Origin of the sequence: Brevibacterium sp. BRM-1, assembly GCF_026802075.1 — a bacterium.
In the GTDB taxonomy this organism is placed as follows: domain Bacteria; phylum Actinomycetota; class Actinomycetes; order Actinomycetales; family Brevibacteriaceae; genus Brevibacterium; species Brevibacterium rongguiense.
This window is the reverse complement of record NZ_CP113788.1, coordinates 973225-1088567: the sequence shown is the minus strand read 5'-3', so window position 1 is coordinate 1088567 and position 115343 is coordinate 973225. Positions and strand designations below refer to the sequence as shown.

Below are 115343 nucleotides of genomic sequence, written 5' to 3'. Positions count from 1 at the left end.
CGGGACGGACGAACCTCTGGTGTGCCAGTTGTACCGCCAGGTGCATGGCTGGTTGGCTACGTTCGGGATGGATAACCGCTGAAAGCATCTAAGTGGGAAGCCGGCTTCGAGATGAGATTTCGTTATTAGGTGCCCTAGAGATGATGGGGTTGATAGGCCAGATGTGGGAGCCCTGTGAGGGGTGGAGCTGACTGGTACTAATACGCCGATCACTCACCCATTACGTGCCTTCGCGCACTGTGACTGTTGCCCCGTTTTTGTGGGTGGTGGTTGTGGTGTGGGGGTTGCGGGTCGGGTAACACGAGTAAACACGTTTCGACTGTCATGGTTGGTGTTCGCGTCCACTGTTTTGGCATTGCCGTATCCCGGTGTGCTCCCTTGTTTGCTGCCTGTTGTGGTGGTGTGGGGGTGTCCCGTGTTTTTGCGGTGGTGAGAGTGTTGGGGAAACGCCCGGTTCCATTCCGAACCCGGAAGCTAAGCCTGATCACGCCGATGGTACTGCACCCGAGGGGGTGTGGGAGAGTAGGTCGCCGCCGCAATCCTCTTCGATTGGGGGGTCTGGTCGCTGCGTTGGTGCAGTGGTCGGGCCCCCCTTTCTTTGTTTGCCCCCCGGGGTGTTTTCTTTGCCCCGGGGGGTGTGTTTGTTTTGTCCCGGGGGTTGCTGGTCGGGTGTTCCCGGCCCGGGCGTATCGCCCGTGCGGCCGATGACGCCCTTCGAGGGCAGAGTCCGTCGCTGCCCGGTACGGCACTGCGCCGGTGCAGCGCCTATCGTGGGCCGCATGTTCTCCCTTGCGCAGCTCGCCGTTCCCGTCGTCCAGGCTCCGATGGCCGGTGGCCCCGTCACCCCCGAGCTCGCGGCGGCCGTGTGCACCGTGGGCGGACTGGGCTCGCTGCCCGCGGGCTACCTCTCCACCGCCGAGCTGGCGGCCAACATCGGGGCGCTGCGGGCGCTGACGGAGCGACCCTTCCACGTGAATCTCTTCGTCCCGGAGGCCGTGCGGAGCGACCCCTCCGCCGTCGCTGACTACGCGCGCGCACTGCGCCCGCTGGCCGAGGAGCTGGGCGTGGAGCCTCCGGCTCCCCCTCAGCCCACCGACGATTCCTATGGCGAGAAGCTCGCGCTGCTCGTCGCCGATCCGGTGGATCTGGTGAGCTTCACGTTCGGCCTGCCCGCGCGCGCCGACCTCGACCGGCTCCACGGGGTGGGCACCGCCTGTGCCGCGACGGTGACGAGTGCGGCCGAAGCCCGCGCGGCGCGTGCGCTGCCGATCGATGCGCTCATCGTCCAGGGTCCGGAGGCCGGCGGCCACCGCGCGGTCCACGATCAGTCCGCGCAGCCGGACAGCACTGCGCTCACCGACCTCGTGGCGCAGGTGCGCGCCAGCACCGCCCTGCCCCTCGTCGCCGGAGGGGGCATCGCCGATGCGGGCGCAGCTGCGGCCGTGCTCTCTGCCGGCGCCGATGCCGTGCAGCTGGGCACCCGGTTCCTCACCGTCGCCGAGGCCGGTACCAAACCGGCCCACCGCGCCGCCCTCTTGGCTGGGGAGCGTGCGACCGTGCTCACCCGCACGTACTCGGGACGGCCCGCCCGCGGGCTGCGCAACCGCTTCATCGACCGGCTGAGCTCAGCGGAGGTGGTGGGCTACCCGGAGGTCAACACGATGACCGGCCCGCTGCGCCGCGCGGCCGGCGCCGATCCGGAGATCATGAACATGTGGGCCGGAGAGGGCTATCGCGCCTGCCGCGAGCAGACCGCGGCGGAGCTCATGGCCGAGCTCGCCCACCTGGCGCCCTCTCATTCATGACGCTCGCACCCAGCGCGTGAGTGCCGTGCGCGGGGACATCGGACGCCAGGCGCAGTGCCCGCGGCACGGCGCACTCGCGGCACAGTGCACTCGAGTCGGCATCGCGCGCCCTGCGAGCAGAAGCGCACACGGCCGTCCCTAGCCCGACCGGGGCCGCGATGAAGCGGTGGGCGCCGAGCGGCGCCTGCGGGCTGGGCGCCTCGGCGGGCGGGGCACACCGCTAGGGTGGCGATATGCGCATCGCACTGCTCACCGGCGCGGGGCTCAGCACCGGCGCCGGCATTCCGGACTTCCGCGGCCCCCAGGGCCTGTGGACGCAGGACCCGCGCGCCGAACGGATGTCGACGCTCTCCTGGTACCTGGGCGATGAGGACGTGCGGCGCCTGGCCTGGCGCAGTCGAGCGGAGTCACCCGTCTGGGACTCCGCGCCCACCCGCGCGCACCTGGCGATCGCGCAGGCCGCGCAGCGCGGGACCGTCAGCGGCGTCGTCACCCAGAACACGGACGGCCTCCACCAGCTCGCCGGCACGCCCGCCCACCTCGTGCGCGAGCTGCACGGCAGCATGCGCACCTGGCGCTGCGAGGACTGCCGGGCCACCGGGCCCATGGCCGAGATGATCGAGCGGGTGCGCGCCGGCGAGGCGGACCCGCACTGCGCGCGCTGCGGCGGGATCGTGCGCGGCACCACGATTCTCTTCGAAGAGGCGCTCGATCCGCAGGTCGTCACCGATGCGATCGACATCGTGCAGGCGTGTGACGTGCTCATCGCCGCGGGCACCTCGCTGACGGTCACGCCCGCGGCGGATCTGTTCCCCATCGCGCTGGAGGCCGGTGCCCGGGGCATCATCGCCAACGCCGAGCCCACGCCCTATGACCGTGCGTCCGAGCGCGTGGAGCGCGGCGACCTCGAAGAGGTGATCCCGCGGCTGCTCGCCGAGCTCTGAGCCGGCTCAGAACTCCTCGTAGACCGCCGGATCCTGGTCCTTGAGCCTGCCATCGGGGCGCCCGAGCGCGGAGATGGCCCGCACTTCGGCCGCGGTGAGCTGGACCTGGGCGGCGGCGAGGTTCTGCTGCTGGTGCTCGGCGCTGCCGGCCTTGGGCAGCGGCAGCGAGCCGATGGCCAGGTGCCAGGCGAGCACCGCCTGGATCGGCTCGATGCCGTGGGCCCGGGCCGCTTCGCGCACGGGCTGGGCCTCCGTCACATCGTTGCCGCGGCCCACCGGCGACCACGCCTCGGTGACGATGCCGTGCTGTGCGTCGAATTTGAGCTGCTCAAGCTGGGGGAAATAGGGGTGGAGCTCGATCTGGTTGACCTCCGGCGATACGCCGGTGACGGCCTCGAGGCGCTCGATGTGGTCCGGCAGGAAGTTCGACACGCCGATGTGGGCGACGAGGCCGCGCCTGCGCGCCTCGATGAGCGCCCGCCACGCGTCGACGTAGCGGTCGATGCGCGGATTCGGCCAGTGGATGAGGTAGAGGTCGATGTGATCGAGGCCCATGCGCATGACGGACTCCTCGACGGTGCGCAGCGCCTCGTCGTAGGCGTGGTGGCGACCCGGCAGCTTGGAGGTCACCGTGATGGCCTCGCGCGGCATGCCGGAGGCGCGCACCGCGGCGCCCACCGCGCCCTCGTTCTCGTAGCTGAATGCCGAGTCGAGCAGGGTGTACCCGCCGCGCAGCGCGGTGACGAGGGCATCCCTGCCCGCGGTGCCGTTGAGGCCATAGGTTCCCATGCCGATGGGCGGCAGGTCGATGGCGGTCATGAGCGCTCCCTTCGCGTGGCGTAGTGCCATCGTAGGCACACCCGCCCCGCCCGCTGCAGCACCGGGCGGGGCGCGGGCCGGCGATAGGATGATGTGCCGCGCCCGCGTGCGCCCGCCCTCGTCCAGAGACCCACCGCGTCCGCATCCAGAGGCCCACCGCGCCCAGCGGTCCACCGCGTCCGAAAGGCTCCCATGTCGTTCATCCTGCTCACCGGCTTCGGTGCCGTGGCCGCATGGGCACTCGTCGCGCGGCGCTTCGAGCGCACCGGCATCGCCGGCCCCGCCGCGCTGGCGGCCGTCGGCGCACTGGTGGCGTGCGCCGATGTGAGCGCGTTCCGCGAGGCCGCCGGGTCCGAGGCCGCCGAGCGCTGCGTCGAGCTCGTGCTCGCCGTGCTCCTGTTCATCGACGCCTCCGAGGTGCGCGGCGGCGTGTTCGGCGGCGAGGGCCGCACGGTGGGCCGCCTCGTGCTCATCGCCCTGCCGCTCTCGCTCGTCCTCGTCGTCGCCACCGGATGGTTCCTCCTGCCGCAGGTGGACGCGTTCGCGCTGCTGGCGATCGCGTGCGTCGTCATGCCCACGGACTTCGCGACGGCCGCCGCCCTCCTGCGCAGCGATCGCATCCCGGCGCGCATGCGGCGCATCCTCAACGTCGAGAGCGGCTACAACGACGGGCTCGTCTCGCCCGTGTTCAGCATGGCCATCGCGCTCTCGCTCGTCGCCCAGGCGCTCGACACCGCCGGTGGGGAGGCCGCCGAGGTGTCCCAGCAGAGTGCGCGGCTGATCGAGCAGCACCTCGAGGAGTTCGGCGAGGCGCTCATCGGCGCGCTGCCGGCCACCCTCGTCGCGCTCGCGGTGGGCGTGTCCCTGGGCGCCGCCTTCGGCTGGCTCGCCCGCCTGGCCCACTCGCGCGGGTGGGCGGACGCCTCGGGCATCCGGTTTGTCGCCCTGCTCGTGCCGCCGCTGGCGTTCGGCATCGCGCTGCTGCCGGTGCTTGAATCGAACGGCTTCATCGCGGCGTTCGTGGCGGGAATCGCGTTCCGACTGACCCGCTCCGGCTCCGCGGGCGACGCGGTGCCCCCCGCGGAGCTGCTCCTGGTCGACGAGGTGGGCACGCTCGCGGCAAACTTCGTGTGGTTCGCGCTGGGGGCCATGATCCCCATCGTCGTCGCCGACGGGTTCGACTGGCCGATCGTCCTCATCGCCGTCCTCGCCCTCACCGTGTTCCGCATGCTGCCCGTCTACGTCTCCCTGCTGCGCTCGGACATCGCGCGCTGGGACCGCGCCCTCCTGGGCGCGGTGGGCCCGCGCGGCGCCGCCACGATCGTCTTCGGGCTGCTCGCCTATACGAAGCTGCCGGGTCAGCTCAGCCGGGATGCGCTGACGGCCATGGTGTTCACCGTGGTGGGCAGCATGGTCCTCCACGGCATGCTCGCGCCCGTGCTGCTGCGCCGCTGGCGGGCGCCGGGCACCGCGGCGACCGGTGCGAGCGCCGACCGCGAGGCGCGGCCGGAGAACGAGCGCCGTCTGGGCGGCGAACGCCGCGCGGCAGGTGAGGGCGGTGCGGGCGGAGCGGCCAGTACGGGAGGTAAGGCCAGTGCGGAAGGCGAGGTCCGTGCTGGAGGTGGGGCCCGAGCGCGCGGATCCCGCAGCGGCGGGCCGCAGGCTGTGCCCCGTGCGGGCGGCAGTGCGCGCCCCGCCGAGCCGATAGACTGAGCCGATCACCCGTTTCACGTCCCCAGGGGAGAGCAGTGCCGAATTCCGAGAGCAGCAACGCCGGTCGCGACCGCGGCGAGCGCCGCGACGATGGCCGGGCCGACCGCCGGCAGGGAGGCTCGGGGCCCCGCAGCGGCGACTCGCGCAGCGACCGCGGGCGCTCGGACTCGCGCTCGGGCGGGGGCCGCAGTGGAGAGCGCTCCGGTGGCTTCCGGTCCGGTGGCCCCCGCGGTGAGGGCGGCTACCGCGGCCGCGACGGCGAACGCGACCGGGACGGCTACCGCGGCCGGGACGACCGGCGCGGGAACTCCCGGCGCGATGACCGGCGCGGGGGCTACAGCCGCGATGGCCGCCGCGACGGAGAGCGCTCCGGGGGCTACAGCCGCGGCTACGGCCAGGACGATGACCGGCGCTCGGGGGGCTACCGCCGCGACGATCGCGGCGACGAGCGCTCCGGCGGCTTCCGCTCCGGTGGCTTCCGCTCCGGCGGCCAGCGCAGCGATGGCGGCTACCGCGGGGGCCGTGATGGCGAGCGCCGCGACGAGCGGCGCGGGAGCTTCCAGCGCGACGAGCGGCGCTCCGGCGGTTTCCAGCGCGAGGATCGCCGTGGGGGCTACAGCCGTGACGAGCGACGCGACGGCGAACGGCGCACCGGCGGTTACAGCGGCGATAGCCGCCGCGACGGCGAACGGCGCTCCGCCGGGTACAACCGCGACGATCGCCGTGACGAGCGCACCGGCGGCTTCCGGTCCGGTGGCCAGCGCGGTGAGGGCGGCTACCGTGGGCGCGATGGCGAACGCGGCCGGGACGATCGGCGCGGGAACTCCCAGCGCGGTGAGCGCGGGGGCGGCTTCGGCGGCAAGCGGCGCGAGGGCGGTTTCCAGCGCGACGACCGCTTCCAGCGCGATGACCGCGGCTACGGCCGTGACAACCACCGGGGGGGAGGGCGCTCCGGCGGCTACGACCGGGACAGCCGCCGCGCCGGCGGTGACAGCCGCGACGACCGCTTCCAGAGAGACGACCGCTCCGGTGGCCAGCGCCGCGACGGTGGTTACCGCGGGAGCCGCGATGGTGAGCGCCGCGACGGCCGCCGCGATGGCGAGCGCCGGGATGACCGGCGCGGCGGCTTCCAGCGCGATGACCGGCGCGGGCGCCCCGAGCGCCCGGGGCGCCGCGATGACCGTCGCTCCGATGACCGCGAGGAGCGCCCCTACAAGCCCGGGCGCGGCGACAGCCGCACCCCCCTGCGCCGCGACACCGGCGACCGGGCGAAGCGGCCGCGCGAACCGGAGATCCCCGAGGGCATCACCGGCCGCGAACTCGACGGCGAGACGCGCGCCCGGCTGCGCTCGCTGACGAAGGAGAACGCGGAGAAGGTCTCCCAGCACCTCGTCGCCGCGGGCCAGCTCGTCGACACGGACCCGGAGGCCGCCTACGCCCATGCGACCGCGGCAGTCACGCGCGCCGGTCGGATCGGCGCGGTCCGCGAGGCTATGGGCATCGTCGCCTACGCCCTCGAGAAGTACGACGAGGCCATCCGCGAGCTGCGCACCCACCGCCGCATCACGGGATCCCAGGACAATGTGGCGCTGCTGGCCGACTCCGAGCGCGGCCGGGGCAAGCCGGACAAGGCGCTCGAGGCCTTCGCGGAGGCCGACCGCTCGGCCCTCTCCGATGAGGCCTGGACCGAGCTCGTCATCGTCGCAGCCGGTGCCCACACCGACCGGGGCGATGTCGCCGCGGCGCGCCGGCTCATCGAGGAGCAGAACTTCACCGGCCACGCTCCGGCGGAGACCGTGCGCCTGCTCGCGGCCTACGCCGATCTCCTGCGCATCGACGGCGACCGGGAGACGGGGGACAAGTACGAGGAGCTCGCGCGTCGCACCGCCGCGTCCAATGAGATCCCGTTCGGCGACGAGGAGCCCGATCCCAACGCCGACGTCGAGATCATGACCGTCGAAGAGGAGGACGAGGAGCTGCCGGCCGATGGCGGCGAGGAAACCGCCGTGGGCGAACTGCGCCACGCGGACTCCGCCGCCGGTGAGGCGACCGGTGAGGGCGTCGAGGCGGACACCGCCGCCGAGGCCCGCGCCGGCGCCGCTGCCGCCGCCGCGCTCGCCGCGGATCCGGGAGCCGAGGCACGGAGGGCCGCTGCGCCGGCCGGCGGGGAACCGGCGCAGGGCGCCCGGTCGTTCGAGCAGGAGGTCGAGGACGAACTCGACGAGCTCCTCGCCGAGGCGGGCATCGACGATGCCGAGCCGGGCGCCGAGACCGCCGACCGGACCGGTGCGCCCGCCGCGCCCGCCGACGGCCAGGACGACCCCGCCGCGGCGCAGGCCAGCGCCGCCGAGCCGCAGCCGCACGCCGAGCCCGTCCAGGCAGCGGTCGACCCCGCCGAGGCATCGGACAGCTCCGACGGGGCGCGGGCCGAGCCCTCTGCAGCGCCAGACGAACCCGAGGGCGCCCCGGCCGCCGCGCCGACCGCTGGCACGGACGCTGGCACGGACGCGCGCCCCGCCGCCGCTGCCGGTGCAGCGCAGGACGCAGCCGAGGACGCCGCAGACGGGCAGTCCGCTGGCACCGGCACCGGCGGCGGTACCGAGGCAGGCGCTGGCAACGATGCAGCGCAGGAAGCCGTCGGCGAGACAGCACGGGGAGACGCCGAGCGCACGGACCGCCCCGCGCGCCGCCCCGCGCAGGCCGCTGCTCACGGGACTGCCGACGACACTGCCGACGACGAGGGCGATGACGAGATGACCGCGCCCCTGTTCGACCTGTGAGCGCCGGCCTGTGAGCGCCCTCGAAGTGGCAGGCGGCCACGACGCCGTCCTCCTCGACCTGGACGGCGTCGTCTACACCGGGCGGGCCGCGGTGCCCGGCGCCGCCGAGGCCCTGGGCCGCTGGCACGCGGCCGGGCTGCCGTACTGCTTCGTGACGAACAATGCGGCGTACCCCGCGGCGCGCGTCGCCGAGCGCCTGCGCGGATTCGGCGTCGAGCTCGCGGATGCGGACGTCATGACCTCCGGCCAGGCCGCCGCCGCCGAGCTCGCCGCCCAGCTGGACCCGGGGACCCCCGTCCTCGTCGTGGGCAGCCCCGCCCTGCGCGAGCTCGTCGCGGCCGCGGGCCTGGCCGTGCGCACCCCGCCGGCCGGGGACGAGGCGCCGCCGCACGTCGCGGCCGTCGTCCACGGGTTCGACCGCGACATCGGCTGGCACGGGCTGACCGCCGCGATCCGCGCGATCCGCGGCGGCGCGCGCTCCTGGGCCACGAACCCGGACCCCAGCGTGCCCACGGAGGACGGCGAACTGCCCGGCAACGGCACGTTCGTCGACATCGTCGCCCGGTTCTCCGGCGTGGAGCCCACCGTCATCGGCAAGCCCGCCGCCACGATGCTCACCCGCGCCGCGCAGCGCCTGGGCGCCCGCTCGCCGCTTATGGTGGGCGACCGGCTGAGCACGGACATGGCGGCCGCGCGCGCCGCGGGCTTCGCCTGCGCCCTCGTCCTCACCGGCATCGACGACGTGCACGCGGCGCTCACCGCGCCACCGGAGGCCCGCCCCGACACGGTCGTCGCCGACCTCGCGCAGCTGGCACAGGCGCTCCCGGAAGCGCGCGTGGACGGCGACGGCGCTGTCTGCGACGACGGCCGCGCACAGCTGAGCGGCGGTCGGCTGCGCCTGGCCGGGCCGCCGCGGCCGGCCGTCCAGGCCGCCCTCGCCCTCACCGCGGGCATGGACCCGGCCAGCCTCGACCTCGCCGAGGTGCCCCGGAGGTTCGATGCCTGAGCCAGCTCCGCACTCCCAGCCGGCCCCGCAGCCGCACCCGGTCCCGGGGCCCCGGCCCGCCTCTGCGGCGGGCGCTCCGGCCGTGCCCGGCGCGCCTCCGGCACCGGCCGCCGTGCCCGGCCCCGCCGGCGCGAGCGGCCCAGCCCCGGACGCGCAGGACCCGCAGCTCGTGCAGTGGCGCGCCGAGCAGGAGCGCATCGCCGGGCTCGAGCCCGCCGCGGCCGCGGCCGCGGCGCGCACCCTCCTCGATGCCATGGAGCGCGGGCTGGAGCAGCGGTGACCCGCCTCGACGCGGAGCTCGCCGCCCGCGGGCTCGCCGCCTCGCGCACGCGCGCGGCCAGGGAGATCGCGGCCGGGCGCGTGCGCGTCGACGGCAGCATCGCTGCCAAGGCCTCCCAGCCGGTCACCGCGGACAGCGCCATCGAGCTGCTCGACCCGGACCCGTGGGTGGCCCGCAGCGCGCACAAGCTGCTCGGCGCCCTCGATGCGCTGGACCTCGCCCCGGCCGTCCGCGGCGCGCGCGCCCTGGACGCCGGGGCGTCCACGGGCGGGTTCACCCAGGTCCTCCTCGCCGCCGGCGCCGCGCGCGTGAGCGCCGTGGACGTCGGCCACGGACAGCTCGACCCCGCACTCGCCGCCGACCCGCGGGTCGCCGACCTGCCCGGGACGAACCTGCGCGACCTCGACCTCGCCATGCTCGGCGGAGCGCCGGTCGACCTCGTCGTCGCCGATGTCTCGTTCATCTCGCTCACCTACCTCGTGGGCCCGCTGCTGGGCGTCTGCGCCCCCGGGGCCCGCCTGCTGCTCATGGTCAAGCCCCAGTTCGAGGCGGGCCGGACCGGACTCGACAAGCACGGCGTCGTGACCAGCCCCGCCGTGCGCGCACAGGCCGTGCGCACGGTCGCAGCCGCCCTGACCGCCGCCGGCGCGACGGTGCTCGCCGGCGCCCCCTCGCCGCTGCCGGGCCCCGCGGGCAACCGCGAGTACTTCCTCCTGGCCCGGGCCCCGGGCGCGGAGGACGCCCCGCAGTCGGGTTGGGACCCGGAGGAATTCACCGCGCAGATCGCGGCCGGCCGCGCGTAGCCGCACCGCCCGTCCCCGCCTCGGCCCCCCGCGGCGGTCGGATCAGTAGAATCGGGTGCGGATCGCGCCGAGGGGAGAGGAGAGCACGTGGAGGACCCGCACGCCCAGCGCAGCATGGTCGTGGTGCTGCACCCCCACCGCGCCGCCGCGCGCGCCGCGGCGCTCACCGTGTGCGCGCGGCTGGCCGCGGAGGGCATCGAGGCGCGCATGCTCGAATCGGACTACCGCGCCCTCGTCGAATACGAGGACCAGCCGGAGGTCCCGATCTCCGTCATCCCCGACTCGGCCCCCAACCCGGACAGCGCCGATGTCGAACTCGTCATGGTGCTGGGCGGCGACGGCACGATCCTGCGCGCCGCCGAGCACTTCCACGGCTCGCAGGTGCCGATCATGGGCATCAACCTCGGCCACGTGGGCTTCCTGGCCGAGAGCGAGCGCAAGGACCTCGAGCTCGCCGTGCGGCGGGCCGCGGACCGCGACTACGAGGTCGAGCAGCGCATGGCGCTCGACATCGCCGTGTCGCTGGGCGACGAGGTCATCCACCGCGGCTGGGCGCTCAACGAGGCGACGATCGAGAAGAGCCGCGACTGCTCGATGATCGAACTCGCGCTCGGCGTCGACGCCCGGCCCGTCACCTCGTTCGGCGCCGACGGCGTCATCCTCGCCACCCCCACCGGCTCCACCGCCTACGCGTTCTCCGCGGGCGGGCCCATCGTCTGGCCGGAGGTCGAGGCGCTGCTCATGGTCCCCATCAGCGCCCACGCGCTGTTCGCCAAGCCCATGGTCGTCGCCCCGGATGCGCGCCTGGGCGTCGAGTTCGCCTCCGTCCAGCCCGATGCCTCCGCCGAGCTGTGGTGCGATGGCCGCCGCATCCTCGACCTGCCGCGCGGTGCGCGCATCGAGGCGGTGAAGTCCGCCACGCCCGTCCCCCTGGCCCGGCTGAACATGGGCGAGTTCTCCGATCGCCTCGTCGCGAAGTTCCATCTGCCGGTGGCCGGCTGGCGGGGACCGGCGGTCGAGCCGTGATCGAATCGCTCGCCATCGAGAACCTCGGTGTCATCGCCTCCTCCCACATGGACCTGGGCCCCGGCCTCACCGTCGTCACCGGCGAGACCGGCGCCGGCAAGACGATGTTCGTCACCGCGCTCGACCTGCTCACCGGCTCCCGGGCGGAGGCGCACATGGTCCGCGCCGGGGCCGAGCGCGCCGTCGTCGAGGGCGTCTTCTCCCTGGGCGGGGCGCCCGGGGTCGCCGAGCGCGTCGGCGAGGCCGGGGGCGAGGCCGACGACGAGGTCATCGTCGCCCGGGTGCTGCCCGCGGCCGGGCGAGCGCGGGCCACGGCGGGCGGGCGCACCGTGCCGGTGGGGGTGCTCTCCGACATCGGCGCCGAGCTCGTGAGCATGCACGGCCAGAGCGAGCAGCTGACCCTGCGCCGGGCCGCGCGCCAGCGCGAGCTGCTCGACCGCTTCGGCGGCCCGCAGCTGGCCGCCGCGCTGGCCGACTACCGCGCCGATTTCGCCGCCTGGACGCGTCTGGAGAAGGAGAACGAGGAGCTGCGGGCCGGCGCCCAGGAGCGCGCGGCCCGCATCGCCTTCCTCGAGACGGCGCTTGAGGCCATCGAGGCCGTGCGCCCCGTCGCGGGCGAAGACGAACGGCTGCAGGCCCTCAGCGCCCGGCTGTCCGCGGCCGAGGAGCTCACCGCCGCCGTGGGCCGCGCCCACGACGGGCTGGTGGGCAGCGACTGGGACGAGGCGCCCAACGCCGTCGACCTCATCAACGCGGCGGCGGCCGAGGTGGGCCGCGCCGCCGAGCGCGATGCCTCCCTGGCCGAGGAAGCCGAGGCGATCACCGGGCTGGGCCTCCAGCTCGCCGACGCCGCCGAGCGGCTGGGCGGCTACCTCCAGGGCTTCGAGGAGCTCTCCGAGGTCTCCGTCGAGGACACGGAGTCCCGCCGCGCCGCCCTGGGCTCCCTGTCGGCCTACGGCGCAGACGTCGGTGCCGTCCTCGCGTTCGAGGAGCGCGCGGGCGCGGAGCTGCTGGCCCTGCGCGCCTCGGACGAGTCCCTCACCGACATGGACGAGCGCCTCACCGCCGCCCGCAACGCCGTCGAGGCGTCCGGTGAGGCCCTGCGGGCCGCCCGCTGTGGGGCCGCCGAGGACTTCTCCGCCCAGGTCGCAGCGGAGCTCGCCGCGCTGTCCATGCCGAAGGCCGGCGTCGTGTTCGAGATCGAGCCGGCCGCCCCGCACGCGCTGGGCGCGGACACGGTGCGCATGCTCTTCTCCGCCCACTCCGCCACGCAGCCCGGCGACATCGGCAAGCTCGCCTCCGGCGGCGAGCTCTCCCGCGTCATGCTCGCGATCGAGGTCGTCATGGCCCGCACCGAGGCGTTCCCCACGTTCGTCTTCGACGAGGTCGACGCAGGCGTGGGCGGGCGGGCCGCCGGCGAGATCGGCCGCCGCCTCGCCCTGCTGGCCGAGCGCTCCCAGGTCATCGTCGTCACCCACCTCGCCCAGGTCGCAGCATGGGCCGATCACCACATCACCGTCGTCAAGGACGACGGGGGAGCGGGCGTGGTCTCCGGGGTCAGCGTGCTGGGCGAGGAGGAGCGCGAGGCCGAACTCGCCCGTATGCTCGGCGGCATGTCGGAGTCCGGGTCCGCGCGCGCCCACGCCCAGGAGCTCATGGCCACCGCCGCGCAGGCCAAGCGCGGGGGCGCGCAGCGGGCCGGCGGGGCACCGCAGCCGGGCAGCTGAGGCGGCCCGCTCCCTCAGAGAGCGCTCAGGCGCCGCGTGGCACAATGATCCCGATGGACACACCTCCCCCCGAATCCGACCCGGTCGCGCAGATGCGCGCCGTGCGCGCGGCAGATGTCGCGCGCCGGCGCCGCCGCAGGATCGCCGAGCGCGCCGCCGCCGGGCGGGATTCCGGTGCGGGGCCGGGTGACGGAGCCCCGGCCGGCTCCACCGCCGCGGGCACCGGCGAGCGCGGACCGGCCGGGGCCTCGGCGGCGGGCGACGGCTCCACCCGCACGAGCATGAACCGGGCCCTGGCCGGCCTCGTCGAGACGATGGCCGCGCACGAGCGCGAGGGCCGCGAGCTTGTCGCCGACGACCTCGAGCTGCCGCAGCTGCGGACCTCGTTCGAGGGCCGCCAGGCGCTCGTCGTCGTGCGCGGCCACCACTACAAGGAGGACCTCGCGATGCTGCGGTCCTACATCCGCGAGTACAAGCCCGTGCTCGTGGGCGTCGACGGCGGCGGCGACGCCCTCCTCGAGGCCGGCTACACCCCGGACCTCATCGTGGGCAACCTCGACGCGGTCTCCGATGCCGCGCTCAACACGAAGGCCGAGCTCGTGGTCCATCCGCGCGGCGGCGGGGGCGATGCCGGCGCCGCCCGGCTCGAGCACGCGAACCTCGACTTCGAGCGCGTCGAGGCGCCCGGCACAAACGAGGACCTCGCCCTGCTCATGGCCGACACGCTGGGCGCGCAGATGATCGTGGCCGTCGGCACCAACGACACGTTCGTCGAGTTCGCCGACGGCGGGCGCTCGGGCATGGCCACGACGTTCCTCACCCGGCTGCGGGTGGGCTCCCGGCTCATCGACGCCAAGGGCGTCTCCCTGCTCTACCGCCGCAGCGTGGGTTCCTGGCAGCTCATCATCCTCGCCATCGCGGGCCTGCTCGCGGTCGCGGCGGCGCTCTTCGCCACCGCGGCCGGCCAGACACTCATCGGCCTCATCGGCGCCCAGCTCGACGGCTTCTTCGGCTGGATCCACTCGCTCTTCGCCTCCGCACCCGCCAGCGAATAGCGGCCCACCCGCTCCGGCCCGCGCACCCACCGCCCAGACAAGGACGCAACCGCCCGTGATCGACTTCCGCTACCACCTCGTCTCCCTCATCTCCGTGTTCCTCGCCCTCGCGGTGGGCATCGTGCTGGGCGCGGGGCCGCTCAAGCAGCCCATCGGCGAATCGCTGCAGAGCCAGGTGGAGAGCCTGCGCACGGACCGCGACAAGCTGCGCGGCGAGCTCGACACCGCCCACGGCGATGTGCAGAAGCTCAACGACTTCGTCGTCGCCGAGGCGCCCAGCCAGCTGCGCGGGGCCCTCAAGGGCCGCACGGTGGCCGTCGTGCACGCCGCGGATGCGGATGCGGACCAGCTCGCGGCGGTGCAGCAGCGGCTGCGGGAGGCGAACGCGAAGACGGTTGACGCCGGGGGGCTGACCGCCAAGACCTTCGCCTCCCAGGAGCGCGACGACCTCGTCGCGAAGCTGCGCGAGCTCGACACCGCGCTGCCCAAGGACCCCGGGACCGCGCTGACGACCGCCCTGGCCAAGGCGCTGAGCGCCGAGCGCGGCTCGCAGCCCTACAGCGCCCAGACCGCCAAGGACGTGCTGGCTGCGTTCCAGGACGCCGGCCGCTTCAAGGGCGGGCAGGCGCAGAAGGCCGATGCCGTCGTCTTCGTCGCCGGGGCGCGGACCGCCGCGCAGGACGAGGGCGCCACGCCCTCGGCCGGGGCCGCGCAGTCGAGCCCGGAGGACCTCGTGGCGTTCGCCGCGGGCCTCGGCACCCGCATCGCCACGGTGGTCGAGGGCACCTCGGGCAACGCCTCCAGCGGCCTCGTCGCGACCCTGCGGGCGGACAACGCGGACGTGACGACCACCGACGGCCTCGAACTGGGCGCGGGCCCCGTGATCGGCGCGCTCGCCGTCAAGGAGCGCCTCGCGACGAACAAGAACCAGGCGTACGGTTTCGCCGACGGCACCGCCTCCCTCGTCCCGGGCATCGCGAAGAGCTGAGGCCACACAGCTGAGGCCGAACGGCTGAGGCCGGGGGGTGCGCCGCGCCCCGGGGCCGGTTCGCCCGCCCCGCGGCCGGTGCGCCGGGGCCTGCGGCCGGTGCACCGGCGCCTGCCGTAAGGTAGGGCCAGACCGGCCGTGCACGGCCCGACACGCTGCAGGAAGAGGACCATGAGCTCACCCGACGCCGCGCTTGCCCTCGACGGGCGCACGCGCATCCTCCACGTCCTCACGAGCGCGCACACCGCCATCGGCGAGGTCGCCCGCGCCGCGATCGCAGCCCAGCTCGAGGCGGGCCTGGCCGTGGCCGTCGCCGCCCGGCCCGAGGTGCTCGCCGCGCTCGAGCTGCCGGCCTCCGAGCTGCTGCGCACCGTGCCGATCGCGGCCGCCCCCGGCTTGCGGCCCAGCGACGCCGAATCCGCGCTCGCCCTGCACAAGCGCTACCGCTTCGTCGACGTCGTCCACGCCCACGGCCTCCACGCCGCCGCACTCGCGGGCCTCGCGTGCACGGGACTGCCGCAGCGCCTGCGGCCCGCGCTCGTCGCGACGCTCGGCCACGACGAGCAGACGGGGCCGATCGGGTCGCTCGAGGGCGCCGTCGTCGCCCGCACCGCCACCGCGGTGCTCGGCACCACCGAGCCCATCTGCGAGCACTACGAGGACCGCGTGCCCCTGGTGCGCCGGGCCCGCCTGCTGCGCTCCGAACTCGCCCGCGAGGTCGCCCCGCGGCTGAGCCGTGCCCGCGTGCGCGAGGACCTCGACGTCCCCGCCGGGGCCGTGCTCATCGCCGTGCCCGTGCGCATGGCCGACACCCCGGAGTTCACCGCGATCCTCGAAGCCGCCGCGCGGCTGCCCGAGGCGCGCGGCGACCGGCGCTGGGTCGTGGCGTTCACCGGCGGCGGCCGCGCCGCGGACACCGTGGCCCGGGAGTTCCTGCCCCGCTTCGACCACCTGCGCGTCGAGCCCCAGGTCAGCACCGTGGACACCGCGGCGGCGGCGGACATCGTCGTGGCCGGGACGAAGCTGGGCGGCATCGACGCGGCCGGCCTCATGCAGCTGCGCCGGCCCGTGGTCTTCGTGGGCTCGGAGCAGGAGGCCCGGGTGTGGGGTCCCTCCATCCCGCGCGCGGCACCGGGGGACACCCGCGGGCTGCTGCACGAACTCGAGGAGCTCTCCGATCATCCGGCCCAGCGCGTCCAGGACGGCTTCGCCGCCCGCCGCCGGGTCGTCGCCGATGAGCGCTTCGACCCCGCCGCGCTCGCCGACGTCTACGCGCGGGCGCGCATTGCCGCCGCCCTGTAGCCGGCCCCTCCCGCCCAGCCCAGTGCGCCCGGCGCCCTCCGCCCACCCGTGCCCACCCGCGCGGTGCGCGCCGGGCGCTAAGCTCGAATCCCCAGCGACTGCCGCCGGCCCGCGGCTCTGTTAGAATCGAGGTCCGTGGTGCAACGACTGAGTTCAAGCGGAAAACACAAGACCCGACACATCTTCGTCACCGGCGGAGTCGTGTCCTCACTGGGGAAGGGCCTGACCGCTTCGTCGCTCGGCCACCTCCTCGCAGAGCGCGGCCTCAAGGTCGCCATGCAGAAGCTCGATCCCTACCTCAACGTGGATCCGGGCACGATGAACCCGTTCCAGCACGGCGAGGTCTTCGTCACCGACGACGGCGCGGAGACGGACCTCGACATCGGCCACTACGAGCGCTTCCTCGACACGAACCTCGACGCCAGCGCCAACGTCACGACGGGCCAGGTGTACTCCGAGGTCATCGCCAAGGAGCGGCGCGGCGCGTATCTGGGCGACACCGTCCAGGTCATCCCGCACATCACCGATGAGATCAAGGCGCGCATGCGCGCCCAGGCCGACCGCACCGACGGCGGCGCCCCCGATGTCATCATCACCGAGGTGGGCGGCACGGTGGGCGACATCGAATCCCAGCCGTTCCTCGAGGCGGCCCGGCAGATCCGCCACGACGTGGGCCGCGACAGCGTCTTCTTCATCCACGTCTCGCTCGTGCCCTTCATCGGCCCCTCGGGCGAGCTCAAGACGAAGCCCACCCAGCACTCGGTGGCCGCGCTGCGCTCGATCGGCATCCAGCCCGATGCGATCGTGCTGCGCTCCGACCGGGAGCTGCCCGGCTCCATCCGGGCGAAGATCGCCTCGTCCTGCGACGTCGACTACGAGGCCGTCGTGTCCTGCGTCGACGCGCCGAGCATCTACGACATCCCCAAGGTCCTCCACGACGGCGGGCTCGACGTCTACGTCATCCGCCGGCTCAACCTGCCCTTCCGCGACGTCGACTGGTCCGAGTGGGACCGGGTCCTCGACCGGGTGCACCGGCCCTCGGCGGAGATCGAGGTGGGCCTCGTGGGCAAGTACATCGACCTGCCCGACGCCTACCTCTCCGTCACGGAGGCGCTGCGCCACGGCGGGTTCGCCAACGACGCGAAGGTGAGCATCCGCTGGATCCTCTCCGATGACTGCGAGACGCCGGAGGGCGCGGCCGAGCAGCTCGCGGGCCTCGATGCGATCTGCGTGCCCGGCGGCTTCGGGGTGCGCGGCATCGAGGGCAAGATCGGCGCGCTGGGCTATGCCCGCGCCCACGGCATCCCCACCCTGGGCCTGTGCCTGGGCCTCCAGTGCATGGTCATCGAGTACGCCCGTGCCGAGGCGGGGGTCGAGGGCGCCTCGTCCACCGAGTTCGACCCGGAGACCGCCGAGCCCGTCGTCGCGACGATGGAGGAGCAGCTCGAGATCGTCGACGGCGAGGGCGACCTGGGCGGCACCATGCGCCTGGGCCTCTACACCGCCGAGCTCCTGCCGGGCTCCGTGACCGCCGCGGTCTACGGCTCGGACAGTGTCGAGGAGCGCCATCGCCACCGCTACGAGGTCAACAACGCCTACCGGCAGCGCCTCGAGGACGCCGGCCTCGTCATCTCCGGGACCTCGCCGAACGGCCAGCTCGTGGAGAACGTCGAGCTGCCCGCCGAGGTCCACCCGTACTACGTCGCCACGCAGGCCCACCCGGAGCTGCGCTCGCGGCCCACCGACCCGCACCCGCTCTTCGCCGGCCTCATCCGGGCCGGGCTCGACCACCAGCGCGCGGCCGGCGGGGCGTAGGCGTGCTGCGCGACCAGCCCGTCGACGTCGAGGTCTCCGACTCCCAGACCGTCTTCCGGGGCAAGGTCTGGGACGTCCAGCGCGAGACGTTCACGCTGCCGGAGGCGCAGCGGCCCATGGTGCGCGACTTCGTGAGGCACACCGGGGCCGTGGCGATCGCCGCGCTCGACGCGCACGACCGGATCTTCCTCATGCGCCAGTACCGCCACCCCATCCGCACCCGCGACTGGGAGATCCCGGCCGGGCTGCTCGATGTCGACGGGGAGGACCCGGCGGCCGCCGCGCGCCGCGAACTCGCCGAGGAGGCGGACCTGCGGGCCGCCGACTGGCACGTGCTCGCGGACTACGTCTCCTCGCCCGGCGGGATGGACGAGACCCTGCGCATCTACCTGGCCAGGGAGCTGAGCGAGGTCCCGGATGCCGAGCGCTTCGCCCGCGCGGACGAGGAGAGCGGCATCGAGCCGCGCTGGACACCGCTGGCCGAGGCCCGCGAGGCCGTCATCGCCGGGGGCATCGGCAACGCCACGACCCAGCTGGCCGTGTTCCACGCGTGCGCGGCCCGGGAGCGCGGCTGGGAGGACCTGCGCCCGGCCGATGCGCCGTGGCCGGCCCGCGAGCACCTGCGGGGACGCTGAGCCCGTGGCCCGCCACGGCGCGCAGCTGCTGCCCGACGGGCCGCCCGCCCTGCGCGCCGCGGCCGCCGACTACCTCACCCACCTCCGGCTCGAGCGCGGCCTGTCCGCGAACTCCATCGACGCCTACGCCCGCGACATCGCCAAATACGTGGCGGTGCTCGCGACCCGGGGCGTGAGCGACTTCGCCGCGGCCACCGCCGAGGACATCCGCGCGTTCGCCGCGGCTCTCGAGGCCGACGGCCTTGCCGTGCGCTCGCGGGCGCGGGCCACCGTGGCCGTGCGCCGGCTCCACCGCTTCCTACTGGCCGAAGGCCAGGCCGCCGACGACCCCGGGGCGGACGTGGCCCCCGCCTCCGGCGCCGAGCGGCTGCCCAAGGCGCTCACGGTGGCCGAGGTCGAGGCGCTCATCGACTCCGTCAGCGGCGAGAGCCCCGGCGAGCTGCGCGACCGCGCCGTCCTCGAGTTCCTCTACGCCACGGGGGCGCGCATCAGCGAGGCCGTCGGCCTCGACGTCGACGACCTCGACCTGGGCCAGGGCGTGGCGCGCCTCTACGGCAAGGGCAGCAAGGAGCGGCTCGTGCCGGTGGGCTCGCTCGCCGCGGCCGCCCTCGAGGCCTGGCTGGTGCGCGGACGCCCCGGATTCGCCGCCAAGGGGGCCGGCGCCTCGGGCGAGCGGGCCGGCGCCGTCTTCCTCAACGCGCGCGGGGGCCGGCTGAGCCGGCAGAGCGCCTGGGCGATCGTCACCCGCGCCGCCGAGCGCGCCGGTCTGGCCTCCCACGTCACCGCCCACTCCCTGCGGCACTCGTTCGCCACCCACCTGCTGGAGGGGGGCGCGGACATCCGCGTCGTCCAGGAGCTGCTGGGCCACGCCTCGGTCACCACGACGCAGATCTACACGCGCGTCACCGCCGAGAGCCTCCGCGAGGTCTACGCGACTGCCCACCCGAGGGCGCGGTAGCGCGGGTCATACACGCGCGTCACCGCCGAGAGCCTCCGCGAGGTCTACGCGACTGCCCACCCGAGGGCGCGGTAGCGCGGGGCTCCTGCGGGCGCGGTAGTCTGGTCCCGATCCGCCCCGACGAAAGGTGAGAGCTCCCCGTGGCCGACTCCCAGCAGCAACTCGACATCCCCGCCTCCGAGCAGATCGGCCCCACCGGCCGGCCCCTCGTCGAGTTCCCGGAGCCCGCGCCGCTCGACGAGCACGGTCCCGCGCGCATCATCGCGATGGTCAACCAGAAGGGCGGGGTGGGCAAGACCACCTCGACGATCAACCTGGGCGCTGCGCTGGCCGCCTACGGCCGCCGCGTCCTCCTCGTCGACTTCGACCCGCAGGGTGCGCTGTCCGTCGGCCTGGGGCTCAACCCCCACGACCTGGAGCTCAGCGTCTACAACGTCCTCATGCAGTCCCGCTTGGATCCGCACGAGGTGATCGCGACGACGGCCGTGGACAACATCGACGTGCTGCCTGCCAACATCGACCTCTCGGCCGCGGAGGTCCAGCTCGTCGGCGAGGTCGCCCGCGAGCAGGTGCTCGCCCGCGCGCTCGCCAAGGTCGCCGACGAGTACGACGTCATCCTCATCGACTGCCAGCCCTCCCTGGGCCTGCTCACGGTCAACGCCCTCACCGCCTCCCACGGCGTCATCATCCCGCTCGAGACCGAGTTCTTCGCCCTGCGCGGCGTGGCGCTGCTCGTCGAGACGATCGAGAAGGTCCAGGACCGCCTCAACCCGGGCCTGCAGATCGACGGGATCCTCGCGACGATGTTCGACGGGCGCACGCTCCACGCCCGCGAGGTCATCGCCCGCGTCGTCGAGGCGTTCGGCGATCGGGTCTTCGACACCGTCATCAATCGCACCGTGAAGTTCCCCGATGCCTCCGTCGCCGCCGAGCCCATCACCTCCTACGCGCCCACCCACCCGGGCGCGGAGGCCTATCGGCGGCTGGCCCGGGAGCTCATCAGCCGCGGCGGCGCCCCCTGAGCGCGGACACCCTCGCGGTGGCAGCCGCGCACCCGGGCGCCGGGGAGCGCGAGGCCGCCGAGGCGGTGGCCGGGTTCGTCGTCGAACTCGACAACTTCTCCGGGCCCTTCGACGTGCTGCTGGCCCTCATCGGCAAGCGCCGCCTCGACATCACCGAGGTCGCGCTGGCCGAGGTGACCGACGAGTTCATCGCCTACGTGGGCACCCTGCGCGACCGCGGGGCGGCCAGCCTGGCCGAGCTGTCCCACTTCCTCCTCGTCGCGGCCACCCTGCTCGACCTCAAGACCGCCCGGCTGCTGCCGCGCGGCGAGGTCGACGACGAGCTCGACCTCGAGCTCCTCGAGGCCCGCGACCTGCTCTTCGCCCGCCTCCTCCAGTACCGCGCCTACAAGGGCGTGTCCGCGGTGCTGGGCGCGGCGATGCGCCAGGCCGCGCGCCGCACTCCGCGCGCCGTGCCGCTGCCGCCGGAGTTCCACGACATCCTGCCCCCGCTGGACTTCACGACGAGCCCCCAGGCGCTCGCCGCGCTGTTCGCGGCCATCATCAGCCGGGACCGCACCCCGCCCAGCGTCGCGCTCGACCACCTCCACCTGCCGCAGGTCAGCGTGGCCGAGCAGCGCGCCCGCATCGTCGCGCTCCTCGAGTCGCACGGCGGGGCCGCCGAGTTCGCGCAGCTGACCGCGGATGCCGAATCCGGCCTCGTGGTCGTCGCCCGCTTCCTCGCGCTGCTCGAGCTGTTCAAGGCCGGGGTGTGCGCGCTCGACCAGAACGAGCCGCTCGGGGCGCTCCACGCCCGGCTGCGCCCGGGCGCGCCCGGCGCCGCGGCGCTCGGCCCGCCCAGCGCGGACACGGCGGGGGAGGATCCCGATGCCTGAGCCGCCGCGCCCGGACGGCTCCGCGGACCCGGCCGCGGAGCCCCGTGACGGCGTACCGGCGGCCGCGCGGGAGCCGGTGGCCGAACCGGCACCCGAGCTGCGCGCGGCACTCGAGGCGATCCTCGCCGTCGCCGCCGAGCCCGTCGCCCCCGCCCAGCTCGCGGATGCCCTCGGAGCGGATGCGGGCGAGGTCGCCGCAGCGCTCGCCCACCTCGGCGCGGACTACGACGGGCAGCTGGCCGGCCCGCGCCGCGGCTTCGAGCTGCGCGAGGGCCCCGGCGGCTTCCGGCTCTACTCCCGCGCGGCGCACCACGAGGCGGTGCGCGAGTTCCTCACCGCGGGCCAGACGGCCCGGCTGTCGCAGGCAGCGCTCGAGACCCTGGCCGTCATCGCCTATCGCCAGCCCGTCACCCGCGCCCGGATCGCCGCGATCCGCGGCGTCAACGTCGACGGGGTCGTGCGCACCCTGCTCATGCGCGGGCTCATCGTGGAGGCGGGCGAGGACGGCGCCTCGGGCGCCCAGCAGTTCGTCACGACCGACGAGTTCCTCGCCGCCGCGGGCCTCGACGCCCTCGACCAGCTGCCGGACATCGCCCCGTTCCTGCCCGAGGGCGACGACGTGCCCACGGCCGACTGAGGCCCGGCGCCCCCGGCCCCCGGCATCTGGGACAATGGGGGAATGAATTCCCACGACAGCCGCGCCCCCGGCCACCGGTCCAAGCGCCCCACCCGCCGCCAGCGCGCGCAGACCGCCAAGTCCGGCCCCGCGGGCGCCGATGTCCACACCCCCGACGGCGTGCGCCTGCAGAAGGTGCTCGCGGAGGCCGGCCTGGGCTCGCGGCGCGCCTGCGAGCAGCTCATCGCCGACGGCCGGGTGGCCGTGGACGGCGAGATCGTCACGGAGCTCGGGACCCGGGTGGACCCGCGCACCCAGCGCGTCGAGGTCGACACCATGCCCATCACCGCCCAGACGGGCCGGGTCTACCTCGCCTTCAACAAGCCCGCGCGCATGGTCACCTCGATGGACGACCCGGAGGGCCGGCGCGATCTCAGCGAGGTCGTCCGCGACCGCCCCGAGCGGCTCTTCCACGTGGGCCGGCTCGACTTCGACACCGAGGGCCTGCTGCTGCTGACGAACGACGGTGACGTCGCCAACCGCCTCACCCACCCCCGCTACGAGATCCAGAAGACCTACCTGGCACAGGTCAAGGGCCCGGTGGCCCGCGACGTCGGCGCCCGCCTGCGCGAGGGCATCGAGCTCGAGGACGGCCTGGCCCGCGTCGACTCGTTCAAGCTGCTCGACTCCACACCGGGCACCGCGCTGGTCGAGGTGACCCTGCACTCGGGGCGCAACCGGATCGTCCGGCGCCTCTTCGACGCGGTGGGCAACCCGGTCGAGCGGCTCGTGCGCACGAAGTTCGGCCCGATCGAGCTGGCCGAGCAGCGCCAGGGCAAGCTGCGCGACCTGCGGCCCGACGAGGTCGCGAAGCTCTTCGAGGCCGTGGGGCTGTGAGGGTCCACATCATCGGCGCGGGGCTGCTCGGCACCTCGCTGGGCCTCGCGCTCACCCGCCGCGGCCACGCGGTCACGCTCGACGACGCCTCGCCCACCGTCAGGCGGCTGGCCGCGGACATGGGCGCGGGCCGCGCAGACGATCCCGAGGCCCCCGACGTCGTCGTCGTCGCCACGCCCCCGGACGTGGCGGGGGAGACGATCGTGGGCGCCCTGCGCCGCTGGCCGCGCGCCACGGTCACCGACGTCGCGAGCGTCAAGGGCGCGATCCTCGAGCGCGTCCGCGCCGCCGCCACGGGCCCCGAGCTCGACCGCTACATCGGCTGCCACCCCATGGCCGGGCGGGAGAAGTCCGGTGCGGCCGCGGCCCGGGCCGACCTCTTCGCCGCCCGGCCGTGGGTCGTCTGCTCGGACGCGGACACCCCGCCGGAGCGCCTCGACGAGGTCATCGCGCTCGCCCGCGATGCCGGCGGCAGCGTCGTCCACCTCGACCCGGACTTCCACGACTCCTCCGTCGCGCGGGTCTCCCACGCCCCGCAGGTGCTCGCGACGCTGCTGGCCGCCCAGCTGCGCGCCATGCCGGCCGAGGGCATCGCCCTGGCGGGCCAGGGACTGCGCGACACCACGCGCATCGCGGCCTCCGATCCCGGCCTGTGGACCCAGATCCTCGCCGGCAACGCCGCCGAGGTGCGCGCGGTGCTCGCCGAGGTGCGCGCCGACCTCGACGAGGTCATCGCGGCCCTCGGGCTGGGCCCGGGCGCGCTCGCCGTCATCGCCGGCGCGCTCACGGCCGGCAACGAGGGCCACGAGCGGATCCCCGGCAAGCACGGCGCGGCGCCCACGAAGTACGCCGATGTCACGGTCTTCCTCGACGACCGGCCGGGCACGCTCGCCCGTCTCTTCGCCGACATCGGGGAGCTCGGCATCAACATCGAGGACATCCGGATGGAGCACGCCACCGGCATTAAACTCGGCAGCGTGGAGGTCGCCGTCCTCCCCGCAGCGCAGGCCGCCCTCGAAGAGGGCCTCGCCGAGCGCGGCTGGTGGATCCCCGCCGCCGCGCTGTCCGAGGAGCCCGCCCGCGAGCCCCGCCGGGCCGGGGGCACCGGCGCGCAGCCGGCCGACGCCGACTCGGCGCCACAGCCACAGCCACAGCAAGCCCAGCACGCAGCACAGCACGCAGGAGAAGGAGCGCCATGACCGCCACCGTCATCGCCATCGACGGCCCCAGCGGGGTCGGCAAGTCGAGCGTGTCGAAGGAGACCGCGCGCCGGCTGGGCTTCGGCTACCTCGACACCGGCGCGATGTACCGCGCCATGGCCTGGCTGGCCCACCAGCGCGGCGTCGGCGACCCCGGCGACGTCGTCGAGCTGGTGCGCGGCGCCGAGCTGGAGATCTCGACGGACCCGGATGCGTTCGCCATCGAGGTCGACGGCATCGACGTGACCGACGACATCCGCGACCCGGAGGTGGCCCAGTTCGTCCAGACCGTCTCCGCGGTGCCCGAGGCGCGCAGCGAGCTCATCGAGCGCCAGCGCGAGATCATCGCCGCGGCCTCGCCCGGCATCGTCGTCGAGGGCCGGGACATCACCACCGTCGTCGCGCCGCAGGCCCCGGTGCGCATCCTCATGACCGCCGACGAGTCGGTGCGCATCGCCCGCCGCGCCGCGGAGCTGCACGGTGCGGCCGATGCCGCGCACGTGGACTCCACCCGGGCGCAGATCTCCGACCGCGACGCCCGCGACGCGCAGACGACGAACTTCACGACCGCCGCGGACGGCGTCGTCACCCTCGACACCACGCACATCGGCTTCGACGAGTCCGTCGCCGCCGTCCTCGAGCTGATCGGAGACCGCACATGAGCGCACCGGACCCCGAGGGCTTCGTCGAGGCCCCCGACGAGGAGCTGGGCCGGCGCGTCGCCGGCATCGACGACGCGGAGGCCGAGCAGCGCGCCCAGACCCTGCGCGCGGGCCTGACGGACTACGAGCTCGAGGACGAGGACCGCAGCCTGCTCGACACCGCGCTCGCCGACGAGTTCGACGACGAGGAGACCGGCCCCGCGCCGGTCCTCGCCGTCGTCGGCCGGCCGAACGTGGGCAAGTCGACGCTCATCAACCGCATCCTCGGCCGCCGCGAGGCGGTCGTCGAGGACGTGCCCGGGGTCACCCGCGACCGCGTGAGCTACCCCGCGGAGTGGAACGGGCGCCCGTTCACGCTCGTCGACACCGGGGGCTGGGACATCGACGTGCGGGGCATGGCCTCGCGCATCGCCGACCAGGCCGAGATCGCGGTGGACATGGCCGACGCCGTCATCTTCGTCGTCGACGCCCGCACCGGCGTGACGTCGACGGACGAGCACGTCGTGCGGATGCTGCGGCGCGCCGCGCGCCCCGTCGTCCTCGCCGTCAACAAGGTCGACGACGAGCGCGGCGAGCTGCAGGCCGCCGAGTTCTGGTCGCTCGGGCTGGGCGAGCCGCACACGGTGTCGGCCATGCACGGGCGCGGGGTCGCCGACCTCCTCGACACCGTCCTCGAGGTCCTCCCGGAGGTCTCCGCCGTCGACCAGAAGCTCGAGGTGGGCGGCCCGCGCCGGGTGGCGCTGCTGGGCCGGCCGAACGTGGGCAAGTCCTCGCTGCTCAACCGGCTCGTCGGCAGCGAGCGCGTCCTCGTCGACAACGTCGCGGGCACCACCCGCGACCCGGTCGACGAGCTCGTCGAGCTGGGCGGGCGCCAGTGGCGCTTCGTCGACACGGCAGGCATCCGCAAGCGCGCCCGGCAGGCCTCCGGTGCTGACTTCTACGCCGCGCTGCGCACGCAGACGGCCCTCGAGCGCGCCGAGGTGGCCGTCATCCTCCTCGAGGCCGATCAGGTGATCTCCGAGCAGGACGTGCGCATCGTCAAGACCGCCGTCGAGGCGGGCCGGGCGATCGTGTTCGCGTTCAACAAGTGGGACCTCATCGACGAGGAGCGCCGCCACCAGCTCGAGGGCGAGATCCAGCGCGACCTCGCCCATGTGGCGTGGGCCCCGCGGGTCAACCTGTCCGCCAAGACGGGCCGCCACGCGGACAAGCTCGTGCCGGCGATGGAGCGGGCCCTCGAGTCCTGGGACACCCGCATCCCCACCGGCCGGCTCAACGCGTTCCTCGGCGAGCTCGTCGCGGCCAACCCCCACCCCCTGCGCGGGGGCAAGCAGCCGCGGATCCTCTTCGGCACCCAGGCGTCGAACCGGCCGCCGCGGTTCGTGCTCTTCACCACCGGCTTCCTGGACCCCGGCTACCGCCGCTTCATCGCCCGCCGGCTGCGCGAGACCTTCGGCTTCGAGGGCACCCCCATCGACATCAGCATGCGCATCCGCGAGAAGAGGAAGCGCAAGTGAGCGCCGGCGCCGCGCAGGCGCCGGCGCCCGCTGCGCACGGGGACCGGCCCGAGTCCGGTGCGCGCTGGCCGCGCTTCCTCGTCGTCGTGCTGGGGATCGCCGGCCTGGCGTTCGCGCTCCAGTTCTTCCGCGGGCTGCAGGACATCGTGGCGCCGGTGTTCCTGGCCGTCAACCTCGTCATCGTCGTCTACCCCGTCCAGCGCTGGCTCGTCGCCCGCCGGGTCCCGGCCTTCGTCGCCGCGATGGTGACGGTGGTCCTCGTCCTCGTGCTCGTCGTCGGCTTCTTCGGGCTCACGGCGTGGTCGATCGCGCAGTTCGTCACCGTGCTTCCCGGCTACAGCCAGAAGATCAGCGTGCTCTACGGCCAGGCGGTGCAGGCGCTCGGCCAGCTCGGTATCACCCCGGACCTCGTGGGCCGGCAGCTGTCCGGGCTGTCGTTCACGTCGATCTTCAACGCCGCGATGTCGCTGGCGCAGAACCTCTCGCTGGGCCTCTCGCTCATGGTCACCGCGGTCATGGCCGTGTTCTTCGTGGCGCTGGACTCGATGTCCTTCCCCCAGCGCATGGCCCGCGCGGGCATCCTGCGGCCCCGCTTCGCCGCGGCGCTGACGTCGTTCGGCGCCGGCGTGCGCCGCTACTGGGTGGTCGCGACGATCTTCGGCCTCATCGTCGCGGTGCTCGACGTGGCGGCGCTCTACGTCATCGGGGTGCCGCTGGCCATCGTCTGGGGCATCCTGTCGTTCCTCACGAACTACATCCCCAACATCGGCTTCGTCCTGGGCGTCATCCCGCCCGCGCTCATGGCCCTCGTCGACGGCGGCTGGGCCGATGCCGTGTGGGTCATCGTCGCCTACTCCGTGCTCAACTTCGTCATCCAGTCGATCATCCAGCCCAAGTTCACCGGCGAGTCCGTGGGCGTGACCCCGTTCGTCTCGTTCGTCTCCCTGCTGTTCTGGTACTGGGTGCTCGGCTGGCTGGGGGCACTGCTCGCGCTGCCCGCGACGCTGCTGCTCAAGGCCCTCCTCGTGGACGCCGACCCGCGCGCCTCCTGGGTCAACCTCCTCATCGCCTCCGATCCGCCCGAGGCGCCGGTGGCACCCGGGCGGTCGGGCACGGGCACCGCGGCCGAGGCCGATGCCGAGCCGCCCGTCGGGGCGCGTGTTGAGGCGCCCGCCGCCCGCGTCACCGAGGCCACGAGCACTGCCGCCGAGGGCTCCGGCGCCGCCGGCGCGCCCACGGGCGGCACCACCGGGGACAGCACCCCCGCAAGCGGCCCCGCCGCCGAGGCGCGTGGGACCCAGGCGCCTCGGGCCGGGGAGCCTCGGGCCGGGGCTTCCGGGGAGCATGGGGACCCGGACGCGCCCGCGGGCTCTGCGCAGCCGGGCAGGGCCGACCAGGGCTCCTGACGCGCGCCCGGCCCGCGCCTTGGGCGCATCGGCCCTTTTCAGCGCCGCCGCACGGTGCTTAGCATGGGGTATGGCCGAACTCGTTGAGATCCACCCGGACAACCCCCAGCCCCGCCTCATCCGCAGGGTCGCGCAGACGATCGCGGACGGCGGCCTCGTCGCCTATCCCACGGACTCCTGCTACGCGCTGGGCTGCGCGCTGGAGAACAAGGACGGCATCGAGCGCATCATCCGCATCCGCCAGCTCGACTCCAAGCACCACTTCACCCTCATGTGCCACGACTTCGCCCAGCTGGGCCAATTCGTCATCGTCGACAACTCCGCGTTCCGCACGATCAAGTCGCTGACCCCGGGGCCCTACACGTTCATCATGAAGGCGACGAAGGAGGTGCCGCGGCGCATGATGCACGCCAAGAAGCACTCGGTCGGCGCCCGCATCCCGCAGAACACCACGGCGCTCGAGCTCGTCGCGGAGGTGGGGGCGCCGCTGCTGTCCTCGACGCTCCTGCTGCCCGGCGACGACGATCCGCTCACCCACGCGGAGGACGTCATGGACCGCCTCGGCAACGACGTGGACATCGTCATCGACTCCGGCGTGCCCGGCACCGTGCCCACCTCCGTCATCGACTTCACCGGCGGCGATCCGGTCGTCGCCCGCGCCGGGGCCGGGGACGTCTCCCGCTTCGAGTGAGGCGCGGGGCCCGGGTGAGGCCGTCCCGTCCGACACGCGAACATGTGATTGACACCACAGTGAGCGCCGGGCATAGTGAACGCTCGTGCGGTTGCTTTAAAGGCCCCTGGGCGGCGCCGCGAGTTCGTCAATGGAGATGGAGTCGTTCATGTCAGTGTCCTCTTCGCCCGCCCGCGGGTCGTCCGCGCAGGCCGGCGCCGCGCGGCCGCCGGCCGCTTCGCCGGAGAGCGCGCTCAAGCGCCACCGCGGCCTGCTCGTCTCGGGCATCATCGGCTCCTCGATCGAGTGGTACGACTTCTTCCTCTACGGCACCGCCGCGGCGCTCATCTTCCCCCACGTCTTCTTCCCGGAGAGCTCCGCGCTGACCGGCACGCTGCTGTCGTTCTCGACCTTCTGGGCCGGTTTCATCGCCCGCCCCATCGGCGGCATCATCGCCGGCCACTACGGGGACAAGATCGGCCGCAAGCCCATGGTCGTCATCTCGCTGCTCGGCATGGCGGTCTCCACGTTCGCGATCGGCTGCCTGCCGGGCGCCCACACCGTGGGCGCGATCGCGCCGGTCCTGCTCGTCCTGTGCCGCTTCATCCAGGGCATCGCCTGCGGCGGCCAGTGGGGCGGCCTCGCCCTCCTCATGACGGAGTCCGCGGGCCCCAAGCACCGCGCGTTCGCCGGCTCCTTCATGCAGACCGGCGTGCCCGCCGGCGCGCTGCTGGGCAACCTCATCTTCGTCGGCACATCCGTGCTGGCGGGCGAGGAGGCGTTCGCCGCCTGGGCGTGGCGCGTGCCGTTCTGGTTCACCGCGGTGCTGCTGCCGGTCGTGCTCTACATCCAGCTCAAGGTCGAGGACAGCCCGGAGTTCAAGCAGCTCGAGGCCGAGGTCTCCGATGAGCTGCCCAAGGTCGTCCAGGCCCCGCTCGTCGAGGCGGTGCGCAGCCACTGGAAGACGATCCTGCTGGCCGCCGGCGTCCTCGCGTCGACGAACTGCATCTTCTACATCTCGATCTCCGGCATCCTGTCCTACGGCTCGACGCACCTGGGCATGAAGCGCGACGAGATGATGATCGCCACGATGGCCTCGTGCGCGGTCGGCATCCTCACGACGTTCCTCTGGGCGAAGATCGCCGACGCCTACGGCCGGCGGCCCATCATCATCATCGGCGGGGTGGGCATCGCGCTCTGGGTGCCGTTCTACTTCATGCTCGTCAACACCGGCTCGGTCCTGCTGCTCGGCGTCGCCGTGTGCGTGTCCTCCGTCTTCCAGTGCATGGTCTACGCGCCGCTGGCCGCGTACTTCGGCGAGCTGTTCCCGCCCAACATCCGCTTCTCCGGCGCCTCACTGGCCTACCAGCTCGCGGCGATCACGATCTCCGGCGGCACCCCGTTCCTCATGACCTGGCTCATCGCCACGACCGGCGGCACGAACGGCGTGGTGGGCATGGTCATCGTCACCGCCGTCATCACGGTCGGCTGCACCCTGGCGCTCAAGGAGACGAACCCGCGCGCGATCCGCGAGGACCCGCACGCCGTGCCCGGCACCAACCTGTATCCGGACGTGCTGGCGCGCTGAGCGCGCAGCGCTGGGCTGCGCAGGGCCCGGTGGGCCCGTGGGACAGCGGGGCCTGCGCGGCCGCGTGCGCGATGGCCCGGGTGCCCGATGGGCGCCCGGGCCTTCGCGCGCCCCCGGGCGGTGCTCCGGCCGAGGAGGTGCACGGAGTGTGCTGCTGCGCGCGGCGCGGTCCTGCGAAAATCGTCGGATAGCGCGCAAAAGAGCGATACCCATACCTTAAATAGTGATTGACATCACATTTAGGTTCAGGCAGAGTGAGCGCTTGTACGGCGCACTGAAACGCGTGCCCGTGCCCCGGCCGGCACCGCGCGGCCGGGCCCGTCAACGACGATGGAGCATTCGACTATGGCAGTGACCGACCCCGCGATTTCCACCTCGCGGCCCACGACATCCGCCCACGGCACCGCGGCCCACCGCAAGCTGCTCACCGCGGGGCTCATCGGATCGTCGATCGAGTGGTACGACTTCTTCCTCTACGGCACGGCGGCGGCGCTCGTCTTCCCGCACGTGTTCTTCCCCCACAGCAGCCCGCTCATGGGCACGCTGCTGTCGTTCTCCACGTTCTGGGCCGGCTTCATCGCCCGCCCGATCGGCGGCCTCGTGGCCGGCCACTACGGGGACAAGGTGGGCCGCAAGCCGGTCGTCGTCGCCGCGCTCATCGGCATGGCGGTCTCCACCTTCGTCATTGGCTGCCTGCCCGGCGCCGGCACGATCGGCGAGATCGCGGCGGTCCTGCTCGTGAGCTGCCGCTTCGTCCAGGGCTTCGCCTGCGGCGGCCAGTGGGGCGGCCTCGCCCTGCTCATGACGGAGTCGGCCGGCCCCAAGCGCCGCGCCTTCTCCGGCTCGTTCATGCAGCTGGGCGTGCCCGCCGGCGCCCTGCTCGGCAGCCTCGTGTTCACCTCCACCTCGCTCATCTTCGGCAGCGAGGCGCTCATCGCGTGGGCGTGGCGCGTGCCGTTCTGGTTCACCGCGGCGCTCGTGCCCGTCGTGCTCTACATCCAGCTCAAGGTCGAGGACAGCCCGGAGTTCAAGCAGCTCGAGGCCGAGGTCGCCTCGGAGCGCCCCGCGGTCGCCCAGGCCCCGCTCGTCGAGGCGCTGCGCGGGCACTGGAAGACGATCGTGCTGGCCTGCGGCGTCATGGCGTCGACGAACTGCATCTTCTACATCTCGATCTCCGGCATCCTGTCCTACGGCACGGTGGCGCTGCACATGAACCGCAACGAGATGATGGTCGCCTCGATGCTCTCGTGCCTCGTCGGCATCGCGACGACCCCGCTGGCCGCGCTGGCCAGCGACCGCTTCGGGCGCCGCCCGATCATCCTCATCGGCGGCCTGGGCATCGGACTCTGGGCGCCGGCGTACTTCGCGCTCGTCAACACGGGCAACCTCGTGCTCTTCGGCGTGGCGCTGTGCGTGGCCTCGGTCTTCCAGTCGATGGTCTACGCGCCGCTGGCGGCGTACTTCGGCGAGCTGTTCGCCCCGCACATCCGGTTCTCCGGCGCCTCGATGTCCTACCAACTGGCCGCGATCACGATCTCCGGCGGCACGCCGTTCCTCATGACGTGGCTCATCGCCTCGTTCGGCAACACGAACGGGGTCGTCGCGATGGTCGTCGTGACCTCGGTCATCACGATCGCCTGCACGCTGGCGCTCAAGGAGACGAACCCGCGCGCGGTCCGGGACGACCCGCACGCCGTGCCCGGCACCAACCTCTACCCGCAGGAGCCCACGAAGGTGCTCGTGGCCGACGCCTGAGCCCGTTCGGCCACCGCGCAGGGCCCGCGGCCCGCACCCGTGACGGGTGCGGACCGCGGGCCCTTCCGCTGCGGGTGCTGGCCGCCGCGGGGCGGCGCACGGCCGGCCGCAGCCCAGCTCCCGGCCGTGCGCCGCCCCGCGCGTCAGTCCAGGGCGATCTCGCGCTTCTGGATCTTGCCCGTGGCGCCCTTGGGCAGCGCCTCGAGGAACCGGATGATGCGGGGGATCTTGTAGGCCGAGAGGCGCTCGCGGCAGAAAGCCTCGATCTCCGCGGCGGTGAGCTCGACACCCGGCATGGGCGTGATCGCGGCGGCGACGATCTGACCGTAGTGCTCATCCGGCGAGCCGATGACCGCGGCCTCGAGGACGCCCGGGTGCTCGTAGAGGACCTCCTCGATCTCCCGCGGGTAGACGTTGTAGCCGCCGTGGATGATCATCTCCTTGAGACGGTCGACGATCGACAGGTAGCCGTCGGCGTCCTTGCTGCCCAGATCGCCGGTGCGGAACCAGCCGTCGGCGTCGATAGCCTCCGCCGTGGCCTCGGGGCGATTCCAGTAGCCGGCCATGACGATCGAGCCGCGCACGCACACCTCGCCGACCTCGTCCACGTCGGCGTCCGTGCCGTCGAGGGCCACGATCTTCGTCTCGATGTTGGGCAGGTCCGTGCCCACGGTGCCCGGCTTGATGACTCCGTCCCAGCGGTTGAGGGTGGCCTGGGCGGTCGTCTCCGTGAGCCCATAGCCCTCCGCGATCCGCGCGCCGAAGCGCTCCTCGAAGCGGCGCATGAGGCCCACGGCGATCGAGGCGCCGCCGGACAGGGCGAACCGCAGGCTGGAGAAGTCGTACTCGCCCTCCGGGGCATGGGTGATGGCGTTCCACATCGTCGGCACGCCCGCCACCAGCGTCAGCCTGTCGGTGTCCATCACCCTCATGAGCTCCACCGCATCGAAGCGGGGCAGCAGGGTGAGCTGGCCGCCGGCCGCGACGGCGCAGATGAGCACGGACGCCAGGCCGAACACGTGGAACAGGGGCAGGGCGGTGCCGGAGCGGTCGTCCGTCGTCAGGCCCGAGGCCTCGACGCCGTTGCGCCCGGAGTCCAGGAGGTTGCGCACCGTGAGCATGGCGCCCTTGGGCCGCCCGGTCGTGCCCGAGGTGTAGAGCATCGTGGCTACGTGCTCGGCCGGCAGGCGGGCGGGAGAGAGGGCGCCCAGGTCCTCCCGTGCCGCGGCGGCGACGGACTCGGCGCCCACGGTCGTCAGCGCGGCGAACGGGATGCCCGCCTCGCGCGCGGCGGTCTCACCTGCCTCGGCCGTGGCGGGATGGGCGTGGATCGCGCTGGCCCCCGAGTCCGCGATGTAGTAGGCGAGCTCGCGCGGCGTGGACAGCGGGTTGACCGCGACCACCGTGAGGCCCGCGGCCTGGGCCGCGTAGTACTCGATGACGAACTCCGCCGTCGTGGGCGCGATGAGGATTACGCGCTCGCCCTGGGCGTAGAGCGCCGCGAGCTCCCGGGTGCGGGGCGCGATGAGCCCCGTCAGCTGCGCCCAGGTGAGCTCCAGGCGCGGCTCGCTGAGCGGCCCCCGCAGGAAGACCTCGTCCGGCCGGGTGCGCGCGTGCTCGAGCAGGGGGTCGATGAGGTTGTGAGAGCTCTGCTCCACGATGCTCCTTCGGATCATGGGAGTGTCGGCTGCCCGGCGGGCCGCCGCGTCTTCCAATCTGGGCGAACGATTGTTTGGTCTGACTTGAAAACTCCGGTGCGGTCCACTATAGATAGTGGTGAACCCGGTCACAAGAACGGCAAGCGGAAGGCATCGCACGCATGGACATCCGCGGCACGCGCGCCATCGTCACCGGCGGTGCGGGAGGCATCGGCTCGGCCCTCGGGGCGGCCCTGGCCCAGCGCGGGGCGCACGTCGTCCTCGCCGACATCGACCCCGGAGTCGCCGCGGTCGCCGAGGGAATCGGCGCGGGCTCGTTCACCGGCGACACCGCCACGAGCGAGGGCATCGCCGCCCTGCTCGATTCCGCGCGCGAGCAGCTGGGCGGCATCGACGCGTACTTCGCCAACGCCGGCATCATGGGCCCGCGCGGCATCGGCGAGGACGAGGCGGACTGGGACCGCATCTTCGAGACCAACGTCCGCGCCCACATCCGCGCGGCCAAGGCCCTCCTGCCCGAGTGGACGGAGCGCGGCTCGGGCTGCTTCGTCACCACCGCCTCGGCGGCGGGCCTGCTCACCCAGCTGGGCCAGGCCGGCTACTCCGTGACCAAGCACGCAGCCGTCGGCTTCGCCGAATGGCTGTCCATCACCTACGGCGATGCCGGCGTCCAGGTCACGTGCCTGTGCCCGATGGCCGTTGATACCGCCATGCTGCAGGCCGGTGCGCAGGCCGCGGACCCCGTGGACCGCGCGGCGGCCGCCGCCGTGACCTCCGCGGGCGCCGTACTCGCCCCGGCCGAGGTCGCCGAGTGCGTCCTCGCCGCGGTCGAGGCCGGCCAGTTCCTCGCCCTGCCCCACCCCGAGGTGCTCGAGATGTACCGGATGAAGGGCTCCGACTACGACCGCTGGCTGCGCGGCATGCGCCGCTACCAGCGCCAGCTGCTCACCGCTGCCCAGGCCGGCGAGCGCGGCTGAGACCCGACCCGGCGGGGCACGGCAGGGCAGCCGCGCCGCCGCCAGCCCAGCGCCAGCGAAACGAAGGAGTGACAGTGTTCGAAGAATCCGACCGCGCCCGGGACTACCGGGAGCGCCTCGAGGCATTCATGGACGAGTACGTCTACCCGGCCGAGCCCGTCTACGAGGAGCAGATGGCCGCGGCGCCCAGCCCGCACTTCCAGCCGCAGATCCTCGAGGACCTCAAGACCGAGGCGAAGCGCCAGGGCCTGTGGAACCTGTTCCACCCCCACAAGGAATGGGGCCCGGGGCTGACGAACCTCGAATACGCGCCCCTCGCGGAGATCATGGGCCGCTCCATCGAGATCGCCCCGGAGGCCACGAACTGCAACGCCCCGGACACCGGCAACATGGAGGTGCTCACCCTCTACGGCACGGATGAGCACAAGGAGAAGTACCTGCGCCCCCTGCTCGAGGGCGAGATGGCCTCCGCCTTCGCGATGACGGAGCCCGCCGTCGCGTCCTCCGATGCGACGAACATCGAGATGCTCATGAAGCCCGAGGGCGACGAGTACATCCTCGATGGCCGCAAGTGGTTCGCCTCGAACGCCATGCACCCCAACTGCAAGGTCCTCATCGTCATGGGCAAGACGGACCCCAACGCGGAGGTCCACCGCCAGCAGTCCATGATGGTCGTGCCCATCGACGCCCCCGGTGTGACCGTCAAGCGCAACCTGCCGGTCTTCGGCTACGACGACCGCGAGGGCCATGCGGAGATCGTCTTCGACCAGGTCCGCGTGCCCAAGAAGGACGTGCTCAAGGGCGAGGGCGAGGGCTTCGCCATCAGCCAGGCCCGCCTGGGCCCCGGCCGCATCCACCACTGCATGCGCGCCATCGGCGTCGCGGAGCGCGCCCTCGAGCTCATGGTCAAGCGCGCGGAGTCGCGCACGACCTTCGGCGAGCCGCTGTCCTCCCGCGCCAACATCCAGGACTGGATCGCCGAATCGCGCGTCGAGATCGACCAGGCGCGCCTGCTCACCCTCGAGGCCGCTGACATGATGGACAAGCACGGCAACAAGGTCGCCAAGAACGCGATCGCCGCGATCAAGGTCGTGGCCCCCTCGATGGCCCTCAAGGTCCTCGACCGGGCCATCCAGGTCCACGGCGGCGGCGGCGTGACCGACGACTTCCCGCTCGCGCGGTTCTGGGCGCACATGCGCACCCTGCGCCTGGCCGACGGCCCGGACGAGGTGCACAAGCGCTCGATCGCGCGCAACGAGATCAAGAAGCACCGCAAGCAGAAGTGACCCCGCCCCGCACGGGGCGCAGCACCGGCCCCATCCGGGGCAGCGAAGGAGAGAACATGGCACAGCGCACGGCAATCGTCACCGGCGGCGCCCGCGGCATCGGCGCGGCGATCGCGAAGAAGCTGGCCGCCGACGGCATGAGCGTCGCGGTCCTCGACATCCGCGAGGACCAGACGGCCGACGTCGTCGGCGAGATCGAGCAGGCCGGTGGCCGGGCGGTCGGCATCGGCGCGGACATCACCGACCCCGCGGCCGTCGAGGCGGCCGTGGACCGCGTGGCGAGCGAACTGGGCGCGCCCACCGTGCTCGTCAACAACGCCGGCATCATCAAGGACGACATGCTGTTCAAGATGACGCTCGAGGAGTTCAACGCGGTCCTCAACGTCCACCTGTCCGGCAACTTCCTCATGACGAAGGCCTGCCAGAAGCACATGGTGGAGCAGAAGTTCGGCCGCATCATCTCGATGTCGTCGACGTCGGCGCTGGGCAACCGCGGCCAGACGAACTACTCGGCGGCCAAGGCCGGCATCCAGGGCATGACGAAGACCTACGCGATCGAGCTCGGCAAGTTCGGCGTCACCGCGAACGCGATCGCCCCGGGCTTCATCGAGACGGACATGACGAAGGCCACCGCCGAGCGCGTGGGCGTGCCCTTCGAGCAGTTCGTCGAGGCGGCCATCAAGACGATCCCCGTCGCCCGCTCCGGCAAGCCCGAGGACATCGCGAACACCGCGTCCTTCCTGGCCAGCGAGGGTGCCGGGTTCGTCTCGGGGCAGGTCATCTACGTCGCGGGCGGGCCGAAGAATTGAGTCCCGCACCGCAGCGCACCGCCGCCGCCGAGCGCGAGCTCGTCGCGGCGGCGGTCGCCGCGGCCGCCCGGCGGCTCGCGGGCTCCCAGGACGACGCGCAGGTCCGCGCCGTCCTCTACGACGAGGGCCTGGCCTGGGTCGACTTCCCCGCAGGCTGGGGCGGCCTGGGCGTGTCCGCCGGCCTGCGCGCCTTCGCCGCCGAGGCGCTGGCCGCCGCCGGCGTGCCGGTGCCGGACCCGCACGCCAATGCAATCGGCATGGGCATGGCGGCCCCCACGATCGTGGAGTACGGCACGGACGAGCAGAAGGCGCTGCTGGCCCGGATCTACACGCTCGAGACGATCTTCTGCCAGCTGTTCTCCGAGCCCGGCGCCGGCTCCGATCTCGCCGCCGTCGCCACGCGCGCCGTGCGCTCCGGCGACGAGTGGACCGTCAACGGCCAGAAGGTCTGGACCTCCGGGGCGCAGAACGCGGACATGGCCATCCTCGTGGCGCGCACCGACCCCACCGTGCCCAAGCACCGCGGGCTGAGCTACTTCCTCATCGACATGCACCAGCCGGGTGTCGAGACCCGCGGGCTGCGCCAGATCACCGGCGAATCGGAGTTCAACGAGGTCTTCCTCACCGACGCCCGGGTGCCCGATGCCATGCGCCTGGGACCCGAGGGCGCCGGCTGGCAGGTGGCGAACACGACGCTGAACTCCGAGCGCGTCTCGATCGGCGGGGGAGCCGCGCGCGAGGCCGGCATGATCGGCGTCGTGGCCGCGGCCTGGCGCGCCCACCCCGAATACCGCAGCCCGGCGGCCCGTGCCGAGCTCATGGACCTGTGGATCGAGTCCGAGGTCGCGCGCCTCGCCGGTGAGCTCCAGCGCCAGCAGGCGGCCGCCGGCCGGCCCGGCCCGGAGGGGTCCGGGGCGAAGATCTCGTTCGCCCGCAACGCCCAGGCGCTCTCCGCGCTCGATGTGCGGATGCGCGGCGCCGCCTGCCTGCGCTACGACGACTGGGCCGACCGCCGCCCCGAGCACTACTCCATGACCGGCCGCAACCCCGTCTACCGCTACCTGCGGGCGAAGGGGAACTCGATCGAGGGCGGCACCACGGAGATCATCCGCAACATCATCGCCGAACGCGTGCTCGGCCTGCCCGGCGAGCACCGCGTCGACAAGGACATCCCCTTCGAGGACCTGCCGAGATGACGACGACCGACCTGCTGCCCGACGCGGACGAAGAGGCGCTGCGCCAGGCCGTCCGCGCCCTCCTCGCCGACCACTGCGATGCGCCGACCGCGCTGTCGGCCTTCGCCCAGCCCCGCCCGGACTTCGCCGCGCTGCGCGCGGCCCTGCTCGCGGACATGGGGCTGGGGGAGCTGCTCGCCGGCCCGGGCGGACGGGACCCCGCCGGCGCCGCGAGCGCTGCGCCTGCCGAGCCCGAACCCGGCCCGGCGCTGGCCGGCGCCGCGGCCCACGAGCTCGGCCGCGCCGTCGCGCCCGTGCCCTTCCTCACCTTCGCCGTCGCCATGGCAGCGGTCGGGGCGCTGGGCGCCGATGAGCTGGTCGAGCGCCTGGCCGGCGGTGCCGTGGGCATCGTCGCCGCCCCGTTCGACTCCGCCGATCTCGCCGTGACGACCGTCGAGGCCAGCGGCTCGGCCAGCACGGTCTCCGTGACCGGGACGATCACGGCGGTGCCCGACGCCCAGGCCGCCGACGTCCTGGTGGTCCCGGCCCGCTGCGGGGAGGACTTCGTGCTCGTCGCAGTCGAGGCCGCCGCCGCGCGCATCGAGGGCTTCCCCAGCCTCGACGAGACGCGCCCGCTGGCGGATGTGTCCTTCGACGGCGCGGCGGGCGCGGTCCTGGGCACCGGCGACGCCGCCGGCGAGGCGTGCGAGGCCGCCCGCCTCCTGGGCCTTGCGCTGCTGGCCTGCGAGTGCGCGGGCCTGGCCGAGCGCGTCCTCGAGATCGGGCTCGACTACATCCGGCAGCGCCGGCAGTTCGGCCGCACGCTGGGCTCGTTCCAGGCGCTCAAGCACCGCGCGGCCGATGCGTGGATCGCCGTCATGCAGCTGCGCGCCGCGGCGCTCGCCGCCGTGCGCTCGCTGTCCGCGGCCCCCGCCGTGCCCGCCGGGGGCGAGCCCGGTGCCGGTGAAACGGAGGCCGGCGATAGGGCTGCCGATGATCCGGCCGCCGAACACGCCGATGCCGCGATCGCGGTCCTCACCGCGGCGGCCTACGGTAAGAAGGTCGCCGTCCACGTCGCCGAGGAGATGCTCCAGTTCCACGGCGGCAACGGCATGACCTGGGAGTACCCCATCCACCTGTACCTCAAGCGCGCGAAGGCCGACGAGCTGCTGCTGGGCAGCCGCGAGGCCCTCGAGCGCGAACTGGCCACCATCATCGACATCGAGGAATGACATGACCGACGCAGTGATCGTCTCCACCGCCCGCACGCCCATCGGCAAGGCCTACCGCGGGGCCTTCAACAACACACAGTCCCAGGAGCTCGCCGGCCACGCGATCCGCCACGCGGTCAAGCGCGCCGGGATCGAGGGCTCCGAGGTCGAGGACGTCATCCTGGGCGCCGCGCTCCAGCAGGGCGCGCAGGGCGGCAACATCGGCCGCCAGGCGGCCGTCCGCGCCGAGCTGGGCGTCGAGGTGCCCGGCATGAGCGTCGACCGTCAGTGCGCCTCGGGCCTCATGGCGATCGCGACGGCCGCCAAGCAGATCATCGTCGACGGCCAGACGATCGCCGTGGGCGGCGGCGTCGAGTCGATCTCGCTCGTCCAGAACGACAAGATGAACAGCTACCGCGCCGCGGACCCGTGGTTCAAGGAGCACGAGCCGGACATGTACATGCCCATGCTCCAGACCGCGGAGATCGTCGCCGAGCGCTACGGCATCAGCCGCGAGGCGCAGGACGAGTACGCCTACCAGTCGCAGATGCGCACCGCCGCCGCCCAGGAGGCCGGCCGGTTCGATGCGGAGATCGTGCCGCTGCCCACCACCAAGCTCGTCCAGGACAAGGAGACCGGGAAGGTCTCCGAGGTCGAGGTGACCCTGGAGAAGGACGAGGGCAACCGGCCGCAGACCACCCTCGAGGGCCTGCAGAGCCTCCAGCCGGTCGTCGAGCCCGGCCTCGTGACGAAGGACGTGACGATCACGGCGGGCAACGCCTCCCAGCTGTCCGATGGCGCCTCGGCCTGCGTGCTCATGGCCGACGACGAGGCCAGCCGGCGCGGGCTCGAGCCGCTGGGCGTCTACCGTGGCATGGCCGTGGCCGGCGTCAAGCCCGACGAGATGGGCATCGGCCCGGTCTACGCCGTGCCCAAGCTGCTCAAGCGCCACGGCCTGACGGTCGACGACATCGGCCTGTGGGAGCTCAACGAGGCCTTCGCCTCCCAGACGCTCTACTGCCGCGACACCCTGGGCATCGACCCGGAGAAGTACAACGTCGACGGCGGCGGGATCTCGATCGGCCACCCCTACGGCATGTCCGGCGCCCGCCTGACCGGCCACGCGCTCATCGAGGGCAAGCGCCGCGGCGTCAAGTACGTCGTCGTGACGATGTGCATCGGCGGCGGCCAGGGCGCCGCCGGCCTCTTCGAGGTCCTCTGAGCCCCGCCCTGCGCCCCTGAGGGCGCTCACCGCCGCCGAGGCGCGGGTCAGCGCCCGCGCCTCGGCGGCGGTGCCGGGGCACGGGCGCCCGCCCGCCCCGGCGTCGGGCCGCCCGGCCCCCGCGGCACCCGAAGCCCAGCAGCACCCGCAGTACCCGCACGGCCCGCAGCACCCGCACAGCTGATCAACGACGACAGTGAGGAAGCGCCCATGAGCTGGTTCGACGACAGGCCCTGGCTGCAGACGCTCGAGCAGAGCCCGGACAGCCTGCGCGAGATCCCGGAATCCACGATGCCCGCGCTCTTCGACGAGACGGTGCGCAACCACCCCGAGGCCGCGGCGCTCGCGTACTTCGGCTACCGGCCCACCTTCGCGCAGGTCGACGAGATGGCCGAGGCGCTGGCGGCCTACCTGGCCGCGCAGGGCTTCGGGGAGGGCGACCGGCTGGGCATCTACCTGCAGAACGTCCCGCACTACATGATCGCCGTGTTCGCGGTGTGGAAGCTCGGCGGGATCGTCGTCCCGCTCAATCCCATGTACCGCGATGAGCTCGACCACGTCTTCGCGGACGCGAACGTCACCGCCCTCGTCGTCTCCGCCGCCGCGTGGAACGACCGGGTCCGCCCTCACGGCGAGCACCTGCCCATCGTCCTCACCTGCGGGGAGCGCGACTTCGCGGTGGAGCAGCCGGAGGCGGTGTTCGGCCCGGCAGGCGCCGAGGCGGGGGCGGACACGGGGCGCCAGGACTTCCTCGCAGCGCTCGAGGCCCACCGCGGGCAGCGCGTGCCCCACCGCGAGACGAGCCCGGACGACCCGGGCATCATCGGCTACACGTCCGGGACCTCGGGCCGTTCGAAGGGCGCCCTCGTGCTCCAGCGGGGCCTCGCCGCGAACGCGCAGATGCTCAAGGTGCTGCGCGGTTACGGGCCGGACTCCGCGATCTTCGCGCTCGCTCCCGTCTTCCACATCACGGGCTTCGTGTGCCTGTTCCTCGCGGCGGTCGCCGCCGGCGCCCGGCTCGTGCTCAACGGCCGCTTCGAGCCGGCCACCGCGCTCGCGCTCTTCCGCACGGAGCGGCCCACCTACATGGCCGGCCCGGCCACCGCCTACCTCGCGCTGCTCGCCCACCCGGACTTCCAGGGCGACGAGTTCGACTCGTTCGACGAGATCATGTCCGGCGGGGCGCCGCTGCCCGAGGGCGTCGTGCGCCGCTTCGAGGACCGCACGGGCTACTACATCGGCCAGGGCTACGGGCTCACGGAGACCACCGCCCAGTGCATCGTGGTCCCGCGCGGGCTGCGCGCACCCGTCGACCCGGACTCCGGCAACCTGTCCTGCGGGCTGCCGCTGGCCTCCACCGTCGTGCGCGTCCTCGACGACGAGGGCGCCCCGGTGGGCCCCGGCGAGGTGGGTGAGATCTGCGTGCGCGGCCCCATGGTGGTCCGCGAGTACATCAACAACCCCGAGGCCACGGCGCGGGAGATCCCGGACGGAGAGCTGCACACGGGCGACGTGGGGTTCATGGACGCGGACGGCTGGGTCTTCATCGTCGACCGCAAGAAGGACATGATCAACGCCTCGGGCTACAAGGTCTGGCCGCGCGAGGTCGAGGACGTCCTCTTCACCCACCCGGCGGTCCAGGAGGCCGCGGTCGTGGGGGTGCCCGACGACTACCGCGGCGAGTCCGTCGCGGCCTTCGTCACCCTCCACCGCGGCGCGCAGGCCACGGAGCGGGAGATCATCGACTACTGCCGCGAGCACTTGGCGAGCTACAAGGCCCCGCGGACCGTGACGTTCATCGACGAGCTGCCCAAGACCGCCTCGGGCAAGGTGCTGCGGCGCGAGATCCGCGCCGACGCCGCCGAGTCCGCGGACGCAGCGGAGCCGGTCGACGCCGCCGAATCCGCTCCGGGGGCGGGCGCATGAGCGGGCGCAGCGCGGCCTGGGACGCCGCCGCGGCCGAGCTCGAGGGCCTGCGCGACCTCTGGCCCGCCGATGTGCCACAGGCGCTCGACCCCGCCGCGTGGGCCGGCACGCTGGGCGATCGCCTGGACCGCTGGGCCCGCGAGCGCCCGGAGACCACCGCGATCCACTTCTACGGCGCGGACACGACGTATGCCGAGCTCGAGCGCCAGGTCGCGGCCTGTGCGGGCTGGCTGGCCGCGCGCGGCGTGCGTCCGGGCGACCGGGTGGGCGTCTACCTGGCCAACTGCCCGCAGTTCATCGTCGCGTTCCTCGCCATCCTGCGCCTGCGCGCGGTGCACGTGCCGGTCAACCCCATGTTCAAGGCCGCCGAGCTCGCCCACGAGCTCGACGATGCCCGGCCCCGCGCGCTGCTCGCGCAGGCGGAGTTCCGGCCCGTCGTGCAGGCCGCGGCCGCGGAGCTCGGACTGCGCCTCGAGGACGCACAGGGCGCCCCGGCCGGAGATGCGGGCGCGGCCGGGGATGCCGCGCAGGCCCAGGGGACCCAGGCCCGGGATGCCGCGCAGCCCTCCGAACCGCTGTGCGTGGGCTACACCCAGCTGGGCGATGCGCTGCCCGGGCCCGCGGTGCCCGCGGCGCCGTTCGGCCCCGCCGACCCCGCGCTGGGCTCGGACTGGGCGGCCATCCTCGCCAGCCCTCCCGCCCCGGCGGCGCAGGCGGATCCGGACGCGCTCGCGGCGCTCAACTACACGGGCGGCACCACGGGCCTGCCCAAGGGCTGCGAGCACACGCAGGCCCACATGCTCTACACCGCCGTGAGCTCGCTGGCCGGCATGGGCCTGCAGCCCGGGGCCGGGGGCCAGAGCGTCCTGGGGTTCCTGCCGATCTTCTGGATCGCCGGCGAGGACTTCTGCATCCTCAACCCGATCGTGGACGGCTCGACCCTCGTCCTCATGACGCGCTGGCACCCCGAGGCGGCGCTCGCGCTCATCGAATCCCAGGCAGTCACGACCACCGTGGCGATGGCCGACAACTACGTCGAGCTCATGGAGCTGCCGGGCTTCGCCGCGGCGCGCACCGACTCCCTGGCCGAGTGCATGGCCATCTCGTTCGTGCGCAAGCTCGACCCCCAGCTGCGCGCGCAGTGGCGGGCGGCCACGGGCACCGTGCTCCACGAGGCCTCGTTCGGCATGACGGAGACCCACACGGCGGACACGACGACGCACGGCCTGGACGCGGACGACCAGGACCTGCGCGCCGAGCCCATCTACTGCGGCTACCCCGTCCCCGGCACGCGGATCCTCGTCGTCGACGACGACCTGGTCCCCGTGCCGGCCGGGACGCCCGGGCAGATCATCGAGTCCTCGCCCTCCGTGCTCACCCGCTACTTCAACCGGCCGGAGGCCACCGCGCAGCAGCTCGTGGACGGCTGGCTGCTCACGGGCGACACCGGCCGCTTCGACGAGCACGGCGCCCTCACCTACCTCAGCCGCACGAAGGAGATGATCAAGGTCAGCGGCATGAGCGTCTTCCCGGCCGAGGTCGAGTCCCTCTTCAAGGACCATCCCGACATCGTGCGCATCGCCGTGGCCCCGCGCGAGGACGCGGCGGCGGGCCAGATCCCGGTCGCCTTCATCGAGGCCGCACCCGGGTCGACGACGAGCGCGGAGCAGTTCCGCGCGTGGGCGGCGCAGCGCATGGCGGTCTACAAGGTGCCCGAGGTCCACCTCGTCGACGCGATGCCCATGACCGCGACCGGCAAGATCCGCAAGGTCGAGCTCATCGCGGGCCTCGAGGAGGCGGAGGGCGCATGAGCACGGTCCTCGTCGCCAACCGCGGCGAGATCGCCGTGCGCGTCATCGCGACCGCCCAGGCCCTGGGCCACCGCGCCGTCGCGGTCCATTCCGCCGACGACGCCACGAGCCTGCACGTGAGCGCGGCGGACCTCGCCATCGAGCTGCCGGGCACCGGCCCCGCGGCCTACCTCGACATCGCCGCGCTGACCGCCGCGATCGAGGAAGCCGGCGCAGACATCGTCCACCCCGGCTACGGCTTCCTCGCCGAGTCCGCCGCGTTCGCCCGCGCGTGCGCCGCCGCCGGGGCCGCGTTCGCCGGGCCCTCCCCGGAGGCGCTCGAAGCAACCGGGGACAAGGCGCGCACCGCGGCGCTCGCCCGCGAGCTCGGGATCCCCCTGGGCGCCTCGACTCCGGTGCTCGACGGCGCGGACGGCGCCCGCGAGCTGCTGGCGGCATCCCCGCAGGGCATCGCGCTCAAGGCCGTGGCCGGCGGCGGGGGCCGCGGCATCGCCGTCGTGACGGAGCCCGGGGAGCTCGAGGCCGCGTTCGCCCGCTGCGCCGCCGAGGCGCGCGCCGGGTTCGGCGACGACCGCGTCTTCGCGGAGGAGTGGTTCGCCGGCGCCCGGCACATCGAGGTGCAGTGCGCGGGCCTGGGCGATGGCCGCGTCGTCGCCGTGGGCGACCGCGACTGCTCCCTGCAGCGCCGGCGCCAGAAGGTCATCGAGATCGCGCCCGCACCGGGGCTCGACCCGGGCCTGCGCGCGCGGCTGTGGGAGGCCGCCGAACGGCTGCTCGCCGCCCTCGACTACGCCTCGCTGGCCACCGTCGAATTCCTCGTCGCGGGCGACCGGTGGGTGCTGCTCGAGGTCAACCCGCGCATCCAGGTCGAGCACACCGTCACGGAGGAGGTCACGGGCCTCGACCTCGTGGCCGTGCAGCTCGCGCTCGCCTCCGGGGAGCCCGTGGACCTGCCGCGCGGTGATCCCGGGGGCGTGCCGGGCCGCTTCGCCGTCGAGGCGCGCGTGGGCGCCGAGGCGCTGCGCGCCGATGGGGCCGTGGAGCCGGCCGTGGGCCGCGTCGAGGGCCTCGAGCTGCCGTTCGGGCCGGGGGTGCGCGTGGACTCGTGGCTGCGCCCGGGCACGCAGGTGGGCGCCCTCTACGACTCGCTGCTGGCCAAGGTCACGGTGAGCGGGGCGGATCTCGCCGGGGCCGTGCGCGCTCTGACCGGGGCACTCGCCCGCACGCGGATCCGCGGGGTCGACACGACGCTGCCGCTCCTGCGGGCCATCCTCGCGGCGGGCCTGGCGGGGGAGGCCACGACCACCGCGCTGGACGAGCGGCTGGGCGAACTGCTCGAGGCCGCGGCGGGGATCGCCGCGGACGCGGAACCGGGAGACCGGGGGCGTCCGGATGGAGAGCCGGGTGGCGCCTCGGGCCCGGGTCCGGACGGTCAACCGGCCAGTGCCTCGGGCGCGGGTGGGAGCGGGGAACCGGAGTCGGGTGCGGCACTGCCGGAGCCTGGGCCGGGCGAGGAGTATGTCCGCGCGCCGCTGACCGGCACCGTCATCGCCCTCGGCGAGGGCAGCGAGCTCGCGGTCATCGAGGCGATGAAGATGCACCACCCGGTCACCGCGCCGCCCCACGCACGGGCGCGCGCGCTCGTCGCGGTGGGCCAGACGGTCCGCGCGGGCGAGCCCCTGTTCCTCATCGAGACGGCCGAACCGGGCGCCGGCGCGGTAGACGCGGAGGCGGCCGCGGAGCATCCCGGCATCGCCGAGGCGCGCGAGCGCCACGCGGGCACGGGCGACGAGGCGCGCCCCGAGGCGGTGGCGAAGGTCCACGCCCGCGGCCGGCGCACGGCGCGGGAAAACCTCGCCGACCTCGTCGTCGCGGGCACGTTCGTCGAATACGGCCCGCTGGCCATCGCCGCGCAGCGGGCCCGGCGCAGCCGCGCCGACCTCATCGCCCGCACCCCGGGCGATGGCCTGGTGGGCGGGATCGGGCGGATCGCAACGCCGGCCGGCGAGGTCGAGGCGGTCGTCATGAGCTACGACTACATGGTGCTCGCCGGCACGCAGGGCGCCCGGAACCACGCGAAGACGGACCGGCTCATCCACGTGGCCCGGGAGCGCGGGCTGCCCATCGTCCTCTTCGCCGAGGGCGGGGGCGGGCGGCCCGGGGACACGGACATCCCGCCCGGTGCGCAGCTCGACGTCACGACGTTCGCCGCGCTCGCCGGGCTGCGCGGGCGCGTGCCGCTCGTCGCGATCGTCTCCGGCCGGTGCTTCGCCGGCAACGCGGCCCTGGCGGGGGTGTGCGATGTCATCATCGCCACGGAAGACGCGAACATCGGCATGGGCGGGCCGGCGATGATCGAGGGCGGCGGGCTGGGGCGCTTCGCCCCCGAGGACGTGGGCCCGGCCGCTCTGCACGCCCGCACGGGCGCCATCGACGTGCTCGCCGCCGACGATGCCGCGGCCGTCGCCCGGGCCAGGGAGTACCTGGGCTTCGCCGCCGGGGGGAGGGCCGCCGAGGGGAGTGCACCGAACCGCGGTGCTGTCGATGGCGGTGCTGCTGGGGCCGGCGCCCCTGCGGCTGGGACGCGGGAGGCTGAGGCGCTGGAAAGCGAGGGGCCAGCAGCCGGGGCGCCCGAAGCCGGGGACGCCGGGGCCGCGGATTGCCAGGGGGCGCGCCCCGATCCGCGCACCCTTGTGCCCGCCGACCGGCTGCGGGCCTTCGACATGCGCGAGCTCATCGCGGCGGTGGCCGACCCGGCCACCGTGTTCGAGCTGCGCGCGGACCATGCGGACGGCGCGATCGTGGGCTTCGCCCGCGTTCAGGGGCGGCCGTTCGGGTTCATCGCGAACGCCAACCGCCACCAGGGCGGAGCGATCGACGTGGATGCCGCGCGGTCCTTCACCGCGCATCTGCGGCTCGTACAGGCGCTGGGCCTGCCGCTCGTGAGCTTCGTCGACACCCCGGGGTTCATGGTGGGGCCGCAGGCGGAGGAGGAGCCGGGCGTGCGGGTGTTCGGCGAGCTGTTCGCCGCCGGGGCCGCGCTCACGGTGCCCGTGGGCGCGATCATCGTGCGCAAGGCCTACGGCCTGGGTGCCATGGCGATGACGGCCGGGCACCTGCGCGCCACGCAATTCACGGTGGCCTGGCCCAGCGGCGAGATGGGGCCCATGGGCCTCGAGGGCGCCGTGCGCCTGGGCTTCGCCAAGGAGCTTGCGGCCATCGCCGATGCCGACGAGCGCGAGGCCGCGTTCCGGGAGCGCCTCGACGCGCTCTACGAGCAGGGCCGGGCCATGAGCGCGGCCGAGGTCTTCGACGTCGACGACGTCATCGACCCCGCCGACACCGCGCGCTGGATCGCGACGCTGGGCTAGGCCCAACCGCCGACGCCCTCCGTGCCGCGACCCGGCGTTGGCGCAGCGGACCGGGGCGCGCCTCGGGAGCGGGCTGGTTGCGCGCACGGGGAGCGGCGCGGCTGCGCACCTTGAGAGAACGGGCAGCTGTGCACCGGACGCGGGGTGGCTGCGCACTTCGGCAGAGCGGGCAGTTGTGCACCGGGAGCGTTGCGCCTGCGCGAGCCGGAACGGGGCGGCCGTGCACCTCGGCGGCCGGACACTGAGCCGCGCGCGCTGCCGCGTAGACTGCGTGACCATGCGCGCACTCGACCGACGGATCGGGGGCCTTGCGCTGCCGGCCCTGGGCGCGCTCGCCGCCGAGCCGATCTTCCTCCTCGCCGACACCGCGATGGTCGGCCATCTGGGCGCCGGGGCGCTGGGCGCACTCGCCATCGCCGGGACCATCGTGCAGACGGTCCTGGGCCTCATGGTCTTCCTCGCCTATGCGACGACCCCGCGCGTGGCCCGCCACCTGGGCTCGGGCGATCAGCGCGCCGCCGTCGGCGCGGGCTTCGACGGCATCTGGCTGGCCCTCGTGTGCTCGGCCGTGCTCGTGGCCGGCGGGCTGCCGCTGCTGGGCTGGCTGCTGGGCCTCTTCCATCCCGCGCCCGAGGTGGCCGCCGGCGCCCTGTCGTACCTCACCATCTCCTGGTGGGGGCTGCCGTTCATGCTCGTCGTCGTCGCGGCGACGGGTCTGCTGCGGGGCCTGCAGGACACGAAGACGCCGCTCTTGGTCGCGGCCGGCGGGTTCGGGCTCAACATCGCGCTCAACGCGCTGTTCATTTACGGGCTAGGCATGGGGGTGGCCGGTTCCGCGCTCGGCACCGTGTGCGCCCACGCCGCGATGTGCGCGGTCTACATCGTCATCGCAATCCGCGCGGCGCGGCGCTTCGGGGCAGACCTCCGCCCGGACTGGGCGGGGGTGCTCGCCGCGGCCCGCACTTCGGGCTGGCTGCTCGTGCGCAATGCCTCGCTGCGCGGCGGCCTCATCGTCCTCATCGCCGCGGCCACCGCGCTGGGGACGGCGCAGCTGGCCGCCCTGCAGGTGGCCCAGACGCTGTTCAATTCGCTCGCACTCGTGCTCGACTCCATTGCGATTGCGGGCCAGGCGCTCATCGGCTTGGAGCTGGGCCGCCGGGATCGCGCAGGCGTGGCCGCCGTGCAGCGCCGGCTGCTGCTGTGGGGGACCGGTTTCGGAGTCGTCGTGGGCGTGCCGCTCGCGTGCGCCTCACCGTGGGTGGGCACCGCGTTCACCTCGGACGGTGCCGTGCGCGCGCTGCTCGCCCCGCTCGTGCTCGTCCTGGCGCTGTGCATGCCCATCGCGGGCTGGGTCTTCACCCTCGACGGCATCCTCATGGGCGCCGAGGATGCCCGCTACCTCGCGCTTGCCCAGGTGGTCTCGTTCCTCGTGCTCGCCGCGTGCGCGTGGGCGGCGATGGCCGCGTTCGGATCGCTCACCGCGCTCTGGGCGAGCTTCTGCTTCGGCTTCATGGGCGCCCGGGCGGTCACGCTGGGCCTGCGCATGCGCGGCCAGGGGTGGATCGAGCGCGCCGAGGCGCGAGCCTGACCACACGGGTCTCCTGCAGTGCTGTGTTTCCTGGGGACTGATGCTTTGGGCGGGCTTGTGGTGCTTGTTGGGTTGATTGTTCCGATGGTGCTCGGCGGCGCTGGCTGCACAGGTTTCGCCGGTTGAGCCCGGTGCGCTCTTCTCGCCGGCGCGCTCCCTCTAACGGATGTACGGGGCCGACTTTCGCCATTGCGCCACAGAAAATCGAAGAGTATTAGGTCGTCTGGGCTTTGCGGAGTCCTTTCCATGCTCTCGTGTCCGTGCCTCGTTCTATCCTGGATCCACGACGGAAACATCCAGCAGGCGGGGCCGGCGGACACGCGGAGAGGGGGCGAGTGGCATGGCGGATCATCGGAATGCGAGCAGCGGAGACCCCGCGGGCCCCGCGCGTCCCGGTGGTCCCAGACGCTCCGGCAGCCCTGGAGACGACCACCTCCGGCCGCAGGGCTACGATGCCGCGGTCTTCGCGGCGCTGGCCGAGGAGACTACCGTCATCAGCAGGCACAGCCTGCGCCGCATGCTCGGCCCCGGCCTCACGGCACTGCAGAGCATGATCGACCACGGGGTGCTCCGCACCCTGGGTGTCGACGACGGTGCACTGCTCGATTCCTCCGGCGATTGCGTGGGAATCGGTGAGGTGTGCACGGGGTGCGGTCTGCTCGACCTCGCTCCGGATGCGCACCGCTCATCCGACCAGGCGACTGGCCGCGGACTCGACTGCGTCGGAGGCGACGCTCCAGCTGCGGGGGCATCGACAGTCGATCGCACATCGGGGGCTTGGCCGGGACCCGGAGGAGGCGAGGGCCACGGTGGGCGCAGGGGTGAGGGCGCCGGTGCGCGTGACGAAGCGGTGGGCCTCTGCCGCTGCCCGGCGGCGGGGCCGGCCGAGGAGCCTGTGACCGTCGAACCGCGTCGTCTCTTCGATCTTCCCGGTCTCGGTGCCCCGGTCAGCCCGGCTCCCGACGACATTCCCTGGGCCGATGCGATCCCCGTGGATGCCGAGCTCATTCCGGTTGCGCGCATCGCCCGCCTGCTCACCCTCCACGCGCCTGGTCGAGTCCCCGGCCAGCTCTACGACGGCGGGAAGCTGCGCTTGGGGATGACCGTGGGCGCGGTGCTCGACATCAGCGAATACTCCGCCCACCGGCTCATTGCCCAGGCGCTGACCGCGCTGCTCGGTCTGCCCCGACTCGTGGCGCAGGTGCGGTGCGGGCTCATCGACTTCCGCAAGCTCGCACTCGCCGCGGACCTCGCCGGCGACTTCCCGCTGCTGCGGCTGCGGCGCATCGACCAGCAGCTGGCCGCCCTGCGACCGAGCATGCGCCTTGCCGACTTTCGTCGGCACCTCGTGCGAACCGTCGCAGCGGCCCAGGATCCGACGGAGCTGGCCGAGCTCGCGCACAGCCGGCGGCGCGTCGAATACAGGCCGCAGGCGGACGGGACCGCCGTACTCTCGCTCATCGGCCCCAGTGCCGAACTCGACGCGCTGCATCGGCGCCTCTACGCGGTTGCACGGGCCGTGCGGCGCAGCGAACTCGGAGCCTTCGGGCAACAGGTGCCGCCCGGGGCGCGCGTCATCGATGAGCGCAGCCTCGACCAGCTCTGCTTCGACATGCTCTCCTCGTACCTGCCGCACGTGAGTGTGCAGGCCGTGCTCCCCATCGAACCGGGAACTAGTGCCGATGCTGCGGCATCCCGCGGGTCCCGTCCCACCGCGGCCGCTGAAGACGCGCGTGCGCAGCACACCGGTTCGCACCCGCAGCGCGACTCCGGGTCCTTCGGGAATCTGCAGTGCGTCCCCGGTTCGGGCAACGGGGACACCAATCGCGGTCACCCCGCCCCCAGCGCCGGTGCGGCGCAGGCGGTTCGGCCCCCGAGTCAGGTCGATGGTCACGGGGGTGGCCCCGCCGGGTCGGAAGTGACCGGCTCTCACACCCAGGATGACCACGAGCAGGGTGTGCGAACGCATTCCGGTTCGCCACGAGCTCCGGGGTCCATTGTCTGCCGGCACGACGGGAGCTGTCTGCATCGCGCCTGCGGACCCGGCATCGCAGAAGGAGCGGGGAGAGGTGCCGACGAAGGCGAAACCAGCGACCGTCACAGCGCGATGATCGGGGAAAACAGGCCAGGAGTTCCCTGGCAGGGGCGCAGTGTGCCCACTGTGCGGGCACGCGACGAACTGGACCGACCAGACCGGTCGGACAGGCCAGGCCGACCAGACCGGTCGCACAGGCCAAACGGGACAGGTGTGCCGGATGGGGCAGGCGGGACGTTCGGCGCAGACGAACCGGATGGGCCAGGTTGGCCGGGTGGATCCAACGGACCGGTTGGGCTGGACGGCAGCACGGTCGGCGGTCAGGCCGGACAGCTCGTCACCCTCACGCTCACGTGCCCGACGAACACGCAATGGCTGCGCGCCCAGGCTCGGGTCGCTCTCACCGTCCCGGCACTCACCGCCCTCGGACTCAGCGAGCTGCCCGGCGAGCTCGCAGACGGGGCGCTCGTGCCGGCGGATGCCGTGCGCCGGATCGCCGGTGGCCTCGATTCGGTGGTCCGCATCCTCACGGATCCCGTCGACGGTCACGTGCTCGATGCCGCAGCGCGCACCTACGCGATCCCGGCGCCCATGCGCACGGCCGTCGAGGCGAAGTGGCAGCACTGCACGGCACCCGGCTGCTCGCGACGGTCCGGGTCCTGCGAGCTCGACCATCGGGTGCCGTTCGACCACGAGAATCCCGGTTCCGGTGGGCGCACCGACTTCGAGAACCTCCATCCGCTGTGCAAGCGGCACCACCAGATGAAGACCGACGGCAGGCTTGTGCCGACGAGGACCGCTGAGGGCATGCTCGCCTGGAGCCTCAACGGTGGGATCTCCGCGGTCACCGAGGTTTCCGGCAACCCTGTGTCGGCCCAGCACGCGAGCGAATTCACGGCCCTCCTCACTGCGCTCGCTGAATCCAGCGGAACGGTCGGAGAGGGCGCGGACGGCAGGGTCGGGGCGGAGTGCGAACGAGATGCGGCAGCGGGCCACGATGTTCGCCTCGGGAGCACTGGTCCGCTCAGGAGCACCGGTCAGCCCAGAAGCGGTGGTCAGCCCAGAAGCGTTGGCCACCTCGGAGGCGGCAGCGACCGCGGGGGCAGTGGTCGATCCGGGGGCAGTGGTCATCCCGGAAGCGCTGACACGCCCCACGTCGAGCCTCCGCCCTTTTGACGAGCCTCAGCCCACTTTCACGAGTCTCTGCCCACTTTCACGAGTCTCTGCCGTTCTGACGGGCCTCCTCCCAATTGAGGGGGCACTGCCCAGGACCGTGCCCTTCTTCGGACTTCCCCGGGGGTGAATCCTCACCCGTCGTGTGTCCACACGCCGGTGGTCAATCGGCCTCGCTACGCTGGGAGCATGGCAACAATCCGCCCCCTGAGCGACGACGCCGCGACCCAACAACTGCTCGAGCCGTTCCTCCTGCTGGCCGTCAACTGGTCGATGGACAAGCCGGAACTCTCGCGTGCCGAGGCCATGAGCCGGCCCGAGCTCGCCCGCTACGTCACGGGGTGGGGTCAGGCCGGCGACCTCGCGCTCGGGGCGTACGAGGGCGACGGTGCGGATCGGCTCATCGGGGCGGCGTGGCTGCGGCGGTTGCCGGACTCGCCCGGCTACGGCTGGGTCGCCGACGACATCCCCGAGCTCACCATCGCGGTGCACCCGGACAGGCAAGGCGAGGGGATCGGCACCGCGCTGCTGCGGGCGCTCAAGGGCGCGGCGCGCGTAGCGGGGGAGCGGGCCATCAGCCTGTCGGTCGAGGATGGCAACGGCGCCGCCCACCTCTACGCCGCCGCCGGTTTCCGCACCGTCGGCGCCGATGGCGACGCCTCGATCATGCTGCTCGACCTCAGCGCTTAACCCGCACGCGCTGCAGCGTGGCACCGTTGTTCGGGCACCCGCGCTCCACCGCTGCACAAGGCCCGAACACGGTCTCGAGATGCGCCGGAACGGCCGGGTGCGGCGGCTGCGAGCCGGAGAACATGCTCGGTGTTGTGAAGTGCTCCGGTCTGGGAGCGCCCGATGTTCGGGTACGCGCCGGAACGGGACGCAGCGCGTGGATCCGGAACGGGAGACCACTGGGCTGAGCCGGAACGGGCGACCATCGCGCTGACCGCCGACAGATCCGGGGGGCATCCCGTCGGGTGAGAAGGCGGATGAGAACCAGAACGGTTCCGGATGGATGGGTGCGGGCGGCGTGGGAGCGGGCCTGAGCCCGTGCGCCGCTCGGTGCGGGAGCGGGCCTGAGCCGATGCACCGCTCGGTGCGGGAGCGGGCCTCAGTCCGTGCGCCGACCAGCGCGGCGCTTGTCCACCCCCCCGATCGTTCAATGCATGCGCTTGCCCGTGCCCGTGCTCGTGCTCGTGCCCGTGCCCGTGCCCGTACCCGTGCCTCCCGCCACAGTCCATGCGCCGGTCCGTGCGCACGCCCGCCGGAGCCGCGCACCCGTCTCAGCCGACCTGTGGCAGCGGCGGCAGTTCGGCTTCGAAGAGCCAGGGGAAGAGCGCCTCGCGTGCCTGGGATCCCGCGCGCTCCTCGACGAGGCCGAGGAAGTCATCCGTGGTGACGTTGCCGAACCGGTGGCGCGCCGTCCACTCGCGCAGCAGGCCGAAGAACGCCTCGTCGCCGGCGGTGGCGCGCAGCACGTGCAGCGTGAGCGCACCGCGCTTGTAGACGTCGTCATCGAACATGTCGTCGGGCCCCGGATTGGCGAGGACACCGCGGGCTGCCTGGGCAGGCTCCGTCCGGGGCGAACCAGCCTCTCCGGCGTCGGAGCTCATCGTGCCTTTCGCACCGCCGTTGGAATCAGCACCGCCTGCGGATCCGCCCACGTCGGCGGAACTGGCCGCGACGTCGGAACCAGCGCCGCCTGCGGAACCGCCCACGTCGGCGGAACCGGTCCTGCCCTCGGAACCAGCGCCGCCTGCGGAACCGCCCACGTCGGCGGAACCGGCCCCGCCGTCGGAACCTGCTGGACGACCGGCACCGCGTGCTCCGCGTGCCCCCTCGGTCACGTCGCTCCCCTCGCAAACCCCCGCATCCGGGTCGCCTGCGCCGCCTGCGCTACCTGCGCCGTCTGCACCGCCAGCACTACCAGCGCTGTCTGCATCGTCAGCGCCAACCGACCCGCTCGCGTCCGCACCGCGTGCCCCCGCCGCGCGGGAGACGACGCCGCCGACGGCCTCGCCCACCCGCTCGGCCGCGCGCCGGAGGAACCCCGGCCGCAGCGAGTCGTAGTGCGCCTTGGCCTGCTCATCGGCCGAACCTCGCCCCGAGGCCTCGGACCACAGCCACTCGGCGTAGCAGGCGAAGCCCTCGTTGAGCCAGATGTCGCGCCAACGGGCGGGCGTGACGGAGTTGCCGAACCACTGATGGGCCAGCTCGTGGGCCACCAGCCGCTCGGCCTGCCACGTGCGGTGGAGGTGATTGGGGCCCAGGATGGACAGCGGCTGGGACTCCAGCGGGATCTCCAGCACGTCATCGGTGACGACGACCCCGTACGCGTCGAACGGGAACGGGCCGAAGCGCTCCTCGAACGCGCGCATCATGCCGTGCTGACGGCTCAGGGCCCGCTCCGCGTGCGCCCACCGCTCCGGCGGGCACGCCAGGCGCAGCGGCACGCGAGAGACATCAGAGCCCGCGGGGGCGGGAATCTCGCCGCGCCGGTACCGGCCGATCTGCATGGTCGCCAGGTAGGTTGCCACCGGCACATCCGAGCGCCACGTCCACTGCGTGCGCCCGGCCTTGCGGCGCTCGCCCACCAGCTCGCCGTTCGAGATCGCGGTGTACTCCGACTCGACGAGGATGGAGATCTGGAACGTCGCCTTGTCCGAGGGGTGGTCGTTGCACGGGAACCACGTCGCGGCCCCATTGGGCTGGCCCGCCACGAGCACCCCGTCCTCGAGCTCCTCCCAGCCCACATCGCCCCACGTGCCCATCGCCGGCTCCGGATTGCCCGAGTAGTAGACGTCGAGCGCGAACTCCTGGCCCTCCTTGAGCGCCTTCCCCGGGCGCAGCACGAGCTTCGAGCCCACCGTCTTGTAGCGGCAGCGCTGGCCGTCGAACTGGGCGCGATCGCAGCGCAGGCCCACGAAGTCCAGTTCGATGGCATCCGCAGCGGCGCGCATGACTCCGCGCAGCGTGGCGTGCCCGCTCAGTCGATTGGGCACGATCCGGTAGTCGAGGACGAGCTCGTAGTGGTCGATGCGCACGGCGGCGGTGCCGGATTCGGGGGTATACGGGTCGAGCACTGTCATGCGCGGGTGCCGCGTCCTTTCGCTGGGTGCGGGCCGGCCGCACGGAAGGGTGGGGATAGGGGAATGCTACGCGCCGGGCGGCGCAGGGGGCTCCGCAGCCGAGGCGCGGGACGGCGCATCGGCACCGGCAACGGGCGCGTCACCGTGTGCTGCAGAGGCCGCGCGCTCATGAGCGGGTATCGGCTGCGCTTCGCGGGCAGGCTCCCCGCGGGCAGGCGCATCGCGCGCGCCCTCGTCCTGCGCTTCGCTTTCGTGCGCATCCGCCTTCCTTGCATCCCGCCTGTCCGCGTCCTCGTCGCGCGCATCCTCGGCCGCCAGCGGGGCATCGAGCCACGGGACCACGGGGTTGCCGGTGAAGTACGCGTGCGGCGGCACGAACTCGCCGCGCATGACGAGCGAGGCGGGCCCCACGGTGGCCGAGCGGCCCAGCTGGGCCGCCGGGAGGATGACGCTGTTGGGCCCCAGCGTGGAGCCCTCGTCCAGGGTGACCGAGTCGAGCGCCATGACCCGGTCGTGGAAGAGGTGGGTCTGGACGACGCAGCCCCGGTTGACGGTCGAGTTGTCGGCCAGCTCCACGAGGTCGGCCTCGGGCAGCCAGTAGGTCTCGCACCACACCCCGTGGCCGATCTTCGCGCCGAGGGCCCGCAGGTACCAGACGAGGGCGGGCGTGCCGACGGCCGTGCGCGCGAACCACGGCGCGGTGATGAGCTCGACGAACGTGTCGGCCACCTCGTTGCGCCAGATGAAGGCCGACCACAGGGGGTGCTCGCCGGCCCGGATTGGCCCGACGAACAGCCACTTCGCCGCGACCGCGATCCCGGCGGCAACCGCGCCGGCGGCCATCATGACGAGGCCGGAGAGCGCGGCGGCGAAGAGCGCGGCGCCGAGCCCGCCGGGCCGGCCGGTGAGCTGCCCGCCGGCCGCGAGCAGCCAGCACAGGGCCAGGAGAACCCCGGTGACGAGCACCCCCTCCACGGCGACTGCGAGCAGGCGCAGCGTCTCCCACGCCCCGCGGGCCGCGCGCAGCCGTGCCGGAGGCGCGTACGTGAGCGACTCATCGGCGGCCACCTCGCTGCGGCGCAGCTCCACCGGCGGCGAGCCGATCCACGACGAGCCCTTGCGCGACTTCCTGGGTGCGGCGGAGAGCACCGCGACGAGCGCGTTCTTGGGCACGCGGCGCCCGGCGGCGGTGATGCCCGAATTGCCCAGGAAGGCCCGCTTGCCCACCTTCGCCCGGCCGATGCGCATCCAGCCGCGGCCCATCTCGTACGAGGCGACCATCGTGTCGTCGGCGAGGAATGCGCCGGCGGCGATCTGCGTCATCTTCGGCACGAGCAGCACGGTCGAGGCCTCGACACCGCGGCCCACCTTGGCCCCCAGCAGCCGCAGCCACACGGGGGTGATGAGGCCCGCGTAGAGCGGGAAGAGCAGGTCGCGGGCCATGTCCATGACCCGCTCGGTGGCCCAGATCCGGTAGCCCATGGCCGAGCGGACGGGGAACTCGCCTTCGCGCAGCCCGGCCCCCAGCGCCCGCACGACCGCGAGGATGAGCAGCGCGGTGCACGCAAACCACGCGAGCGCCTGGAACGGCGCCCACGCGAGCAGCGCCAGCGGCCGGGTGGCGACCTCGGGCCCGGAGACGGCGACCATGAGCGCGAGCCCCGGCACGGCCGCAAGGTAGGGGATCGTCGCCTGCCCCAGCGAGCCGAGCGCGTAGAGGAGGAACGGGGCGTGGCGGCGCGTGCGCGGGGGCGGCGGCCAGTGACGGCGCGCCTTGCCCACCCGCACCGCCGGCGAGCCGGAGTACACCTGGTTCTTGCGCACCTTCCCGGTGACCGCAGAACCGGGCTCCACATGGGCCCCCGCGCCCACCTGCGCGCCGGGCATGAGCGTGGAGCGGGCTCCCACGGTGGCGCCGCGGCCCACCCGGATCGCGCCGATGCGCAGCAGGTCGCCGTCGACCCACCAGCCGCGCAGATCGACCTCCGGCTCGATCGCCGCACCCGCCTCGAGGGTGAGCAGGCCGGTGACCGGGGGCACGGAGTGCAGGTCCACGCCGGGCCCCACGCGGTTGCCCAGCAGCCGGGCGTACCAGGTCACCCACGGCGCACTCGCGACGGACACCGCGGCGGCGAGGTCCGCGATGTGCTCGGCGAGCCACAGCCGCAGGTGCACCCCGCCCGAGCGCGGATAGACCCCCGGGCCCACCCCGGCCAGCAGCGCCCGGGCCACCCCGGCGGAGACGAGCATGCGCCCCCAGGGCGTGACGAACGCGGCGAAGAGGGCCAGCGTGAGCCAGCCCGGTGCGGTGGGCACGCGGGCGCCCAGCAGGGCCGCGGCCTCGAGGACGAGGAAGGCGATGACGAGCCAGCGCATGCCCGCGAGGATGTGGACGGGAATCCCGAGCAGGGTCTGCAGGGCCTGCATCGAGCGCTTCGTGCGCACCACGGTGCGCGCGGCCCGGGCCGCCGGGGCCTGGGACTCCGCGCCCAGGCACAGGTCGACGAGCGCGCCGAAGCGCGGGTGGGCGTAGACGTCGCCGACGGTCACGGCCGAGTGCCGGGCGCGCAGCCGCGAGACGAGCTGCGCGGCCGCGAGCGAGCCCCCGCCGGCGGAGAAGAAGTCGGTCGCCTCCCCGGGGACGGCCCCGAGCACCGCCGCCCACTGCTGCGCGATCCACTCGGCCTCCGGCGGCAGCGGACTGCCGTCCGCCGGCTCGGCCGCGGCGGCACCGGGCAGCGGCCACGGCAGCGCGGCGCGGTCGACCTTGCCCGAGGTCTTCGTCGGCAGCTCGTCGACAAGCGCCAGGCGCGGCACGAGCGCGGGCGGCAGGGACTCGCGCAGCCGCGCGGCCCAGCCCTCGATCGCCGCCTCCGCCTGCGGGCTGCCGGCGGACGCGCCCAGGGCGGGGTCGTCCGGGGCGAGGTAGCCGATGAGCAGCTGCGTGCCGCCCGGGGTGGACTTCACCGCGGCGGCCGCCCCGCGCACGCCCGGCAGGGCCTGCAGCGCGGCATCGACCTCGCCCAGCTCGATGCGCCGGCCCCCGAGCTTCACCTGCTCGTCCGCGCGGCCCACGAACAGCAGCCCCGCCGGGTCGTTGACGACGATGTCGCCGGAGCGGTACGCCCGCTCCCAGCCCAGCGACGCCATGGGCGCGTACTTCTCCGCATCCTTGGCCGGATCGAGGTAGCGCGCCAGCCCGGCGCCGCCGATGATGAGCTCACCGGAGGCGCCCTCGGGCACCGGGAAGCCCGTGGCGGGGTCGACGATCGCGAGGCTCCAGCCGCGCAGCGGCAGCCCGATGCGCACGGGTCCCGCGCCCAGCTGTGCGGCGCATGCGACGACCGTGGCCTCGGTGGGCCCGTAGGTGTTCCACACCTCGCGCTCACCGTCGGCCAGGCGGGCCGCGAGCTCGGGCGGGCACGCCTCGCCGCCGAAGATGAGCAGGCGCACCGAGTCGAGCGTCTCGGCCGGCCACAGCGCGGCCAGCGTCGGCACGGTGGACACGATCGTGATGCGGCGGCTGGCCAGCCACGGGCCCAGGTCCATCCCGGACTTCACGAGCGCCCGCGGGGCCGGGACGAGGCAGGCACCGTGGCCCCAGGCCAGCCACATCTCCTCGCAGCTCGCGTCGAAGGCGACGGACAGGCCGGCGAGCACGCGGTCGCCCGGCCCGATCGGATCCTCGGCGAGGAAGAGCTCCGCCTCCGCGGCGACGAACGCGGCCGCCGAGGCGTGCGAGACGGCCACGCCCTTGGGCTTGCCGGTGGAGCCCGAGGTGAAGATGATCCAGCAGTCGTCGTCCGGCCGCGGCTCGCGCAAGGCCGGCGGCGCGGTGCGCTCCGCCCGGCTCTCGATGGCAAGGCCAGGGAAGCCGGGCACCGACTGGGCCCCCGCGCTCGCGCCGGGTGAGCCCTCGGGGCCCATGATGACCGCGGCCACCGCGGCCTCGCCGAATACGGTGGCTGCGCGCTCCTCCGGGTCGTCCACGTCGACCGGCACGTAGGCCGCCCCGATCATGAGTGCGCCGAGGATCGCGGTGTAGAGCTCGGCGGTGCCGCTGGGCACGCGCACGCCCACCCGGTCGCCGGGTCCCACGCCCGCGGCGTTGAGGGCGAGCCCGACGTCGCGCACCTGCGCGATGAGCTCTTCGTAGCTGAGCACGCGCCGCCCATCGTCGAGCGCCGGGGCGTGCGGGTGCGCGGCGGTCGTGGCGAGGAGGATGTCGATGAGGGTGCGGGGAGGGCCGGCGAGCGGCGCGGCGGGGAACTGCGGGGGATGAACGGTCACGGCAGGCCTTCGTGGGGTGCGTGAGAGCGGAATCGGCGCAGAGCGGGCCGCGGGCCGCGGCCGTGGACGACAATGGTCATGACGATGGTACGTCGAAACCGGGGCGGCCCGGACTGGACGCCCGCGGGCCGGGCCGGGCGGGTGCGATCGGCTGGCGGTGGGAGGGTGCGAATGCGCTGGTGGGCGGGGCATGACGGGGACGCCGAGGCGCGCCTGCGTGCGCTTGCCGCCCGCGCGTGGGGCGCGGGCCGGGCGGGCATCGCACGCACCGCCGGCCCGCCGCAGCTGCGCGTCGGCGCCGAGCGCGTCGCGGCCTCGCTGGCCCGGTCCGGTCCGTGGGGTGCCGCCGCCTGCGCCGAGCCGGGCGAGCGCGGCGGCCTGGGCATCGACATCGAGGACGCCGGGGCGTTCGCCAACTCCGGCACCCGCGCCGCCGACTTCGCCGCGACCGTGCTGGGCCCCGCCGAGCTCGACTGGTATCGGGCCGCGGGCGCCGGCAGCGAAAAGGCGCGGTTGGGCCTGCTGCTCATCGCCTGGGTGCGCAAGGAGGCCGTCGTCAAGGCGTCGCGGACCGGTTTCGATACCGCGCGCGGGGGCGTCGATCCCCGCGACGTCGAGGTCTCGGCCCCCTGGGAGGCCCCGCGTGCCCTGGGCCCCAGGTGGGCCGGCACCGCGCTGTGGGACCTGGCGCCCGGGGAGGGGCACCAGCCTGCCCCGGGCGGGGCCGGTGCGCAGCGCAACCGTGCCGACGCGCGCCTCGGCGACCCGCGCCTAGCCGGCCCGCGGTTAACCGGCCCGCGCCTCGGCGACGGGGCAGATGGCAGCGGGGCGGTGGCCGCCCTCGCCTGGCGCGCGGAGCCCGTCAGCGGCGACCGGAGCACCGGGGACTGAGCGGATGGACGGCACCGGGGGCGGGCCCGGCCGGGCTCACTGCGGCAGGATGCGGCGCACGATCGGCCGGCGCAGCAGCCACCAGAGCAGGAGCACCACTCCGGCGCCCATGAGCCCGTTGAGCCACGGATTCTCCGACGGACTCAGTGGTGTGACCACGAGGGGCAGGACGAGCGCCTGGAGGCAGTAGGCGGTCAGCGAGGCCGTGCCGAAGGGCATGAGGAGCCAGCCCAGCCAGCGGGAGATCCAGGTGCGCAGCACATGGAACAGTGCCAGGAACCCGCAGAACCACACGAAGGCCAGCGCCATGCGCGCGGGCATCATGGGGCTGTTGGAGAACATCTCCGCCGTGGCCGGCTGAATCCGCTCATACCAGTCCCAGAGCCCCAGCCCCTCGAAGAGGTCCGGCGCGTGGACGATGAGCGCGCTCGCGGTCACGGTCAGCGCGGTGATCGTGAGGAGCGCCACGATGAGCGCGGTGCGGATGCGCAGGTGGTTGGCCGCCCAGGTGCGCATGTCCTCGAATTTGTAGCCCATGATCGCGGCGCCGAAGAACAGCAGCTGCCACTGCAGCTCGGCCTCCGGGATCTCCTGGAGGAAGCTGAGCGCGTAGACGGCGATCGACAGCAGGCCCGTGAGCCACCACAGCCCGCGGCGGACGAACCACAGGAACAGCGGCGTGACCGCCAGCATGACGGCGTAGAGGCGCAGGAAGAAGATCCAGTCGGTGAACGCCTGCATGTTGAGGATGTACTTGATGAGCAGCAGCGGCGTGGCCATCTGGTCCTCGGGCGGGAGCGCAGGCAGCCGCTCGTTCGGGCCCACGAGGAGCGTGTAACCGATGATCGCCAGGCTGATCGCCACGCCCCACAGGTAGAGCTTGGCGGCGCGCGAGAGCAGCGCCCACGACAGGTCCTTGAGCGGGGCATTGCGCCCCTTGTACGCGCGGATGTAACCCACGAGCAGCCCCGAGATGAGGAAGAAGCCCTCCGCGGCCGTGACCCACAGGTAGCCCTTGCCGGAGAGGAAGGCCAGCGGTGAGGGCCAGAACTCCAGGTGGTCGAGGATGATGACGACGACGAAATAACCGCGCAGCAGGTCGAGCTCGACTATGCGGCGGCGGCGCGCCGGCTTCTTCGCGTCCATCGCCACACATCGTATCCGCGCTGGGTTATGGATCGGCCCAGCGCGGGCTGTGCACCGGACGTGGGGGTGGGCAGCCGGCTATGACTCGACCGGCACGCGGGCCGGCGCCGTGGCAATCGATTCCGGCAGCGGGGTCCGGCAATCGGGTCCGGCCGCGGCAGCGGGCTCCCGCGGTGGGAGACTGGATGTGTCGGCACTGCCGGGCGCACGAGCAGCGCGAGACGAGACGGGCGAGGAGGAGCCATGGCCAAGCGATTCGCGGTGGGCGATCACGTCACCTGGAACTCGGAGGCAGGCCGCGTTGGCGGCACGATCATCCGCGTGCACACCTCGGACTTCGACTACAAGGGCCACACCCACCGGGCCAGCGAGGCAGACCCGCAGTACGAGATCCGCAGCGACACGACCGATCACATCGCCGCGCACAAGGGCGGCGCGCTGACCCTCGCACCGCGGTGAGCGGGTCAGCCGGAGGACGGGCAGCCCAGGTGGCCGGCGGCTCCGCGGCACCGCGCCTGCTCACGGTGGGCCACTCCAACCTCGACTTCGCGGACTTCGCCCGCGAGCTCGCCGAGGCGCGGGTCGGTCAGATCGTCGACGTGCGCCGCCTGCCCGGATCCGCGCGCTACCCGCAGTTCGATGCCGAGGCACTCGCAGCGGCCCTGGGCGAGCGCGGGATCGGCTACGAGCGCATCGCGGGGCTGACCGGCCGCCGCAACGTCAGCCGCGAGGTGCCGTTTGAGGTCAACGCCTGGTGGCAGAATCGCAGCTTCCACAACTACGCCGACCACGCGCTCGGCGAGGAGTTCGCTGAAGGGCTCACACGCCTCCTGGAGATCGCCCGGAGCGTGAGCGGCGGCGCGGCCGAACCGGTGAAAGGAACGAGCACTGGTGCACCCGCTGCCGAGGCGCCCGGCACCGCGCTCATGTGCTCCGAGGCCGTGTGGTGGCGCTGCCACCGTCGGATCATCGCCGACCACCTGCTGGCCCGCGGGCTGCCCGTCACGCACCTCATGGGGCCCGGCAAGCGTAGCCCCGCGCAGTTGAGCGCGGGAGCACGGGTGTGCGCAGACGGCGGCGATGTCGAGGTCACCTACCCGGGCTGACCCGCCTCACAGGCCCGAAGCCACCACGGCAATAATGCCGCCGTGGCAGCAGTCGACAGTGGCAGCAGCCCACCGCGCCTGCGGCGATGTGCGACCGTACTGGCCCGCCCAGCAGTCCGCTGCGCGCCGACTGCTCCGCCGTGGTGCTCAGCCCCGCTGCGACCGGTCAGCCCCGCTGCGCGCCGCCGGATTCGGCGCCACCTGATTCAGTGCTGGGCTCCCACGGATCCCAGTGGCCGCCCACCTCCGCAAGGCGCGCCTGCGCGGCCCGCGCCGATTCGGCGCCGAAGGGCCAGAGGCCGCTCGAGGATTCCTCGCCCATGTCCGTGCCCCACCGGCTGAACACCGTGTACTCGGGCTCGCGGCGCGCAACCGCGCGCAGCCGCCGCAGACCGCGCGGCCGCTCCTCCTCAACCGACTCGGTGAGACCGGATCCCACGAGGGCGAAGACCGTGTCCTCGAGGTCCTCGGCCGCAGACTCTCCCGTCTCGTCGCAGGCATCGCAGGCGCAGGAGGGGAACGACCGGGCGACCGTGGTGCCGGCGAGCACGGTGACCCCGGGCACGGGGCCGGTCACGATGGCGAACGTGAGCGGCACGGCACCGGGGGAGCGCGGGCGCAGGCGGACCAGGTGTGCCTCGGCCGCTTCGTCGTCCGCGGGCATGCCGAGGGCGGCGAGGTCGCGGAGCGAGACACCGGGGGCGGCCGGGACGGGACCGGTCTCCTCGCTCACCTCGAGGTCGACGCGCGTGCGCAGATGGTCGGCAATCGCGCGGGCGACCTGCGCCAGCGGGGTGAAGCGCTCCGGGTGGGAGATGCGCGAGTACGACTCCTCGGGCGGCCCGTCATCCCACCGCTCGCCGTAGGGAATCGGGGCGCCGGCGGCATCGAGGAAGACCGGAGCGTCGGTCTCCGGGCGCGAATAACCGTCGCGGATCATGCCGCCTCCTGACGTGGGCGCTGGCTGGGGTAGGCGCTGGATGGGATCGGTCCTACCGGGTGGGCGATGCCCGGTGAGCGTGCTGCCGAGCGTGGGGGTCGATCGAAGGGTGCTGTGGCTGACCTGGCTGTGTGCGGGGCGGCCCCTCGCTGACGTGCCTGCTGCACCGCGCGGACGACACGGCCCGGGACCGCGTCGATGCGGTCGGAAGAGCGGTCGCCGCGGGGGCCGCACCCGAGCGTCGGCTTGGCCAGTGCTCAGGTTGTCAGTGTTCAGCCTCTCACTGCCCACGCGGTCAGTATGGCAGTGCGGTCAATAAGGCAGTGCCGAACCGGCCGGCGGAAGAGCCGGCGCCGGCCACGCGCAACCGCCGGCACGCGCTGGACGGCACTGCCGCCTCGGACGGGCATAGGGTGACCTTATGAAGGCACACGAGGGCAGAGACGGCGCGCGGGGACCGGGCAGTCGGCGCGAGGGGGCGCTCTATGTGGAGATCCTCATCCGCGCGCCCCTCGAGCGCGTCTGGGAGCTGACCCAGGATCCCCAGCTGCATCCGCGCTGGGACGGGCGCTTCAGCCGCATCGTGCCCACCCGGCTGCGCGACAACGGCGCGCAGGAGTTCCGCTACGAGCTCAGCCTGGGCTTCCACACGATCACCGGCACGGGAGTGAGCCTGGGGGAGCGCCACGGCGCGCACGGGCAGCGCACTTCGGCGCTGGCCTTCGACACGGATGACCGGCTCTCCCCGCTGGGCCGCGGGCGCGGCTACTGGCGCTACATCCCCACCGATGAGGGGGTGCGCTTCATCACCGGCTACGACTACGCCCCCGGCTGGGGCGCCCTGGGGCGCGTGCTCGACCCGCTCCTCACCCGGCGCCTCGTGTGGTGGCTGACCGCCTGGAGCTTCGACAGGCTCCGGCTGTGGGCGGAGGACGGGACCCAGCCCGAGCGGTTCTCCGGGCTGCGGGCGCTGCGCCCCGGCGGTCCCCGCGCGCACCGCTGCGCGAAACGGCCCCCGCAGCGCGGCCGCACGATCATGGGCGACGCCCCGGCATCGCTCGCGGAGGTCACGCGATGACGGAGGAACCCACGGCAGGCGATCGCATTCCCTGTGAACCCGGCCCGACCGACGGCCCGACCGGTCAACCGAGCGGCGGCCCGACCGACGGCGGCGTCTTCCGCCGTGCACTGGGCGCCGACTTCGACCGGCTGCACCCCCAGCTTCAGCGCCGCTTCGGCGTGAGCGTGGCCGCCGGCTACGGCTGCGTGGGCACCGGGGTCATGGCCGAGCTGCGCCGCGGGCCGTGGTGGACCGTGCCGTTCCTGTCCATCGGCACGCTGCGCAACATCCTCTTCCCCGAGCGGGGGCGAATCGTCGCCTTCCGCATCGACAACTTCCCCTATATCGACGGCTACGGCCGGGAGACCGTCTCGTTCGTGCGCACCATGGAGGTGCGGCCGGGCAGGCGCCGCCGCTTCGACGCGACGATGATCTACAGCGCCAAGCGCGGTGGAGTCGTCGACTACCTGGGCACCCACCAGCACCTCGCAGTCGACCTGGAGCTTGCCGTGACGGATGCCGGCGGGCTGAGCCTGACCTCGGGCGAGCAGCGCTTCTACGAGGGGCCGGTGGGCTTCCGCTTCCCGATGCTGGCCAGCGGCTTCGCCCGGCTGCGCGAGCACTTCGACGACGAGCGCCAGGTCTTCGCCATCGACCTCGAGGTGCGCAATCGCGTCTTCGGCTTCCTCTTCGGCTACCGCGGCGAGTTCACCTGCGAATACCCCGCCATCACCACCGCCCCGGCCCCCGTCAAGCCCTACCGCGAGGAGCGGTGCGAATGACCTCCGTCCTCGCAGCCGCGCTCGGCGCGCAGGCCTCCCTGCTGCGCCCGGAGGTCGCCGAGTACGTCGCCGGTGCGCCGAGCCCGGGCGACGCTGCCGGCTCGGAGAGCGCGCCCTCGCCGGTCGCTGGCAGCGGCCAACCCCGCCGAGGCGTGGGCGAGGGCCTCTTCACCCGCGCCGGCTCGCCGCTGCGCGGGCTGCTCGCGCTCGCCCGCCCCCTCGTGGGACCCGGCCTGCTCATCACCCGCTGGGAGCGCGACGTCCCCTTCCGCATCGTCAACGCCCCCACCGGATCCGCCGCGCTCGCCGCACACCGCTCCTTCTGCTTCGAGGGCGGCGAGCAGGTGGCCGAGGACGTCCTCGTGCCCACCGGGCGCCCCGGTGGCCTGCTCGACCTGCTGGGGCGCGAGCGGCGCATCGAGGTCGCGCTGCGCGCCTCGGCGACGGAGGCCGGGCACCTGCTGCTCGAATCCACCGGCGTGCGGGTGCGGCTGGGCCGTGCGCACGTGCCGCTGCCCGGACCGCTGGGCGTGAGCGTGCGGGTGGAGGGCGGCTTCGACGACGAGCTGGGCCGCCACACGATCGCCGCGCGGATCGCGAACCCGCTGGTGGGCACCGTGCTCGCCTATACCGGCTGGTTCGACTACCGCTACGAGGACTGAGCCCCGCGCGGCCGGTTCGCTCCGGTGGGCTGACCGTGCGGTCCCGGCGCGCTCGCCCCGGCCCGCCCGCCGCGTTCAACCCACCCCGCGCACTGCCCGCCGCGCTTGCCCGCGACCCGCTGGGCCCCTGTACTACGCTGGCGCCTAACTCGTCACCGCACACGCAGCCGCGCGCCCGCCCGCGCAGCCGCGCCAGCCCGCACCCCAGGAGCCGCCCATGGCCGAGCTGAAGAAGACCCTCGGACTGCCCTCGCTCATCGCCCTCGGCGTGGCCGGCGTCGTGGGATCGAGCTGGATCTACACGTCCTCGCAGTTCTTCGCCGATGTGGGCGCCGGCGGCATGATCATCGGCCTGCTCGTCGGCGCCGCGCTCGCCGCGTGCGTGGCGCTGGCCTACGGCGAGCTGACCTCCGCGGTGCCGCGGGCCGGCGGTGAGATCGTGTGGGGCTACACGGCCCTGGGCCGCACCGCCGGCTTCGCGACGGGCTGGTTCCACATCGGCGCCTACATCTCCTCGCTCGCGTTCTACATCACCGCCTTCGGCACCCTGCTGGGCAAGTACGTGCCCGCGATGGCCGACATCCCGCTGTACTCCGTGGGCGGCGAGGCCGTCACGCTGCCGGTCCTCGCGGTGGGCATCGCCCTGGCCATCCTCGTCTTCGCGCTCAACTGGTTCGGCGTCTCGCTGGGCGCGCAGCTGCAGGTGGGCCTCTTCGCGGTCATGATCGCGATCGGCACGGTGCTCGTCGTCGTCGCCGCCGTCCACGGCACGCCGTCGAACCTGTTCCCCCTGTGGACCGCGGACCAGCAGCCGTTCCTGTCGGTCGTGCGCATGGTCGTCCCCGGCATCACGTACGTCGTGGGCTTCTCGCTCGTGGCCGTGCTCGCCGAGGAGTCCAGCCTGCCCGCCGCGAAGGTGGGCCGCGCCGTTGTCCTCACGGTCGCCTGCGCCGCGGCGTTCTACACCGCGGTGCTGCTCGCCACCGCGTACGTGCTCCCGTGGGAGGACGTGGCGAACATGAAGCTCGGCACGATCGACGCGTTCACCCAGGCGGGCTTCCCGCTGCTGGGCCTGGGCGCGTTCCTCATCGGCGCGCTCGGCCTCGTCACGAGCTTCATCGGCCTCTTCGTCGCCTCGAGTCGCGTGGTCCTCGCGCTCGCCCGCGCGCGCCTGCTGCCCCACGGCCTGTCCGTCGTCGAGGAGAATTCCGGCGTGCCGCGGCGCGCGCTCGTCTTCGTCTTCGCCATCACCGTGGTCCTCGGCCTGCTGGGCCCCGGCGCCATCGTGTGGTTCCTCGATGCCGGCGGGGTGTTCCTCGGCATCGTCTGGCTGCTCGTCGTCATCGCGAAGTACCGCATGCCCAAGCGCTTCCCCGGCCTCGAATACGCCTACCGCGCCAGGCCCCAGTGGCTGCCCGCGGTGGGCGCGCTGGGCGCCCTCGCCGTCATCGTCTGCACGGTCTTCCCCATCCCCGGTGTCGACATCGCGCTCAAGTGGCCCCAGGAGTACATCATCCTCGCCGCCTGGGTGCTGCTGGGTACCGTGTTCTTCGCGTTCTCCCCGCGCCCCAAGGACCGCGAGGCCGTGTTCCGCGAGGTCACCGGCCCGCTCGCGGACACCTTCGAGGCGGCGCGCAAGAAGCCGCGCGGCTGAGCTTCGCCTCTCACCGCGCCCGAGGCGCGGGCCGGGCGGGTGCCCGCCCGCGCCTCGGGCGCGGCTAGGGTGGGGCGGTGACCTCACCCGAGCTGGCCCGCGCCGCCTCCCTCATCCGCTCGATCCCCGATGTGCCCAAGCCCGGCATCGTCTTCCGCGACGTCATGCCGCTGCTCGCCGATGCCCGGGCGTTCGCCGCGGTCATCGAGGCGATGGCCGCCCCCTTCGCCGGCCGCTTCGATGCCGTGGCCGGGCTCGAGGCCCGCGGGTTCCTCTTCGCCGGTGCGATCGCCCAGGCCACGGGCACGGGGCTGGTGCCCGTGCGCAAGGCGGGCCGGCTGCCCCGGCCTGCCGCGCGGCGGGACTACACGATCGAATACGGGGAGGCGACCATCGAGGTGCAGGACGACCTGCCAACCGGCGCCCGCGTGCTCATCGCCGACGATGTGCTGGCCACCGGCGGCACGGTGGAGGCCGCCTGCCATGTGCTGCGCGAGGTCGGGTGCCGGGTGGTGGGCGCCACCGTCCTCTTCGCCATCCCGGAGCTTCGCGGGCGCGAGCGGATCGGCGACATCGAGCTCGCGACGGTCTTCGAAGGCTGACAGCGAGAGCCGACGTCGAAGCCTGCATCGGCGCCGCGGGAGCCTTCGGCGGGGCTGCGGCGCCTCCGGTGCCGGTCAGGGGGTCAACCCATCGGTTGAAATCCCGGGCTCACCCGTCTTTCGGTGCGGTGCTGGGCGGCGGTCGGGCCTAGTCTGGCCCGCGTGAAGACAGAGAAACTGCTCAGGCGCCTCGACCGCATCACCGGCGGCGCCAGGGCCGGCATCCGCGTCCCGGCCGACCGGGTCGCAGCGTCTCGCACCCGTCGCGCGTTTGCGTGGATCACCTGGCTGCTCGTCCTCGAGCTCGTCATCGGGGTAGGCGCCGTGGGCATCGCCGTGGTGCTTGCCGCCGACGGGGAGGCAGTGCGGTTCGCCGTGTGGATGCGCACGGTGGTGGTGCTCGGGATGACCGCGACCCTGTTCTACTTCTCGTGGCGGGCGGCGCTGGGGTGGGTGTGGGCGTACCAGCGGCTGCGGCTGTTCTCCAAGATCTTCCCGGTCATCACGCTCGTCATGGCGGCGATCCCGCACCTCTACCCGCTGTGGATGGTGACCGAGCAGATCGTCTTCAGCCTCGTGATGATCGGGGTCTCGGACTTCCTCAACACGGACGAGATGCGCGCGGCCTTCCGGGTGCCCGCGCCCGCGCGGGAGGCGGCACGGCGTGCGGCGGCGCCGGAGGCATAACGGGCGCTGACACGCCTGGGCGGCGCGCGGCGCACTGCCCGGGAGCGTCAGCCGCGGCTCAGCCAGTCGAGCAGCGCGGGCCATGCGGCCTCGCCCACGCCCTTGCGCAGGATGCCGTGGTGGCCCACGGCGGTCGTTCCCAGCGCGGCGGGGGTGAGTGTGCGGCGCTCCACGGTTGTCCCGGTGAGGTGCTCGGTGAGCGCGTCCATCTGCGCGGGCGTCGACCACGGGTCGTCGGAGGCGCCCACGGCCAAGAGGGGCGTGCGCAGCAGCGAGGTGCGAGTGGCCGCGTCCATGAACGGGTCGTCGAATAAGTAGTGGGGCAGGCGCGTCCAGCGGCCCCACTCGCGCATGGCCCCGCGCGGCATGTCCTCGCCCAGGCCCAGCCGCTTAGCGGGGACATAGCCCAACGTGGCGCCCAGCACGGGGCCCACGCCCTGGAGGAGGGCGCGCACGCGCAGCCGTTCGGCGCGGCTGGGGATCGTGCGCGTGGCCGCGACGTGGGAAGACACGATGGCCGCTCGGGTCAGGTGATCGCCTGCCGTGCCCAGTGCGATTGCGTGGCCGCCCAGGCTGTGCCCCAGCGCCAGGGAGGGAACGCCGGGGAAGCGCTCCGCGGCCCACGCGGCCACGGCGGGGACGTCGGTGCCCATCCAGTCGCGCATCCGCAGCTCGGGGGAGCGGCGCGGGTGCCCGGACTGGCCCGTGCCCCGGTAGTCGTAGGTGATGACCGCGATCCCGCGTTCCGCGGCCGCGCGGGCGAACGCGGCGTAGTAGCGCTGCGGGGTCGCCGTCGCCGAGTGGATGACGAGGGCACTGCTCGGCTCCGCGGGGGCGAAGACAGTGGCGGCCGCCGTGGTGGCGTCAACCGGGATGCGCAGGGATTCTTCCGCGACGGGGCACGTCCGGGGTGCGGGGCAGTGGGGGCTCATCCGGCAACAGTACCCGTGAACCCGCGTACGAGGCAGATCGCCGCGGCGACATATCGCGGAGGGAGCGTGCGCTCGCCACCGCATTATCTCCGGACACAACAAAGCCCAGGTGAGAAACATCCTCACCAGGGCTTTTTGTCGGGCTGACAGGATTTGAACCTGCGACCCCTTGACCCCCAGGCGTCCAAACGGATCCGCTTTCATCCGATTCCGCGTGATTCCGGGGATCAGATTATGCAGAGCACGTCACGAGATGCATGGTTTGCATGATTCTGGTCCCCTTCTGGTCCCCCTCGTCACCGCGGCTTGAAGGGCGGACTGACACGTTGTTTCTCGGTCGAAGCGTCTCTTGCGCCAGCCAGATGCTTGACCGGGTCAAGGGCGTCCGAGTGGTCACACGTCTTGCCTGCATCATCAGTCCTCGACGGTATGCGTACGATCCTTTGGCAGCCGCCAACCTGCCGGAACTCGATCGTCAGCGATGCTCGGGTTGGGCACTGGTAGTTGCCGCTCCTCTATGCGGACCGTGTAGCGGTGCCAGCCGGATGTTGCCTGAAACCTTGCCAGCCGGAGTTGCGTTACACCGAGCGGATCGGACACGTCACGGCTCGCGCGACCACGGAACCAAACGTCGGAGATGCCATGCGGAAGGACAAGATCGTCCACGTCCTCCCCAGTCCCGCCTTCGTAGGAGTCGGAAAGACGATAGAAGTAGGAGCCATCCCTATATTGCCGAGCGAACAAGAACAGATGTCGCTCATCCGCCGATTGAGCTAGAAGCTTCTCGAAGTTCTGGCATGCCCACTGCGTCGCCAGCGTCTCGGCGCAAACTTGCGCTAACTGATTCAGACGCGTGGGGATCGATCCACTCTCGGTCTGTGGCCGACCCTCCCTCTTCGCTCGCGCCCACTCAGCCAACAAGCGCTTGGCTGGCGGCGACGTGACCTCGACGATGCCCTTGCGTCCTCTGCTATCGGGGTAGGTCCAAGAACCGTCTGGCATCTTGTCGCCCGCGCCCGCGTCCGCCAACGAGATATTGACCCCGAGCACTTGTTCCATCGCCAGGAACGCAATCTCCTCTTCGCGACGAGCCTTCGCCCCGACCGCATTGCCCATAGGTTCAGCTTCCTCTGGCTTCGGAGTTGCCCGGTGTCATGTGGACCACAAGCAGGTGCTTGGTCGACTTCCTACGTCTGCTCTTCATCTGCTTGGGGCAAATCGTCAACATATGCATGGATCGTAGTCAGCACATTCTCGGGCTTGATGTTGAGTTCCACTCGGTCTTCACGAGCCATGAAGTATCCAGGCGCCATACGGCTCAATGCCAAGCACTCTTCACGCAGTTCAGCATCCGTGATTGTTAGCTTCTTAGAGAGGCGGAGCGCGGTTCTGAGTGCCGCGTACTCGACGGTGTGGTCTCGATCATCCTGCTGGAGCTCCCACACTGTCTCCAAGATCTGTTGATGTGGGCTGGATTCAGGCTGAGACAGAGCAATGGCATCGACCCACTTTTCTGCGTCTGCTGGACTCTGGCAAGTGGCGAGCAGTTCGCGCATCTTTGCCAGATTTACTCGCTTGATCGGCGCGAGCCTCACCAGCCTCGCCAAGTCCTTCGCGCGCATGAGGGTGATACCTTTGGTCGGGTTTGCCACCCGATCGGCCTGGATTTCGCGCATGACCGCACCGAGGTCATCTGCACCAGTCTCGAAGTCGGGTCCGACAACGATCGCAAAATCGCAGTCCGCTTCATCGCGGTGGCGCGCAATAGTGGATACCTCGACACCGCTCTTCTTGACTTTTCCACCGGGCTTCTCTTTGCTCTTGGCCTCTAGGGAGACTCGATACTGAGTCTTTCCGTTCTCGCCCGCGGGCAGGAAAGCCTCAGCGAGTCCGTCCTGCTCGTCCTTTGCCGCCTTCGGGACAGCCTCGAACCCGAGTTGCTGGAAAACCTCCACCAGCGCAAGTTCGAGGCCTTTCGCGCTAGTTAGCGATGCCATCAAGCCCTGCGCGACGGTGATTGAGTTACGCGCACCCGACGATCGGGCGAGGTGGCGAAGTAGTTCGTCGCGAGAGTCCAGGACAGTCGTGACGGCGGAGTCATCGAGGTTCGCGTCATGAAGCCCTGCTTCAAGGAGAATCTCGGCCATCGCGAAAAGTTCCAGAGGTAGGTTCTTCTTGCGATCGTTGAACTCGTCGGCAAAGTGTGCCACGAAGGGATGCTCAAGGTTGATCGAGAGTTGCCCGGTTGCGCTGTCCAGCATCGCCATCGGGAGCAGCGTGCCGAGGTCTTCGTACACGACATCGCCGATGAGGCCGCCGCCATCAGTGATCCGGCTCTCGAGAAAGGCGATCAGCTCCGCGACAGTCGGGAACTTCTTCTTGTCGATCGGTACGAGATGGCGGGAGCGAATCTTCTCCTCGTAGGAGTCCACGACCATTCGCAGGATCGGTCGCTCCGTGAGGCTCGCAGGGCTATCAGCGAAGCGCTGTGAGGCCCGCCTTTCGCGAGCGGTCTCGGTTTCGTGTGCGTCCAGTTTCGTTCGTGCGAGGTTGAAGAGACCACGAAGGAGTTCCCGGGAGCGCTCGACCACGGGGCTCGCGAGCAGAGTCTCGCGGCTGGACCGGAGCTCGGCGTCGAGACGATCAATGTTGATAACCAGGCGGAACCGCGAGAACGTGCCGTGCCGAAGGCTGTTTCGATCGATTCCGAACCCCGAGTCGTCGGGGTTGATAAGTCGGCCATTAACGTAGACGAAGAAGCCGTTGCTTCTCCCGACAGCTTCAGATTTTCCCGCGTCGATGGGGTCTTCGTAGAGCTCAAGGTACCCACTGACAGGACCCAAGCTCTTGTCGACCAGTAGAAAGTGCTGATACTCAGCTTCAGGAACCTTCTCGTCCGTATCCGTGTCTAGCTCTTCTGGAGCAGGACTCGGGATGGTGAGAATATCTTTGCCGAGAATCCATGTTCCGACTTGCTTCGCGGATGCCTTGGAGGCGACGACTTCGTTGCCGTTCAGATACAGGGAGAAGTCATCGCGTAGTGGCATTGCGGTCGATAGCACCCACCGAAGCCTGCCTGCGGAGAGTTCGACCGCCATCGGCTTGAGTTCGGTGATGACCGCCACGGTCCAGGAATCCTCGGCCTCGTCTCCAAAGAGAGTCAGGTTCTCGCGGCCAGTGTCGTCAGATAGCCAGGGGCGAACGGCTCTGTGCGCCTCATCCTCGGTGAGTTCGCGAAGCGGAAGCTGGACGGGTGGTGTCGCTGTGCCCTCAGACTCCTCAGTGCGTTCGCTCGCCGGTGGAGGCGTCGGAATCGCCTTGAAATCCATCGTTGTGGAGAAGAATTTCCCGTCCGACTTGGTGATGTGTGTCAGGCGTGTGCCGAGGACGTATGCCGCGAGCTTTCCGATGCCGAACTTCCCGATAGTACGGCGACCACGTGCGGTTGTGCGGTTGCAGGCCTTGACGGAGTCCCCGACGATCCAGTGGACCTTGAGCCCGGTCGCATCCATCCCCGTCCCATTGTCAAGGATGGCGATAGATGCGTCGCTCGCCGCTCGGTCAGGTGACATCACGGTATGAACGCACGTCGCATCGGCGTCAAAAGCATTCGAGACCAGTTCTTCAATCGCCTTGTTTGGGCTGCTATACAGGCCTTCGGAGAATAGACCGATAATCTGGAAACTGATTTCGACGTTGATGTGGTCTGTGACTGTGCCCGACTCGAAAAATGTGGTCATGGCTTCTTCACAGTCAGTACGACCTCGGTCCGCATGCGCTTTGCCATCGACGACTCGCGGTTCGCAGTCCGAACCGGGAGGTACCGCCTATTCTCCGGCAACTCGCGCTCAGTGCGAGCCGCGACAAAGAAACCAGAATGCTCATACGCCTTTCGGACGAGCACGTCGTTCTGGATGTAGTTTCCTCGCAGCGTAGAGTTACCGATTACCGTGACAACCTCAGAGCCGGTCTTGCAGACACGGTTAAGTTCGCGCGAGAAGAGCGCGAGATCGTGTGCATAGCGCGTGATCGTAGCCACGGGAAGTTGACCGGGCGCGTCCACTGAGTCTCTTATGTACTGCACCATATCTTCGACTTGCTTGAGAGCCTCGCCGTCGAGCGCGAGTTCTGCCCCGATGCTGTTCGAGCGAATCTTCCGCAGTTCGGGGATCGTATGGCCGAACCAAATAAGCGACATCTTGTGCCCGCGGAGGTAGTCGATCGCGTTGAGGTATGGCGGTGAAGTAATAATCAGATCAACCGATGAGTCGGGCAGATCGAGCGCCCGCGCATCTCCTCTACGAACCTCTACCTGCCCAGCAACGGATCGCTCATCGAGCAACTTCTTGAGGGCGGCGACAGACCCTTCAAACCCGCGGTACACGTCGTATCTGGATTCGGTCACCACCCGGTGGGGCCTGCTGTGTGATGTGTCGGCCGCCAGCGAGGCCTTGGGGGCCTTCGTGATGATGATCCGACTCAGGGCCACTTGGAGGGCCTGCCGAACGGCATCATCGCTGATCCCGTCCAGCTCCCGTGAGAGGCGGTTAAGTTGACTGCGCTGCGTCGGTGCGAACCAGTACTCAGCGAACTTTTGCGTCTCTGAGTCGTCCCATCGGGGGTCGTCCACGCTCGATACTCGCGCCAGCGCACAAATGCGCTCGGCTTCGGCGACCACTTCCTCAGTGTCGACGGCCTGGGTCGCAACCGAGCTCATGAGGACCGCCAGAGGATCGACGTCAAATCCGCGTGCGACGTGGCCTCTGTCGGCCGCCGCGGCGAGGACAGTGCCCGACCCGCACATCGGGTCGAGTACCACTAGCTCCGACTCGTCTGTAGTGGAGTCCAGGTGATCGATGGCGATGTCCGGCGCCATCCTGGCGGGGAACGGGTGGATCGTCCTTGCACCCATCAGCACTCCTTCGACTCGTACGTTCCGGCACGAGCAGGCGTGCTCCTAGAGGCCGTTCACTCTCCCATCATCCCAGGGGCGCGGGAGTCAGGTCAAAGAAGCCTGCCGGCGTGTCCGAGCGTATCGGCGGCCTCCGACACGCTCCTGGCGCCTGCTCCGCACGAGGTGGACGAGGCTGACGGGTCCGATCCAGAGGAACTTGAAGGCGTTCCAGACGAACAGCAGGACCACCAGGTAGAGCCAGCCGGGACCTCCGTCGTTGATGATCGTGGTGCAGATCGCCGCGGCGTAGAAGTAGACCACCGCCAGGAGCATCGCGAGGGTGCCCCACTTGAGGCCGCGTCTGGTGCGGACGACGTTGAGCAGCAGGTTGGTGGGGGCATAGCGGAGCACGCCGTAGCCTCGCGCGCTGAGTGCCATAGATGAGCGGAGCATTGCGGGCCTCTTTCGTCGTCATAGCGCGACGGTGTTCCGTCGTGGAGGCGGCTATGAACCGAGTGCCCGCGAGGGGCCGTCCCGAAGGACCCGCGTAGTTTGCTGAACCTGCCTCTCTACGGAGTTTACGACTGTCTTGTGACAGAGGGAACCTCTCGGCAGATGGGCGTGTACCTCGTCGGTGACCTTGGAGCGAGAGGACACCGATCATGGCGACGTTGGCGGAGCAGGTGCAGGGTGAGCGGATGGCGCGGGTCGCGTTGTCGATGATCGCGGAACCGAACGACCCGACCACGGGGTACGTCCTCGCCCGTTATGGCGGGGTCGAGACGCTGCGGCTGATCGAGTCCGACGATGAGGTGCCTGGCCTGGCGCGCGCCGACTTGTTGATGTGGTGCGAACGACTGACGGCGCATGTCATGCCCGGCCTGCTGGATCAGGTAGCTCAGGCGGAGCGTCACGGGTTCGGCACGCTCATCCCGGCGGACAAGGAATGGCCCGCCGGCCTGAACGACTTGGGCGAGCGTGCGCCGTACCTGCTGTGGACGCGCGGCGCGGCCTCGTTCTTGATGACGCCGCTGAGTGATCGGGCCACGATCACAGGCGCTCGCGCCGCGACTGCCTATGGTGAGCAGGTCGCGGGCGAGCTGGCGACGGGTCTGGTGGATGAGGAACGGGCCGTCGTCTCCGGTGGTGCCTTCGGGATCGAAGGTGCCGCGCACAAGAGCGTGCTCGCTGCGAGCGGTCAGACGATCGCGGTGCTGGCCGGCGGGTTGGACCGCCCCTACCCTGCCGGGCACAGCGAACTGCTGAGTCGCATTGGGGATGTCGGGCTGTTGGTGAGCGAGCTGCCGCCGGGCGCCGCACCGACCAGGCATAGGTTCCTGGCTCGCAACCGCCTGCTGGCGGCGCTCTCGGGTGTGACCGTGATCCCCGAGGCCAGTCCCCGGTCCGGGTCGATGACCACTGTGCTCGCCGCACGCGAACTCGGCCGGGGCGTGGGCGCGGTGCCCGGTCCGGTGACCAGCGTCACGAGTGCCGGGCCGAACAAACTCATCAAGCAAGGCTTCGCCTCCCTCGTCACTCAGCCCAGTGACGTGATCGGGCTGCTCGACGGCGATCCGAACTCAGGGCGGGCCGTGACACGGCCCGCCGGACGCGAGTTCGGGCACGGACACCCGTCACAGGGCACGCCCGGACGCTCTCTCTGACTGCCAGTCTCGCGGCGGCCGTCGTTCACAAACTCGGCGCGGGGCGAGCCGCAGCGCTCTGCCGCGCGGGCTCGATCTTCGTGCCCTCGATGGTGGCGGCTTGGGCGCGGTTGAGGGCGGCGCGGGCGCGGATGGCGTCGATCTTCTGGCTGGTGCTCTCCGGCGTCGGGCCGAGCGGCGTCCGGTCGTCGGTGATGCCGTAGCGGTCACGGTAGGCGGCGACGCTGCGGGCGGCACGCCACCATGCCGCCTGCTGTTTCTCACCCTTCGGTGCCGTGCCGAGGTCGGCCGTCCAGGGTTCCTCATCGGTGAGAGCGCCACGGAGCACGGCGTCGGCGCGGGCCTCGATCAGCTCGCGGCGCTCGTCCAGGGCTTGCCGCATGTCCTCGGCCATCTGCCCGCCAGCGTGCGGGATCAGTCCGACGATCAGCCTCGGGGGCTTGCGAGTGCGCCCCGACCCGGCGGGCCGAGCGGTGGCGCGCGCGACGCGGGCGTGGAGGACGGAGGCGATGTCGTCGGCATCGTCCAGGCTCCGCGCGGCGACCAGCCGCGGGAGCAGCGCGTCGAGGTCGTGGTGATTGGCCTCGGCATGGCGCAGCTCGGCCGACAGCGCGCCGTAGGCGTCGGAGTCGAGCACGTCTTCGATCTGTTCGACGGAGAGCCCGGAGGCTTGCAGGAGGGTGGCCCAGCGGTCGTGCTGGGCGGCTTGCGCGATGGTGTCGTACTCGGCCGCGAGCTGGGCGATCGAGCCCCAGCGGTCTTGCTCGGCGGTGATCGTCTCGTGCGCGGACAGCTCGGCACCGATGTGCTGCATCACGCCGTAGAGGATCGAGCGGGCGGTGACGTCCGGGTTGTCGCCGGGATGCGGCACCGCGTGTTCGGCGTCCTCGCGGTCGACGGCGACGTAGGCGTGGTTGCTGTGGGCGCCGCGGGTCATGGAGACGTAGAAGTTCTCCCGCGTGGTGGTGGCGGTGACGACTGCGTGGGCGGTGTCGGTGGTGACGCCTTGGGCGCGGTGCGCGGTGATCGCGTAGCCGAGGTCCAGGTGCTCGGCCACGTAGTCGGTCGGCACGACGATTCCGCCGCCGAACCTGCGCCCGGGCGGGCGGATGCTGACCGACCCGTCCTCACGAACCCCGGTGACGATCCAGCGGGAGCCGTTGCGGACCCAGGTTCTGCCGTTGCGGAGCCGCCGGTCGTTCTCGCGGGTGATGACCAGATCGCCCTCGGAGACCGCGGTGCCGTCGTGCAGGGCGAGTTCGCGGGTGGGGTTCACGGTGCCGTCGATGATCCGATTTGCCCGCGCTCTGGCGTTCAGCTCGGTGACGGTTGCCTGGGTCTCGGTGACCAGGATTGACGCGCGCCCGGCGGCAAGGTCGCCCCGCCATGCGGTGTAGGCGGCGTCGATCATCGCTTCCTCGTCGCCGCCGGTGATCCGGCCGTGCTCGATCAGGGTGTCGATCGCTTCGGTACGGCCGTGGCGGAGCTGGAGCGAGGTGGTCTTCTCCCACTCGTTGGTGAAGCGGTGCAGATCGGTCAGCTCGGGAGCGTCGTCGCGGGCGTGCACGAGCATGGCGAAACTGCCGCCGGCGCCGGGTGATTGGAGCTGGCCCCAGTCTCCGACCAGGAGGACTTTCGCGCCGGCCTTCTCGGCTTCACGGGTGAGCCGATCCAACGACATCGTGCAGGCCAGCGAGGCTTCGTCGATGATGACGAGCTGCCCGGCCGTGAACGTGGCCCCGCACATGAGGTGGTTCTGCCACCACTTCGCGGTGTTCTCGGTGGCGATGCCGAGGTCCTCGGCGAGGACCTGCGCGGCGACCGCCGAGGGGGCGAGCCCGATCACCGATCCGGTGCCGTGCTCCTTCTCCCACGCCCGCCGGAGCCCGTTCATCGCCGTGGTCTTCCCGGCCCCGGCCGGACCGACTAGAACGTCCACGACCCGCCCGGAGACCGTGATCGCGGCCAGCGCGGCGGCCTGATCCTCGCCGAGCACCCGGCCGCGTGCGTCGGGATTGCGGGCGATCCTCTCGACCGTCTCCAACGGGACGGTCGGTCCGGTCGTGGCGTCGGCGCGGGCCAGGAGGCGGTCTTCGGCGGCCAGCAGGACTTCGGATGAGAACAGGGTCGAGGCGTGCGGCCGGAATCGGGAGGTGCCGTCCGTCCGGCGGAACTGCAACGGGCTGGATGTCAGCTCCGGCGGCGTCAGCCGCAGCGAAGCGTGCTCGGCGGCATCGACCACGAGCCCGGTGATCGTCTCGCGGTCCTGGATGCTGGCGAACCGCCAGCCCATCAACTGCCGGGATGCTTCGGCGTGCAGGTTCCAGCGGGTCCAGGTCGAACGCTTCTCACCGACCGTCTCCATCACGGTCTGCCCGACTTCGCGCACCACATCCAGCGGCACGTCATCGGCGCGCAGCACCCGCCGCGGCGCCTGCGCGCTGGTCGTGATGAGCGTGCGCGCCCAGCCGTTCGCGTCCCGGCGTAGCACCCGGCCGGCGCGCTGGCGCCACTCGCGGGTGAGGTCGGCCAGCGACCGGACCTGCTTCTCCGGCCTCGTGGCGAGCGTCGCCTGCGCCCGGAGTTTCAGCACCGTCCGCGCCGAGGGCTGCCTGCCGTGCTTGGCGACGTACTCGGCGATGAGGCGGTCTTTCTCGGCTTCGATGTGCCGGGAGCGGGTGGAGAACTCGGTCACCAGCTCGTCGGGCACGCCCTCGATTTCCCAGGCCGGGTTCCGATCCTTGCCTCGCTCGCGCGCTTCCCACTCCACGCCCAGGACGCGGGTGAGCTGGTCGGCCAGAGCGGCGTTGTAGAGCTCTGAGACCGCGACGACCACCGCGTGCATCGGCCGGCCGGCAAGGGTCCGCCAACGACCGTCCTGCACAGTCAGAACCTTGTTGCTGATGACGACGTGCGTGTGCAACTGTGGATCGCCGGCGCGGCTGTCGTAGTGATCGAACGCCGCCGCCACGACGCCGGCGACATCGACGTGTGCAACCGCGCCGTCCGGCCCGGTTGCACCGACCCGGGTTGCCGCAACCTCGCGTTCGAGGAACGCAACCAGCTCTGCAACCGCCGCATGATGCGCTTCCGCGATCAGAGACTGCGTGCCGGCGTCCGCAACCGCCCAGATCGTGGAGACCGACTTCGGCACACTGAACGTGAAGTCATAGCCCGCTACCGCGCGGCGGGTGCCGCGCTCGGCTTCCTCCGCCTCGATCGCGGCCACTTCCTGCGCTCGAGCGGACGGCCCCAGCTCGGGATCGAGGGCGTCGACGCGCTGCTTGATCCGTTCCGTGATCGACGCGAACTGCTGGTAGGCGCGGCCCAGCGGCTCGCCCGTGATCGGGTCATGGCCCATCCCGATCAACAGCGCGAGCTGAGCTTGTGAAACCTGCGCCCCCTCGACCAGCTCGCCGTGCCCGACCCGGCCCAGTCCCGAGCCCATCCAGAAGCCCGGCGGTGTCCCCGCCTCCGCGTAGTAGCGGGTCAGCGGCGTGGACAGCGAGCGGTCGCCGTCGCCGGCGGCGACGGACTTCAACAGGTACTTGTAGCCATCACCTGCGCTCATCACGCGCAGCGAAACCGTCACCTGGCCCGCTCCTTTCCGTCGCTGTACGGAGGGCAGGTGAGCCCGCGAGCCCGGTCGCATCTGATGCGACTCGGGACGACTCGTGCCTCGTCTGAAAGACGTGTGGTGACTCAGATGGGGCCGGGGCGACTCCGGCAAGGAGCGGGTCAACGGGGCGTCAACGTCGCGGTGCCCGAAGGTGCGCGGGACAGGAATCGCCTCGGCGGGCTGCTGATCGGCGGATGGCAACTCGGGGTGGTGGTGCACCTGCCCGGTGACCAGCTCGGCAACGACTCCATCAATGGCGTCCGACCGGGGATCACCCATCGGCCGGAGCCCTCATGCACGACCCCCCAACACGACCTCCCGCTCAGAGTCGGATCACTCTCTTCTCCGGGTACGGCGGGCTCGACCTAGCTATCGAACACGCCCTCGTGGCGGAGACGATCTGGTTCTCCGAAATCAACAAGCCCGTCGCCCGCATCTTCTCCCACCACTGGCCTGACGCCCCGAACCTCGGCGACATCACCACCATCAACTGGCGCGACGTCGAACCCGTCGATGTGCTCTGTGGTGGATTCCCCTGTCAAGACGTATCGGTCGCCGGCCGACGCGCCGGCCTCGCACCCGGCACCCGCTCCGGCCTCTGGGGGGCCCTGACCCCGGGTCTTGGACACGTGGAATCCAGCAGTTGCTGGAGGAAGCGAGATGATCAGGACTATGGCCAGGAAGAACTACTCCGATGAGTTCCGTCGGCAGGCCGTCGACTTGTACGAGTCCACTCCCGATGCCACGTTGAAGGGCATCGCCGCCGATCTGGGGGTGTCCCGGGGAACGTTGGCGGACTGGGTGAGGGCGTTCGGGACAGGTTCGACGGCTGCGCCACCAGAACACTCCTCCAGCGGCGCGAAGTCGGCCGGTACCGAGTCCGCGGTGGTGAGGATCGCCCGGTTGGAGGCGGAGAACGCCCGGCTACGGGCCGACAAGGTCAAGGTCGAGACCGAGCGGGACATCCTGCGGAAAGCGGCCAAGTATTTCGCTGGGGAGACGAACTGGTGAACCGCTTCCAGTTCGTCGCCGACCACCAGCACGCCTTCGAGGTGAAGCGGTTGTGTCAGGCTGTGGAGGTCTCCCGGTCATCGTTCTACGCCTGGTGCGCCGCCGCACCGGCCCGGGCCGAACGGGTCGTGGCCGATGCCGAGCTCGCCGAACGGATCCGGACCGTCCAGGACCCGAAGACCGGTGGTGACCCCGCCTACGGGGCACCCAGGGCGACCGCTGAACTCAACGACGGCGTGCCGGCCGAGGACCGGGTCAACCACAAGCGGGTCGCCCGGGTGATGCGCCACCACGGGCTGGCCGGGATCCGGCTCCGCCGCCGGGTCCGGACCACGCTGCCCGAGCCAGCCGACCAGAAGTACCCCGACCTGCTCAGGCGGGACTTCACCGCAGAGCGGCCCAACACCATCTACGTCGGCGACATCACCTACCTGCCGCTGCCTGAGGGCCGCAATCTGTACCTGGCCACCGTGATCGACTGTTTCTCCCGCAAACTCGCCGGCTGGGCGATCGCCGACCACATGCGCACCGAACTCGTCGAAGACGCACTCAAGGCTGCCCGCCGTGACCGGGGCAGCCTGGCCGGGGCGGTGTTCCACAGCGATCACGGGTCGGTCTACACCTCGGCTGACTAGGCCAAACTCTGCGGCCAACTCGGCGTCACCCAATCCATGGGTGCCGTCGGCACCAGCGCCGACAACGCCCTGGCCGAGTCATTCAACGCCACCCTGAAACGCGAACTCCTCGCTGGCGCCGCCACGTTCACCGACGCCACCAGCTGCCGGCGGGCTGTGTTCCGGTGGGCCACCCGCTACAACACCCGCCGACGCCACTCCTGGTGCGGCCACCAGTCCCCGTCCACCTACGAGGCCCACCGGGCCGCTACGCTGCCAACCGCAGCATAATCAACCAACACCGTGTCCACGATCCGGGGCGAAGGCCCGTCGCAGTCGCGATCATCACCGGCCACACCGACGCCGCGCACACCGGCACCGCCCGCGCCCTCATCGACCCCGCCAACCCGATCCCAAACCAGGCGACGGGACGGGTCGAGGTGCTGCTGTTCGGGCGTATCTCGGGCGCGACGGTGATCCGGCGGCTGCCATGATCCAGGGACGGCAGACCGGATCGTTCGGAGACGAGCTGACCAACGCCGCCATGATCGGCCTGGTCGCCCTCTTCGGAGTCGCGCTCGTCCTCCGCGCCGCCGGAACGATCACCGCATGGCTCACCGGCACCCCTCAACCCCAAGGCGGGCTCGCGGCCGGGGTCGGCGTCCTGTTCCATCCCGGCGACCCCGGCACCGCGCTCGACGCGGACGGCCTGAACCCGGTCGTCTATTGGATCGTCACCGGGGCCATGCTCGCGCTTCTCATCGCGCTGGTGGTGTTCGTGTGGGTGCGGGTACGCCGCTACACACACCGGGCCGAGCAAGACCCGCGCCGGATGGCCGGGATCGCAACCCGCCACGAAGTCGCCACCGCGGCATCGGAGAAGGCGCTGCTGCGTAGGGCCGGGAACCTGCGCCCCGGCCGGACCGACCCGAAGCCGCACGATGTCGGCTACCGGCTCGGCGCGTCGAAAGGGGTGGGCGTGTGGGCGTCGGTGGAGGACTCGATCATGGTCATCGGGCCGCCCCGCTCAGGCAAGGGCCTGCACCTGGTGATCCCGGCGATCCTCGACGCGCCGGGTGCCGTCGTCGTCACGAGCACCCGGCCCGACAACCTGACCGCGACCATGCGCGCCCGCCGCCGAATCGGCCCAGTGGCGATCTTCGACCCCCAACATCTCGCTGAGGGGCTACCGGCCGGGTTGCGCTGGTCGCCGATCCGGGGGTGCGAGTCGCCCCAGACAGCGATGATCCGCGCTACCGGCCTCGCCGCCTGCACCGGCCTCTCTGCGGGCGGGGTCGATTCCGGCGGGTTCTGGGAAGGCAAGACCCGCGCCGCACTCCAAGCCCTGCTGCACGCGGCGGCGATCGACAACCGGCCACCCGCCGAACTGTTCCGCTGGACCCTCGACCCCACCGCCGCCGCGGATGCAGTGGCGATCCTGACCGGCTCCACCCGCGCCGCGACCGGATGGGCCGAATCGTTGGAGGCGATGATCGACTCCGACCCCCGCACCCGCGACTCCATCTGGCAAGGCGTCTCCCTCGCCCTCGGATCGCTGGCCGACCCGCGAGTCCTCGACGCCGTATCCCCGGCCGAGGGAGAGGGCTTCGACCCCGAAGCGTTCATCCGCGACCGCGGCACCCTGTTCCTGTTGGCGACCGGCTCGGGTGCCGGGGCATCTGCCGCTCTGGTCGCGGCATTGGTGGAAGACCTCATCGAGACTGCCCGCCGCCTCGCCGCCCGCTCACCGGGCGCCAGGCTCGATCCGCCGCTGCTGCTGGCGCTGGACGAGATAGCCAACCTCTCACCCCTGCCGTCGCTGCCGACGCTGATGGCCGAAGGCGGCGGGTCGGGCATCACGTCCATGCCCGTGTTGCAGTCGCTCGCGCAGGCGCGGGACAAATGGAACGAGCACCAGGCCAACGCGATCTGGGACGCCAGCATCGTGAAAGTCATCCTCGGCGGTGCGTCGAACTCCCGCGATCTGCAAGACCTCTCCGCGCTGGTCGGGGAACGTGACGAGTACACCGACTCCGTGACGCTGGGCGATCACGGCACCCGATCCAACCAAAGGTCCGTGCGCCGCGTCCCGATCTTCCCGCCCGACCGCATCCGCCGCCTGCCCTTCGGCACCGGCGTCGTGCTGCTGCGCTCCGCACCACCCATCGTCACCGACCTGCACCCCTGGCCCAGCCGCTCAGACGCCGGGCGACTCGCCGGCGACCGCAAAGAGATCGAAGCACTCCTGCGCCGCACCGGCACCTGAAACCCGGAGGCGGTCCGCGCACCTTCCCGTCACAGCGGCCGCATCGGGCCGCATGGCAGAAGGGAAACACGATCATGGCCATCCACACGCAGGAATCCGTGTCCGGGTTCGTCGCATCCGACCCGCAACTCACCCAGACCACCAAGGGCGACCCGCGCCTGTACCTCCGGTTCGGGCAAGAGCACTACCGCCGCGAAGACGACGGGAGCTTCACCCAGTTGGAGACCACCTTCCACAACCTGGTCATGTTCGGCCGATCTGCCGAGCACGCTGACGTCCGCTTCGCGAAGGGCGACAACTTCGTCGCCGAGGGCTACATCCGCCCCGTCAACTACGAACGCGACGGTCAGACCGTCAACGATGAAGAGTTCGTCGCCAAGAAGATCGGCCACGACCTCGCACGTACCCGCTACGACGTCGACCGTACGCCGCGGCGCGGCAGTGCTGAACGTGAGGCGCCTGAGCGTGATGCGTCGGCTTTCGCGTCCGAGCGGGGCGCCCAGCGCGGGGTCGCCTCGGCGATGGGGCTGTGAGGCCGATCGTGGACGACGGGCGCGAGACAGCGGTACCACCGGAGATGGACGGGCCGGACGACGATGACCTCAACGATCCCCTGATCCCGGAGCCGCCACATCCGATCAACTGGAACCTGCTCACGGCTGAGGAGGCCGAGGTCGAATGGCTGGAGCTCAACCGTTGGGTCGACTGGCTCCGACACACCTATGGGCTCCCGGCCTCGGTGATCCCACCGGCCTGGCATCTGCACCCCGAACTCGTCTGGGAGCTGTCAGCGCTGCATCTGCATTGGCTCTGCGCCTACGACCCCGAGCAGAACGGGTCCGCGCCTTTGGGCTGGCATCGCGACTTCGTCGATGCGCGTATGAGGCTCCGCGACTGGGTCGCCGCGAGCGGTACCCGACTCGACCGCGACCGCCCCACACGCCGGGCGGTCTGGCCGGGCGAAGAGCCCGGAGGTCCCATTGAGGACACACCGATCGTCGATCGCGACGCCGAGTTCGTTGAGTTCGTGTTGGCCGACGTGCAGCGCCGCCGCGACGTGGAGGATGCGTTCTACGCCAGCCTCGACAGGGACACCGGAGAACTCCCGTGAGCGAGAGCGCGGAGACGCTGCTCGTGTCGCCCCTGATGTACAGCCGGGAGGTCGCCGCGTACTTGAAGGTGTCGGAGTCCACGCTGTCGCGGTGGCGATCCGCAGGGAGCGGGCCGCCGTTCTTGCGGCTGGGCGGGATCGCCCGTTATCGGCTCGACGCCGTCGACCGTTGGTTGGACGAGTTGGAACTCGACCATGCCCCGGAGAGCTGAGCCGCTGCCGAAGGCGGAGCCCAAACCGGTGCCGCCCATCGGTGTGAAGCTGTCCACGGACATGGAGCGCCGTTCCTACGGCATCCGCGCCCGCGCCCGCTGGACGGACCCGATCAGCAAGCGGCGCGTGATCCGCACCGAAATCGTGCAGGACGAGGCCGCGGCGCACGCCTTCTTCGACCAACTCCGCAACTCCTCCGCCAAGGGCATGGACGTGTCCATGACCCTGTTGGAATTCGTCACCTCCATCGGGGACAGGTGGGCACGCGGCCTCGACCCGACGTCCACGGGGGAGACCTACTGGTACGGGTTGAAGCTGCGGGTGCTGCCCGCCCTCGGGCACTTGCCCGTCTCGCAGATCACAGCCGGGATCATCGACCGCACTATCGACGGCTGGGAGCAGCGCTACGGCGCGTCGACCATCAAGAACCCCATCGCGCCACTCGTGCGGGTGCTCGATGAAGCGGTCCGGGACGGGCTGATCCAGATCAATCCCGCGAAGAATCGGGCGAAGCGGAGTCTGAACCGCAACGCCTTCCGTGGGCAGCCGGCCGCAAAGTCCTCACCGCGCGCTCATGCGATCCCCGACATGAAGACTCTCAACCGGCTCGCCCGGTCCTGCGGGAGGGTGCATCAGTCCTACAGCGATTTCGTGATGCTCGCTGCCCTGCTCGCCGCACGATCCTCGGAGGTGTCTGGGCTCCAGGTCGGGGACGTGGACTTTGGGAAGAACCTCGTCGTGATCCGTCGGCAGACGTTCCCTGGGAAGGGTGGCTTGGTCACCAAGCCGACCAAGAGCCGCAAGGAGCGGAGGGTGCCGATCCTCGAACCGCTCCGCCCTGTCTTGGAACGACTCGTCAAGGACAAACAGCCCGGAGACCAGCTCCTCGTGGGGCCGAAGGGCGGCATCCTCACGACTGCGACCGTGCGCGACGCCACCAACTGGGACAGCATTGTCGCCAAGCTCGGACTGCCCGACCTCACCCGGCACGGGCTCCGGCACACAGGGGCGACCTGGATGGCCGATGCCGGTATCCCGCTGCACGTCCTGCAGGACATCCTCGGGCACGCCTCGATGGAGACCACGCGCGGCTACCTCCACCCCGACGATCGCCACCTGGCCTCCGCCGCCGAGCAGGCCAACGCCTTCCTCTCAGCCGCCGGACAGCGCAAGCACGCCCGGCGCGGCAGCACCCCGTCCAGGGGCCTGTGATGCGGTCAGGGCGCCAGGGCGAGAGTCGCCGAAACCGTTCTGGTCCCCTTTTGGTCCCCTTATCCACAGGCAGCAGCCGGACAAGCAGCACGAAGGCAGTTGGCGCGCCGTCTCGACCGGTCAGGGGGACCAGAGGGGGACCAGACGAAAACGACCCCGAACATGACGAAGCCCAGGTGAGAAACCTACTCTCACCTGGGCTTTTCTGTCGGGATGACAGGATTTGAACCTGCGACCCCCTGACCCCCAGTCAGGTGCGCTACCAAGCTGCGCCACATCCCGTTATTCAGTTGATTTGGACCGAGGAAAGCTCTACTGCACTTAACCCCCAGTCAGGTGCGCTACCAAGCTGCGCCACAGCCCGTGGCATTGATTTTCAGTTGTTCGGGCCGACCGGAGCGAGGTAAACCCCTTGACCCCCAGTCAAGTGCGCTACCAAGCTGCGCCACAGCCCGCGGTCGCGTCGCATCAGCGCCGCGAACCTGGATCACTCTATCCCGAGCGGCGACGGGAGGCAAAACCGGTTGGCCGGCCGGAGGACCGCTGGAAACCTCGGGGCGCCAAGGCGCGCACTGGACGCACGGTGCACGCACCGCGCGGCGTGACGTGCGCCTCAGAATGCGCCCCGCGAACCCGGGTGAGCCTCGCCTCGGGTGGTACCGTTGGGGCACCCCGCACCACCACCGTGCACGCGACGAGCGGCGTCGCCACCTCGGCTCACGTCAGCGGCATGACAAAGCTGTCATGCGAACGACACTTTGCCGAGGTGAGACGTTATGCTTGTGTGACACGAACGTATGAGGAGATGACATGGCCACGCTGGACTACCCGGCCTCGCTCCGGTACTCGAGTGACCACGAGTGGGTCGCGAGCACCGACGATGCCGATGTCGTGCGCGTCGGGATCACCGATTTCGCGCAGGACTCGCTTGGCGATGTCGTCTACGTCGACCTCCCCGCGGTGGGCGACGCCGTCTCCGCCGGCGACGAGTGCGGCGAGGTGGAGAGCACGAAGAGCGTCTCCGACATCATCGCCCCGATCAGCGGCGAGATCGTGAGCATCAACGAAGACCTGGACTCCGCTCCGGAGACCATCAACACCGATCCCTACGGCGCCGGCTGGCTCTTCACCGTCCGCCTGGCCGCCCAGAGCGGGATCGACGACCTGCTGGACGCGGATGCCTACTCCGCCGAAGTCGGAACCGGAGGCGCGTGATGTCGCAGCCGCACAACCCCAACAGCCAGAACCCCTGGGAGAACGCCGAGCAGGCCGCGCGCCCGCACACGTTCCCCTTCGCGGGCCAGTCCGCCGACGCCCAGTCCGGCGCCCAGGATGCCCAAGGGTCCTGGGACCAGGCCCCGCAGCAGCAGGGCTGGGACCAGGGAGCGTCCCAGGGCTGGAACCAGTCCGCTCCCGAGGCGCCCGGCCAGCAGGCCCCCTACGACCAGAACGCCGGCTCCGGCGACCAGGGCTGGGGACAGCCCGGCCCGCAGGGCTCGCAGCAGGGCGGCTGGGACCAGAACAACGCCCAGCAGGGCGGCTGGGACCAGAACGGTGCCCAGCAGCAGGAAGCCCAGCAGCAGGGGTGGGCGCAGCCCGCTCCGCAGGCCCCGCAGCAGGCCGCGCCCTCTGACCAGCCCGCCGAACAGGGGTGGGGGCAGTCCGCGCAGCAGCAGGGCTCCTGGGGCCAGTCGGCCCAGCAGGGCTGGGATCAGCCCGCGCAGCAGGGCTCCTGGGACCGGCCCTCCGACACCGGCGATCAGCCCGCGAATCCGTGGGGCGGCCAGCAGTCGGGGTTCGGCGCGCAGCACGATACCCCGCCGCAGGGCAACCCCGCCCAGCCGGGGACCAGCGTGAACCCGCAGGTCCCGGGCGCGTCCGATGAGCAGGCCGGCCAGCAGGGATCGCAGCAGGGCTACCAGGGCATCCTCGATCCGCGCACCGGTGAGATCCACCCCGTGCCGGACCTCAACAACCTCCACGATTCCGATGCGCTGCTCGTCGTGGTCTCCGGGCCGGACGCCGGTGCGCAGATCCTCCTGGACACGGACGTCGTCACGGTGGGCCGCAGCCCCAACGCGGACATCTTCCTGGACGACGTCACCGTCTCGCGCAAGCACGCGGAATTCGTCCGGACGCCCGCCGGCTTCACGCTGCGCGACACCGGCTCGCTCAACGGCACCTACGTGGGCCGGCAGCTCATCGACTCGATCGAGCTGCAGAACGGGGCGGACGTGCAGATCGGCAAGTTCCGCATGATCTTCCAGCAGCGGCCCCGGACGGCCTGAGCGACGCTCAATGCCAGTCGAACTCGAAGTCGTCGGAATCCGCATCGAGCTGCCGGCCAACCAGCCCATCGTGCTGCTCAAGGCGGTCTACCAGCCGCGCTTCCTGCCCATCTGGATCGGCTCGGGGGAGGCGAACGCGATCGGCATCGCCCAGCGGGGCCTGGAGCCGCCGCGCCCGCTCAGCCACAACCTCATGGCCGACATCATCGCCGCCTACGACGATGAGCTCAAGGAAGTCGTCATCACCGGCCGCGAGCAGCACATCTACTACGCCGAGCTGCGCACCGAGAAGGGCAAGGCCATCTCCGCGCGCCCCTCGGACGCCCTGGCGCTGGCGCTCATCGCCGACTGCCCCGTCTATACGACGGAGGAGCTCATCGAGGAGGCCGGCATCGAGGCCCCCGAGGCCGACGAGGAAGAGGTCGCGCAGTTCCGCGAGTTCCTCGACCACGTCTCGCCGGAGGACTTCGAGGGCGAGGCCGGCCAGTCCTGAGACTCCGCGGCGGTCGCGTGCTGCGCACCGTACGATCGTCTCAGCCCCATGACCCGTGCGGCCAGCGCGCTGCCCCCCGGCGCCGCGCCGCGGACCCAACCGGAGTGAAGAAGAGCAGTGAAGAAGATCAGCAGCATCTACCAGTCGGCCGGGAGCGCGCACGCGAGCGCGGAGACGATCGCCGGGCTCGATGCCTGGCGCTCGCTGAGCCCCCAGCAGCAGCCGGCCTATGAGGATGCCGCGGAGCTCGAGGCCGCGCGCCAGTCGCTCGGCGCCCAGCCGCCGCTCATCTTCGCCGGCGAGGCCGACCGCCTGAAGGACCGGATTGCCGCCGCCTCCCGCGGCGAGGCGTTCGTGCTGGCCGGCGGCGACTGCGCGGAGTCGTTCAGCGGCGCCACCGCGGACAAGATCCGCCGCCGCGTCCAGACCGTCCTGCAGATGGCCGCGGTGCTCACCTACGGCGGCTCGCTGCCGGTCGTGAAGATCGGCCGGATGGCCGGGCAGTTCGCCAAGCCGCGCTCCTCGGACCTCGAGACCCGCGAGGGCGTCACGCTGCCGAGCTTCCGCGGCGACATCGTCAACAGCCACGAGTTCACCCCCGAGGCCCGCCGTAACGACCCGCAGCGCATGCTCACCGCCTACAACGTCTCCGCCTCGACGCTCAACCTCATCCGGGCGTTCACCACCGGCGGCTTCGCGGACCTCCGCCTCGTCCACGACTGGAACCGCGGCTTCCTCACCGCCAACGAGGGCTACCAGCGCTACGAGGCCACGGCGGCGGAGATCGACCGCGCGCTGCGGTTCATGGAGGCCTGCGGGGCGGACTTCGAGGCGCTCAACTCCGTCGAGTTCTTCGCCGCCCACGAGGCGCTGCTGCTCGAATACGAGCGCGCCCTGACCCGCATCGACTCGCGCACCGGCGACCCCTACGACGTCTCCGGGCACTTCCTGTGGATCGGCGAGCGCACCCGCCAGCTCGACTCCGCCCACGTGGACTTCCTGTCCCGCGTGCGCAACCCGATCGGCGTGAAGCTCGGCCCCACCGCCACCGCGGACGACGCGCTGGCACTGGCCGAGAGGCTCGACCCGGACGCCGAGCCGGGGCGCCTGACGTTCATCACCCGGATGGGCGCCGGCGTCATCCGCGAACGGCTGCCCCAGCTGCTGCAGGGGATCGGCGACCGCCTCCCGCACGTCACCTGGGTGTGCGATCCCATGCACGGGAACACGATCACCTCGTCATCGGGCTACAAGACCCGCCGCTTCGAGGACATCATGGCCGAGGTCTCCGGGTTCTTCGAGGCCCATTACGACGCGGGCACCGTGCCCGGCGGGCTGCACATCGAGCTCACCGGCGACGACGTCACGGAGATCCTGGGCGGCGGTGCGCAGATCGACGAGGCGGGCCTCGAGGAGCGCTACGAGACCCTCGTTGACCCCCGCCTCAACCACGACCAGGCCCTCGAGATGGCCTTCCAGGTCGCCGAGTACGTCAGCGCCCACCGGTCAGCGGCCGGCGCCTGAGCATGGGCACCCGGCCGGCCGGCGCCTCGGGCGCGGGGGAGTCGGCAGCCGAGGCGGGCATGGCCCGCGACGGCGCCGAGCGGCCCGCAGCCGAAGTCAGCATCGACCTGCGCTCGGACACCGTCACCCGGCCCGGCGCGGAGATGCGCGCCGCGATGGCGGCCGCCCCCGTGGGCGACGACGTCTACGGCGAGGACCCCACCGTCAGCGCCCTCGAGGAGGAGACGGCCGAGCTGCTGGGCCTCGAGGCCGGCCTGTTCTGCCCCACGGGCTCCATGGCCAACATGCTCGGCATCGCCGCGCTCACCCCGGCCGGGACCGAGGTGCTCGCCGAGTCCCGCGCCCACATCCTGCGCGCGGAGTCCGGCGGACACGGTGCGCTGGCCGGCATCACCTCGCGCACGTGGCGCTCCGACGGCGGGGTGTTCCGCGCGGCCGATGCACTCGACATGCTCAGCCCTCCCGGCTCGCCCATGCTCGTGCCCACGGCCACCGTGAGCGTGGAGAACACCCACAACTTCTGGGGCGGCACCGTGGCCGACCTCGGTGAGCTGCGCAAACTGCGCGCCGCCACCGCGCAGCAGGGCGTGGCCGTGCACCTGGACGGCGCTCGGTTGGCCAACGCGTGGACGGCCGCTGGCGTGGCCCCCTCGGTCTACGGTGAGGTGGCGGACACGATCTCGATCTGCCTGTCCAAGGGCCTCGGGGCACCCGTGGGCAGCGTGCTCGCCGGGTCGGCGGAGACGATCGCCGCCGCGCGCACCCTGCGCAAGCGCTACGGGGGAGGCATGCGGCAGGCGGGCATCATCGCCGCCGGCGGCCTGTTCGCGCTGCGGCACAACGCGGACCGCCTGGCCGATGATCACGCGCACGCGCGGCTCATCGCCGAGGCGATTGCCTCGGCCGCGCCGGGGGCCGTCGATCCCGCGGCGGTGGCGACGAACATCGTCGTGATCGAGCTGGGACAGCGCTGGTCGGCCGGGGGCGCGCAGGCGTTCGCCCGGGACGCCGAGCGCCACGGTGTGCGCGTGTCCGTGCTGGGACCGCACACCGTGCGACTCGTCACGCACCTGGATGTCAGCCGCGAGCAGGCGCAGTACGCGGCCGAGGCGCTGGCCGGGCTCGCCGCCCGCTGAGCGGGCAGCGCGGGCAGCCCGGCCGGCGCCGGCTACTTCTTCGCGGCCATCTTCTTGTCTGCCGCCTTCTTGTCCGCGGCCTTCTTCTTCGCCGCGTCGGACTTCGCGGCCGCGGACTTCTCCGCCTTCTTCTCGTCGGACTTCTCCGGCTTCTTGCCCTTGGAGACCTTGAGGAAGACGAGCGCGTCCTTCTTGCGCTCCGCCCCGGCACCCGGGTACTGGGAGACAACGCTGCCCTTGGCCACGGTGTCGCTGTAGACGTCCTGGCGGGCGACCCGGAAGCCCGCGCCGATGAGCTTGCCGAACGCCGTCTTGTACCCGTACCCCTTGACGTTCGGGATCTCGACGGGCGCCTCGCCCTTCGACACGGTGAGGTCCACCGCGGCGCCCTTGCGCAGCTTGGCCCCGGCATCGTCGGCCTGCGCGATCACGTCGCCCTTCGCGACGGAAGCGGAGTGCTTGGACTTCACGTCCCCGGCCTTGAGCCCCGCCTTGGCCAGCGCGGCCTTCGCGTCGGCCAGCGAGGAGCCCGTGACATCGGGCACCGCGAAGCGCTGGGCGCCCTTCGACACGCGCACGTGGACGGTCGAGTGCTCGGGCAGCGCCGTGCCGGCCTTGGGATCGGTGCCGATGACGGTGCCGGCCTTCGCCGACTCGCTGTACTCCTGGGCCAGCGCCGGCTCGAAGCCCGCGGAGCGCAGCGCCTGCTCCGCCGCCTCGGCCTCGGTCCCCGCCTGCACGGCCGGGACGAGCGGCTTGGCCGGCGGTGTGCTCGTCTGGGCCTCGGTGCTCTCACCATCGGCGGGGTTGGTCAGCGCGATGGCCGACCAGCCGCCCAGCATGACGACCGCGGTTGCCGCGGTGATGCCCAGCGCCCTGCGCGCAGTGCGCCGGCGCCGCCCACCGCCCGCGCCCAAGGCGGGCGCCCGGGTGGCACCCTGTGCCGTCGGCGCGCTGGCCGCGAGCGCTCCCGCGCGCGCACCGTCGTGGTCCTCGGCCGCACCCGCCGGGGCGGTGGCGCGAGCCGGCTCCCCGGTCACGGCGCCGGCCTCGGTGGCCCGGGTTCCAGCCGCAGTCTCGGCGGCGAAGGCGGCCGCGGGCAGTCCGGCGGCTGCGTCTTCGGTCCCCGCCGCGGCATCCTCGGGTGCTCTGGCGGTGCCCGGCTCGGCCGCGGGCTGCGCGCCCTCGGCATCGCCGACGAACGGGATCTCGTCGGTGCGGGCCTTGCGCTCCTTGGGCGCCGGCTGGGCGGGGGGCCGCTCGAGGCCTGCGGTGGGCGTGAGCACTGGGGCGCCGTCGGCGGCCGGCAGCTCTGCGGCGGCGGCCCCGAAGTCGAGGGCGGCCGCGCTCAGCTCCGCGCGCAGCCGGCCGAGCTCGGCGCGGAACGCGGCGGCGTCCGAGGGCCGCTCCTCCGGGTCGCGGGCCGTTGCCCACAGTACGATCGCGTCGAGCTCGGGATCGAGCCCGGGCACCACCGCCGAGGGCGGGGGCACGCGGTCGTGGACGTGGCGGTAGGCGACCTGAATCGGCACCTCGTCCGTGTAGGGCAGCTGCCCGGTGAGCATCTCGTAGAGCATGATGCCCAGCGTGTAGAGGTCCGTGCGGTGGTCGGCGCCCGTGCGCGTGACGAGCTCCGGGGCAACGTAGCCCACCGTGCCGATGAGCGTCTTCGTCGTCGTCGCCGATGTCACGGCGCGCGCCAGGCCGAAGTCCGCGAGCTTGATCTGGCCGTCGGTGCCCAGCAGGATGTTGTCCGGCTTGAGGTCGCGGTGGATCATGTCCGCGCCGTGGACCACCTCGAGGGCGGCGAGGATCGCGTCGGTCACGACGATCGCCTGGCGCGGGGTGAGCCGCCCGCGGTGCTTGAGCTCCTTGCGCAGCGTCACGGACTCGAGGTACTCCATGACGAGGTAGACGACATCGCCGTCGCGCTGCTGATCGTGCACGGCCACGAGGTTGGGGTGCACGAGGCGCGCGGCGTTCTCCGCCTCCCGCTCGAAGCGCTCGACGAAGGTCTCATCGGCGCTCAGATGGCCGTGCATGACCTTGATGCCCACGGTCGACTCCAGCAGCATGTCCGTGCCGCGGTAGACCATTGCCATGCCGCCGCGGGCCGCGACGGTGTCGACGCGGTATCGGCCGTTGAGCAGCTGCCCGAGCAGCGGATCGCGGATCACCATGCGCTCGCCCCGCCGTGCTGCGGCCCGGAGCCGGCCGCGCGCCCCGCCGCGGGGCCGCTGTGCGGCTCCGCGCCCGGCTGGGGCGCGGCCTGGGCGGCGCGCCGGGCGCGCTCGGCGGCCGTGCGCCGGCGGCGATCGGCCGTGGCCTCGACGGCGCGCACGAAGCGCACGGTGTCCGCGGCCCTGCCGTGCGCGGCGACGCTGGCCGCCCCCTGGTAGTAGGCGGCGAGGGCGGCGCCCTCGTCGGCGGCGTCCGCCAACAGGCGGCGCAGGATCGCCAGGCCCGCGACGATGTTGTCCGCGGCATCGAGGATGTTGAGCCGGCGCCCGGTCAGCGCGCAGGCCCACTGCCCGGCCGCGGGCGTGACCTGCATGATGCCGATCGCGTTGACGGGGGAGACGGTGCGGTGGTTGAGGCCCGACTCCTGCTGGGCGAGTGCGAATGCGAGCTCGGGACTGACGCCCAGCTCACCGGCGAGCCGCTCGACGGCGGCACCGGCCCAGCGGACGCTCGGGGCGGGCCGGGCGAGCAGGAGGTGCTTGTTGAGCGCGGCCGCAGCGAGCACCTCGGCCGGGTAGTCCGCGCCCGCGATCGAGGCGGGCAGGGCCGGCAGGTCCGCCGGCGGGGCGGGACGACGGCGCCCGCTCGTGGCCCCGGAGCCCTGCAGCGCGAGCACCTCGCCCACGACGATGAGCGAGGACTCGCCCATCGCGTTGGCTCGGCGCAGCTGGCCGGGCGCGATGCCGTGGGACCAGGCGATCGAGTTGAGCGTCTCGCCCTTGCGCACGCGGTGGCCGGCAGGGCGGGTGGGCGCCGCCTTCTGCGGCAGGGACAGCACCTGCCCGGGGCGCAGCGCGGCGGCCCCGCGCAGCCGGTTGAGCTCGATGAGCGCGGGGGCGGACACGCCGTGCTTCGCGGCGATGGAGAGCAGCGTGTCACCCGTGCGGACCTGGTAGGTCCGCCCCCCGTGGGTGACGGGGACGGCCTCGGAGACCGTGCCGCGGGTGAAGCCGGCCTCCTCGCCGCCGAGCGGCAGGACGGGGTCCGCGCTCGGCAGGAAGGCAGCGGCAGCCGACCGCGAGGCAGGGGAGGGAGCGGGTGCGGCGGGCGCCTCGGGCGCGTGGGCGAAGTATGAGGCGAGCGCGAGCGGCGACTCAGCGGCGGCCGCGCGCGAGCGGCGCAGCCGCGGTGCGGCCGGGTGGCGGGCTGAATCAGTCATGACCTGCAGTCTCGTTAGGGGAAGTCAGTCTGCGCGTGCGCCGCCCGCGCGAGTGCTCGGGCGACGCACCCAGCCTACGGGCGGGCGCGGCCCCGGTGCCTGAGGCGCCGCCCTCGGCGTGTCGGAGGGCACGTCCGCCCGGGCGCGTCCGGGCGGGAGTGCGCGCTACCCTGGTGGGGTGAGCACAGCAGAAGAACTCGTCGACGCCTGGCTGCCCCTCCCGGACATCGCGGAGGTGACCGGGCTGGGGATCTCCCGGGTCCGCAGGCTCGTGGAGGACCGGGCGATCTGCGGCATCAAGACCGGCGATCCGAAGGTCTTCCGCGTTCCCGCCGCGTTCCTGCTCGACGACGGGGTCGTTCCCGCGCTGCGCGGCACTCTGGTGCTGCTCCACGATGCGGGCTTCGATGACGACGAGTCGATCGCGTGGCTCTTCACCGAGGACGATTCGCTGCCGGGCCGCCCCATCGACCAGCTGCGCGCCGGCGCGAAGGGCGAGGTGCGCCGCCGCGCCCAGGCCCTCGCGTTCTGAGCCGCGCGGCTACGCGGCGCGCCGGGTGAGTCGCCCGGCGTAGGCCCGCAGCGCCGCGAGGTCGGCGTCGCCCAGGCCCAGTTCGCCCAGGCGCGAGAGCGCCGCGGCTGCCGCGCCCTCCTCTGCGCTGATGAGCGCCTCGTGCTCGTCAACCGCGCCCGAGGCGCGCAGCAGCTCGCGCATCCGCCCGAGGTCCGCCGCGCCGATGCCCGGGTCGCCGAGGTGCGCCGTCAGCCACGCCGCGTCCTCGGCGTCGAGCCGGGTGAGCGCCATCCCCACCAGCACGGTGCGCTTGCCCTGCAGCAGGTCGTCCCCGGCGGGCTTGCCGGTGGCCTCCGGGTCGCCGAAGACGCCGAGCTCGTCATCGCGCAGCTGGAACGCCCGGCCCAGCGGCAGCCCGAAGGCGCTGAGCGCGGCCAGCAGCTCCGGCCCCGCCCCGGCCAGCGCGGCCCCCAGCAGCAGCGGCTGCTCGACCGAGTACTTCGCGGACTTGTAGGTCAGAACCTCCATGGCGCGCTCCCGGATGTCGCCCGCGGCGATCGGGGCGGCCTGGATCCGGATGTCGAGGAACTGGCCGAGCATGACGTCGCGGCGCAGGTCGTCGTGGCGGCGCACGGCCTCCGGGGCGCCCGCGTGGGGCAGCCCGGTGCGGGCGTGCGCCTGCTCGCTCAGGCTCAGGCAGAGGTCGCCGGCGATAATGGCGGCCGCGGTGCCGAAGTGGGCGGGGGCGCCGCTGAACCCGTGCTCGGCGTGCGAGCGGGCGAACGCCGTGTGGACGGCGGGGCTGCCGCGGCGGGTCTCCGACTCGTCGATGATGTCGTCGTGGATGAGGGCTGCGGCGTGGAGGAGCTCGACGGCCACGCAGGCGTCGTCGATGCCCGGCTGCCGGGCAGCGTCCCCGCCGGCTGCCTCGAAGCCCCAGCGCAGCGCGAGCGCGCGGATGCGCTTGCCGCGCCGGGCGAACGCGCGGATCGGATCGTAGAGCTCCGCGGCGGCGGGGGAGATCCGGGCCGCCTGGGCCGCGGCCTCGGCGAGGAAGGCGGCCAGCCGGGCGTCCACGGCCGCGATGACGGCATCCGGGTCGCTCAGGCGCGCGGGCGGGGGGTCCGTGTCAGCGCTGCCGGGTACCATGCAGGTCAGCGTACAGGTCGGGGGAGAAATGAGTCGAAAGCAGCTGGCCCGCTCGGGCGGGGACCTCTCGCAGCTGAGCGGCGACGACACCGGCTGCACGATCCTCCACCTCGACATGGACTCGTTCTTCGTCTCCGCGGAGCTGCTCTCGCGCCCGGAGCTGCGCGGTCGGCCCGTCATCGTGGGCGGCCGGGCGGGCCGCGGCGTGGTCGTCTCCGCCTCCTATGAGGCCCGCGAATTCGGCGTGCACGCGGCCATGCCCATGTCCGTCGCGGTCCGCAACTGCCCCCAGGCGGTCATCATCCCGCCCTCGCGCGGGCTGTACGGGGAGATCTCGCGCCGGGTCTTCGAGCTCGTCGGCGCCGTGACGGACGAATACGCCCAGGTCAGCGTCGATGAGGGCTATATCGACGTCGCCTCCGCCCAGCGGCGGCTGGGCCGACCGGCCCGGATCGCCCAGCGCCTGCGCGCGCAGATCGAGGCCGAGACGGGCCTCACTGCATCCGTGGGGGTCGCTGCGACGATGGTCGTGGCGAAGATGGCCTCCGCGCGGGCCAAGCCCGACGGCATGCTCGTCGTGCCAACGGCACAGGTCTCCGAGTTCCTCGGGCCCATGTCCGTCGAGGCGCTGCCGGGGGTGGGCGCGCGGACCCAGGAGGTGCTCGCCTCCTACGGCATCCGCCGCATCGGCCAGCTCGCGCAGGCCGACCCAGCCTGGCTCGGCAGGGTGCTCGGCGCGCACGGCGCGGTGCTGGGCGGCTACGCCCGCGGCCGCGATCGCCGCACCGTCCACGAACGGGCGCGCGACCACACGATCAGCGCCGAGCACACGTTCGGCGCGGACGTCTACCGCCTCGCAGACCTCGAACTCGAGCTGCTCCGGCTGGCCGACACTGTCGCGTATCGGCTGCGCGCCGAGGGCCAGGCCGCCGGAGGTGTGGGCCTGAAGTACCGCACCGGCGAGTTCGCCACCTCCTCGCGCTCGGTCACGCTGCCCGCCCCCACGGACGTCGCCGCCGAGCTGCACGCCGCGCTGCTGCCGGCGCTGCGCACGCTCCACGAGAACAATCGCAAGGGCGTGCGGCTGCTGGGCCTGCGCGCGGCGGACCTCGTGCGCATCGAGGACGCGGGCCGTCAGGAGACCCTCGACGCCGCCGAGCACACGCCGCGGGAGGCCGAGCTCGCGCTCGACGCGGTGCGCGCGAAGTTCGGCAGGACCGCGATCTCGCAGGCCTCGCTGCTGCGCCGGGGGGAGCGCGGAGAGGGCACTGCCCGCTGAGCGGAGGGCAAGGCGAGCTGCGCGGAGGGCAAGGCGCCCTGCCGGTCGGGCGCAGCCGCGGGTGCGGCGGCCCCGGCTGCCGCCGTCAGCGCGCTGCCCGGGAACTCGCAGGCGACGGGCGGAGAATCGGTGGGCCCTCAGGTTCCGCGCCGCGGCGATTGGGGACTATGATGGTGGTACTCTACGACGCGCGCCACAGGGGGTTTGCGATGCCGCTCTCCGATCACGAACAGCAGCTGCTCGACCAGCTCGAGAAGCAGCTGCGCACGGAGGACCCCCGTTTCGCGCACACGATCGCGCAGGCCCCCGCCTCCCAGGGGCCGGGTCTGTCGGCCAAGCGCTTCGTCGCCGGGATCCTCGCCCTCGTCGTGGGCATCGGAATCGCGGTCGCATCGATCTTCTTCCTCGACCTGCCGTTCAGCGCCATCGGCGGGGTGGTCGGCTTCGCCGTCATGGTGTTCGGCGGCTACTGGGCCGTCTCGGGCACTCCGAGCGCGCGAGCGGCGGCCGCCGAGTCCGGTGCCGAGGAGGCACGCGGCGGCGCGAAGGCCGCCAAGCGGCCCACCCCCGGGCTCATGGACCGTCTCGAGGACCGCTGGGACAAGCGGCGCGGCCAGGGCTGACGCCCCCGCCCGACTCCTCGATCGCCGGCCGCCGGCGGTGCGCTATCCGCCTCGGCGCGCTGACGCCGCCCAAGGCAACCGGCAGAATTTCCGCGTTCGGCGTCCAATCCGGGTCGCGCCTTCTCTCCGACCGGTGCCGTATTCTCCTTCTGAGCCCTGAGCCCTGAGGTGACGGCTGCGCGCGCCCCGCCCGCCGCCCGCTCCCCGGGGCGCGGAGGCCACGCGCGTCCGGCGGCGCCTCCCGCCCTACATCGCAGGACAGCGCCGATCGCACCCTCCGCGGCCACGGGCATCACGCCACCCGGCTCACCGCACCTGCGCAGGCAGCGCAGCGTGCGAGGGACGTAGCGCGAGCCTTATTGCCCGCGACAGCCGTTCCGGCCGACGGGGCCAACCGCGGCCGGGCCAACCGCGAACGGACTCACCCGGCGACCAACTCACCCGGCGCCGGGCCGCGCGCCGACCGACTCACCCGCCGCCGCAGCAGCCGACCCGTCCTGTCCGGCCGCCGAGGTGCCGCCGCGCGGACCCCGGCAGCGCGGCCAGGTTCAGTGCTGGCGCCGCGGGGCCGGGCGGCTGCCCGGCCGGGCACCTGAGCGGGCGAATACGGAGCGGGGCAGCGCCGTTGCCACGGCCCCGCGCACGCGTCCCGAGCGGCGGCGCAGCGCGGCGCGCAGCGCGGCCAGGGCCGCGTTCACCTGCCCGGGCGGCGGGAGCGGCACGGTCTGCCCCGGCCCGGCGTAGCGCGCGGACTCGACGGCCGCGCCGATGGCGCGCAGCGCCTCGGCGTCGCGGCCCTCGACCAGCCCGGCCAGGCGCGCGGCCTCACCGCGCACCGTCGCCGAGGCGGGTCCGAGTGCCCCGCCGTCGACGAGCGAGGCCCGGACCTCGGCCCAGACGGCCTCCGGGTCCTGCGGCGCCCGCAGGCGCCGCGAGCGCTGGAGCGCGCGCACGGCCAGCGGCAGCGCGAGCACCAGGAGCACCGCGAGGACGAGGAGAGCAATCCACCACGGGAAGCCGGGGCCTGCCCCGGCGGCGGGAGTGCCCTCGTCCTCCTCGGCCGGGGCGCTGGAGGGCTCCGCGGTGGTCGGCTCGGCCGACGCAGAACTCGTGTCCTCCGGCGTGGGCGAGGCGGATGCGGTGGGCTCCTCGGCGGACTCACCGCCCTCCTCCGTCCACGGCGGGGGCGCGCCCGCCGGGCCCCCAGGGGTGGGCTCGAAGCGCACCCAGCCCACGCCGCTGAAGTAGAGCTCCGGCCACGCGTGCGACTGCGACATCGATACGTCGTAGCGGCCCTGCCCGGTCTGCTCGCCCGGGGTGAAGCCCACCCCGATCCGGGCGGGGATGCCCAGGGTGCGGGCCATGGCGGCCATCGCCCCGGAGAACTGCACGCAGTAGCCGCGCTTGTCCGCGAGGAAGTCCGCGATCGCGTCGCCGGAGGCCTGCTTGGGCGCGTTGAGCGAATAGGAGAAGGCGTCGGAGCGCAGGTACGCCTGGAGTTTCGCCGCCTTCTCCCACTCGTTCGCGGCGCCCTTCGTCTCGCGCTTGGCGGTCCGGGCGATGATCGCCGGGGAGTCGTTGGGCATCGACAGCTGCGCGGAGAACTGGGAGGCATCGACGGGCGCCGCGGCGGCCAGCTGCGCGGCGGTGGGCTCCACCGAGGTGTAGGAGACCTCGTACTGCTGGTCGCGCGCGGTGATGCCGTTGCCCACGATCGTGAGGGTGTCGGAATCGTAGATCCACTGGTCGCTGACCCCGTGCGCGGTCTGGGGGGCGTACGGGGCCGGCAGGTACTGCTGGTCGAGGCCGCCGATCGAGAAGCTCGCGGTGTAGGTCCGCCGCTCGGCGTCGCCGCTGAGCCCGGGCGCCCCGGGCATGACGCCGTTGGCGCGGGCCGCGGTGTCGAGCTTGAACGTCTCCGGCTTCCACGTGCGGCCGTCGTAGTCGGAGACGGACGTCAGCCGAATCGGCGGGGCCAGCGGGTCCTGGGTGGAATAGGAGATGATCGGCGTCTTGCTGCGCTCGCTGAGGTCCGATTTGAGGTCGAGGAACGGGTTGACGACCGTGAGGTCCTTCGGCGCCGTCAGCGGCCGGGTGTGCGTGGCCTCGATGGGCGGGATGAGCAGCGGGATGCCGACCCCCAGCAGCAGCGCGAGGGCCCCTGCGGCCGCGGCGGTGAGCGGCCCGCGGGAGGGCCCGCGCTCCGCGTAGGGGGTGAGCAGGAGCAGCAGGAACGCCGCGCCGATGCTCGCGAAGTGCCACCAGCGGAGCTCGCGGGGGGCCAGCAGCGCCGGGACCAGGTAGACGACGAGGAGGATGATGCCCGCGGTCTTCGGGGCGCGCAGATCCGCGACGAGGCCGTCGACGAGAGTGGTGACGAGGGCCAGGCCCACGGTCATGAGCGCGAGCAGCCCCGGGGTGGCGGGCGCCGGCGCCGTCGTCGAGTAGATGTCGTCGATGCCCTGGCCCAGCAGGGCGAAGAGCTCGCCGAAGGCGGCCGGGGTGGGCACGACGCCGCCCAGCATGGCACCGGAGGCGCAGGCGATGAGCACCGCCCAGGCGCTCACGCAGAACTCGACGAGGGCGGCAAGTCCGGAGGTGCCGATCCCCGGCAGGCTGCGGAAGGCGAGTCCGGAGGCGACGATCGCGGCGACGACGGCCGCGAGCGGGGCGAGCCACGCCGTGCCCTGCAGGATCGCCGAGGTCGCACAGGCCGTGAGCAGCGCCGCTGCGAACACGCACAGCGCCGTGGCGCAGCGCTGGAAGACGGTGGTGGGGGTCATCGCACGCTCCTCCCGGTCTGCAGCCAGCTGGCGGGCACGCCGATCTCGCGACCGAACAGCTCGCTGCCGGTGCCCGAGAGCTCGGCGGGGTCCCACACCCGCGCGGCGGCGCTGCGCGGCAGCGCGGCCGCCAGCCGGGCGCGCGCCTGCGGGTCGTCGGCCGCGATGAACACCTCGGCGACGCCCTGCAGGTCCTCGCGGCGCACCTCCGCGGGCCCGGGTCCCAGCCGCGCGGCGACGAGGTCGAGGCGCGCGGCGCCGGCCGCGCCGCGCAGGCTCCGGTGCTCGGCGCCCCAGGCGAGGCGCACCTCGAGGCCCTGGTCGAGCAGCACGCGCACGCCTGCCGCGGCGGCCGCGATGAGGTCCTCGTCCGGCTCGGCGGTCGTCTCGAGGACCACGAGCGCGCCGGGGGACTCCTCCTGGGCCTCCTCGCGCACGACGAGGTCGCCCAGCCGCGCCGTCGTCGCCCAGTGGATGTGGCGCAGGTCGTCGCCGGGGACGTACTCGCGCGTCTGGAAGTCGCGGGTGGAGGCGCCGCGGACCAGGCGCTGCTCCTCGCGCAGCGCGACCGGCACACCGGGGCGCCGGCGCGCCGGGACGTCGAGGTCCTGCGGGGCCACCGCCACGTCGAAGGGGCCCGTGAGCGTCGAGCGCACGGCGGTCAGCCCGAAGGGCCCGACGAGGTCGAGCGAGGTGCGCTCGAGGCCGCTCATCCCGCGCCGCGTGGGGGAGAAGCCCGCCTCGATGCCCACGCCCGCCCCCGCGGCGAGCCCGCGCATGCGGGCCGACTGCTCGGCGCCGAAGCCGGGCCGCGGGGCGAACGCCACGACGAAGCCGCCCACCGGCAGCGGCGAGCGGTTGCGCAGGGACAGGCGCAGGTCGAGGTCCTCGCCCACGCGCGCCAGCGCGATCCCGTCGCATGAGCGCCCGGTCGTGGTCACGCGGGCCTCGAGGCGACGGGAGGCGAGGAGCCCCGCCAGGCCCGAGCACAGCACGAGTGCGAGCAGCAGGATGCCCGCGGGCAGCAGGCCCGGCAGCCCGAAGACGTAGGCGAGCACGATGAGGGCGACCCCGATGACCGCGAAGACGATGCCGGAGGCGGTCACCCGCATCACTGGACGGCGGTGCGGGCAACCGCCTCGCGCACGGCGGCGGCCGCATCGGCGGGATCATCGGAATCGCGCCGGATGATCCGGTGGGCCAGGACGCTCACCGCAAGGGCCTGCACGTCATCCGGGGTGACGAACCCGCGGCCGGCCAGCAGCGCGCGCACCTGCGCGGCGCGCAGCAGGTGGAGGCCGCCGCGCGGCGAGGCGCCGAGCATGGAGCCGGGATCGGCGCGGGTCGCCGCGAGGAGGGCGACGATGTAGCCGCGCAGCTGGGGGCTGGCGGTGATCGAGCGCACCGCCTCGCGGGCGCGGACGACGTCCTCGAGGGAGGCGACGGGCCGCAGGTCCTCGAGGGCCTCGCGCCCGGACTGGTGGAGCAGGAGGTCGGCCTCGGCGGCGGGGGCCGGGTAGCCCACCGAGCTGCGCATCATGAACCGGTCGCGCTGCGCCTCGGGCAGCGAGTACGTGCCCTCCATGTCGATGGGGTTCTGCGTTGCGATGACCATGAACGGGGAGGGCATGAGGTAGGTCGTGCCGTCCACGCTCGCCTGCGATTCGGCCATGCACTCGAGCATCGCGGACTGCGTCTTGGGCGAGGCGCGGTTGATCTCATCGGCGATGACGACATTGGAGAAGATGGGCCCGGCGCGGAACTCGAAGTGGCGGCTCTCCTGGTTGAACAGGTTGACGCCGAGCACGTCGGAGGGCAGCAGGTCCGGGGTGAACTGGATGCGGCGCACGCTGCCGCCCACCACGCGGGCCAGGGTCTTGGCCAGCAGCGTCTTGCCCACGCCCGGCACATCCTCCAGGAGGAGGTGCCCGCCGGCCAGGAGCGCGGTCACGGTCAGCGAGACGACCTCGGCCTTGCCCTCCAGCACCGTGTTCATGGCGCCGTTGGCGCGCTCGGCCAGGCTGCGGGCGGCGGTGATCTGCTCTGCGGTCGCGTCTGTCATGGCCGCCATTATCCGCCACCGGGCCGGCGCGCGGCCAATCTGACGGCGCGCACCCGCCCGCCGGTGTGCGCCAGCCGCTACGTCGCACCGCGTCCACGGCCCTCCGCTGGCCGCAATCCACGCCCGTCCGCGGACCGCCAGCCACTTCCCTCCCACTTCCCTCCACCGGGCGCCCCCACTGTCCTCCCCATCCCTCCCCACCGCCCCGCCCGAGGCCCATCCTGGGGGCCGTGCGGCGCCGGCGAGGGCCACGAGCGGGGTCCCACACGGCCGTCACGACACCCGGAGCACTGCTGAACCCCCACTTCGCACCACCAATCTGACGTGCGAAAACACAGGAAAAAGACGTGTCGAGAGCGTCAGGCGGGAATATTGTGGGGGGAAGTGGAGTACAGTGGTGGCAATCGGAGCCGATTGGGGTTTCGAGAGGGGTGAGACGGCATGTTCTTGGGCACGCATCTGCAGCGGCTCGACGACAAGGGCCGCCTCATCCTGCCCGCGAAGTTCCGCGAGGAGCTCGCGAACGGACTCGTCCTCACCAGGGGCCAGGAGCGCTGCCTCACCCTGTTCTCCACCCGGGAGTTCGAGACCGTCCACGAGCAGATGCGCGCAGCGCCCATGACGTCGAAGGACGCCCGGGACTACCTGCGCGTGTTCCTGTCGGGCGCGGCGGCCGAGCAGCCGGACAAGCAGGGGCGGATCACCGTCCCGCAGATCCTGCGGCAGTACGCCTCGCTCGACCGGGATGTCGCAGTGATCGGCATGGGAAACCGCGTCGAGATCTGGGACTCCCCGACCTGGGAGCGCTACCTCGCGGCAACGGAAGAGGGCTTTGCCGAACGCGAAGCGGAGGTCATCCCCGGCGTGTTCTGAGTGTTCGGTCGAGATCCTCGTCCGCCAGTGGTTTTGGGGCACTTCCCCGGTTCCAAAGCCGCGCGGTCCTGACGCACTTCCCCGGTGGCAGGGCCCGAATGGCGGACGGGGTTCTGGATCGGACAAGCGGACCGCCGGGCACCCAGTGCACAACGGGAAGGAGACGGCGTGGCCGAGCAGCCCCAGGACGGCACCCGCGCCTTCCCCCACACCCCCGTCCTCCTCGAGCGGGTCGTCGCCCTGCTGGGCCGCGGCATCGACGCGGTGGCGGCGGCCGGGCACACCCCGGTCGTCGCCGACCTCACCCTGGGCATGGGCGGCCACTCGGAGGCGGTCCTCGCCGCGAACCCGCAGGTCCGGGTCATCGGCATCGACCGCGACCAGCAGGCCCTGGCCGTTGCGACCGAGCGCCTGGCCCGCTTCGGCGAGCGCTTCACCCCCGTCCACGCCCGCGCCGACGAGCTGCCGCGCGCGCTCGACGAGCTGGGCGTGCGGAGCCTGGCCGGAGCCCTGTTCGACCTGGGCGTGTCCTCGCTCCAGCTCGACGAGGACGAGCGCGGCTTCAGCTATTCGCGGCCGGCCCCGCTGGACATGCGCATGGACCAGAGCCGCGGGACGACGGCCGCCCAGATCCTCAACACCTACTCCGAGGACGCGCTCGCCCGCATCATCGCCGACTACGGCGAGGAGCGCTACGCGCGCAAGATCGCCCGCATCATCGTCGCCGACCGCGCCGAGCGCCCCTGGGAGACCTCGGACCAGCTGGCCGGAATGCTCTCGCGCGTCATCCCGGAACCCCCCGCCCGCGGCCGGCAGCGCGCCCGCTCCCACCCGGCCAAGCGCACCTTCCAGGCCCTGCGCATCGAGGTCAACGGCGAACTCGACAGCCTCGCCGCTGCCCTGCCCGCCGCGCTCGACGCCCTGGCCATCGGGGGAGTGGCGGTCATCGAGTCCTACCAGTCGCTCGAGGACACCGCCGTCAAGCGGATCCTGCGGGCCGGCACCGAGGCCCAGGCCCCGCCCGATCTGCCCGTCGTCCCCGCCCACCTGCGGCCCTGGCTCGCCGAGGCGGTCCGCGGGGCGCAGAAGGCCTCCGCCGCGGAGGTCGAGGCCAATCCGAGGGCCGCGAGCGTGCGGCTGCGCGCGGTGGTCAAGACCGCGCCGAATCCCCGGGAGGAAACCCCATGAGCTCCGTCGCCCGCGCCGTCAACGCCGCCCCCGCGCGCCGGACCCGGCCCGCAGCCGCACCGGAGCGCGCGCGCCTGCGCCTCGTCGTCCCCGGCATCGCACGCCGGCGCGTGCCGTTCTCCGGGCTGTGCGTCGCGGCCCTCGTCGTCGGCCTGCTGGGCGTCCTGCTGGCCAACATCTACATCTCCCACAGCACGTACCGCGTCCAGCAGCTCAGCGCCGAGCAGCAGCAGCTCCACGACCGCCGCGACGAGCTCTCCGAGGACATCTCGTACCGCTCGAGCCCGCAGAACATCCAGCGGGCCGCCCTGCAGGCCGGCATGGTGAGGGCGAAGAACGCGGAGTTCATCCGCCGCTCGGACGGCTCGATCATCTCCGCTGAGAAGGCCGTGGAGATTTCGGGCAAAACACCCGAAACCGTGCCCGGGCCGCGCGCCGATACCCGCGACGACCCGCGACCGAACCTACGATCGGATGACAGGCTGCCCACGATCGGCGGCAGCGGCAATGACCTGACATCCCCCTCCGTGCACAGCCCGAACGGCTGAGGCGGCCCACCACCCCGAGGAGACCGATGCCCCACGAGTCCGACCCGCACGCACCCCGCGGGCGCTCGGCGGGCGGGCGCAGGGGCCGTGGGGCAGACGAGAGCACCGGAGCCGAGCGGACGGGCTCGGCCGCGGGCGGGCGCGCCCCCGGCCGAGCCGCCCCCGGCCGGCGCGCGTCAGCGGCGGCCGCCCGCGCCTCGGCCGCGGGGCGCAGGCGCGACCCGCACCGCGAACGGCCCCACACCGTGCCGGCGAGCCCTGCGCGCCCGGCCGATCCGCGCCGGCGCATGTTCCTCGTCGTCGCGGCGAGCCTCGTGCTGCTGCTCGCCGTGGGCGGCAAGCTGCTGGCCATCCAGGCCATGGACACCGCCCAGCTCGCCCAGCGCGCGCTGGCATCGCGCCTGGTGACGAAGACGCTGCCCGCCGCGCGCGGGGTCATCACCTCGGCCAACGGCACCGTGCTCGCCGATAACGCGCAGCGCTACCGGCTCGTCGTCGACCAGCGCAACGTCGCCCGCTACAAGGACTCCGCCGGCACGACGGTGGGCGCGTGGGGCGCCGCCCAGGCGCTGGCGGGCCCGCTCGACACCGAGGCCGGCCTGCTCTACCCCAAGCTCAACGGCGACAAGCTGTGGAATGTCGTCGCCTCGGGCGTCACGAGCGAGGTCTGGGAGAAGGTCCGCGACCTCGACATCCCCGGCATCTCGCAGGAGGAGTACGCGATCCGCTCGTACCCCGCCGGCGCACTGGGCGGCAACCTCGTGGGCTTCGTGGGCTCGGACGGCCAGCCGCTCGGCGGCCTCGAGCTGCAGTACGAGGACTCGCTCAAGGGCACTGACGGCAAGGAGCAGTACGAGCGCGGGCTGTCCGGCGACACGATTCCGCTGGGGGCGAACTCCACCCAGCAGCCGGTGAACGGCACGGGCCTCCAGCTCTCGCTCGACTCCGATGTCCAGCTCTACCTCCAGCAGGCGATCGCCGCCGCCGTCAAGCAGCGCAAGGCCGAGTGGGGCACGATCGTCATCGAGGACGTGGAGACCGGCCGCATCATCGGCCTCGCCGACGCCCCCACCGTCGATCCGAACAACCCGGGCAAGACCGCCGCGAACGAGCGCGGGTCCCGCGCCCTCACCGATGTCTTCGAGCCCGGCTCCACCGCCAAGATGATCACCGCCTCCGCGCTCGTCCAGGAGGGCAAGGTTGCCCCCGACACGCAGTTCACGGTGCCCTACAAGTGGAAGGCGCCCAACGACGAGGAGTTCAAGGACTCCCACGAGCACGAGGACGAGAAGCTCACCTTCGCGGGGATCCTCCAGCAGTCCTCGAACACCGGCACGATCCTCGCCGGCCAGCGGCTGAGCCCCCAGCAGCGCTACGACTACCTGCACGCGTTCGGATTCGGCGCCTCCAGCGGGATCGGCTACCCCGGCGCCACCGCCGGCATCCTCCACGAGCCGGGCTCCTGGGACGGCCGCACCGCCTACACGGTGATGTTCGGCCAGGGCGTGGCCGCCACCGCCATGCAGACGACCTCCGCGGTCGCGACGATCGCCGGGGGCGGGACGAAGATGCCCCAGCAGCTCGTCAGCGGTACGGTGGACGACTCCGGCCGGGTGACGGAGATCCCGCCCGGTCAGGGCACGCGGGTGATCAGCGAGGAGACGTCGAAGAAGGTCGTGAGCATGCTCGAGAGCGTCGTGACCGACGGCACCGGCAAGAGCGCGGCCATCCCCGGCTACCGCGCGCTCGGCAAGACGGGCACCGCCCAGGCGCCCGCCGCCGACGGCAAGGGCTACGACGGCTACACCGCGAGCTTCGTGGGCGCCGCCCCGGCGGAGAACCCGAAGATCGCGGTCTCCGTCGTCCTCCAGCGCCCCCGCAAGGGCTACTACGGCGGCACCGCCGCGGCCCCCGTCTTCTCCGACGTCGCCGGCTACACCCTGCGCCACCTGGGCGTCGCCCCCTCGACCGAGAAGCCGGACACCCCGGCAGGAGAATGGAAATGATGCGCCTCGATTCGCTCCCGCTGCCCCCGGATGCCGTCATCCACGGCGACGGCTCCCGCCCCGTCACCGGGGTCTCGCACGACTCGCGCACGACGGCCCCCGGCGAGCTCTACGCCGCGCTGCCCGGCGCCAACGTCCACGGCGCGCGCTTCGCCGGCGCCCTCCTCGCCGCCGGGGTGAGCGCCGTCCTCACCGACAGCGCGGGGCTGCGGCTGCTGCGCGAGTCCGGCGCCGACACCTCGTCCGCCGTGCTCATCGAGGTGGGTGATCCGCGCGCCGCGCTCGGCGACATCGCCGCCGCGCTGTCCGGCACGCGGGGCGCGCCGCCGCGCCTGCTCGGGATCACGGGGACCAACGGCAAGACCACGACGACCTACCTCCTCGATGCGCTGCTCGGCGAGCTGGGGGAGACGACCGGGGTGATCGGCACGATCGCCACCTCGATCGCGGGCGTGCGCCAGCCCAGCGCGCGCACGACCCCGGAGTCGCCGGAGCTGCACCGCCTCCTCGCCCAGATGCGCTCCGCCGGCGCGGGCTGGTGCTCGATGGAGGTCTCCTCGCACGCGCTGGCCCAGCACCGCGTGGACGGTGCGCAGTTCGCGGTGGCGGGGTTCACCAACCTCAGCCAGGACCACCTGGACTTCCACCCCACCATGGAGGACTACTTCGCCGCGAAGGCGCAGCTGTTCACCCCGCAGTTCTCGCAGCGCGGGGCCGTCGTGCTCGCCGATGACTGGGCGCGGCGGCTCGCCCGCGAGGCCCAGATCCCCGTCGTCACGATCTCCCGCACCGCCGCGGACGAGCCGGACTACCTCGTCGTCGAGGACGCGCCCGGCGGCGCCGGCAGCGGTGGGTCCGCCGCCGAGGCCGCCGGTGCCGAGGCCGCCGCTGCCCGGACCCCCGGCGGGGGCGGGCACTTCGACCTCGTCCGGCGCACCGGAGCGCCCGGGGCCGAGCAGCGCATGCGCGTCGCCTCGCCGCTGCCCGGGGACTTCAACGTCATGAACGCCGCGCTGGCCGTCGTCATGCTGCTCGAGGCGGGCTTCGCCTTCGACGCCGTCGCCCGCGCCGCCGGCGGCTTCACCGCGGCGGTCCCCGGCCGCATGGAGGTCGTGAGCCCGGCGGGCCCGCGCGCCATCGTCGACTACTCCCATACCCCGGATGCGCTGGTCAACGTCCTCTCCGGGCTCCAGGGCGCCCCGCTCGTCGCGGTGATCGGCGCCGGCGGCGACCGCGACCACGGCAAGCGGCCGCTCATGGGCCGCGCCGCCGCCCAGTGGGCCGACGCGGTCATCGTCACCGACGACAACCCCCGCTCCGAGGACCCCGCAGCCATCCGCGCCGCCGTCCTCTCCGGCGCCCTCGAGGCCGTCGCCGACGGCACGGCGCGCGCGGCCCGGTCCGATGTGTGCGAAGTCGCATCGCGCGCTCAGGCCATCGCCGAGGCGGTGCGCCGGGCGGGCCCCGCGGGCACCGTGCTCGTGGCCGGCAAGGGCCACGAGACCGGCCAGGAGATCGCGGGTACGGTGCATCCGTTCGACGACCGCGAGCAGACACGCGAAGCCGTGGCGCGCGCGGCCGGCGGTGCGCGAGCCGGTAGAGTTCAGGCTTGATATGAAGAATTTCTCTGCGCAGGAAGCCGCGGCCGCCCTCAAGGGCGACCTCTACGCGATCGACCCGGCAACCCGCCTCGCCGGCTCGGTCGTCACCGACTCTCGCGAGGTGGCGCCCGGAGACGTCTACGTCGCCCGCCGCGGCGAGAGCGCCGACGGCCTCGACTTCGCCCCCGCCGCCGTCGCCGCCGGAGCCGTCCTCGTCATCAGCGAGGCCGTGCCGGTCGTCGACGGCGAGCAGCTGCCCAGCCTCGTGGTGCCCGACGCCACCGCGGCGCTCGGCCAGCTCGCCCGCCTCAACGTCGAGGCCCTGCGCGCCGAGGGCGACCTCACGGTCATCGCCATCACCGGCTCGGCCGGCAAGACCACCGTCAAGGACCTCACGGCGGACCTGCTCTCCGCCGCGGGCGAGACGATCTGGCCGCCCAACTCCTACAACAACGAGGTGGGTGTCCCCCTCACGGCCCTGCGGGCGGGCCCCGAGACCCGCTTCCTCGTCCTCGAGATGGGCGCGCGCACCATGGGCAACCTCGCCTACCTCACCTCGCTCGTCCGCCCCGACATCGGCGTGGAGCTCGTCGTCGGCACCGCCCACTCCGGCGTCTTCGGGTCGATCGAGAACACCGCCCGGGCCAAGTCGGAGCTCGTCGCGGCCCTGACCGAGGGCGGCCGCGCCGTGCTCAACGCCGATGACCCGCGCGTGGCCGCCATGACCGACGTGCTCGCCCCGGGCGTTGAGACCCTGTGGTTCTCCGCCTCGGGGGAGACGGACCGCACCCCGGCCGTGCGCGCCACCGACGTCACGACGCGCGCGAGCGGGCGCACGAGCTTCACCCTGCACCTGCCCGGCGCGGAGCCCGCCCCCATCGAGCTCGCGCTGCTCGGCGAGCACCACGTCGCCAACGCGCTGGCCGCCTCGGCCGTCGCCCACCTGTGCGGCGTGCCCGCGAAGGCGATCGCGACGACGCTCCAGATCTCCGGGGCGCAGAGCCGCTGGCGCATGGAGCTCATCGACTCGCCCAGCGGGGTGACGGTGCTCAACGACGCCTACAACGCCAACCCCGATTCCATGCGCGCCGCCCTCAAGGCGCTGGCCGCGATGGGCCGCGGGGACGGCGAGTCCGCCCCGCGCCGCACCGTCGCCGTGCTCGGCGAGATGCTCGAGCTCGGCGAGGACTCGATCGCCCTCCACGACGAGGTCGGCCGGCTGGTCGTGCGGCTGAACATCTCGCTGACGATCGCGGTGGGCGAGGGCGCCAAGCCCATCTACCAGGCAGCGAACCTCGAGGGCTCATGGGGCAACGAGGCGGCGTGGGTGCCCACGGTCTCCGAGGCCCGCGACATGCTCAACTCGGAGCTCAAGCCCGGCGACATCGTGCTGTTCAAGTCCTCGCGCGATGCCGGGCTGCGCTACCTGGGCGATGAGATCGCAGGGGTGTCCGGGGTCCAATGATCGCCGTCGTGCTGGCAGCCTGCCTCGGACTCGTGCTGACGCTCATCGGCACGCCGCTGTTCATCAAGGTCCTCGTCAAACGCGGCTACGGCCAGTTCATCCGCGACGACGGGCCCAAATCCCACGCCACGAAGCGCGGCACGCCCACCATGGGCGGCGTCGTCATCATCGGCTCTGCCGTGCTCAGCTACCTGCTCGCCCACCTCATGTCCGGCTCGCTGCCCACCCCCACGGGCCTGCTCGTGCTGTGGCTGGCGGCGGGCCTGGGCGCCGTGGGCTTCGTCGACGACTACATCAAGGTCTCCCGACAGCGCTCGCTGGGCCTGCGCCCCGTCGGCAAGCTCGTCGGGCAGGGGTTCGTCGGCGTGACCTTCGCCGTGTGCGCGCTGCTGTTCCCCAACGAGGCCGGCCGCACGCCCGCCTCCACCGCGATCTCCGTGTTCCGCGACACCCAGCTCGACCTCGCCTTCGCCGGGGTGGGCCTGGCGTTCGTGCTCTTCGTGCTGTGGGCCAACCTCATCGTCACGGCGGTCTCCAACGCGGTCAACCTCACCGACGGCCTCGACGGCCTGGCCGCGGGTGCGTCCGCGATCGTCTTCTGCGGCTACGTCTTCATCACGACGTGGCAGTCCACGCAGAACTGCGACCTCATGTCGACCGTGCGGGCCGGCTGCTACGTCGCCCGCGACCCGCGCGACCTCGCGATGGTCGGCGCCGCGATGGCCGCCTCGTGCGTGGGCTTCCTGTGGTGGAACACCTCGCCCGCGAAGATCTTCATGGGCGACACCGGGTCGCTCGCGATCGGCGGTGCGATCGCCGGCCTGGCCATCATGTCGCGCACCGAGGTCCTCCTCGTCATCATGGGCGGCCTATTCGTCATCATCACGCTCTCCGTCATCATCCAGGTGGGCTCGTTCAAACTCACCGGCAAGCGCGTCTTCCGCATGGCGCCCCTCCAGCACCACTTCGAGCTCAAGGGCTGGGCCGAGGTCACGATCGTCGTCCGGTTCTGGATCATCGCCCTCATCTTCGTCGTCGCGGGCGTCGGGCTCTTCTACGGGGAGTGGGTGTCGGCCAGTGCCCGCTGAGCCCGCCGCGCAGCCCGACGGCGCGGCCGCGCCCGCGCCGCCCCCGCTCGTGCCCGAGGGCGCGACCGTGGCCGCCTACCCCCACGCCGACCGGATCCCCGCGGCGATCCACGGCCCCGACTCCTCCCTCCGGGGCATCGTCGTGTGCGTCACGGGCCTGGGCGTCTCCGGCTACCCCATGGCGGTCCACCTCGCCGAACGCGGCGCCGAGGTCATCGTCGTCGACGCGGACATCGCCGCCGACCGCAGCGAGCACGAGGCGATCCTCGCCGTCTTCGACGCGGACATCCGCCGCGGGCCCTCCCACGTCGAGGCGCTGCCGCGCACGGCCGACGGGCGCCTGCCGGACCTCGTGTGCACCTCCCAGGGGTGGCGCCCGGACCAGCCGCTGCTCGTCGCGGCGCAGGCCGCCGGCATCCCCGTCATCGGGGAGGTCGAGCTCGCCTGGCGCGTGCGCGGCGCCAACAGCGCGCCCTGGCTCGTGGTGACCGGCACGAACGGCAAGACGACGACGACCTCGATGCTCGCCTCCATGCTCTCCGCCGCCGGGCTCGAGGCCCGCGCCTGCGGCAACATCGGCGCCCCGCTGCTCGAGGCGGTGCTCGACCCGGAGGCGCAGGTGCTGGCGATCGAGCTCGCGAGCTTCCAGCTGCACTGGCAGTTCTCCATGTGCGCGGACTCCGCCGCCGTGCTCAACCTCGCCCCCGACCACCTCGACTGGCACGGCGGGCTCGACGCCTACGCCGCCGCGAAGGCGAAGGCCTACCACAACGTCGGCCTCGCCTGCGTCTACAGCCGCGCGGACCCGGCCACCCGCACCATGGTCGAGGACGCCGAGGTGCGCCCCGGGGCCCGCGCGATCGGCTTCGGCACCGAAGTGCCCGGCCCGGGCGACTTCGGGCTCGTCGACGACGTGCTCGTCGACCGCGCCTTCCTGCCCGAGCGCTACTCGGCGGCCCTCGAGATCGCGGACACCGCGGACGTCGCCATCGCCTCGGGCACTCCGGACCGGCCCGCCGCGCCGCACCAGATCGCCAACGCACTGGCCGCCGCGGCGCTGGCCCGCAGCATCGGCGTGCCGCCGGCGGCTGTGCGCACGGGCCTGCGCGCCCACGTCGCCGGCGGCCACCGCCTCGCGCTCGTCGCCACGGCCGGCGGTGCGGCATACGTCGACGACTCCAAGGCGACGAACCCGCACGCCGCCGCGGCCGCCCTCGCCGCGTTCGAGCCGATCGTCTGGATCGCCGGCGGGCTGGCCAAGGGCGCCCGGTACGAGGACCTCGTGGAGCGCTTCGGGGCGCGCCTGCGGGCCTGCGTGCTCATCGGCGCGGAGCCCGGCCCGCTGGCCGAGGCGCTTGCCGCCCGTGCTCCCGGCGTGCCCGTCGTGCGGATCGACCCGGCCGAACCGGAGGGCACCGAGCCCCGCGGGGCCGATGTCATGGCGCGCGCCGTCGCGGCGGCCGCGCAGCTGGCCCGGCCCGGCGACACCGTGCTGCTGGCCCCGGCGGCGGCGAGCATGGACCAGTTCCGCGACTACGCCGTGCGCGGCGACGCGTTCGCCGCGGCGGCCCGCGAGGTCGCCGGGGAATGACCGCCGTGCGCGAGGCCCCCGAACGCAGCGCCGCCCCGGCCCCGCCTCGGGCGCGGCTGGCCGATCACGTGCGCGGGTGGTTCTCGCAGGTGCGCCGGCTGCTGGGGCTGCCCGTCGCCTCCTACTACCTCATCCTCTTCGCCGTGCTCGTGCTCACGGGCTTCGGGCTCGTCATGGTGCTCTCCGCCTCGTCGATCACCTCGTACGACGGCGGCAAGGGCTCCTCGTTCTCCATCGTCGCCCGCCAAGGGGCCTTCGCCCTGGGCGGGCTCGCGCTCATGTTCGCCTGCTCCCGCGCGCCCGTGCGGCTGTGGCAGGCGCTCGCGCCGTGGGCGATGGCCGGCGGCCTCATCATCCAGGTCCTGCCGCTACTGCCCGGGCTCGGCGCGACGGTCAACGGCAACCGCAGCTGGATCCACCTCGGGAGCCTGCAGCTCCAGCCCGCCGAGTTCGTCAAGCTGGCGCTCGCGCTGTTCCTCGGCGCCTTCCTGGGCCGGCGGATCGGCCAGCTCACGCGCCTGCGCGCGCTGCTGCCGATCGTCCTCACGGTGGGCGCGAGCGTGGGCCTCGTGCTCCTCGGGCACGACCTGGGCACCGGCATCATCCTCATGCTCACCGCCGCGGGCGCCCTGTTCGTGGGCGGCCTGCGCAAGCGCTACCTGCTGCTCTTCGGCGCCGGCGCGGTGGCCCTGGTCGGGGCCATGGTGCTCACGAGCGCCAACCGCATGTCCCGGATCCAGGCGGTCATCACCGGCCACGCCACCGAGGGCGGGGACAGCCTGGGCGACCACTGGCAGTCCGACCACGGCCTCTACGCCCTCGCCTCGGGCGGCTGGACCGGGGTCGGCCTGGGCGCCAGCCGCGAGAAGTGGTCGTGGCTGCCCGAGGCGCACAACGACTTCATCTTCGCGATCGTCGGCGAGGAGCTGGGGCTGCTCGGCACCTTCGCCGTCATCGGCGTCTTCGTCATCCTCGCCTGCGGGCTCGTGCGCGTCATCTGCCGCACCTCCGACCGGATGGTCCAGGCGACCACGGGCGGCATCTTCCTGTGGATCATCGGCCAGGCCGCCGTCAACATCGGCGTCGTCTGCGGGATCCTGCCCGTCATCGGCGTGCCGCTGCCATTCGTGTCCTACGGCGGGTCGTCGCTCATCTCGACGCTGCTCGCCGCCGGCATCGTGCTCT

The 115343-nt window shown here is 72.5% G+C and carries 89 protein-coding genes, 2 tRNA genes, 2 rRNA genes and 1 pseudogene (2 of these 94 only partly in view); 74 read left to right on the top strand and 20 right to left on the bottom strand.

The features are described from left to right. The 4 genes from BRM1_RS04735 to BRM1_RS04720 all read left to right on the top strand — a co-directional run. A 23S ribosomal RNA gene (locus tag BRM1_RS04735) occupies window positions 1-221 on the top strand (it extends 2884 nt beyond the left edge of the window). Window positions 222-422: 201 nt separating this feature from the next. Then, window positions 423-539 (top strand): 5S ribosomal RNA (gene rrf / locus BRM1_RS04730). Window positions 540-779: 240 nt separating this feature from the next. After that, the gene (locus BRM1_RS04725; RefSeq protein WP_268528820.1) at window positions 780-1805 is read left to right on the top strand and encodes a nitronate monooxygenase; all 1026 of its coding nucleotides are present in this window, start codon (window positions 780-782) and stop codon (window positions 1803-1805) included. A gap of 233 nt (window positions 1806-2038) precedes the next feature. After that, entirely contained in the window at window positions 2039-2749 is a 711-nt protein-coding gene (locus tag BRM1_RS04720) for an SIR2 family NAD-dependent protein deacylase (RefSeq protein WP_268528817.1), read from the top strand. 6 nt (window positions 2750-2755) lie between these two features. Here BRM1_RS04720 and BRM1_RS04715 read toward each other — a convergent pair whose 3' ends face one another. Further along, the gene (locus BRM1_RS04715) at window positions 2756-3568 is read right to left on the bottom strand and encodes an aldo/keto reductase (RefSeq protein ID WP_202411111.1); all 813 of its coding nucleotides are present in this window, start codon (window positions 3566-3568) and stop codon (window positions 2756-2758) included. A gap of 192 nt (window positions 3569-3760) precedes the next feature. On the opposite strand from BRM1_RS04715, the gene BRM1_RS04710 reads away from it, so the two are divergent. The 24 genes from BRM1_RS04710 to BRM1_RS04595 all read left to right on the top strand — a co-directional run bounded on the left by BRM1_RS04710 (window position 3761) and on the right by BRM1_RS04595 (window position 31863). Beyond that, complete coding sequence (locus BRM1_RS04710; protein WP_268528814.1) at window positions 3761-5281, top strand: cation:proton antiporter; 1521 nt, start codon at window positions 3761-3763, stop codon at window positions 5279-5281. A gap of 35 nt (window positions 5282-5316) precedes the next feature. After that, entirely contained in the window at window positions 5317-8061 is a 2745-nt protein-coding gene (locus tag BRM1_RS04705) for a hypothetical protein (RefSeq protein WP_268528811.1), read from the top strand. Window positions 8062-8071: 10 nt separating this feature from the next. Beyond that, window positions 8072-9067 (top strand): HAD-IIA family hydrolase, encoded by a 996-nt coding sequence (locus tag BRM1_RS04700; protein ID WP_268528808.1) that lies wholly within the window; start codon window positions 8072-8074, stop codon window positions 9065-9067. Then, window positions 9060-9347, top strand: a complete 288-nt coding sequence (locus BRM1_RS04695; protein WP_268528806.1) for a hypothetical protein — start codon at window positions 9060-9062, stop codon at window positions 9345-9347. The genes BRM1_RS04700 and BRM1_RS04695 overlap by 8 nt, the downstream gene beginning before the upstream one ends. Continuing rightward, window positions 9344-10150, top strand: a complete 807-nt coding sequence (locus BRM1_RS04690) for a TlyA family RNA methyltransferase (RefSeq protein ID WP_268528804.1) — start codon at window positions 9344-9346, stop codon at window positions 10148-10150. Before BRM1_RS04695 ends, BRM1_RS04690 begins: the two co-directional genes overlap by 4 nt. 87 nt (window positions 10151-10237) lie before the next feature. Next, complete coding sequence (locus BRM1_RS04685; RefSeq protein WP_326958111.1) at window positions 10238-11176, top strand: NAD kinase; 939 nt, start codon at window positions 10238-10240, stop codon at window positions 11174-11176. Then, window positions 11173-12903, top strand: a complete 1731-nt coding sequence (gene recN, locus BRM1_RS04680; RefSeq protein WP_268528801.1) for a DNA repair protein RecN — start codon at window positions 11173-11175, stop codon at window positions 12901-12903. The genes BRM1_RS04685 and recN overlap by 4 nt, the downstream gene beginning before the upstream one ends. 53 nt (window positions 12904-12956) lie before the next feature. Continuing rightward, window positions 12957-13958, top strand: coding sequence for a putative cytokinetic ring protein SteA (steA, locus tag BRM1_RS04675; RefSeq protein WP_268528799.1), 1002 nt, complete (start codon window positions 12957-12959; stop codon window positions 13956-13958). Between the two features lie 55 nt (window positions 13959-14013). Next, window positions 14014-14946 (top strand): copper transporter, encoded by a 933-nt coding sequence (locus tag BRM1_RS04670; protein ID WP_268528797.1) that lies wholly within the window; start codon window positions 14014-14016, stop codon window positions 14944-14946. 171 nt (window positions 14947-15117) lie between these two features. Then, window positions 15118-16248: a group 1 glycosyl transferase gene (locus BRM1_RS04665; RefSeq protein WP_268528795.1), complete on the top strand. Its 1131-nt coding sequence runs from the start codon at window positions 15118-15120 to the stop codon at window positions 16246-16248. A 117-nt stretch (window positions 16249-16365) separates the two neighbouring features. After that, the gene (locus BRM1_RS04660) at window positions 16366-18063 is read left to right on the top strand and encodes a CTP synthase (RefSeq protein ID WP_442864351.1); all 1698 of its coding nucleotides are present in this window, start codon (window positions 16366-16368) and stop codon (window positions 18061-18063) included. A 5-nt stretch (window positions 18064-18068) separates the two neighbouring features. Continuing rightward, window positions 18069-18698, top strand: a complete 630-nt coding sequence (locus BRM1_RS04655) for an NUDIX domain-containing protein (RefSeq protein WP_268529704.1) — start codon at window positions 18069-18071, stop codon at window positions 18696-18698. A 4-nt stretch (window positions 18699-18702) separates the two neighbouring features. Then, window positions 18703-19656, top strand: a complete 954-nt coding sequence (gene xerD / locus BRM1_RS04650; RefSeq protein ID WP_268528788.1) for a site-specific tyrosine recombinase XerD — start codon at window positions 18703-18705, stop codon at window positions 19654-19656. A gap of 140 nt (window positions 19657-19796) precedes the next feature. Beyond that, window positions 19797-20678 carry a ParA family protein gene (locus BRM1_RS04645; protein WP_160953034.1) on the top strand — a complete coding sequence of 294 codons (882 nt, stop codon included), beginning with the start codon at window positions 19797-19799 and terminating at the stop codon, window positions 20676-20678. Window positions 20679-20695: 17 nt separating this feature from the next. Next, entirely contained in the window at window positions 20696-21553 is an 858-nt protein-coding gene (locus tag BRM1_RS04640; protein ID WP_268528785.1) for a segregation and condensation protein A, read from the top strand. Beyond that, window positions 21546-22190, top strand: coding sequence for an SMC-Scp complex subunit ScpB (scpB, locus tag BRM1_RS04635; RefSeq protein WP_268528782.1), 645 nt, complete (start codon window positions 21546-21548; stop codon window positions 22188-22190). Before BRM1_RS04640 ends, scpB begins: the two co-directional genes overlap by 8 nt. Before the next feature lie 42 nt (window positions 22191-22232). Beyond that, on the top strand, window positions 22233-23066 hold the full coding sequence (locus BRM1_RS04630; protein ID WP_160953037.1) for a pseudouridine synthase: 834 nt from the start codon (window positions 22233-22235) through the stop codon (window positions 23064-23066). Next, window positions 23063-24265 (top strand): prephenate dehydrogenase, encoded by a 1203-nt coding sequence (locus BRM1_RS04625; protein ID WP_268528779.1) that lies wholly within the window; start codon window positions 23063-23065, stop codon window positions 24263-24265. The genes BRM1_RS04630 and BRM1_RS04625 overlap by 4 nt, the downstream gene beginning before the upstream one ends. Further along, the gene (cmk, locus tag BRM1_RS04620) at window positions 24262-24927 is read left to right on the top strand and encodes a (d)CMP kinase (protein ID WP_268528776.1); all 666 of its coding nucleotides are present in this window, start codon (window positions 24262-24264) and stop codon (window positions 24925-24927) included. The genes BRM1_RS04625 and cmk overlap by 4 nt, the downstream gene beginning before the upstream one ends. Continuing rightward, entirely contained in the window at window positions 24924-26444 is a 1521-nt protein-coding gene (gene der / locus BRM1_RS04615) for a ribosome biogenesis GTPase Der (protein ID WP_268528774.1), read from the top strand. The genes cmk and der overlap by 4 nt, the downstream gene beginning before the upstream one ends. Then, window positions 26441-27850, top strand: coding sequence for an AI-2E family transporter (locus BRM1_RS04610; RefSeq protein ID WP_268528770.1), 1410 nt, complete (start codon window positions 26441-26443; stop codon window positions 27848-27850). The genes der and BRM1_RS04610 overlap by 4 nt, the downstream gene beginning before the upstream one ends. Before the next feature lie 70 nt (window positions 27851-27920). Beyond that, a complete protein-coding gene (locus tag BRM1_RS04605) occupies window positions 27921-28541 on the top strand; it encodes an L-threonylcarbamoyladenylate synthase (protein WP_268528767.1) in 621 nt (206 codons plus the stop codon). 148 nt (window positions 28542-28689) lie between these two features. Continuing rightward, entirely contained in the window at window positions 28690-30108 is a 1419-nt protein-coding gene (locus tag BRM1_RS04600) for an MFS transporter (protein ID WP_160953042.1), read from the top strand. A gap of 345 nt (window positions 30109-30453) precedes the next feature. After that, entirely contained in the window at window positions 30454-31863 is a 1410-nt protein-coding gene (locus tag BRM1_RS04595; protein WP_268528764.1) for an MFS transporter, read from the top strand. A gap of 143 nt (window positions 31864-32006) precedes the next feature. On the opposite strand, the gene BRM1_RS04590 is transcribed toward BRM1_RS04595, so the two are convergent. Then, complete coding sequence (locus tag BRM1_RS04590; RefSeq protein WP_268528761.1) at window positions 32007-33521, bottom strand: AMP-binding protein; 1515 nt, start codon at window positions 33519-33521, stop codon at window positions 32007-32009. A 161-nt stretch (window positions 33522-33682) separates the two neighbouring features. Here BRM1_RS04590 and BRM1_RS04585 point away from each other — a divergent pair, with 161 nt between their 5' ends. The 12 genes from BRM1_RS04585 to BRM1_RS04530 all read left to right on the top strand — a co-directional run bounded on the left by BRM1_RS04585 (window position 33683) and on the right by BRM1_RS04530 (window position 52795). Continuing rightward, window positions 33683-34498, top strand: a complete 816-nt coding sequence (locus tag BRM1_RS04585) for an SDR family oxidoreductase (protein WP_268528759.1) — start codon at window positions 33683-33685, stop codon at window positions 34496-34498. 74 nt (window positions 34499-34572) lie between these two features. Then, window positions 34573-35784, top strand: coding sequence for an acyl-CoA dehydrogenase family protein (locus BRM1_RS04580; protein WP_268528757.1), 1212 nt, complete (start codon window positions 34573-34575; stop codon window positions 35782-35784). 56 nt (window positions 35785-35840) lie between these two features. Continuing rightward, a complete protein-coding gene (gene fabG / locus BRM1_RS04575; protein ID WP_160953047.1) occupies window positions 35841-36593 on the top strand; it encodes a 3-oxoacyl-ACP reductase FabG in 753 nt (250 codons plus the stop codon). After that, the gene (locus tag BRM1_RS04570; protein ID WP_268528754.1) at window positions 36590-37789 is read left to right on the top strand and encodes an acyl-CoA dehydrogenase family protein; all 1200 of its coding nucleotides are present in this window, start codon (window positions 36590-36592) and stop codon (window positions 37787-37789) included. The genes fabG and BRM1_RS04570 overlap by 4 nt, the downstream gene beginning before the upstream one ends. Further along, entirely contained in the window at window positions 37786-39000 is a 1215-nt protein-coding gene (locus BRM1_RS04565; protein ID WP_268528752.1) for an acyl-CoA dehydrogenase, read from the top strand. The genes BRM1_RS04570 and BRM1_RS04565 overlap by 4 nt, the downstream gene beginning before the upstream one ends. Window position 39001: 1 nt before the next feature. Continuing rightward, window positions 39002-40201: an acetyl-CoA C-acyltransferase gene (locus BRM1_RS04560; protein WP_160953050.1), complete on the top strand. Its 1200-nt coding sequence runs from the start codon at window positions 39002-39004 to the stop codon at window positions 40199-40201. 210 nt (window positions 40202-40411) lie between these two features. Then, window positions 40412-42127 carry a class I adenylate-forming enzyme family protein gene (locus BRM1_RS04555; RefSeq protein ID WP_268528748.1) on the top strand — a complete coding sequence of 572 codons (1716 nt, stop codon included), beginning with the start codon at window positions 40412-40414 and terminating at the stop codon, window positions 42125-42127. Further along, on the top strand, window positions 42124-43938 hold the full coding sequence (locus tag BRM1_RS04550) for an AMP-binding protein (RefSeq protein ID WP_268528744.1): 1815 nt from the start codon (window positions 42124-42126) through the stop codon (window positions 43936-43938). The genes BRM1_RS04555 and BRM1_RS04550 overlap by 4 nt, the downstream gene beginning before the upstream one ends. After that, a complete protein-coding gene (locus BRM1_RS04545; protein WP_268528741.1) occupies window positions 43935-47309 on the top strand; it encodes an acetyl-CoA carboxylase family protein in 3375 nt (1124 codons plus the stop codon). The genes BRM1_RS04550 and BRM1_RS04545 overlap by 4 nt, the downstream gene beginning before the upstream one ends. Window positions 47310-47586: 277 nt before the next feature. Then, window positions 47587-48897 carry an MATE family efflux transporter gene (locus BRM1_RS04540; RefSeq protein WP_268528739.1) on the top strand — a complete coding sequence of 437 codons (1311 nt, stop codon included), beginning with the start codon at window positions 47587-47589 and terminating at the stop codon, window positions 48895-48897. An 895-nt stretch (window positions 48898-49792) separates the two neighbouring features. After that, window positions 49793-52108, top strand: a complete 2316-nt coding sequence (locus BRM1_RS04535) for a DUF222 domain-containing protein (RefSeq protein WP_268528737.1) — start codon at window positions 49793-49795, stop codon at window positions 52106-52108. A gap of 186 nt (window positions 52109-52294) precedes the next feature. Then, window positions 52295-52795 (top strand): GNAT family N-acetyltransferase, encoded by a 501-nt coding sequence (locus tag BRM1_RS04530; RefSeq protein ID WP_268528735.1) that lies wholly within the window; start codon window positions 52295-52297, stop codon window positions 52793-52795. Window positions 52796-53385: 590 nt separating this feature from the next. Here BRM1_RS04530 and BRM1_RS04525 read toward each other — a convergent pair. Together BRM1_RS04525 and BRM1_RS04520 are read right to left on the bottom strand one after the other, a co-directional pair. Further along, window positions 53386-55191, bottom strand: coding sequence for a M1 family metallopeptidase (locus BRM1_RS04525; RefSeq protein WP_268528734.1), 1806 nt, complete (start codon window positions 55189-55191; stop codon window positions 53386-53388). A gap of 66 nt (window positions 55192-55257) precedes the next feature. After that, window positions 55258-59481, bottom strand: coding sequence for a Pls/PosA family non-ribosomal peptide synthetase (locus tag BRM1_RS04520; RefSeq protein ID WP_268528732.1), 4224 nt, complete (start codon window positions 59479-59481; stop codon window positions 55258-55260). 171 nt (window positions 59482-59652) lie between these two features. Between BRM1_RS04520 and BRM1_RS04515 the strand changes: the two genes are divergently transcribed. After that, window positions 59653-60372: a 4'-phosphopantetheinyl transferase superfamily protein gene (locus BRM1_RS04515; protein ID WP_268528730.1), complete on the top strand. Its 720-nt coding sequence runs from the start codon at window positions 59653-59655 to the stop codon at window positions 60370-60372. Between the two features lie 36 nt (window positions 60373-60408). On the opposite strand, the gene opgC is transcribed toward BRM1_RS04515, so the two are convergent. Further along, the gene (gene opgC / locus BRM1_RS04510; RefSeq protein WP_268528727.1) at window positions 60409-61518 is read right to left on the bottom strand and encodes an OpgC domain-containing protein; all 1110 of its coding nucleotides are present in this window, start codon (window positions 61516-61518) and stop codon (window positions 60409-60411) included. 243 nt (window positions 61519-61761) lie between these two features. On the opposite strand from opgC, the gene BRM1_RS04505 reads away from it, so the two are divergent. Together BRM1_RS04505 and BRM1_RS04500 are read left to right on the top strand one after the other, a co-directional pair. Further along, window positions 61762-61977, top strand: coding sequence for a DUF2945 domain-containing protein (locus tag BRM1_RS04505; protein WP_268528725.1), 216 nt, complete (start codon window positions 61762-61764; stop codon window positions 61975-61977). Beyond that, window positions 61974-62624 (top strand): DUF488 domain-containing protein, encoded by a 651-nt coding sequence (locus BRM1_RS04500; RefSeq protein ID WP_268528723.1) that lies wholly within the window; start codon window positions 61974-61976, stop codon window positions 62622-62624. The genes BRM1_RS04505 and BRM1_RS04500 overlap by 4 nt, the downstream gene beginning before the upstream one ends. Before the next feature lie 166 nt (window positions 62625-62790). Here BRM1_RS04500 and BRM1_RS04495 read toward each other — a convergent pair whose 3' ends face one another. Beyond that, a complete protein-coding gene (locus BRM1_RS04495; RefSeq protein ID WP_268528720.1) occupies window positions 62791-63564 on the bottom strand; it encodes a DUF6226 family protein in 774 nt (257 codons plus the stop codon). 421 nt (window positions 63565-63985) lie between these two features. On the opposite strand from BRM1_RS04495, the gene BRM1_RS04490 reads away from it, so the two are divergent. The 6 genes from BRM1_RS04490 (at window position 63986) to BRM1_RS04465 (ending at window position 69011) form a co-directional block, all read left to right on the top strand. Then, window positions 63986-64642 (top strand): SRPBCC family protein, encoded by a 657-nt coding sequence (locus tag BRM1_RS04490; RefSeq protein WP_268528717.1) that lies wholly within the window; start codon window positions 63986-63988, stop codon window positions 64640-64642. After that, window positions 64639-65406, top strand: a complete 768-nt coding sequence (locus tag BRM1_RS04485) for a DUF4166 domain-containing protein (protein WP_268528714.1) — start codon at window positions 64639-64641, stop codon at window positions 65404-65406. Before BRM1_RS04490 ends, BRM1_RS04485 begins: the two co-directional genes overlap by 4 nt. Beyond that, a complete protein-coding gene (locus BRM1_RS04480) occupies window positions 65403-66068 on the top strand; it encodes a DUF4166 domain-containing protein (RefSeq protein ID WP_268528711.1) in 666 nt (221 codons plus the stop codon). The genes BRM1_RS04485 and BRM1_RS04480 overlap by 4 nt, the downstream gene beginning before the upstream one ends. A gap of 217 nt (window positions 66069-66285) precedes the next feature. After that, window positions 66286-67722, top strand: coding sequence for an APC family permease (locus BRM1_RS04475; RefSeq protein ID WP_268528707.1), 1437 nt, complete (start codon window positions 66286-66288; stop codon window positions 67720-67722). Between the two features lie 77 nt (window positions 67723-67799). Beyond that, on the top strand, window positions 67800-68324 hold the full coding sequence (locus BRM1_RS04470) for an adenine phosphoribosyltransferase (protein WP_268528704.1): 525 nt from the start codon (window positions 67800-67802) through the stop codon (window positions 68322-68324). A 162-nt stretch (window positions 68325-68486) separates the two neighbouring features. Then, window positions 68487-69011, top strand: a complete 525-nt coding sequence (locus tag BRM1_RS04465; protein ID WP_268528701.1) for a hypothetical protein — start codon at window positions 68487-68489, stop codon at window positions 69009-69011. Between the two features lie 47 nt (window positions 69012-69058). Here BRM1_RS04465 and BRM1_RS04460 read toward each other — a convergent pair whose 3' ends face one another. From BRM1_RS04460 to BRM1_RS04440, 5 genes are all read right to left on the bottom strand, one after another. Then, window positions 69059-69943, bottom strand: a complete 885-nt coding sequence (locus BRM1_RS04460; protein ID WP_268528699.1) for an alpha/beta hydrolase family protein — start codon at window positions 69941-69943, stop codon at window positions 69059-69061. Between the two features lie 414 nt (window positions 69944-70357). Continuing rightward, window positions 70358-71059: a hypothetical protein gene (locus tag BRM1_RS04455; RefSeq protein WP_268528696.1), complete on the bottom strand. Its 702-nt coding sequence runs from the start codon at window positions 71057-71059 to the stop codon at window positions 70358-70360. A 71-nt stretch (window positions 71060-71130) separates the two neighbouring features. Then, window positions 71131-73683: an ATP-binding protein gene (locus tag BRM1_RS04450; protein WP_268528695.1), complete on the bottom strand. Its 2553-nt coding sequence runs from the start codon at window positions 73681-73683 to the stop codon at window positions 71131-71133. Beyond that, a complete protein-coding gene (locus BRM1_RS04445) occupies window positions 73680-74855 on the bottom strand; it encodes a class I SAM-dependent methyltransferase (protein WP_268528694.1) in 1176 nt (391 codons plus the stop codon). Before BRM1_RS04445 ends, BRM1_RS04450 begins: the two co-directional genes overlap by 4 nt. Window positions 74856-74942: 87 nt before the next feature. Continuing rightward, the gene (locus BRM1_RS04440; RefSeq protein ID WP_268528691.1) at window positions 74943-75275 is read right to left on the bottom strand and encodes a sulfate permease; all 333 of its coding nucleotides are present in this window, start codon (window positions 75273-75275) and stop codon (window positions 74943-74945) included. Window positions 75276-75499: 224 nt separating this feature from the next. On the opposite strand from BRM1_RS04440, the gene BRM1_RS04435 reads away from it, so the two are divergent. Continuing rightward, entirely contained in the window at window positions 75500-76501 is a 1002-nt protein-coding gene (locus BRM1_RS04435) for a DNA-processing protein DprA (protein WP_268528689.1), read from the top strand. Between the two features lie 25 nt (window positions 76502-76526). Here BRM1_RS04435 and mobF read toward each other — a convergent pair whose 3' ends face one another. Continuing rightward, the gene (gene mobF, locus BRM1_RS04430; protein WP_442864344.1) at window positions 76527-80093 is read right to left on the bottom strand and encodes a MobF family relaxase; all 3567 of its coding nucleotides are present in this window, start codon (window positions 80091-80093) and stop codon (window positions 76527-76529) included. A gap of 413 nt (window positions 80094-80506) precedes the next feature. Between mobF and BRM1_RS04425 the strand changes: the two genes are divergently transcribed. The 7 genes and pseudogenes from BRM1_RS04425 (at window position 80507) to BRM1_RS04395 (ending at window position 86547) form a co-directional block, all read left to right on the top strand. After that, window positions 80507-80818, top strand: coding sequence for a DNA cytosine methyltransferase (locus BRM1_RS04425; RefSeq protein WP_268528687.1), 312 nt, complete (start codon window positions 80507-80509; stop codon window positions 80816-80818). Beyond that, a pseudogene (locus tag BRM1_RS04420) lies at window positions 80793-82036 on the top strand (IS3 family transposase). The gene BRM1_RS04425 and the pseudogene BRM1_RS04420 overlap by 26 nt, the downstream one beginning before the upstream one ends. 199 nt (window positions 82037-82235) lie before the next feature. Then, window positions 82236-84011, top strand: coding sequence for a type IV secretory system conjugative DNA transfer family protein (locus BRM1_RS04415; protein ID WP_268528685.1), 1776 nt, complete (start codon window positions 82236-82238; stop codon window positions 84009-84011). Between the two features lie 74 nt (window positions 84012-84085). After that, window positions 84086-84544, top strand: coding sequence for a single-stranded DNA-binding protein (locus tag BRM1_RS04410; protein WP_268528682.1), 459 nt, complete (start codon window positions 84086-84088; stop codon window positions 84542-84544). 44 nt (window positions 84545-84588) lie between these two features. Further along, window positions 84589-85122 carry a hypothetical protein gene (locus tag BRM1_RS04405; RefSeq protein ID WP_268529700.1) on the top strand — a complete coding sequence of 178 codons (534 nt, stop codon included), beginning with the start codon at window positions 84589-84591 and terminating at the stop codon, window positions 85120-85122. Next, entirely contained in the window at window positions 85119-85334 is a 216-nt protein-coding gene (locus BRM1_RS04400; protein WP_268528679.1) for a helix-turn-helix transcriptional regulator, read from the top strand. Before BRM1_RS04405 ends, BRM1_RS04400 begins: the two co-directional genes overlap by 4 nt. A 43-nt stretch (window positions 85335-85377) precedes the next feature. Then, the gene (locus BRM1_RS04395) at window positions 85378-86547 is read left to right on the top strand and encodes a tyrosine-type recombinase/integrase (protein WP_326958065.1); all 1170 of its coding nucleotides are present in this window, start codon (window positions 85378-85380) and stop codon (window positions 86545-86547) included. Window positions 86548-86755: 208 nt separating this feature from the next. Here the strand turns inward: BRM1_RS04395 and BRM1_RS04390 are convergent. Together BRM1_RS04390 and BRM1_RS04385 are read right to left on the bottom strand one after the other, a co-directional pair. Beyond that, window positions 86756-86829 (bottom strand) — tRNA-Pro (locus BRM1_RS04390). Between the two features lie 102 nt (window positions 86830-86931). Next, window positions 86932-87002, bottom strand: a tRNA-Pro gene (locus BRM1_RS04385). A 355-nt stretch (window positions 87003-87357) separates the two neighbouring features. Here BRM1_RS04385 and gcvH point away from each other — a divergent pair. The 5 genes from gcvH to BRM1_RS04360 all read left to right on the top strand — a co-directional run bounded on the left by gcvH (window position 87358) and on the right by BRM1_RS04360 (window position 91988). After that, on the top strand, window positions 87358-87762 hold the full coding sequence (gene gcvH / locus BRM1_RS04380) for a glycine cleavage system protein GcvH (RefSeq protein WP_268528673.1): 405 nt from the start codon (window positions 87358-87360) through the stop codon (window positions 87760-87762). Continuing rightward, window positions 87762-88835 carry an FHA domain-containing protein gene (locus BRM1_RS14050; protein ID WP_442864343.1) on the top strand — a complete coding sequence of 358 codons (1074 nt, stop codon included), beginning with the start codon at window positions 87762-87764 and terminating at the stop codon, window positions 88833-88835. The genes gcvH and BRM1_RS14050 overlap by 1 nt, the downstream gene beginning before the upstream one ends. Before the next feature lie 10 nt (window positions 88836-88845). Further along, window positions 88846-89328 carry a bifunctional nuclease family protein gene (locus BRM1_RS04370; protein ID WP_268528670.1) on the top strand — a complete coding sequence of 161 codons (483 nt, stop codon included), beginning with the start codon at window positions 88846-88848 and terminating at the stop codon, window positions 89326-89328. Between the two features lie 126 nt (window positions 89329-89454). After that, the gene (locus BRM1_RS04365) at window positions 89455-90852 is read left to right on the top strand and encodes a class II 3-deoxy-7-phosphoheptulonate synthase (RefSeq protein ID WP_407925024.1); all 1398 of its coding nucleotides are present in this window, start codon (window positions 89455-89457) and stop codon (window positions 90850-90852) included. A gap of 2 nt (window positions 90853-90854) precedes the next feature. Next, window positions 90855-91988 (top strand): threonine aldolase family protein, encoded by a 1134-nt coding sequence (locus BRM1_RS04360; protein ID WP_268528665.1) that lies wholly within the window; start codon window positions 90855-90857, stop codon window positions 91986-91988. A 32-nt stretch (window positions 91989-92020) separates the two neighbouring features. On the opposite strand, the gene BRM1_RS04355 is transcribed toward BRM1_RS04360, so the two are convergent. Further along, window positions 92021-94168, bottom strand: a complete 2148-nt coding sequence (locus BRM1_RS04355; protein ID WP_268528662.1) for a protein kinase domain-containing protein — start codon at window positions 94166-94168, stop codon at window positions 92021-92023. After that, window positions 94162-95388 carry a LysM peptidoglycan-binding domain-containing protein gene (locus BRM1_RS04350; RefSeq protein ID WP_268528659.1) on the bottom strand — a complete coding sequence of 409 codons (1227 nt, stop codon included), beginning with the start codon at window positions 95386-95388 and terminating at the stop codon, window positions 94162-94164. The genes BRM1_RS04355 and BRM1_RS04350 overlap by 7 nt, the downstream gene beginning before the upstream one ends. Before the next feature lie 178 nt (window positions 95389-95566). Between BRM1_RS04350 and BRM1_RS04345 the strand changes: the two genes are divergently transcribed. Further along, window positions 95567-95920: an Rv2175c family DNA-binding protein gene (locus BRM1_RS04345; RefSeq protein WP_268528654.1), complete on the top strand. Its 354-nt coding sequence runs from the start codon at window positions 95567-95569 to the stop codon at window positions 95918-95920. A 9-nt stretch (window positions 95921-95929) separates the two neighbouring features. Here the strand turns inward: BRM1_RS04345 and BRM1_RS04340 are convergent, their stop codons facing one another. Continuing rightward, on the bottom strand, window positions 95930-97051 hold the full coding sequence (locus BRM1_RS04340) for a polyprenyl synthetase family protein (protein WP_268528650.1): 1122 nt from the start codon (window positions 97049-97051) through the stop codon (window positions 95930-95932). Window positions 97052-97079: 28 nt separating this feature from the next. On the opposite strand from BRM1_RS04340, the gene dinB reads away from it, so the two are divergent. After that, entirely contained in the window at window positions 97080-98330 is a 1251-nt protein-coding gene (gene dinB, locus BRM1_RS04335; protein WP_268528647.1) for a DNA polymerase IV, read from the top strand. Window positions 98331-98539: 209 nt separating this feature from the next. Beyond that, window positions 98540-98953 (top strand): DUF3040 domain-containing protein, encoded by a 414-nt coding sequence (locus BRM1_RS04330; RefSeq protein WP_268528645.1) that lies wholly within the window; start codon window positions 98540-98542, stop codon window positions 98951-98953. A 548-nt stretch (window positions 98954-99501) separates the two neighbouring features. Here the strand turns inward: BRM1_RS04330 and BRM1_RS04325 are convergent. The 3 genes from BRM1_RS04325 to BRM1_RS04315 are packed head-to-tail and all read right to left on the bottom strand — an operon-like array spanning window position 99502 to window position 103798. Then, entirely contained in the window at window positions 99502-101736 is a 2235-nt protein-coding gene (locus BRM1_RS04325) for a transglutaminase family protein (RefSeq protein ID WP_268528643.1), read from the bottom strand. Further along, the gene (locus BRM1_RS04320; RefSeq protein ID WP_268528640.1) at window positions 101733-102842 is read right to left on the bottom strand and encodes a DUF58 domain-containing protein; all 1110 of its coding nucleotides are present in this window, start codon (window positions 102840-102842) and stop codon (window positions 101733-101735) included. Before BRM1_RS04320 ends, BRM1_RS04325 begins: the two co-directional genes overlap by 4 nt. A 5-nt stretch (window positions 102843-102847) precedes the next feature. Continuing rightward, window positions 102848-103798, bottom strand: coding sequence for an AAA family ATPase (locus tag BRM1_RS04315; protein ID WP_268528637.1), 951 nt, complete (start codon window positions 103796-103798; stop codon window positions 102848-102850). Window positions 103799-104239: 441 nt separating this feature from the next. On the opposite strand from BRM1_RS04315, the gene mraZ reads away from it, so the two are divergent. The 9 genes from mraZ to ftsW form a co-directional block, all read left to right on the top strand. Next, on the top strand, window positions 104240-104671 hold the full coding sequence (gene mraZ, locus BRM1_RS04310; protein WP_160954344.1) for a division/cell wall cluster transcriptional repressor MraZ: 432 nt from the start codon (window positions 104240-104242) through the stop codon (window positions 104669-104671). Window positions 104672-104839: 168 nt separating this feature from the next. After that, window positions 104840-105859 carry a 16S rRNA (cytosine(1402)-N(4))-methyltransferase RsmH gene (gene rsmH / locus BRM1_RS04305; RefSeq protein ID WP_268528634.1) on the top strand — a complete coding sequence of 340 codons (1020 nt, stop codon included), beginning with the start codon at window positions 104840-104842 and terminating at the stop codon, window positions 105857-105859. Beyond that, on the top strand, window positions 105856-106407 hold the full coding sequence (locus BRM1_RS04300; protein WP_268528631.1) for a hypothetical protein: 552 nt from the start codon (window positions 105856-105858) through the stop codon (window positions 106405-106407). The genes rsmH and BRM1_RS04300 overlap by 4 nt, the downstream gene beginning before the upstream one ends. Window positions 106408-106433: 26 nt before the next feature. Then, on the top strand, window positions 106434-108413 hold the full coding sequence (locus BRM1_RS04295) for a peptidoglycan D,D-transpeptidase FtsI family protein (RefSeq protein ID WP_268528629.1): 1980 nt from the start codon (window positions 106434-106436) through the stop codon (window positions 108411-108413). Further along, complete coding sequence (locus tag BRM1_RS04290) at window positions 108410-110026, top strand: UDP-N-acetylmuramoyl-L-alanyl-D-glutamate--2,6-diaminopimelate ligase (protein ID WP_160953763.1); 1617 nt, start codon at window positions 108410-108412, stop codon at window positions 110024-110026. The genes BRM1_RS04295 and BRM1_RS04290 overlap by 4 nt, the downstream gene beginning before the upstream one ends. Before the next feature lies 1 nt (window position 110027). After that, complete coding sequence (locus BRM1_RS04285; protein WP_160953762.1) at window positions 110028-111479, top strand: UDP-N-acetylmuramoyl-tripeptide--D-alanyl-D-alanine ligase; 1452 nt, start codon at window positions 110028-110030, stop codon at window positions 111477-111479. After that, the gene (gene mraY / locus BRM1_RS04280; RefSeq protein ID WP_160953761.1) at window positions 111476-112567 is read left to right on the top strand and encodes a phospho-N-acetylmuramoyl-pentapeptide-transferase; all 1092 of its coding nucleotides are present in this window, start codon (window positions 111476-111478) and stop codon (window positions 112565-112567) included. Before BRM1_RS04285 ends, mraY begins: the two co-directional genes overlap by 4 nt. Next, complete coding sequence (gene murD / locus BRM1_RS04275; RefSeq protein WP_268528622.1) at window positions 112557-114158, top strand: UDP-N-acetylmuramoyl-L-alanine--D-glutamate ligase; 1602 nt, start codon at window positions 112557-112559, stop codon at window positions 114156-114158. The genes mraY and murD overlap by 11 nt, the downstream gene beginning before the upstream one ends. After that, window positions 114155-115343, top strand: partial view of a putative lipid II flippase FtsW gene (gene ftsW / locus BRM1_RS04270; RefSeq protein WP_160953760.1) — the 5' portion only. The gene runs 104 nt beyond the window's last position; 1189 of the gene's 1293 nt are visible here — the first part of the coding sequence; the start codon lies at window positions 114155-114157; its stop codon lies beyond the right edge, outside the window. The genes murD and ftsW overlap by 4 nt, the downstream gene beginning before the upstream one ends.

Coding starts and splice junctions, on each gene's coding strand:
- BRM1_RS04595 (WP_268528764.1), top strand. CDS start 30,454: ATGGCAGTGACCGACCCCGCGATTTCCACCTCGCGGCCCACGACATCC.
- BRM1_RS04515 (WP_268528730.1), top strand. CDS start 59,653: ATGCGCTGGTGGGCGGGGCATGACGGGGACGCCGAGGCGCGCCTGCGT.
- BRM1_RS04475 (WP_268528707.1), top strand. CDS start 66,286: ATGGCCGAGCTGAAGAAGACCCTCGGACTGCCCTCGCTCATCGCCCTC.
- gcvH (WP_268528673.1), top strand. CDS start 87,358: ATGGCCACGCTGGACTACCCGGCCTCGCTCCGGTACTCGAGTGACCAC.
- BRM1_RS04450 (WP_268528695.1), bottom strand. CDS start 73,683: ATGACCACATTTTTCGAGTCGGGCACAGTCACAGACCACATCAACGTC.
- BRM1_RS04435 (WP_268528689.1), top strand. CDS start 75,500: ATGGCGACGTTGGCGGAGCAGGTGCAGGGTGAGCGGATGGCGCGGGTC.
- BRM1_RS04530 (WP_268528735.1), top strand. CDS start 52,295: ATGGCAACAATCCGCCCCCTGAGCGACGACGCCGCGACCCAACAACTG.
- der (WP_268528774.1), top strand. CDS start 24,924: ATGAGCGCACCGGACCCCGAGGGCTTCGTCGAGGCCCCCGACGAGGAG.
- BRM1_RS04540 (WP_268528739.1), top strand. CDS start 47,587: ATGCGCGCACTCGACCGACGGATCGGGGGCCTTGCGCTGCCGGCCCTG.
- BRM1_RS04605 (WP_268528767.1), top strand. CDS start 27,921: ATGGCCGAACTCGTTGAGATCCACCCGGACAACCCCCAGCCCCGCCTC.
- BRM1_RS04415 (WP_268528685.1), top strand. CDS start 82,236: ATGATCCAGGGACGGCAGACCGGATCGTTCGGAGACGAGCTGACCAAC.
- mraZ (WP_160954344.1), top strand. CDS start 104,240: ATGTTCTTGGGCACGCATCTGCAGCGGCTCGACGACAAGGGCCGCCTC.
- BRM1_RS04555 (WP_268528748.1), top strand. CDS start 40,412: ATGAGCTGGTTCGACGACAGGCCCTGGCTGCAGACGCTCGAGCAGAGC.
- BRM1_RS04600 (WP_160953042.1), top strand. CDS start 28,690: ATGTCAGTGTCCTCTTCGCCCGCCCGCGGGTCGTCCGCGCAGGCCGGC.
- BRM1_RS04325 (WP_268528643.1), bottom strand. CDS start 101,736: ATGACCCCCACCACCGTCTTCCAGCGCTGCGCCACGGCGCTGTGCGTG.
- BRM1_RS04315 (WP_268528637.1), bottom strand. CDS start 103,798: ATGACAGACGCGACCGCAGAGCAGATCACCGCCGCCCGCAGCCTGGCC.
- scpB (WP_268528782.1), top strand. CDS start 21,546: ATGCCTGAGCCGCCGCGCCCGGACGGCTCCGCGGACCCGGCCGCGGAG.
- BRM1_RS04350 (WP_268528659.1), bottom strand. CDS start 95,388: ATGACTGATTCAGCCCGCCACCCGGCCGCACCGCGGCTGCGCCGCTCG.
- BRM1_RS04330 (WP_268528645.1), top strand. CDS start 98,540: ATGCCGCTCTCCGATCACGAACAGCAGCTGCTCGACCAGCTCGAGAAG.
- BRM1_RS04295 (WP_268528629.1), top strand. CDS start 106,434: ATGCCCCACGAGTCCGACCCGCACGCACCCCGCGGGCGCTCGGCGGGC.
- BRM1_RS04485 (WP_268528714.1), top strand. CDS start 64,639: ATGACGGAGGAACCCACGGCAGGCGATCGCATTCCCTGTGAACCCGGC.
- BRM1_RS04695 (WP_268528806.1), top strand. CDS start 9,060: ATGCCTGAGCCAGCTCCGCACTCCCAGCCGGCCCCGCAGCCGCACCCG.
- BRM1_RS04725 (WP_268528820.1), top strand. CDS start 780: ATGTTCTCCCTTGCGCAGCTCGCCGTTCCCGTCGTCCAGGCTCCGATG.
- BRM1_RS04665 (WP_268528795.1), top strand. CDS start 15,118: ATGAGCTCACCCGACGCCGCGCTTGCCCTCGACGGGCGCACGCGCATC.
- BRM1_RS04340 (WP_268528650.1), bottom strand. CDS start 97,051: ATGGTACCCGGCAGCGCTGACACGGACCCCCCGCCCGCGCGCCTGAGC.
- opgC (WP_268528727.1), bottom strand. CDS start 61,518: ATGGACGCGAAGAAGCCGGCGCGCCGCCGCCGCATAGTCGAGCTCGAC.
- mraY (WP_160953761.1), top strand. CDS start 111,476: ATGATCGCCGTCGTGCTGGCAGCCTGCCTCGGACTCGTGCTGACGCTC.
- BRM1_RS04710 (WP_268528814.1), top strand. CDS start 3,761: ATGTCGTTCATCCTGCTCACCGGCTTCGGTGCCGTGGCCGCATGGGCA.
- steA (WP_268528799.1), top strand. CDS start 12,957: ATGGACACACCTCCCCCCGAATCCGACCCGGTCGCGCAGATGCGCGCC.
- BRM1_RS04505 (WP_268528725.1), top strand. CDS start 61,762: ATGGCCAAGCGATTCGCGGTGGGCGATCACGTCACCTGGAACTCGGAG.
- BRM1_RS04460 (WP_268528699.1), bottom strand. CDS start 69,943: ATGAGCCCCCACTGCCCCGCACCCCGGACGTGCCCCGTCGCGGAAGAA.
- BRM1_RS04480 (WP_268528711.1), top strand. CDS start 65,403: ATGACCTCCGTCCTCGCAGCCGCGCTCGGCGCGCAGGCCTCCCTGCTG.
- BRM1_RS04630 (WP_160953037.1), top strand. CDS start 22,233: ATGAATTCCCACGACAGCCGCGCCCCCGGCCACCGGTCCAAGCGCCCC.
- BRM1_RS04360 (WP_268528665.1), top strand. CDS start 90,855: ATGGGCACCCGGCCGGCCGGCGCCTCGGGCGCGGGGGAGTCGGCAGCC.
- BRM1_RS04585 (WP_268528759.1), top strand. CDS start 33,683: ATGGACATCCGCGGCACGCGCGCCATCGTCACCGGCGGTGCGGGAGGC.
- BRM1_RS04525 (WP_268528734.1), bottom strand. CDS start 55,191: ATGACAGTGCTCGACCCGTATACCCCCGAATCCGGCACCGCCGCCGTG.
- BRM1_RS04300 (WP_268528631.1), top strand. CDS start 105,856: ATGAGCTCCGTCGCCCGCGCCGTCAACGCCGCCCCCGCGCGCCGGACC.
- BRM1_RS14050 (WP_442864343.1), top strand. CDS start 87,762: ATGTCGCAGCCGCACAACCCCAACAGCCAGAACCCCTGGGAGAACGCC.
- fabG (WP_160953047.1), top strand. CDS start 35,841: ATGGCACAGCGCACGGCAATCGTCACCGGCGGCGCCCGCGGCATCGGC.
- BRM1_RS04550 (WP_268528744.1), top strand. CDS start 42,124: ATGAGCGGGCGCAGCGCGGCCTGGGACGCCGCCGCGGCCGAGCTCGAG.
- BRM1_RS04285 (WP_160953762.1), top strand. CDS start 110,028: ATGAAGAATTTCTCTGCGCAGGAAGCCGCGGCCGCCCTCAAGGGCGAC.
- BRM1_RS04290 (WP_160953763.1), top strand. CDS start 108,410: ATGATGCGCCTCGATTCGCTCCCGCTGCCCCCGGATGCCGTCATCCAC.
- BRM1_RS04545 (WP_268528741.1), top strand. CDS start 43,935: ATGAGCACGGTCCTCGTCGCCAACCGCGGCGAGATCGCCGTGCGCGTC.
- BRM1_RS04490 (WP_268528717.1), top strand. CDS start 63,986: ATGAAGGCACACGAGGGCAGAGACGGCGCGCGGGGACCGGGCAGTCGG.
- BRM1_RS04445 (WP_268528694.1), bottom strand. CDS start 74,855: ATGGGTGCAAGGACGATCCACCCGTTCCCCGCCAGGATGGCGCCGGAC.
- BRM1_RS04440 (WP_268528691.1), bottom strand. CDS start 75,275: ATGGCACTCAGCGCGCGAGGCTACGGCGTGCTCCGCTATGCCCCCACC.
- BRM1_RS04720 (WP_268528817.1), top strand. CDS start 2,039: ATGCGCATCGCACTGCTCACCGGCGCGGGGCTCAGCACCGGCGCCGGC.
- BRM1_RS04370 (WP_268528670.1), top strand. CDS start 88,846: ATGCCAGTCGAACTCGAAGTCGTCGGAATCCGCATCGAGCTGCCGGCC.
- BRM1_RS04410 (WP_268528682.1), top strand. CDS start 84,086: ATGGCCATCCACACGCAGGAATCCGTGTCCGGGTTCGTCGCATCCGAC.
- cmk (WP_268528776.1), top strand. CDS start 24,262: ATGACCGCCACCGTCATCGCCATCGACGGCCCCAGCGGGGTCGGCAAG.
- BRM1_RS04565 (WP_268528752.1), top strand. CDS start 37,786: ATGACGACGACCGACCTGCTGCCCGACGCGGACGAAGAGGCGCTGCGC.
- dinB (WP_268528647.1), top strand. CDS start 97,080: ATGAGTCGAAAGCAGCTGGCCCGCTCGGGCGGGGACCTCTCGCAGCTG.
- BRM1_RS04455 (WP_268528696.1), bottom strand. CDS start 71,059: ATGGGCAATGCGGTCGGGGCGAAGGCTCGTCGCGAAGAGGAGATTGCG.
- BRM1_RS04405 (WP_268529700.1), top strand. CDS start 84,589: ATGGACGGGCCGGACGACGATGACCTCAACGATCCCCTGATCCCGGAG.
- BRM1_RS04715 (WP_202411111.1), bottom strand. CDS start 3,568: ATGACCGCCATCGACCTGCCGCCCATCGGCATGGGAACCTATGGCCTC.
- BRM1_RS04560 (WP_160953050.1), top strand. CDS start 39,002: ATGACCGACGCAGTGATCGTCTCCACCGCCCGCACGCCCATCGGCAAG.
- BRM1_RS04495 (WP_268528720.1), bottom strand. CDS start 63,564: ATGATCCGCGACGGTTATTCGCGCCCGGAGACCGACGCTCCGGTCTTC.
- BRM1_RS04355 (WP_268528662.1), bottom strand. CDS start 94,168: ATGGTGATCCGCGATCCGCTGCTCGGGCAGCTGCTCAACGGCCGATAC.